General features: G+C 68.7%; 115 protein-coding genes and 1 tRNA gene (1 of these 116 only partly in view). 58 read left to right on the forward strand and 58 right to left on the reverse strand.

Going from position 1 to position 108693, the window contains the following annotated elements; translation table 11 throughout:
* Positions 1–161: 161 nt before the first annotated feature.
* The 3 genes from AC3A3G_RS09350 to hemC all read right to left on the reverse strand — a co-directional run bounded on the left by AC3A3G_RS09350 (position 162) and on the right by hemC (position 1929).
* A tRNA-Thr gene (locus tag AC3A3G_RS09350) sits at positions 162–237 on the reverse strand.
* A gap of 47 nt (positions 238–284) precedes the next feature.
* Positions 285–980, reverse strand: coding sequence for a uroporphyrinogen-III synthase (locus AC3A3G_RS09355; RefSeq protein WP_368923040.1), 696 nt, complete (start codon positions 978–980; stop codon positions 285–287).
* Between the two features lie 4 nt (positions 981–984).
* Positions 985–1929, reverse strand: coding sequence for a hydroxymethylbilane synthase (gene hemC, locus AC3A3G_RS09360; RefSeq protein WP_487488045.1), 945 nt, complete (start codon positions 1927–1929; stop codon positions 985–987).
* 53 nt (positions 1930–1982) lie between these two features.
* On the opposite strand from hemC, the gene tsaD reads away from it, so the two are divergent.
* Genes tsaD through AC3A3G_RS09375 form a run of 3 tightly spaced genes read left to right on the forward strand, consistent with a single transcriptional unit; the run spans position 1983 to position 4543 of the window.
* Positions 1983–3113: a tRNA (adenosine(37)-N6)-threonylcarbamoyltransferase complex transferase subunit TsaD gene (gene tsaD, locus AC3A3G_RS09365; RefSeq protein WP_487488046.1), complete on the forward strand. Its 1131-nt coding sequence runs from the start codon at positions 1983–1985 to the stop codon at positions 3111–3113.
* A 42-nt stretch (positions 3114–3155) separates the two neighbouring features.
* Entirely contained in the window at positions 3156–4154 is a 999-nt protein-coding gene (locus AC3A3G_RS09370) for an NAD(P)H-dependent glycerol-3-phosphate dehydrogenase (RefSeq protein WP_200168676.1), read from the forward strand.
* A complete protein-coding gene (locus AC3A3G_RS09375; RefSeq protein WP_487488047.1) occupies positions 4154–4543 on the forward strand; it encodes a Rieske (2Fe-2S) protein in 390 nt (129 codons plus the stop codon). The genes AC3A3G_RS09370 and AC3A3G_RS09375 overlap by 1 nt, the downstream gene beginning before the upstream one ends.
* A 187-nt stretch (positions 4544–4730) precedes the next feature.
* Here the strand turns inward: AC3A3G_RS09375 and AC3A3G_RS09380 are convergent, their stop codons facing one another.
* The 6 genes from AC3A3G_RS09380 to AC3A3G_RS09405 form a co-directional block, all read right to left on the reverse strand.
* Positions 4731–4889 (reverse strand): hypothetical protein, encoded by a 159-nt coding sequence (locus AC3A3G_RS09380; protein WP_200168678.1) that lies wholly within the window; start codon positions 4887–4889, stop codon positions 4731–4733.
* 72 nt (positions 4890–4961) lie between these two features.
* Positions 4962–5447, reverse strand: a complete 486-nt coding sequence (locus AC3A3G_RS09385; RefSeq protein ID WP_234288043.1) for a phasin family protein — start codon at positions 5445–5447, stop codon at positions 4962–4964.
* A 22-nt stretch (positions 5448–5469) separates the two neighbouring features.
* On the reverse strand, positions 5470–6249 hold the full coding sequence (locus AC3A3G_RS09390) for a creatininase family protein (RefSeq protein WP_368923029.1): 780 nt from the start codon (positions 6247–6249) through the stop codon (positions 5470–5472).
* Positions 6250–6335: 86 nt separating this feature from the next.
* A complete protein-coding gene (locus AC3A3G_RS09395) occupies positions 6336–6935 on the reverse strand; it encodes a TetR/AcrR family transcriptional regulator (protein ID WP_125899600.1) in 600 nt (199 codons plus the stop codon).
* A complete protein-coding gene (locus AC3A3G_RS09400; RefSeq protein WP_487488048.1) occupies positions 6935–8524 on the reverse strand; it encodes a DHA2 family efflux MFS transporter permease subunit in 1590 nt (529 codons plus the stop codon). Before AC3A3G_RS09400 ends, AC3A3G_RS09395 begins: the two co-directional genes overlap by 1 nt.
* On the reverse strand, positions 8521–9642 hold the full coding sequence (locus tag AC3A3G_RS09405; protein WP_487488049.1) for an HlyD family secretion protein: 1122 nt from the start codon (positions 9640–9642) through the stop codon (positions 8521–8523). Before AC3A3G_RS09405 ends, AC3A3G_RS09400 begins: the two co-directional genes overlap by 4 nt.
* A gap of 137 nt (positions 9643–9779) precedes the next feature.
* Between AC3A3G_RS09405 and nth the strand changes: the two genes are divergently transcribed.
* Positions 9780–10544: an endonuclease III gene (gene nth / locus AC3A3G_RS09410; RefSeq protein ID WP_487488050.1), complete on the forward strand. Its 765-nt coding sequence runs from the start codon at positions 9780–9782 to the stop codon at positions 10542–10544.
* 2 nt (positions 10545–10546) lie between these two features.
* On the opposite strand, the gene AC3A3G_RS09415 is transcribed toward nth, so the two are convergent.
* On the reverse strand, positions 10547–11437 hold the full coding sequence (locus AC3A3G_RS09415; RefSeq protein WP_487488051.1) for an ATP-grasp domain-containing protein: 891 nt from the start codon (positions 11435–11437) through the stop codon (positions 10547–10549).
* Between the two features lie 149 nt (positions 11438–11586).
* On the opposite strand from AC3A3G_RS09415, the gene AC3A3G_RS09420 reads away from it, so the two are divergent.
* The 5 genes from AC3A3G_RS09420 (at position 11587) to AC3A3G_RS09440 (ending at position 14603) form a co-directional block, all read left to right on the forward strand.
* On the forward strand, positions 11587–12621 hold the full coding sequence (locus AC3A3G_RS09420) for an adenosine kinase (RefSeq protein ID WP_487488052.1): 1035 nt from the start codon (positions 11587–11589) through the stop codon (positions 12619–12621).
* A 237-nt stretch (positions 12622–12858) separates the two neighbouring features.
* On the forward strand, positions 12859–13578 hold the full coding sequence (gene ccmC, locus AC3A3G_RS09425; protein WP_200216556.1) for a heme ABC transporter permease CcmC: 720 nt from the start codon (positions 12859–12861) through the stop codon (positions 13576–13578).
* A gap of 12 nt (positions 13579–13590) precedes the next feature.
* Positions 13591–13743: a heme exporter protein CcmD gene (ccmD, locus tag AC3A3G_RS09430; RefSeq protein ID WP_003166605.1), complete on the forward strand. Its 153-nt coding sequence runs from the start codon at positions 13591–13593 to the stop codon at positions 13741–13743.
* The gene (locus AC3A3G_RS09435) at positions 13740–14303 is read left to right on the forward strand and encodes a DsbE family thiol:disulfide interchange protein (protein WP_200216551.1); all 564 of its coding nucleotides are present in this window, start codon (positions 13740–13742) and stop codon (positions 14301–14303) included. Before ccmD ends, AC3A3G_RS09435 begins: the two co-directional genes overlap by 4 nt.
* 69 nt (positions 14304–14372) lie before the next feature.
* Positions 14373–14603 carry a hypothetical protein gene (locus AC3A3G_RS09440; protein WP_200216549.1) on the forward strand — a complete coding sequence of 77 codons (231 nt, stop codon included), beginning with the start codon at positions 14373–14375 and terminating at the stop codon, positions 14601–14603.
* Positions 14604–14758: 155 nt separating this feature from the next.
* Here AC3A3G_RS09440 and AC3A3G_RS09445 read toward each other — a convergent pair whose 3' ends face one another.
* The 3 genes from AC3A3G_RS09445 to ftsY form a co-directional block, all read right to left on the reverse strand.
* The gene (locus tag AC3A3G_RS09445) at positions 14759–15421 is read right to left on the reverse strand and encodes a MarR family winged helix-turn-helix transcriptional regulator (RefSeq protein WP_200216547.1); all 663 of its coding nucleotides are present in this window, start codon (positions 15419–15421) and stop codon (positions 14759–14761) included.
* Between the two features lie 237 nt (positions 15422–15658).
* Positions 15659–16303 (reverse strand): inner membrane-spanning protein YciB, encoded by a 645-nt coding sequence (locus tag AC3A3G_RS09450; RefSeq protein WP_200168685.1) that lies wholly within the window; start codon positions 16301–16303, stop codon positions 15659–15661.
* A gap of 5 nt (positions 16304–16308) precedes the next feature.
* Positions 16309–17244, reverse strand: a complete 936-nt coding sequence (gene ftsY / locus AC3A3G_RS09455) for a signal recognition particle-docking protein FtsY (protein WP_200216546.1) — start codon at positions 17242–17244, stop codon at positions 16309–16311.
* Between the two features lie 234 nt (positions 17245–17478).
* Here ftsY and AC3A3G_RS09460 point away from each other — a divergent pair, with 234 nt between their 5' ends.
* The 3 genes from AC3A3G_RS09460 to AC3A3G_RS09470 all read left to right on the forward strand — a co-directional run bounded on the left by AC3A3G_RS09460 (position 17479) and on the right by AC3A3G_RS09470 (position 20583).
* Complete coding sequence (locus AC3A3G_RS09460; RefSeq protein ID WP_487488053.1) at positions 17479–19521, forward strand: NAD(+) synthase; 2043 nt, start codon at positions 17479–17481, stop codon at positions 19519–19521.
* Positions 19522–19692: 171 nt separating this feature from the next.
* A complete protein-coding gene (locus AC3A3G_RS09465) occupies positions 19693–20295 on the forward strand; it encodes a DUF4168 domain-containing protein (protein ID WP_487488054.1) in 603 nt (200 codons plus the stop codon).
* A gap of 63 nt (positions 20296–20358) precedes the next feature.
* A complete protein-coding gene (locus tag AC3A3G_RS09470) occupies positions 20359–20583 on the forward strand; it encodes an alkylphosphonate utilization protein (RefSeq protein ID WP_003166615.1) in 225 nt (74 codons plus the stop codon).
* Between the two features lie 146 nt (positions 20584–20729).
* Here the strand turns inward: AC3A3G_RS09470 and AC3A3G_RS09475 are convergent, their stop codons facing one another.
* The 3 genes from AC3A3G_RS09475 to AC3A3G_RS09485 form a co-directional block, all read right to left on the reverse strand.
* The gene (locus AC3A3G_RS09475; RefSeq protein ID WP_487488055.1) at positions 20730–21623 is read right to left on the reverse strand and encodes an alpha/beta fold hydrolase; all 894 of its coding nucleotides are present in this window, start codon (positions 21621–21623) and stop codon (positions 20730–20732) included.
* A 62-nt stretch (positions 21624–21685) separates the two neighbouring features.
* A complete protein-coding gene (locus AC3A3G_RS09480) occupies positions 21686–22195 on the reverse strand; it encodes a D-glycero-alpha-D-manno-heptose-1,7-bisphosphate 7-phosphatase (protein WP_487488056.1) in 510 nt (169 codons plus the stop codon).
* Positions 22192–23298 carry an AGE family epimerase/isomerase gene (locus AC3A3G_RS09485; protein ID WP_487488057.1) on the reverse strand — a complete coding sequence of 369 codons (1107 nt, stop codon included), beginning with the start codon at positions 23296–23298 and terminating at the stop codon, positions 22192–22194. The genes AC3A3G_RS09480 and AC3A3G_RS09485 overlap by 4 nt, the downstream gene beginning before the upstream one ends.
* A 206-nt stretch (positions 23299–23504) precedes the next feature.
* On the opposite strand from AC3A3G_RS09485, the gene AC3A3G_RS09490 reads away from it, so the two are divergent.
* Positions 23505–24665: a DegT/DnrJ/EryC1/StrS family aminotransferase gene (locus tag AC3A3G_RS09490; RefSeq protein WP_487488058.1), complete on the forward strand. Its 1161-nt coding sequence runs from the start codon at positions 23505–23507 to the stop codon at positions 24663–24665.
* Positions 24666–24670: 5 nt separating this feature from the next.
* Complete coding sequence (locus AC3A3G_RS09495) at positions 24671–25603, forward strand: Gfo/Idh/MocA family oxidoreductase (protein ID WP_487488059.1); 933 nt, start codon at positions 24671–24673, stop codon at positions 25601–25603.
* 112 nt (positions 25604–25715) lie between these two features.
* On the opposite strand, the gene AC3A3G_RS09500 is transcribed toward AC3A3G_RS09495, so the two are convergent.
* Together AC3A3G_RS09500 and AC3A3G_RS09505 are read right to left on the reverse strand one after the other, a co-directional pair.
* Positions 25716–26171 (reverse strand): MaoC family dehydratase, encoded by a 456-nt coding sequence (locus AC3A3G_RS09500; RefSeq protein WP_200168693.1) that lies wholly within the window; start codon positions 26169–26171, stop codon positions 25716–25718.
* Between the two features lie 55 nt (positions 26172–26226).
* On the reverse strand, positions 26227–27201 hold the full coding sequence (locus AC3A3G_RS09505; RefSeq protein ID WP_487488060.1) for a threonine ammonia-lyase: 975 nt from the start codon (positions 27199–27201) through the stop codon (positions 26227–26229).
* A gap of 45 nt (positions 27202–27246) precedes the next feature.
* Between AC3A3G_RS09505 and glpK the strand changes: the two genes are divergently transcribed.
* The 4 genes from glpK (at position 27247) to AC3A3G_RS09525 (ending at position 31225) form a co-directional block, all read left to right on the forward strand.
* Complete coding sequence (gene glpK, locus AC3A3G_RS09510; RefSeq protein WP_487488061.1) at positions 27247–28758, forward strand: glycerol kinase GlpK; 1512 nt, start codon at positions 27247–27249, stop codon at positions 28756–28758.
* Positions 28755–29843, forward strand: a complete 1089-nt coding sequence (locus tag AC3A3G_RS09515) for a phosphotransferase family protein (protein WP_487488062.1) — start codon at positions 28755–28757, stop codon at positions 29841–29843. Before glpK ends, AC3A3G_RS09515 begins: the two co-directional genes overlap by 4 nt.
* An 88-nt stretch (positions 29844–29931) precedes the next feature.
* Positions 29932–30408: an Rrf2 family transcriptional regulator gene (locus AC3A3G_RS09520; RefSeq protein WP_125899581.1), complete on the forward strand. Its 477-nt coding sequence runs from the start codon at positions 29932–29934 to the stop codon at positions 30406–30408.
* A gap of 10 nt (positions 30409–30418) precedes the next feature.
* Complete coding sequence (locus AC3A3G_RS09525; protein ID WP_487488180.1) at positions 30419–31225, forward strand: SDR family NAD(P)-dependent oxidoreductase; 807 nt, start codon at positions 30419–30421, stop codon at positions 31223–31225.
* 5 nt (positions 31226–31230) lie between these two features.
* Here AC3A3G_RS09525 and AC3A3G_RS09530 read toward each other — a convergent pair whose 3' ends face one another.
* Positions 31231–31929: a MarC family protein gene (locus tag AC3A3G_RS09530; RefSeq protein WP_087139683.1), complete on the reverse strand. Its 699-nt coding sequence runs from the start codon at positions 31927–31929 to the stop codon at positions 31231–31233.
* 98 nt (positions 31930–32027) lie between these two features.
* Here AC3A3G_RS09530 and pyrF point away from each other — a divergent pair, with 98 nt between their 5' ends.
* Positions 32028–32750: an orotidine-5'-phosphate decarboxylase gene (gene pyrF / locus AC3A3G_RS09535; protein ID WP_487488063.1), complete on the forward strand. Its 723-nt coding sequence runs from the start codon at positions 32028–32030 to the stop codon at positions 32748–32750.
* An 82-nt stretch (positions 32751–32832) separates the two neighbouring features.
* Here the strand turns inward: pyrF and AC3A3G_RS09540 are convergent, their stop codons facing one another.
* Entirely contained in the window at positions 32833–33666 is an 834-nt protein-coding gene (locus AC3A3G_RS09540; RefSeq protein WP_125899578.1) for a hypothetical protein, read from the reverse strand.
* A gap of 233 nt (positions 33667–33899) precedes the next feature.
* The gene (locus AC3A3G_RS09545; RefSeq protein WP_125899577.1) at positions 33900–34142 is read right to left on the reverse strand and encodes a DUF1674 domain-containing protein; all 243 of its coding nucleotides are present in this window, start codon (positions 34140–34142) and stop codon (positions 33900–33902) included.
* Between the two features lie 99 nt (positions 34143–34241).
* Between AC3A3G_RS09545 and htpX the strand changes: the two genes are divergently transcribed.
* From htpX to pnp, 12 genes are all read left to right on the forward strand, one after another.
* The gene (htpX, locus tag AC3A3G_RS09550; protein ID WP_487488064.1) at positions 34242–35231 is read left to right on the forward strand and encodes a zinc metalloprotease HtpX; all 990 of its coding nucleotides are present in this window, start codon (positions 34242–34244) and stop codon (positions 35229–35231) included.
* Between the two features lie 171 nt (positions 35232–35402).
* Positions 35403–36134, forward strand: a complete 732-nt coding sequence (trmB, locus tag AC3A3G_RS09555; RefSeq protein ID WP_487488065.1) for a tRNA (guanosine(46)-N7)-methyltransferase TrmB — start codon at positions 35403–35405, stop codon at positions 36132–36134.
* A 152-nt stretch (positions 36135–36286) separates the two neighbouring features.
* Positions 36287–36898 carry a ribosome maturation factor RimP gene (rimP, locus tag AC3A3G_RS09560; protein WP_292055923.1) on the forward strand — a complete coding sequence of 204 codons (612 nt, stop codon included), beginning with the start codon at positions 36287–36289 and terminating at the stop codon, positions 36896–36898.
* Entirely contained in the window at positions 36898–38640 is a 1743-nt protein-coding gene (gene nusA, locus AC3A3G_RS09565; protein WP_487488066.1) for a transcription termination factor NusA, read from the forward strand. Before rimP ends, nusA begins: the two co-directional genes overlap by 1 nt.
* A gap of 18 nt (positions 38641–38658) precedes the next feature.
* Positions 38659–39333, forward strand: coding sequence for an RNA-binding protein (locus AC3A3G_RS09570; RefSeq protein ID WP_412876599.1), 675 nt, complete (start codon positions 38659–38661; stop codon positions 39331–39333).
* A 110-nt stretch (positions 39334–39443) separates the two neighbouring features.
* Positions 39444–42440 (forward strand): translation initiation factor IF-2, encoded by a 2997-nt coding sequence (gene infB / locus AC3A3G_RS09575; RefSeq protein ID WP_487488067.1) that lies wholly within the window; start codon positions 39444–39446, stop codon positions 42438–42440.
* A gap of 160 nt (positions 42441–42600) precedes the next feature.
* A complete protein-coding gene (locus tag AC3A3G_RS09580; RefSeq protein ID WP_125899570.1) occupies positions 42601–43131 on the forward strand; it encodes a hypothetical protein in 531 nt (176 codons plus the stop codon).
* Between the two features lie 95 nt (positions 43132–43226).
* Positions 43227–43850 (forward strand): DUF2459 domain-containing protein, encoded by a 624-nt coding sequence (locus AC3A3G_RS09585; RefSeq protein ID WP_487488068.1) that lies wholly within the window; start codon positions 43227–43229, stop codon positions 43848–43850.
* 66 nt (positions 43851–43916) lie between these two features.
* The gene (gene rbfA, locus AC3A3G_RS09590; RefSeq protein WP_368922979.1) at positions 43917–44408 is read left to right on the forward strand and encodes a 30S ribosome-binding factor RbfA; all 492 of its coding nucleotides are present in this window, start codon (positions 43917–43919) and stop codon (positions 44406–44408) included.
* A 3-nt stretch (positions 44409–44411) separates the two neighbouring features.
* A complete protein-coding gene (gene truB / locus AC3A3G_RS09595) occupies positions 44412–45344 on the forward strand; it encodes a tRNA pseudouridine(55) synthase TruB (protein WP_412878668.1) in 933 nt (310 codons plus the stop codon).
* Positions 45345–45434: 90 nt separating this feature from the next.
* A complete protein-coding gene (gene rpsO / locus AC3A3G_RS09600) occupies positions 45435–45704 on the forward strand; it encodes a 30S ribosomal protein S15 (RefSeq protein WP_024354282.1) in 270 nt (89 codons plus the stop codon).
* 257 nt (positions 45705–45961) lie between these two features.
* Positions 45962–48190, forward strand: a complete 2229-nt coding sequence (pnp, locus tag AC3A3G_RS09605) for a polyribonucleotide nucleotidyltransferase (RefSeq protein WP_125899566.1) — start codon at positions 45962–45964, stop codon at positions 48188–48190.
* Positions 48191–48450: 260 nt separating this feature from the next.
* Here the strand turns inward: pnp and AC3A3G_RS09610 are convergent, their stop codons facing one another.
* Positions 48451–48825 carry a hypothetical protein gene (locus AC3A3G_RS09610; protein ID WP_412876605.1) on the reverse strand — a complete coding sequence of 125 codons (375 nt, stop codon included), beginning with the start codon at positions 48823–48825 and terminating at the stop codon, positions 48451–48453.
* A 66-nt stretch (positions 48826–48891) separates the two neighbouring features.
* Positions 48892–49617: a ribonuclease PH gene (rph, locus tag AC3A3G_RS09615; protein ID WP_487488069.1), complete on the reverse strand. Its 726-nt coding sequence runs from the start codon at positions 49615–49617 to the stop codon at positions 48892–48894.
* A gap of 44 nt (positions 49618–49661) precedes the next feature.
* On the opposite strand from rph, the gene AC3A3G_RS09620 reads away from it, so the two are divergent.
* From AC3A3G_RS09620 to grpE, 3 genes are read left to right on the forward strand one after another with little or no spacing between them, the layout of a single operon-like run.
* Entirely contained in the window at positions 49662–50216 is a 555-nt protein-coding gene (locus tag AC3A3G_RS09620) for a GNAT family N-acetyltransferase (protein WP_368922971.1), read from the forward strand.
* Positions 50213–51307, forward strand: a complete 1095-nt coding sequence (gene hrcA, locus AC3A3G_RS09625; protein ID WP_200168196.1) for a heat-inducible transcriptional repressor HrcA — start codon at positions 50213–50215, stop codon at positions 51305–51307. Before AC3A3G_RS09620 ends, hrcA begins: the two co-directional genes overlap by 4 nt.
* A gap of 41 nt (positions 51308–51348) precedes the next feature.
* Positions 51349–51918, forward strand: a complete 570-nt coding sequence (gene grpE / locus AC3A3G_RS09630; protein WP_374759223.1) for a nucleotide exchange factor GrpE — start codon at positions 51349–51351, stop codon at positions 51916–51918.
* 60 nt (positions 51919–51978) lie between these two features.
* Here grpE and AC3A3G_RS09635 read toward each other — a convergent pair whose 3' ends face one another.
* Positions 51979–52956: a dienelactone hydrolase family protein gene (locus tag AC3A3G_RS09635; RefSeq protein WP_487488070.1), complete on the reverse strand. Its 978-nt coding sequence runs from the start codon at positions 52954–52956 to the stop codon at positions 51979–51981.
* A 73-nt stretch (positions 52957–53029) separates the two neighbouring features.
* Positions 53030–53677, reverse strand: a complete 648-nt coding sequence (locus tag AC3A3G_RS09640) for an alpha-ketoglutarate-dependent dioxygenase AlkB (protein ID WP_487488071.1) — start codon at positions 53675–53677, stop codon at positions 53030–53032.
* 282 nt (positions 53678–53959) lie between these two features.
* Between AC3A3G_RS09640 and dnaK the strand changes: the two genes are divergently transcribed.
* From dnaK to dapB, 3 genes are all read left to right on the forward strand, one after another.
* Entirely contained in the window at positions 53960–55867 is a 1908-nt protein-coding gene (gene dnaK / locus AC3A3G_RS09645; RefSeq protein ID WP_200168200.1) for a molecular chaperone DnaK, read from the forward strand.
* 191 nt (positions 55868–56058) lie between these two features.
* Entirely contained in the window at positions 56059–57270 is a 1212-nt protein-coding gene (dnaJ, locus tag AC3A3G_RS09650; RefSeq protein WP_487488072.1) for a molecular chaperone DnaJ, read from the forward strand.
* Entirely contained in the window at positions 57267–58016 is a 750-nt protein-coding gene (dapB, locus tag AC3A3G_RS09655; protein ID WP_368922964.1) for a 4-hydroxy-tetrahydrodipicolinate reductase, read from the forward strand. The genes dnaJ and dapB overlap by 4 nt, the downstream gene beginning before the upstream one ends.
* A 71-nt stretch (positions 58017–58087) precedes the next feature.
* Here the strand turns inward: dapB and AC3A3G_RS09660 are convergent, their stop codons facing one another.
* Genes AC3A3G_RS09660 through coaBC form a run of 3 tightly spaced genes read right to left on the reverse strand, consistent with a single transcriptional unit; the run spans position 58088 to position 60227 of the window.
* The gene (locus AC3A3G_RS09660) at positions 58088–58489 is read right to left on the reverse strand and encodes a BLUF domain-containing protein (protein ID WP_487488181.1); all 402 of its coding nucleotides are present in this window, start codon (positions 58487–58489) and stop codon (positions 58088–58090) included.
* Positions 58490–58537: 48 nt separating this feature from the next.
* Positions 58538–58987: a dUTP diphosphatase gene (dut, locus tag AC3A3G_RS09665; RefSeq protein ID WP_487488073.1), complete on the reverse strand. Its 450-nt coding sequence runs from the start codon at positions 58985–58987 to the stop codon at positions 58538–58540.
* A gap of 16 nt (positions 58988–59003) precedes the next feature.
* Positions 59004–60227, reverse strand: a complete 1224-nt coding sequence (gene coaBC / locus AC3A3G_RS09670; RefSeq protein ID WP_487488074.1) for a bifunctional phosphopantothenoylcysteine decarboxylase/phosphopantothenate--cysteine ligase CoaBC — start codon at positions 60225–60227, stop codon at positions 59004–59006.
* A 133-nt stretch (positions 60228–60360) separates the two neighbouring features.
* Between coaBC and AC3A3G_RS09675 the strand changes: the two genes are divergently transcribed.
* Entirely contained in the window at positions 60361–60873 is a 513-nt protein-coding gene (locus tag AC3A3G_RS09675; RefSeq protein ID WP_487488075.1) for an S-type pyocin family protein, read from the forward strand.
* Positions 60874–60884: 11 nt separating this feature from the next.
* On the opposite strand, the gene AC3A3G_RS09680 is transcribed toward AC3A3G_RS09675, so the two are convergent.
* Complete coding sequence (locus tag AC3A3G_RS09680) at positions 60885–61748, reverse strand: glutamate racemase (protein ID WP_487488076.1); 864 nt, start codon at positions 61746–61748, stop codon at positions 60885–60887.
* 122 nt (positions 61749–61870) lie between these two features.
* Between AC3A3G_RS09680 and AC3A3G_RS09685 the strand changes: the two genes are divergently transcribed.
* Together AC3A3G_RS09685 and AC3A3G_RS09690 are read left to right on the forward strand one after the other, a co-directional pair.
* A complete protein-coding gene (locus AC3A3G_RS09685; protein WP_487488077.1) occupies positions 61871–64054 on the forward strand; it encodes a M3 family metallopeptidase in 2184 nt (727 codons plus the stop codon).
* Between the two features lie 159 nt (positions 64055–64213).
* The gene (locus AC3A3G_RS09690; RefSeq protein ID WP_200168208.1) at positions 64214–65179 is read left to right on the forward strand and encodes a magnesium and cobalt transport protein CorA; all 966 of its coding nucleotides are present in this window, start codon (positions 64214–64216) and stop codon (positions 65177–65179) included.
* Here the strand turns inward: AC3A3G_RS09690 and ppc are convergent, their stop codons facing one another.
* Positions 65180–67885 carry a phosphoenolpyruvate carboxylase gene (gene ppc, locus AC3A3G_RS09695; RefSeq protein WP_487488078.1) on the reverse strand — a complete coding sequence of 902 codons (2706 nt, stop codon included), beginning with the start codon at positions 67883–67885 and terminating at the stop codon, positions 65180–65182.
* 317 nt (positions 67886–68202) lie between these two features.
* Here ppc and ffh point away from each other — a divergent pair, with 317 nt between their 5' ends.
* The 4 genes from ffh to AC3A3G_RS09715 all read left to right on the forward strand — a co-directional run bounded on the left by ffh (position 68203) and on the right by AC3A3G_RS09715 (position 71658).
* Positions 68203–69726, forward strand: a complete 1524-nt coding sequence (gene ffh / locus AC3A3G_RS09700) for a signal recognition particle protein (RefSeq protein WP_003166662.1) — start codon at positions 68203–68205, stop codon at positions 69724–69726.
* A gap of 24 nt (positions 69727–69750) precedes the next feature.
* Positions 69751–70248 (forward strand): 30S ribosomal protein S16, encoded by a 498-nt coding sequence (rpsP, locus tag AC3A3G_RS09705; RefSeq protein WP_125899546.1) that lies wholly within the window; start codon positions 69751–69753, stop codon positions 70246–70248.
* A 110-nt stretch (positions 70249–70358) separates the two neighbouring features.
* Positions 70359–70886 (forward strand): ribosome maturation factor RimM, encoded by a 528-nt coding sequence (rimM, locus tag AC3A3G_RS09710; RefSeq protein WP_487488079.1) that lies wholly within the window; start codon positions 70359–70361, stop codon positions 70884–70886.
* 67 nt (positions 70887–70953) lie between these two features.
* Positions 70954–71658, forward strand: coding sequence for a glutathione S-transferase N-terminal domain-containing protein (locus AC3A3G_RS09715; protein WP_487488080.1), 705 nt, complete (start codon positions 70954–70956; stop codon positions 71656–71658).
* A 45-nt stretch (positions 71659–71703) separates the two neighbouring features.
* Here the strand turns inward: AC3A3G_RS09715 and AC3A3G_RS09720 are convergent, their stop codons facing one another.
* The 3 genes from AC3A3G_RS09720 to AC3A3G_RS09730 all read right to left on the reverse strand — a co-directional run bounded on the left by AC3A3G_RS09720 (position 71704) and on the right by AC3A3G_RS09730 (position 74106).
* Positions 71704–71877, reverse strand: coding sequence for a YegP family protein (locus AC3A3G_RS09720; protein ID WP_076224443.1), 174 nt, complete (start codon positions 71875–71877; stop codon positions 71704–71706).
* A 101-nt stretch (positions 71878–71978) separates the two neighbouring features.
* Positions 71979–73151, reverse strand: a complete 1173-nt coding sequence (locus tag AC3A3G_RS09725) for a benzoate/H(+) symporter BenE family transporter (protein WP_200168213.1) — start codon at positions 73149–73151, stop codon at positions 71979–71981.
* 157 nt (positions 73152–73308) lie between these two features.
* Positions 73309–74106 (reverse strand): enoyl-ACP reductase FabI, encoded by a 798-nt coding sequence (locus tag AC3A3G_RS09730; RefSeq protein ID WP_162200520.1) that lies wholly within the window; start codon positions 74104–74106, stop codon positions 73309–73311.
* Between the two features lie 165 nt (positions 74107–74271).
* Here AC3A3G_RS09730 and AC3A3G_RS09735 point away from each other — a divergent pair, with 165 nt between their 5' ends.
* The gene (locus tag AC3A3G_RS09735; protein WP_200168214.1) at positions 74272–74613 is read left to right on the forward strand and encodes a DUF2794 domain-containing protein; all 342 of its coding nucleotides are present in this window, start codon (positions 74272–74274) and stop codon (positions 74611–74613) included.
* 213 nt (positions 74614–74826) lie between these two features.
* Here AC3A3G_RS09735 and AC3A3G_RS09740 read toward each other — a convergent pair whose 3' ends face one another.
* Positions 74827–75573: a Bax inhibitor-1/YccA family protein gene (locus tag AC3A3G_RS09740; protein WP_200168215.1), complete on the reverse strand. Its 747-nt coding sequence runs from the start codon at positions 75571–75573 to the stop codon at positions 74827–74829.
* Positions 75574–75699: 126 nt separating this feature from the next.
* Here AC3A3G_RS09740 and thpR point away from each other — a divergent pair, with 126 nt between their 5' ends.
* The 3 genes from thpR to mmcB are packed head-to-tail and all read left to right on the forward strand — an operon-like array spanning position 75700 to position 77274.
* Positions 75700–76239 (forward strand): RNA 2',3'-cyclic phosphodiesterase, encoded by a 540-nt coding sequence (thpR, locus tag AC3A3G_RS09745; RefSeq protein WP_125899540.1) that lies wholly within the window; start codon positions 75700–75702, stop codon positions 76237–76239.
* The gene (locus tag AC3A3G_RS09750; RefSeq protein ID WP_487488081.1) at positions 76236–76802 is read left to right on the forward strand and encodes a GNAT family N-acetyltransferase; all 567 of its coding nucleotides are present in this window, start codon (positions 76236–76238) and stop codon (positions 76800–76802) included. Before thpR ends, AC3A3G_RS09750 begins: the two co-directional genes overlap by 4 nt.
* Positions 76803–76827: 25 nt before the next feature.
* Complete coding sequence (gene mmcB, locus AC3A3G_RS09755) at positions 76828–77274, forward strand: DNA repair putative endonuclease MmcB (protein WP_487488082.1); 447 nt, start codon at positions 76828–76830, stop codon at positions 77272–77274.
* A gap of 4 nt (positions 77275–77278) precedes the next feature.
* Here mmcB and AC3A3G_RS09760 read toward each other — a convergent pair whose 3' ends face one another.
* From AC3A3G_RS09760 to AC3A3G_RS09795, 8 genes are all read right to left on the reverse strand, one after another.
* Positions 77279–78070 carry a kinase gene (locus AC3A3G_RS09760; RefSeq protein ID WP_487488083.1) on the reverse strand — a complete coding sequence of 264 codons (792 nt, stop codon included), beginning with the start codon at positions 78068–78070 and terminating at the stop codon, positions 77279–77281.
* Between the two features lies 1 nt (position 78071).
* Positions 78072–78392, reverse strand: a complete 321-nt coding sequence (locus AC3A3G_RS09765; protein ID WP_003166502.1) for a 2Fe-2S iron-sulfur cluster-binding protein — start codon at positions 78390–78392, stop codon at positions 78072–78074.
* A gap of 115 nt (positions 78393–78507) precedes the next feature.
* Entirely contained in the window at positions 78508–79305 is a 798-nt protein-coding gene (locus tag AC3A3G_RS09770; protein WP_125899535.1) for a succinate dehydrogenase iron-sulfur subunit, read from the reverse strand.
* Between the two features lie 12 nt (positions 79306–79317).
* Complete coding sequence (gene sdhA, locus AC3A3G_RS09775) at positions 79318–81102, reverse strand: succinate dehydrogenase flavoprotein subunit (protein ID WP_200168219.1); 1785 nt, start codon at positions 81100–81102, stop codon at positions 79318–79320.
* A gap of 7 nt (positions 81103–81109) precedes the next feature.
* Complete coding sequence (locus AC3A3G_RS09780) at positions 81110–81505, reverse strand: succinate dehydrogenase, hydrophobic membrane anchor protein (protein WP_487488084.1); 396 nt, start codon at positions 81503–81505, stop codon at positions 81110–81112.
* Positions 81502–81963, reverse strand: coding sequence for a succinate dehydrogenase, cytochrome b556 subunit (gene sdhC / locus AC3A3G_RS09785; RefSeq protein WP_487488085.1), 462 nt, complete (start codon positions 81961–81963; stop codon positions 81502–81504). Before sdhC ends, AC3A3G_RS09780 begins: the two co-directional genes overlap by 4 nt.
* A 130-nt stretch (positions 81964–82093) precedes the next feature.
* The gene (locus tag AC3A3G_RS09790) at positions 82094–82507 is read right to left on the reverse strand and encodes an HIT domain-containing protein (protein ID WP_487488086.1); all 414 of its coding nucleotides are present in this window, start codon (positions 82505–82507) and stop codon (positions 82094–82096) included.
* Positions 82504–83265: an EcsC family protein gene (locus tag AC3A3G_RS09795; RefSeq protein WP_487488087.1), complete on the reverse strand. Its 762-nt coding sequence runs from the start codon at positions 83263–83265 to the stop codon at positions 82504–82506. The genes AC3A3G_RS09790 and AC3A3G_RS09795 overlap by 4 nt, the downstream gene beginning before the upstream one ends.
* A 127-nt stretch (positions 83266–83392) precedes the next feature.
* Between AC3A3G_RS09795 and mdh the strand changes: the two genes are divergently transcribed.
* Positions 83393–84355: a malate dehydrogenase gene (gene mdh / locus AC3A3G_RS09800; protein WP_087141327.1), complete on the forward strand. Its 963-nt coding sequence runs from the start codon at positions 83393–83395 to the stop codon at positions 84353–84355.
* A gap of 131 nt (positions 84356–84486) precedes the next feature.
* Here the strand turns inward: mdh and zapE are convergent, their stop codons facing one another.
* Entirely contained in the window at positions 84487–85599 is a 1113-nt protein-coding gene (gene zapE, locus AC3A3G_RS09805) for a cell division protein ZapE (protein ID WP_487488088.1), read from the reverse strand.
* 149 nt (positions 85600–85748) lie between these two features.
* On the opposite strand from zapE, the gene AC3A3G_RS09810 reads away from it, so the two are divergent.
* The 3 genes from AC3A3G_RS09810 to AC3A3G_RS09820 all read left to right on the forward strand — a co-directional run bounded on the left by AC3A3G_RS09810 (position 85749) and on the right by AC3A3G_RS09820 (position 88517).
* Positions 85749–86795 carry an aspartate-semialdehyde dehydrogenase gene (locus AC3A3G_RS09810; protein WP_200168222.1) on the forward strand — a complete coding sequence of 349 codons (1047 nt, stop codon included), beginning with the start codon at positions 85749–85751 and terminating at the stop codon, positions 86793–86795.
* 104 nt (positions 86796–86899) lie between these two features.
* Positions 86900–87904 carry an EamA family transporter RarD gene (gene rarD, locus AC3A3G_RS09815; RefSeq protein ID WP_412876633.1) on the forward strand — a complete coding sequence of 335 codons (1005 nt, stop codon included), beginning with the start codon at positions 86900–86902 and terminating at the stop codon, positions 87902–87904.
* Positions 87905–87938: 34 nt separating this feature from the next.
* A complete protein-coding gene (locus AC3A3G_RS09820; protein WP_487488089.1) occupies positions 87939–88517 on the forward strand; it encodes a Cif family virulence factor in 579 nt (192 codons plus the stop codon).
* Positions 88518–88526: 9 nt separating this feature from the next.
* Here AC3A3G_RS09820 and AC3A3G_RS09825 read toward each other — a convergent pair whose 3' ends face one another.
* The 3 genes from AC3A3G_RS09825 to AC3A3G_RS09835 form a co-directional block, all read right to left on the reverse strand.
* Positions 88527–89672: a serine hydrolase domain-containing protein gene (locus AC3A3G_RS09825; RefSeq protein WP_292059084.1), complete on the reverse strand. Its 1146-nt coding sequence runs from the start codon at positions 89670–89672 to the stop codon at positions 88527–88529.
* A gap of 45 nt (positions 89673–89717) precedes the next feature.
* Entirely contained in the window at positions 89718–91358 is a 1641-nt protein-coding gene (locus AC3A3G_RS09830; protein WP_487488090.1) for a M28 family metallopeptidase, read from the reverse strand.
* Positions 91359–91430: 72 nt separating this feature from the next.
* Complete coding sequence (locus AC3A3G_RS09835; RefSeq protein WP_487488091.1) at positions 91431–92645, reverse strand: BaiN/RdsA family NAD(P)/FAD-dependent oxidoreductase; 1215 nt, start codon at positions 92643–92645, stop codon at positions 91431–91433.
* Between the two features lie 49 nt (positions 92646–92694).
* On the opposite strand from AC3A3G_RS09835, the gene greA reads away from it, so the two are divergent.
* Positions 92695–93171 (forward strand): transcription elongation factor GreA, encoded by a 477-nt coding sequence (gene greA, locus AC3A3G_RS09840; RefSeq protein ID WP_487488092.1) that lies wholly within the window; start codon positions 92695–92697, stop codon positions 93169–93171.
* A gap of 12 nt (positions 93172–93183) precedes the next feature.
* Here greA and AC3A3G_RS09845 read toward each other — a convergent pair whose 3' ends face one another.
* Positions 93184–94824 (reverse strand): leucyl aminopeptidase, encoded by a 1641-nt coding sequence (locus AC3A3G_RS09845; protein WP_200168228.1) that lies wholly within the window; start codon positions 94822–94824, stop codon positions 93184–93186.
* A 389-nt stretch (positions 94825–95213) separates the two neighbouring features.
* Here AC3A3G_RS09845 and AC3A3G_RS09850 point away from each other — a divergent pair, with 389 nt between their 5' ends.
* A complete protein-coding gene (locus AC3A3G_RS09850; protein WP_200168229.1) occupies positions 95214–96158 on the forward strand; it encodes a LysR substrate-binding domain-containing protein in 945 nt (314 codons plus the stop codon).
* Positions 96159–96247: 89 nt separating this feature from the next.
* Here AC3A3G_RS09850 and groL read toward each other — a convergent pair whose 3' ends face one another.
* Positions 96248–97894 carry a chaperonin GroEL gene (gene groL / locus AC3A3G_RS09855; RefSeq protein WP_200216301.1) on the reverse strand — a complete coding sequence of 549 codons (1647 nt, stop codon included), beginning with the start codon at positions 97892–97894 and terminating at the stop codon, positions 96248–96250.
* 56 nt (positions 97895–97950) lie between these two features.
* Positions 97951–98238 (reverse strand): co-chaperone GroES, encoded by a 288-nt coding sequence (gene groES / locus AC3A3G_RS09860; RefSeq protein WP_003166488.1) that lies wholly within the window; start codon positions 98236–98238, stop codon positions 97951–97953.
* 239 nt (positions 98239–98477) lie between these two features.
* Between groES and AC3A3G_RS09865 the strand changes: the two genes are divergently transcribed.
* Positions 98478–98945: a YMGG-like glycine zipper-containing protein gene (locus AC3A3G_RS09865; RefSeq protein WP_200168231.1), complete on the forward strand. Its 468-nt coding sequence runs from the start codon at positions 98478–98480 to the stop codon at positions 98943–98945.
* A gap of 59 nt (positions 98946–99004) precedes the next feature.
* On the opposite strand, the gene AC3A3G_RS09870 is transcribed toward AC3A3G_RS09865, so the two are convergent.
* The 3 genes from AC3A3G_RS09870 to pgi are packed head-to-tail and all read right to left on the reverse strand — an operon-like array spanning position 99005 to position 101483.
* Positions 99005–99499 carry an ion channel gene (locus AC3A3G_RS09870; protein WP_412876641.1) on the reverse strand — a complete coding sequence of 165 codons (495 nt, stop codon included), beginning with the start codon at positions 99497–99499 and terminating at the stop codon, positions 99005–99007.
* Entirely contained in the window at positions 99496–99882 is a 387-nt protein-coding gene (locus tag AC3A3G_RS09875; RefSeq protein ID WP_289647863.1) for a DUF4260 domain-containing protein, read from the reverse strand. Before AC3A3G_RS09875 ends, AC3A3G_RS09870 begins: the two co-directional genes overlap by 4 nt.
* Positions 99879–101483 carry a glucose-6-phosphate isomerase gene (pgi, locus tag AC3A3G_RS09880; protein ID WP_487488093.1) on the reverse strand — a complete coding sequence of 535 codons (1605 nt, stop codon included), beginning with the start codon at positions 101481–101483 and terminating at the stop codon, positions 99879–99881. Before pgi ends, AC3A3G_RS09875 begins: the two co-directional genes overlap by 4 nt.
* Positions 101484–101633: 150 nt before the next feature.
* On the opposite strand from pgi, the gene AC3A3G_RS09885 reads away from it, so the two are divergent.
* Positions 101634–102110 carry a hypothetical protein gene (locus tag AC3A3G_RS09885; protein WP_200168232.1) on the forward strand — a complete coding sequence of 159 codons (477 nt, stop codon included), beginning with the start codon at positions 101634–101636 and terminating at the stop codon, positions 102108–102110.
* Positions 102111–102168: 58 nt separating this feature from the next.
* Here the strand turns inward: AC3A3G_RS09885 and AC3A3G_RS09890 are convergent, their stop codons facing one another.
* The 4 genes from AC3A3G_RS09890 to AC3A3G_RS09905 all read right to left on the reverse strand — a co-directional run bounded on the left by AC3A3G_RS09890 (position 102169) and on the right by AC3A3G_RS09905 (position 106120).
* On the reverse strand, positions 102169–102843 hold the full coding sequence (locus tag AC3A3G_RS09890) for a thioredoxin family protein (protein ID WP_200168233.1): 675 nt from the start codon (positions 102841–102843) through the stop codon (positions 102169–102171).
* Between the two features lie 23 nt (positions 102844–102866).
* Entirely contained in the window at positions 102867–105080 is a 2214-nt protein-coding gene (locus AC3A3G_RS09895) for a protein-disulfide reductase DsbD family protein (RefSeq protein WP_487488094.1), read from the reverse strand.
* Between the two features lie 104 nt (positions 105081–105184).
* A complete protein-coding gene (locus AC3A3G_RS09900) occupies positions 105185–105640 on the reverse strand; it encodes an OmpA family protein (RefSeq protein ID WP_200216298.1) in 456 nt (151 codons plus the stop codon).
* A 126-nt stretch (positions 105641–105766) separates the two neighbouring features.
* A complete protein-coding gene (locus AC3A3G_RS09905; protein ID WP_487488095.1) occupies positions 105767–106120 on the reverse strand; it encodes a YMGG-like glycine zipper-containing protein in 354 nt (117 codons plus the stop codon).
* A gap of 154 nt (positions 106121–106274) precedes the next feature.
* Between AC3A3G_RS09905 and AC3A3G_RS09910 the strand changes: the two genes are divergently transcribed.
* Positions 106275–107240: a diacylglycerol/lipid kinase family protein gene (locus AC3A3G_RS09910; RefSeq protein ID WP_125899514.1), complete on the forward strand. Its 966-nt coding sequence runs from the start codon at positions 106275–106277 to the stop codon at positions 107238–107240.
* Positions 107240–108028: a metallophosphoesterase family protein gene (locus tag AC3A3G_RS09915; protein WP_487488096.1), complete on the forward strand. Its 789-nt coding sequence runs from the start codon at positions 107240–107242 to the stop codon at positions 108026–108028. Before AC3A3G_RS09910 ends, AC3A3G_RS09915 begins: the two co-directional genes overlap by 1 nt.
* Before the next feature lie 76 nt (positions 108029–108104).
* Here AC3A3G_RS09915 and AC3A3G_RS09920 read toward each other — a convergent pair whose 3' ends face one another.
* Together AC3A3G_RS09920 and AC3A3G_RS09925 are read right to left on the reverse strand one after the other, a co-directional pair.
* Positions 108105–108284 carry a DUF1328 domain-containing protein gene (locus AC3A3G_RS09920; protein WP_003166483.1) on the reverse strand — a complete coding sequence of 60 codons (180 nt, stop codon included), beginning with the start codon at positions 108282–108284 and terminating at the stop codon, positions 108105–108107.
* Between the two features lie 102 nt (positions 108285–108386).
* Positions 108387–108693, reverse strand: the 3' portion of a protein-coding gene (locus AC3A3G_RS09925; protein WP_313576905.1) for a hypothetical protein. 92 nt of this gene lie beyond the right edge of the window; 307 of the gene's 399 nt are visible here — the last part of the coding sequence; the start codon falls outside the window, past its right edge; the stop codon is at positions 108387–108389.

Consider the following 108693-nt stretch of genomic DNA (forward strand, 5'->3'; position numbering starts at 1 on the left):
CTCCCGCCGGCGACGCAGATCGGCTATCAACCCCCTGGGCTCTCACAATGATCAAGGGACCAGAGGGGGGCACGTCAACTGGAAACCCACGCAACTCCCACGCGGAAGCGCCTTCCGGCTTATCCCGGCCGGGCGTCAAAGCTAGCGCTGCTCTGGAAAGGTGGTGCCGCTTGCGTGACTCGAACACGCGACCCCCTCATTACGAATGAGGTGCTCTACCAGCTGAGCTAAAGCGGCCCCGGCGTCGTTCGCGCATGGAGGCGCGAGCGAGCGAGGAGGGCTCTTTATACGGGAGCGGCGGGCTTGCCAAGAGCCGATAGCATCCCCGGTTCATCCGGGGTGGAGGCGATGCGGATTTCGGCGAAATCGAACGGATGCAGGGGCGTGGCGGCGGCTTCGGAGATGCAGACGGCGACGCGGCCGGATGAGGCGGCGCGAGGCAGGTCGGAGGCCAGCGCGCGGGCGGCGCGGGGGGAGTGGAGCATGACCGCGTCGAACAGCTCGGGCGCGGGCGCGTGGGTCTCGAAGGCGGCGTAGACGGGCAGGCGCTGGACCGGGCGGTCTGACAGAAGGGCCGGCAGGTCGCCGGCCGGTTCGCGCGCGCCCGGGGCCAGCAGGGGACCGGGCGGGGCTTCGGCGGCGATCAGGCGGGCCAGGGCGTGGATGTCGCCGGAGGCTGAGCGCACGTCGGCGAAGCCTGCCGCGCGGGCGGCTTCGGCCGTGGCGTCGCCGACGGCGAAGACGGGGTGATGGCGAAAGCGCGGGATCAGGGGGGCGAAGGCCTCGACGCCGTTGGGGCTGGTCAGGGCGAGGACGGCGACGGCGTCGGGCGAAGGGGCGGCGTCGAGGGCGCCGGGCAGGGGCGCCAGCGTCAGCAGGGGCGCGACGATGGGGGTGAAGCCCAGCGCCGTCAATCGGTCCGCCGTGCGGGCGGCGCCCGGTTCGGCGCGCGTGACCCAGACGCGGCGGATCGGCGTCATGGCCCTAGAGCGCGATCTTCTGGTCGCCGGCGACGGCCTGAATCTGACCGCCGAGGTCGAGGCCCAGGGCGCGGGCGGCGGCGTGATCGACGTCTGCGGCGATGTCGCCTGAACGGGTCCAGCGGCCCGACCCGTCGGGGCTGAGCATTTCGGTGCTGAGGCGCAGGCGGCCGTCTGCGATGTGGGCGTAGGCGCCGATGGCGGTGCGGCAGGAGCCTTCCAGCGCCGCCATGGCCCCGCGCTCGGCGGCGACGGCCAGGGCGGTGGGGGCGTGGTTCAGGGCGCGGGTCCAGGCGGCGTCGACGTCGCCTTCACGCGTCTGCAGCGCCAGGGCGCCCTGGCCCGGCGCAGGCAGGAAGGCGTCCAGCGGCAGGCGCTGGCGGATGACGTCGCCGAGGCCGAGGCGGTTGAGGCCCGAACAGGCCAGCAGGATGGCGTCGAAATCGCCGTCGCGCAGCCGCTTCAGCCGGGTGTCGACGTTGCCGCGCAGCATCTCGATGTTCAGGTCGGGACGCAGGGCCAGGGCCTGGGCCTGACGACGCAGGGAGGCGGTGCCGAAACGGGCGCCCTGCGGCAGGTCGGCGAAGGTGGCGTAATGGTCGCTGATGAAGGCGTCGCGGGGGTCTTCGCGCTCGGGCACGGCGGCGATGGCGAGGCCCGGCGGCTGTTCGGCGGGGACGTCCTTCATCGAGTGGACGGCGACGTCGACGCGGCTGTCCAGCAGGGCCTCCTCGATCTCCTTGGTGAACAGGGCCTTGCCGCCGATTTCGAGTAGGCGGCGGTCCTGGATGCGGTCGCCGGTGGTGACGATCTCGACCAGAGGAACCAGGGTTTCGATCTCGGCCTCGGGCACGCCGAGGGCGCGGCCGATGGCGCGCTGCATCATGCCGGACTGGGCCAGGGCCAGGCGCGAACGTCGGGTGCCGATGCGCAGGAGAGGTTGAGTCACGTCGAGACGCCGTTGCGAAAGGGGGGGCGGGTCGCTAACTCCGCCGAATGAAGATGGACGCGGACTATAGCAGGGCGACGGACGGGGCAACCGAACGCGGGTCGGACGGTTTGACCGTGCTGGGCCTGGAGACCAGCTGCGACGAGACCGCCGCCTCGGTGGTGCGGCTGTCGGCGTCGGGCGCGCAGGTGCTGTCCAGCGTCATCCACAGCCAGATCGACGACCATGCGGCCTATGGCGGGGTGGTGCCGGAAATCGCCGCCCGCAGCCATGTGGAGATGATCGACGGCGTGACGCGCCGGGCCATGAGCGAGGCCGGGCTGGACTGGAGCGCGCTGGACGGCGTGGCGGCGACGGCGGGGCCGGGGCTGGTCGGCGGGGTCATGGTGGGCCTGAGCTACGGCAAGGCGGCGGCGCTGGCGCGGGGCTTGCCGCTGATCGCGGTCAACCATCTGGAAGGCCATGCGGTGTCGGCGCGGCTGGGGGCGGAGACGACCTATCCCTTCCTGCTGCTGCTGGTGTCGGGCGGGCATTGCCAGCTGCTGGAGGTGCGCGGCATCGGCGACATGAGCCGTCTGGGCACGACGATCGACGACGCGGCGGGCGAGGCCTTCGACAAGATCGCCAAGGCCATGGGGCTGGGCTATCCGGGCGGACCGGCGCTGGAGAGGCTGGCGGCGTCAGGCGACGGGTCTCGGTTCGAGCTGCCGCGCGCCCTGCTGGGGCGCAAGGACTGCGACTTCTCCTTCTCGGGACTGAAGACGGCGGCGTCGCGCCTGGCCCAGACCTGCGAGACGGAGCAGGACCGGGCGGATCTGGCCGATGCGGTGCAGAAGGCGATCGCGCGCCAACTGGCCGAACGCTCCGAGCGGGCGATGAAGGCTTACGCCGAGGCGCATGAACATCGCCTCTTTGTCGTGGCGGGCGGCGTGGCGGCGAACAAGACGATCCGGCGGACGCTGGAGGATCTGGCGACCAAGCACGGCTTCGCCTTCCTGGCGCCGCCGATGGCTTATTGCACCGACAATGCGGCGATGATCGCCCTGGCGGGGGCGGAGCGGCTGGAAAAAGGGCTGACGTCGGACATCGATGTCGCGGCCCGGCCGCGATGGCCTCTGGACGAGACGCGCGCGAGCGTTGATCCTGTGCACAAGAAAACGGGCCGCAAGGGCGCCAAGGCTTAAAGCGGCATGGCTCTCGGCGGGGGTCGGGGGACCGGAGAAGACATGGAATTTCATACGGCAGGCGTAATTGGCGGCGGCGCCTGGGGCACGGCCCTGGCGCAGAGCGCGGCGGCGGCGGGTCTGGCCGTCATCCTGCAGGCGCGCGAGCCCGAGGTGATCGAGAGCATCCGCGCGCGGCGGGTCAACGAAGCCTTCCTGCCGGGGGTCGAGCTGGATTCGGCCATCAACGTGACGTCGGATCTGGCGGATCTGGCGGACTGCGATCTGATTTTGGCCGTGCCGCCCGCCCAGCACATGCGGGCGACGCTGACGGCCTTTGCGCCCTACGCCCGGCCGGGCCTGCCCATCATCCTGTGCTCCAAGGGCATTGAGCGCGGCTCGCTGAAGCTGATGACCGACGTGCTGGCCGAGACGATTCCCTCGGCCACGGCCGCCGTGCTGTCGGGGCCGAGCTTCGCCGCCGAGGTGGCGCGGGGTCTGCCCAGCGCCGTGACCCTGGCCTGCGCCGATGCGGCCATGGCCGAGGCGCTGGCGGGCGCCCTGTCGGGGCCGGTCTTTCGGCCCTATTACGCCGACGACCTGATCGGGGCCGAGACGGGCGGGGCGCTGAAGAACGTGCTGGCCATCGCCTGCGGCATCGTCGAGGGCCGCGAACTGGGCCGCAGCGCCCATGCGGCCGTCATCACCCGCGGCTATGCCGAGATCGTCCGCGTGGCCACGGCCCTGGGCGGCAAGGCCGAGACGGTGGCGGGGTTGTGCGGCGTGGGCGATCTGGTGCTGACCTGTTCCAGCCCGCAGTCGCGCAACATGAGTCTGGGCCTGGCGCTGGGACAGGGCCTCAGCGTCGAACAGGCGCTGGAGGGCAAGCGGTCGGTGGCCGAGGGTTATGAGAGCGCGCCCGCCGTGCGCGAACTGACCCGCAAGCTGGGCGTCGATACGCCGATCTGCGAGGCGACGGCGGCGGTGCTGGCGGGCGAACTGACGGTGGATCAGGCGATCGAGAGCCTGATGAGCCGCCCGCTGAAGCCCGAGCGCGAATAGTGGCGCAAGAGGATCCGGCGGCCGAGACGCAGGAGCGCAAGCGGGTCTGGAAGACGCCGCCGAACGTGGCCCTGTGTCTGGAGGCGGACATCAATGATCCCGGCTCGCGCGGCTTCGTGCTGCAGATCGGCGAGGCCTTCTTCCACGGCTTCGTGGTGAAGAAGGACGGTCAGGTCGCGGGCTGGGTGGATCGCTGCCCGCACGCGGGCTTTCCCATAGCGGTGGAGCTGGACCGCTATCTGACGCCGGACGGGTCGCTGATCCTGTGCGGTTGGCACGGGGCGGCGTTCGAGCCGCTGTCGGGCGCCTGCGTCGCGGGGCCCTGCGCGGGCGGCAAGCTGACCCCGTGGCCGGTCGAGGCGAGCGGTGGAGTCATCCGCACGGCGTGAGGCTTTAATAGCCCCAACTTACCATCATCCTCGGGCGTGACCCGAGGATCCAGCTTTCGGCTCTGCTGTATTTGGAGCGGCGGCGAAGGCGCGTCAAACGGATGCCCGTCGCGCGCTGCCTCTGAATCCTCGGGTCAAGCCCGAGGATGACGGCGGGGGAAAGGGGCGGCCGGAAGCCGCGTCCCGCCTATTCCTTCGGCACCAGCTTGGGATCCTTGGTGAAGGCTTCATCGACCTCTTCCTCGGTGATCCGCTTGGAGGGATCGCCGGGCTGGTTGAGGTTCTGCTCCTCGGTGCCGTCGCCCATCATGCCGGGATAAGGGGTTTTGGGGTCTTTCTCGGCCATCGCCGTCTCCTTCACAGTGATGCAAAGGCAATCCGGAGCGGGCGTCGGGCGTTCCATCACGCCCGCGCGAGGTCAGCGCTTCAGGCGCCGCGCATTGGCCGTGGCCTTGGCGTGGACGGGGGCCATGGTCTTAGCCTGCGCCTTCAGCGCCGCGCCGTAGAAGGACCAGCCGTCGTTCAGCGCCCGGCTCCAGGCGCCCAGGGCCCAGTCGGTCTGGGCGGCGGCGAAAGCCATCGGCGTGTCGGCGCGGGCCAGCTTGGCCAGGCAGTCGGCGGCCTCGGCCCCCTCGCGCGCGGCCAGACGCCCGGCTCGCTCGGCTAGGTCCAGCGCGCCGGTATAGGCGGCCCCGGCCGAGGCCGTCATGGCCTCGACCTTCTCCACGCCCATGCGGCTGAGTTCAGCGTGGTCGGCGCGCAGGGGGTCGGCCAGGGCCTCGCCCATGATCTCGAACCGCCGCGTGATGACGGCGGCCGAGGCCTGGGCCAGTTCCTGACCGGCCTGGGCGTTGCGCAGGGCGTTGCGGGCCGTCTTCTGCATGGGGCTAGCTTTGCCGGTCATGGGCAACGACCCTGGGCTGGTTTCAGGCGACCGGCAAGACTTCTTGCGCGAAGTCGGTCAGGTCGCGGATCAGGGCCGGAACGGCGGCGTCGATGATGCGCTGGCCCTTTTCCGGGGTCGCCTGGGCCGGGTCCGAACCGATGCGGCCGTCGGGGAAGCGGGCGCGATAGTCGTTGGCGTCGCGGATCGGGCCGAAGGGGGCGATCTTCGGCTCATAGTCGGCGCTCTTGATCCGGTCGGGATAGCCGGCCTGGGTCACGGCGATCTCGGACGGGGTGGCGTGGCTGCCGTGGCCGGTCGGGAAGATGTCCTCGCACAGCTTCTGCACGCCGGGCAGATCCCACCAGTTGCGCAGCTTGAGCACGAAGGGCGGGCGCTCGGCCCAGGGCTCGGGCGTGAAGGACCAGTCGGCGTAGATCTCGGCGAAGGCGGCCTCGATGGTGGCGACGTTGCCGCCGTGCCCGTTCAGGAAATAGATGCGCTCGAAGCCGTGGCGCGTCAGCGACGACACCCAGTCGGCGATCGCCGCCATGAAGGTCGACGGGCGCAGGGTGATGGTGCCGGGGAACGCCAGGTGGTGCTGGGCCATGCCGATGTTGAAGGTCGGCGTGATCACCAGGCTGTCGTCGCCCTTTTCGGCGGCGTGGGCGATGATCTCGGGGCACAGCCAGTCGGTGCCCAAAAGACCGGTCGGCCCGTGCTGTTCGTTCGAGCCGATCGGCACGATCACCGTCTTGGACAGAAGGGCGCCGGACTTCAGGCGCTCGTCGATCTCGGGCCAGGACGACAGGTGGATCAGCATGGGAAGGACTCCGACGGGCGGGAGGTGAGGGGACTGAGGGCGGCTTTACGCTGATCCGCCTTCAGGGCCAACTTGGGCGCGAACGCCTATTGCGGCGCGAACGCGCGCACGAAGCGATGGGCGACCTCGCGGGCGCGGGCCGGCAGATCGGCAATGTCCGGGTGCGGCAGGCCCAGCACGGACCGCAAGTGACCGTGCCCCAGGGCCATGCCGGTGAACATTTCCGCCGCGGCGCGGGCGTCTGGAACGGTCAGGCGTCCGGCCTCGTCTTGTGCTTCCAGCCAGGCCGCGATGCGGCGCACGCTTTCGCCGGGCCCTGCGTCGTAGATGGCGCGCGCCAGTTCCGGCGCCTCGGGCGAGACCAGGGCCACGCCGCGTAGGGAGGCGCCCTTGCCGCCCTGGCAGACCTTACCGATCAGGGTCTCGGCGATGGCGGCCAGCACCTCCTCGGGGCCGGCGCCCGAGGTCAGGGGGGCGGTTACGGCGTCCGAACGCTGGGCCGCCAGGGCGCGGCCGATGTCGGTTTTGGTCGGGAAGCGGTTGTAGAGCGTTTGTTTCGAGACGCCGGCGCGACGGGCGATCTCGGTCATCGAGGTCTTTGCGCCTTTTTCGACGAACAAGGCCGAAGCGGCTTCCAGAATGGCGCGGCTTTTGTGTTCGTCGATCTGGCCGAGGGCGCGAGGCATCAGTGGGCGTCCGAAGGAGCGGCGGAGGGATTGGGCTTGGCCGGCTTCGACAGCAGGGTCAGGAAACCGGCGCAGGCGCAGCCGATGGCCAATAGGGCGAAGGCGTCGCCGAAGGCCAGGGTCGTCGCCTGTTTCTGCAACAGGCCGTAGATCGCCTTCATCGCCGAGGCCTGGGGGTCGATGGAGCCGGCGAAGCGCACGGCCATGCCCGCCATCATGTCGCGCACCCCCTGATGGGTCTGGTCGATGGCGCTGGTCAGCTCGGCCATGTGCAGGGCGGTGTTCTGGGTCAGGGAGGTGTTGAGGATGGCCAAGCCGAAGGCCCCGCCGACGTTGCGCGACAGGTTCACCAGGCCCGAGGCGTTCTTGACCATGTGCGGCGGCAGGGTGGCCATCGTCACCTGCTGCGAGGCGATCATGGCGATCATGACCCCGGCGCCGCGCATGGCCTGGACCCCGGCGAACTCCCAGAAGCCCCACTGATCCGTCACGATGCGGGCGTCCCACATGCCCCAGGCGGCCATCATGAAGCCGAGGAACATCAGGATGCGGGCGTCGACCTTGCGCACCAGCCGTCCGGCGATAGGGCCGGTGGCGAACATGGCCAGGCCTGAGACGATCATGGTCGTGCCGACCTCGGCCGCCGAATAGTCGCGCACCCGCCCGAGGAACAGCGGCAGCAGGAAGGTGCCGCCGAACAGGGCCGCGCCCACGATGAAGGTCATCAGCACCCCGACCACGAAGTTGCGGTTGCCGAAGGCGCGCAGCTCGACGATCGGATTGCGGTAGCTGAGCGAGCGCCAGACGAAGGCTGGACCGCAGACGGCGGCGACGACGCTGAGCAGCAGGATCATGTCGTCGGCGAACCAATCCTCCTTGGCGCCTTCCTCCAGCACGAATTGCAGGCTCATCAGGAAGGCGGCCATCAGCATCAGGCCCAGCCAGTCGAAGCCCTTGGACAGGCTGGGATCGCCCTTGTCGAAATGGGCGTAGCGCCCGACCAGAAACAGGACGATCGCGCCGGGAAAGACATTGATGAAGAACAGCCAACGCCAGCTGAGCCATTCCGTCAGATGCCCGCCCAGGGTCGGGCCGACGGTGGGGGCCAGGGTCACGATCAGGCCCATGATGACGCTGGCCGTCACCCGTTTCTCGGGCGGGAAGGCGGTGAAGGCCACGGCGAAGACGGTCGGGATCATGGCCCCGCCGACGAAGCCCTGAAGCGCGCGGAAGACGATCATCATCTCGATTGACGACGACAGGCCCACGGCCACGCTCATCACCAGGAAGCCGAGACAGGAGGCCAGAAACACTTTCTGCGTGCCCCACAGCCGCGACAGGTATCCCGACAGGGGGATCATCACGACCTCGGGGATCAGATAGGCGGTCTGGATCCAGCTGATCTCGTCGGCGGAGGCGCCGACCCCGGCCTGGATCTGCGGCAGGGAGGCGGCGACGATCTGGATGTCCAGAATGGCCATGAACTGGCCGATGACCATGCCGGCGAAGCCGAGCAGCAGGACGGTCCAGTTGATCTCGGGCTGATCGGCGGGGGCCGCCTGAGCCGAAGACGCGGCGGCGTCCGTCACCGGGCGGAGCTCGGGTCGGCGGCCTGGGCCAGCGCCGTCTCGCCCATGTGGGCTTCGGCGAAGGCAGGCCCGCCCTGGCTCTTCAGGTCGACCTTGACCTCGACCGACAGGCCGGGCCGCAGGACGATCGGCTGGCCCGAGGCGTCGCGCTGGACGACGATGCGGACAGGAACGCGCTGGGTGATCTTGGTGAAGTTGCCGGTGGCGTTCTCGACCGGGATCAGGGCGAATTCCGAGCCGGTGGCCGGGGCGAAGCTGTCGATACGGCCCTGCAGCGACCGGCCGGGGAAGGCGTCGGCCTTGATCTCGACCTCTTGGCCCAGACGCATCCGCCCGACCTGGGTCTCCTTGAAGTTGGCGACGACGTAGGTGTCCTGCAGCGGCACCACGGACATCAGCTGGCCGCCCGCCTGCACCACCTGGCCGAGGCGCACGCCGCGCGCGCCGACGACGCCCGCGACCGGGGCGCGGATCACGGTGCGGTCCAGCGTCAGCTGCGCCTGATCGATCAGGGCGCGCGCTTGTTCGACGGCGGCCACGCTCTGCTGGCGGGATGAGCCGAGGACGGCGGCGGTGCGCTGTTCGGCGGTCAGGGCGGCCTGGGCCTGGGCGACCGAGGCGCGGGCGGTCTCGGCGGTGGCGCGCTGGGTCTCGATGCGCTGCTGCGACACCCAGCCCTGATCGGCCAGTTTGCCGTAACGGTCGACCTCGGCGCGGGCCAGGTTCGCCTGGGCCTGGGCCTGGGTCACGGCGGCGGCGCGGGCGGCGATGGTCGCCTGCTCCTGCTCGGTTCGGGCGTCGACGTTGGCGACGGCGGCGGTCAGGGCCGCCAGATTGGCCTGGGCCTGGGCCAGGGCGGCGCGGGCGTCCGCGTCGTCCAGCCGGACCAGCACCTGACCGGCCTCGACGCGCTGGTTGTCCTTGACCAGGACTTCGACCACCTCGCCGCCGATACGGGGGCTGACGGCCACGGTGTCGGCCTGGACGAAGGCGTTGTCGGTGCCTTCCCAGCGCTGCTTGCCCTGCCACCAGACCACGCCGCCGACGACGAGGCCCAGGCCGACGACGCCGGCGACGATCAGGGGCAGGCGCTTGTTGAGCGGGGCGGGGAGGGCCATGGGGGAGACAGCTCGCTTCGATTTCACGCGTAAAATGGACGGTGCAGTCCAGAATACAAGGCGCGACTGCGATTTTTTGTCGCAGCGTCGCGAGCGCGCGACATTGACGCCGGGCGCGGGGGAGGCGAAGCGGGGACATGGCTCCGTTGAAATCCGCCTCCCGCCAGAAGAAGGCCGTTCAGAAGGCCGGGCTGACCCCGCCGCCGGGCAAGCGTTCGCGCCAGCCGAAGAAGGCCCCCGTCGGCGCCATTATCAGCTGGCCGCCGGATGAGGGCCGGGTGGAGGAGATCTTCGTCCGCCTGTCAGGCGTCATGCCCGATCCGAAGACCGAGCTGGATTTCGTCAATCCCTACACCCTGGTGGTGGCCGTCGCCCTGTCGGCTCAGGCGACCGACGTGGGGGTCAACAAGGCGACCAAGGCCCTGTTCGCGGTCGCCGACACGCCGCAGAAGATGCTGGCTCTGGGCGAGGAGGGGCTGATCCCCCTGATCGCCTCCATCGGCCTTTACCGCACCAAGGCGAAGAACGTCATCGCCGCCGCCCGGATGCTGGTCGAGAAGCACGGCGGCGAGGTGCCGCTGAACCGTATCGACCTGCAGGCTCTGCCCGGCGTCGGGCGCAAGACCGCCAGCGTGGTGCTGAACGAACTGGGGATCGAGCCGGCCATCGCGGTGGACACCCACGTCTTCCGCGTCTCGCACCGGCTGGGCCTGGCCAATGGGGCGACGCCCGACAAGGTGGAGGTCCAGCTGCACCAGGTAGTGCCCGAGGCCTGGCTGCCCAAGGCGCACCACTGGCTGATCCTGCACGGCCGCTATACCTGCCTGGCGCAGCGGCCGAAATGTCCGGGGTGCGTGATCTCGGACCTGTGCCCGTCGCGGGCCAGCTTCATGGGGGGGTAGGCCTAACGCTCCAGCCGCGCCCGCACCGCCTGACCGAAGCGGGCGCCGGCTTCAGGCGCGGCGGCCAGGTAGAAGTCCGGCTCGATCAGTTCAGCCTCCATCAGCACCCAGTCGCCGTCGTCGTCCTTCGTCATGTCGATGCGGGCGTAGAGCAGGTCTTCATCGATGGCGGCCAGGGTGCGTTCGGCCAGATCGAGCGCGCCTTGGGGCGCGGCCTTCAGCGCCTGGTATCGGCCGCCGTACTGGGTCTGGATGCGGAACTCGCCCGCCGCGCCGGGGCGCTTGTTCACGACGTGGCTCAGCTCGCCGCCGAAATAGAGCAGGGAGGTCTCGCCCTCGGTCTCGATGGCCTTGAGATAGGGCTGGATCATCGTGCCGCCGACGGGGGCGTCGGCCAGGGCCGCGTCCAGCACGTCGCCCGCCGCCACCCGCAGGGTGCGCCAGGCGCCGCCCGAGACAGTCGGCTTGACGATCAGGGTCTCGGCCCCCGTGGCGGCGAAGGCGGCTTCCAGAACCGCAGCGTCGACGTGGTCGGCGAAGATCGTCTCGGGCACGGCGACGCCCTTTTCCGCCAGGCGGGCCAGATAGCGCTTGTCGGCGTTCCAGCGCAGGGTCGCGGCCGGATTGGCCAGGGGCGCGCCCGCCTCGGCCCAGGTCGCGCAGGCCTGGATCCAGCGGTCGTGGTCCTGATGATAGCCCCAGACCAGCAGCGGCAGGACCAGGGGGAAGTCCATCAGGGCGCGGGCGTTCTCGACGTGATCGGTCCAGGGCGTCGGCCGCGCCGTGATCCCCGCTGTCGCCAGCGCCTTGCCCAGCCGATCCAGCACGCCGGGCCACAGGGTCGAATAGGTGGGATCGGCCGGATCAGGGGTCAGGACGGCGACGTCGGTCATGGGCGCGGCTCCGCAAGGCCCGGCGAGGGCCGTGTGCAACAGGTCCATCGGCTTTAGGCCGGCGTCGCATCGGCGTGAAGGGCCGCTTTTCGCACGAGGGCAGGGCCGGCGCACTGGCGCGCGGCCGTCTCGCCCGCTATGGGGCGGACATGACCCAATCCCTGCCCGCCTTCGCCCAAAACGCCCGTTTCGACGTCTGCGCCCTGGGCAACGCCATCGTCGACGTCCTGGCGCCATGCGATGCGGCCTTCCTGGAGGCCAAGGGCCTGATCCCCGGCTCGATGCAGCTGGTCGACGAGGCGCAGAGCGCGACCCTGTATGACGCCATGGCGGCGGGCGTCGAGGCGTCCGGCGGCTCGGCGGGCAACACCGTGGCGGGCGTCGGCTCGTTCGGCGGACGCGCCGCCTATATCGGCAAGGTGGCCAAGGACACCCTGGGCGAGGTCTTCAGCCACGACATCCGCGCCGTCGGCGTCCACTTCGACACCCCCGTGCTGGAAGACGGCGCGGGCAAGGGCTTCGGCACCGGCCGCTGCCTGATCAACGTCACGCCGGACGGCCAGCGCACCATGTGCACCTTCCTGGGCGCGGCCAACCAGCTGACCACGGCCGACGTCGACGCGGGCGTGATCGGCGACAGCGCCATCGTCTATCTGGAAGGCTATCTGTTCGATCCGGCCCCGGCCCGCGCGGCCTTCGAGGCCGCCGCCGCCGCCGCTCATGCGGCGGGCCGCAAGGTCGCCATCACCCTGTCGGACAGCTTCGTCGTGCATCGCTGGCGCGCCGAGCTGCTGGAGTTCATCGAGACCTCGGCCGACATCGTCCTGGCCAATGAGGCCGAGCTGCACGCCCTGTTCAAGACCGAGGACTTCGACCACGCCGCCGCCCACCTGGGCCGCATCGTCGAGGTGGCGGCCGTGACGCGCGGCGCCGCCGGTTCGGTGCTGTTCCGCGGCGGCGAACGGGTCGAGGTCGCCGCCTATCCGGTCGAGAAGGTCGTCGATACCACGGGCGCCGGCGATCAGTACGCGGCGGGCGTGCTGTTGGGCCTGTCGCGCGGCCTGTCCCTGGCCGAGGCCGGGGCGCTCGGCTCGCTGGCCGCGTCGGAAGCCATCGCCCACTGGGGTCCGCGTCCGATGGTGGGGCTGAAAGACCTGGCGGCGCAGCACGGCCTGAGCCTCTAAGAGCCGCGACGCTCCAACATCGTCACCCTCGGGCTTGTCCCGAGGGCCCATGATCCGGCGAGACGGGACGACAGGCTGGTCCAGCCTAGGCGTGAAAGCGGTTCACCGACAGGGACGCCCCGCGCTGGATCCTCGGGACAAGCCCGAGGATGACGGAAAGAAAGAGAAGAGCCGCGACAAAGGGTCGGAGGCGGCGCCCGCTTGCCGTGGGGCGCTGGGCCGCGTAATCGGCGGCCCATGTTCGGCCTCGCCAATCCCGACCGCTTCATGCGCTTCACCGGCCCCCTGGTTCCGGTGTTGTGGATCTGCGCGCTCGGCCTGCTGCTGCTCGGGACGTGGTTCAGCTTCGCCGCGCCGGGCGACTATCAGCAGGGCGACACCGTCCGCATCATGTTCATCCACGTTCCGGCCGCCAGCCTGGGCCTGATGGCCTATGGCGCGCTGGGCGTGTCCAGCTTCTTCGCCCTGGTGTTCCGCCATCCGCTGGCCGATGCGGCGGCGCGGGCGGCGGCCGTGCCGGGCGCGGCCTTCACGGCCCTGGCGCTCGTCACCGGCTCCCTGTGGGGCCAGCCCATGTGGGGGACGTGGTGGGTGTGGGACGCGCGCCTGACCAGCGTGCTGGTGCTGTTCCTCTTCTACCTCGGCTACATGGCCCTGCGCGCCTCGATCGACGATGAGGCCAAGGCGGCGCGCGCGGCGGCGGTGCTGGGGCTGGTCGGCCTGATCAACCTGCCGATCGTCAAGTTCTCGGTCGACTGGTGGAACACCCTGCACCAGCCCGCGTCGCTGCTGCGGTCGGGGGGGACCAGCGTGGACCCGGTTTTCCTGCCCGCCCTGCTGACGATGATGGCGGCCTACGCCGTGCTGTTCGGTGCGATCTGGTTGACGTCGATCAGGACCGAGATCCGGCGCCGTCGTGTTCTGACCCTTCGCGCCCGCGCGGCGCTGGAAGCCTGATGGAGGCGCTTCGTGCTTGATCTGGACATGAGCCCCTACGGCGCCTTCGTCTGGCCCGCCTGGGGGATCAGCGCCGTGGTGCTGGCCGCCCTGTCGGCGCGCGCCCTGATCGCCGCCCGCCGCTGGAAGCGCGAGCTGGCCCGGCTGGAGGCCGCGCGCAAATGAAACGCTGGCTGGCCCTTTTGCCCATCGCCGTCCTGGCGGCGCTGGGGATCTTCCTGATGACGCAGATGGACCGGATGGCGGGCGATCCCGCCGCGGGTCCGACCTATAGGCCGGACGCCCTGGTCGGCCAGCCGATCCCGGAGACGACGGTCCTGCCCATTCTGGTCGACGGCAAGGCCGGCAGCGACCTGCTGGACCTGAAGACGGCGGGCGTCGGCAAGCCGATGATCGTCAACCTGTTCGCCAGCTGGTGCGCGCCGTGTCGTCTGGAGCATCCGCATCTGATGAAGCTGAAGGAGCAGGGCATCGCCGTGGTCGGCGTGGCCTATAAGGACGACCCCGTCGCCACCGACGCCTTCTTGGAAGAGTTGGGCGATCCCTATCGCCTGGTGCTGGTCGACCGCGAGGGGCGCGCCGGGCTGGACCTGGGCGTGTCGGGCGTGCCCGAGAGCTTCGCCGTCGACGCCTATGGGACCATCGTCGCCAAGTCCTCGGGGCCGATCCTGACCGACGCGGACCTGAAGAAGCTGACCGACGCCCTGAACGCCCCGGCGCGTTGAGGCGATCGCCCAAAACAGGGTGAATCGCGCATTAACCATATCTAGACGAAGCGCGGGCATCCTCAGCCCATGTCCGCGATTTCGTCCGAGCGGCCGGCCTTTCCGCCCCAGGCGGGCGGTGCGGCCCACGCCCTGAGAACGGCCCAGTCGGCCTTCTTCCGCCAGGCCATGGGTCTGGCGGCGCCGGCAGCGGCCGAGGAGACGGCGCGTCCGGTTGCGGTGGTTCCCGCGCCGGTCGAACAGGCGGCGGCGACGTCGCGCCTGCAACGCCCCGGCTCCCTGCTCGACATTCGGGTTTAGGGCGCAGCCCCAATACCCGCTCATCCCGGCGGACGCCGGGATCCAGGGCTTTGGCTGCAAACCTCCGCCTTAGCCGATTAGGCGACTTTCCCTTTTGGAGCGCGCGGCTCTTACTGGATCCCGGCGTCCGCCGGGATGAGCGGGAAGGGAAGGGCTTAGCCTTCAGCCGCGCCCTTGAGCGGGACCACGACGGCGTCGGCGGCGTCGTCGGCCTGCGGCTGCTCCACGACCGGTTCGCCCTTTTTCTTCTTCTTGCCGCGGCCGTCGGTCTTGCCGTCGCCCTTGCGGGCGGCTTTTTCCGCCTTCTTGGCGTCCTTGGCCGCCTTCTTCGCCGCCTTGATGTCGGCGCGGGCCTGTTCAGGGGCGGCGTCTGCGGCGTCGGACAAGCTGCACAGCAGGTCCAGGAAACTGTCGCGCTTGGACTTGGGCAGCAGGCCCATGATGCGTTTGTCGGCGGCCTCGACGCGCGGGCGGGCGGCCAGCAGAGCAGCCTCGCCCTCGGGCGACAGGCGAACGGCCTTGGCGCGGGCGTCCAGCGTCGAGCGTTCACGCTCCAGCAGGCCCTTGGTCGTCATCCGCGCCACCAGGTCGGCCAGGGTCGAGCGGTCGATGCCGGTGGCCTTGACCAGGTCCGTCTGCGTCAGGCCCGAGCGGGCGGCCACGGCCTCCAGCACGGCGAACTGGCGCTGGGTCAGGCCGTCCGGCCCGGCTTCTTCTGCGTAGATGTCCAGCGCCAGCTGCAGCGCCCGGTGCATCAGATGGCTGGGCGATTCCGCCAGCCCGCCCTTGATCTTCGCCTGCTTGCCCGACTTGATCATCGTCTTCGTTCCCGAACAGCCCGATACCGGCCGTGGCCGGATGATGCTGCAACAGCTAACAGCCCGGCTTAACGCTTTGACGACGTTAAGGCTGACGGTTTGAAGACATTTAAGCGGGCCTACCGCGCGTTCGCGCTGCTTGAGGCCTTTGTTTAGCGGGCCTATCGGGCTTCGCCCTACTTGAGGCCCGATTGGTGGGGCGTCGGCAAGGTCGCGCTATGCTGCGCGCTTCTGGCCTTAAAGGCCCGTGTCGGGGGAGACGGGGCCGCGTTCCTCGTCCTTGGTCATGTTCTTCAGGATCAGCGGCACCTGCGACAGGCCGAAGATGGAGGCCGCGATCCACAGCACGCCGCGGAAGGCCGTCCAGACGCCGTTGGGATCGGGCGTTCCCAGGTTCAGCGCCGACCAGATGGCGGTGACGGCGGTCGGGCTGCGGAACACCTCATTGGCGATGGCGACGGCCAGGAAGTAGAGGCCGTAGCGGAAGGTCAGCTTGCGCCAGGCCTCGTCCGTCACCTTGATGGCTGAACCCAGCAGGGCCTTGAACGGGTATTTCTTCAGCGGCAGCGAGCCCAGCAGGACGGCGGCCAGCAGACCGTTCTGCACCGTCAACTTCAGCTTCACGAACAGGTCGTCGTCGGTGACGATGGTCAGGACGCCGAACACCAGGGCGAAGCCGCCGGTGATCAGGGGCATGGGCGCCAGACGCCGCTCCAGGATGAAGCCGACGGCCAGGGCGATCATCGAGGCGATGACCAGCACCCAGGTGGCCTTGATCATGTCGCGGGTGATGAAATAGGCGGCCATGAAGGCGACCAGGGCGCCGAAGTCGACGGCCTGGCGAATCCACTGCGGGCGCTTGGTTTCGGTCGCTTCACTCATACGCTTCAGTCCTCAAGCCCGACTAGGGATCGGGAAAACGCGCGGGCGTCGAAAGGTTGCAGATCCTCGACCCCTTCGCCGACGCCGATCAGCTTGATCGGGGCGTCCGAGGCCTGGGCCACCGGCACCAGGACGCCGCCGCGCGCGGTGCCGTCCAGCTTGGTCATCACCACGCCCGAGACATAGGCCGTGCGGCCGAAGATCTTTTCCTGCTCCAGCGCATTGCGGCCGACGGTGGCGTCCAGCACCAGCAGGGTCTCGTGCGGGGCGTCCGTGTCTACCTTCTTCAGCACGCGCACGATCTTCAGCAGTTCGTCCATCAGGGTCGACTTGTTTTGCAGCCGTCCGGCCGTGTCGATCAGCACGACGTCGAAGCCTTCTTCCCTGGCCTTGGCGAAGGCGTCGAAGGCCAGACCGGCGGCGTCGGCGCCGTCGCGGCGGCTCTCGAAATGGGCGCCCGCGCGGTCGGCCCAGACCTTGAGCTGTTCGCGGGCGGCGGCGCGGAAGGTGTCGCCGGCGACGATCATCACCTTGGCGCCCTTGGCCGTCAGGTCCGAGGCGATCTTGCCCAGCGTCGTCGTCTTGCCCGAGCCGTTCACCCCGACGAACAGGACGACATAGGGCTTGGGCCCCGACAGAGGGTCGAACGTCGCCTGACGCGGCGTTAGTTCGGCGGCCACGGCCTCGGCCAGCGCCTCCTTGACCTCGCGCTCGTCGGAGGTCTTGCCGAAACGTAAGGACCGGAACCGCTCGACGATGCGGGCCGAGGCGGCGGGACCGAGATCGCTCTCGATCAGATGCTCCTCCAGCCGCTCCAGCGCCTCTTCGGACAGAGGCTCCTTCACGAAGGTCGAGACGACCTGATCGGTCATCTGTTTCGAAGACCGGGACAGGCCTTGGCTCAGCCGCTGGAACCAGCCTTTTTTGGGCGTATCGCTCATGACGTGAGCCTTAGCCGAGAGCGGTTCTCAGGTCACGCGCGATCCTTGCTGCGCCTCTTTCTTCCGTCATTCTCGGGCTTGTCCCGAGAATCCATAACCGCCGGGGTTGACGGGGGCGCGCTGTCGGCCGACCTCGAGTCTATGGATCCCCGGCACAAGGCCGGGGATGACGCGGAGAGGGCGGGCGTGGCCGGAAGCCCTTGGACTGAGCGCGTTCGGCAGGAGCGAAATTTGATGGCGAAGACGCATTCCTTCCACGCCCCGCGCAGCCACGGCTTCGTGCGCGTCGCCGCCGCGACGCCGGTGGTCCATGTCGCCGACCCGGCCGCCAACGCTGAAGAGCACGAACGGCTGATCCGTCAGGCGGGCGAACGGGGCGCAGACCTGCTGGTCTTCCCCGAACTGTCGCTGAGCGCCTACGCCATCGACGACCTGCACATGCAGGCGGCCCTGCTGGAAGAGGTCGAGCGCCGGATCGCGCATCTGGCGCAGGTCGCGGACGAAGCGGGCGTTATCGCCGTGATCGGCGCGCCGATCCGCAACGGCGACGCCCTGTTCAACTGCGCCGTGGTGCTGGGCGGAGGCGAGGTGCTGGGCGTGGTCCCGAAGACCTATCTGCCCAACTACCGCGAATATTATGAAAAGCGCTGGTTCGCGCCCGCCGCCAGCCGCAGCGAGGACGCTGTCCTGCTCAATGGCGAGAGCGTCGATTTCGCGCCGGGCCTGATCTTCGAGGCGACGAACCGCCCCGGCTTCGTCTTCGCGGTCGAGATCTGCGAGGACTTCTGGGCGCCGCAGCCGCCCTCGACGCGGGCGGCGTTGGCGGGGGCGCGCATCCTGTGCAACCTGTCGGCCTCCAACATCGTCATCGGCAAGGCGGACGAGCGCGCCCTTTTGTGCGCCAGCCAGTCGGCGCGCACCCTGTCGGCCTATGTCTTCGCCGCTTCGGGCTGGGGCGAAAGCACCACGGACCTGGCCTGGGACGGTCAGGCAACCATCCACGAACTGGGCGCGCGGCTGGCCGAGGGCGAGCGCTTCGCCCTGCACAGCCACCTGACGATCGCCGACGTGGACGTGGACCGCATCGGTCTGGACCGCCTGCGCAACGGCACCTTCGCCGACTGCGCGCGGATTGAAGGCGAGGCCGCCACGGTGGTGCCGTTCGAGGCGGGGCAAGGGCCGAGCGACGCCCTGATCCGTCCGCTGGACCGCTTCCCCTTCGTGCCGGACGACGCCGCGCGCCTGGATCAGGACTGCTTCGAGGCCTTCAACATCCAGGTCCAGGGCCTGATGCGGCGGATGACGGCGACGGGGGCGAAGACGCTGGTGATCGGCGTTTCGGGCGGGCTGGATTCGACCCAGGCCCTGCTGGTCGCCTGCCGCGCCTTTGATCGGCTGGAGCTGCCGCGCACCGGCATCCTGGCCTTCACCATGCCGGGGTTCGCCACATCGGACGGCACCAAGTCGAACGCTTGGGCGCTGATGAAGGCGCTGGGGGTGACCGGGGCCGAGATCGACATTCGCCCCGCCGCCGAACAGATGCTGCGCGACATCGGCCACGCCTTCGCGGACGGCGAGCCGGTGCACGACATTACCTTCGAGAACGTCCAGGCGGGCCTGCGCACCGACTATCTGTTCCGCTTGGCCAACCAGAACCACGGCTTCGTGCTGGGCACCGGCGACCTGTCGGAACTGGCGCTGGGCTGGTGCACCTATGGCGTCGGCGACCACATGAGCCACTACAACGTCAACGGCGGGGTGGCGAAGACCCTGATCCAGCATCTGATCCGCTGGGTGGCCGAGCGCGGTCTGGTGGGGGAGGCGGCGGTTTCGATCCTGCACGCCATTCTGGCCACCGAGATCTCGCCCGAGCTGGTCCCGGCGGGCGCCGACGGGGCGATCCAGTCGACGCAGAGCATCGTCGGCCCCTATGCGCTGAACGACTTCTTCCTGTTCTACATCAGCCGGTTCGGCCTGAAGCCGTCGAAAGTCGCCTATCTGGCGCATCAGGCTTGGGGCGATGCGGCGACGGGCGCCTGGCCGGTCGGCCTGCCGCAGGGCGAGCGCGTCGCCTACGACCTGGCGACCATCAAGGGGTGGCTGCGGAAGTTCCTGATCCGCTTCTTCCAGACCAGCCAGTTCAAGCGCTCGGCCGTGCCGAACGGACCGAAGGTGGTCACGGGCGGGTCGCTGTCGCCGCGCGGCGACTGGCGGGCGCCGTCGGATTCCTCGGCGCGGGTGTGGCTGGACGAGCTGGACGCCAATGCGCCGGACTGATGCGCGCGGGGGTTGAAACGACCCGCCTGGGGTTTACCCGGCCGCGCGGCGCGGGTTAGCGTTTTCTTCTCCCCGCCCTCTGTGAGCCTGACACACCCGGTCGTGCGGGAGAGCCCGGATCTGTCCGGGTCAGCCTTGGGCTGAGCGTTCGGGGCTGAAGAAGGATACGCCATGCGTTTTGCAACGGCCGCCGCCCCGACCGCCATTCTGGCCGCCCTGTTCCTGACCGCCGCGCCCGCCCTGGCGCAGGACGCCGCTCCCGCTCCCGCCGCTGAAGTAGCCGCAGCCGGCGAACCGACCGACGCGGAACTGACCCAGTTCGCCGCCGCCATGAAGACGGTCCAGGGCGTGGCCGCGACCGTCCAGAACGGAACGCCCACCGAGGAGCAGCAGGCCCAGATGGCCGCCGCCGTGCAGAATTCGGGCCTGGCCGTCGAGCGGTTCAACGCCATTTCGGCCGCCGTTTCGGCTGATCCGATGCTGCAGGTCCGCGTGGCGGTGGCGGGCGCGACGCCGTCCGCGCCCGGCTCGGTCGGGGCTGGCGTCACCGACGCCGAAGCCGGTCAGTTCGCCGCCGCCATGGGCGAGATCTCGGGCATCGCCCGCGCTTTGAACGGCGCCCAGCCGAACGCCGAACAGCAGGCCCAGATGGCCGCCGCCATCCAGAACTCGGGCCTTGAGATCGAGCGCTTCAACGCCATTTCCGCCGCCACGGCTCAGGACGAGCACCTTCAGGCGCGCATCGCCCTTGCCCAGGCGCGTCAGGGCGAATAGGCCATCTGAACGAGGGTCGTCGCGGATGCGGCGGCCCTTCTTCCATTTCAGACAGGACTGATCATGAGCGACGACGTCACCAAGGACTCCAACGGCAACCTCCTGTCGGACGGCGACAGCGTGACCCTGATCAAGGATCTGAAGGTCAAGGGCTCGGGCGGGGTGACGCTGAAGCGCGGCACCCTGGTCAAGAACATCCGCCTGACCGGCGACCCCGACGAAATCGAGGCCAACGTCGAGAAGGTGCGCGGCCTGGTCCTGCGGACCGAGTTCGTGAAGAAGGCCTGATCGCCTTCCTGCCTGTGTTGTGCCGTCATCCTCGGGCTTGACCCGAGGATCGGCCTGACTGTCCAGGCGACCGATGATGCGTTGAGCGCGACGCCTCCCTCGATCCTCGGGTCAAGCCCGAGGATGACGGCGGATGAAGGTTCTCTTCAGCCCACTTCCGCCAAGAATTCGAAGATGGCGGCCCGCGCCTCGGGTTCGTCCAGCATGGGGGCGTGGCCGACGCCGGGAACCTCGGCATAGGCCATGGCGGGCGCCGCCTTCTTCATCTTGTCGGCGATGGCGGAACTGAGCAGGTCCGAGGTTCCGCCGCGCACCAGCAGGGTCGGCTTCTTGCGCGCCAGCGCCCGGAACGAGGGCCACAGGTTGGGAACCAGCGCCTTGGACCCCGCGGCCTTGATCGGCGCCGCGATGTCGGGGTCATAGTCCAGCACGGGCGCCCCTTCGGTCCCCTCGCGGAAGACGCGGCGGGCGAAGGCGGCCCAGTCGGCGTCCGTATAGTGAGGGAAGGCCGCCTCATTGATGCGCCGGGCGTAGGCGGTCGCGTCGTCCCATCTCTCGACTGCGACCGGCTGGCCGGTATAGGCGGCGATGCGGGCCAGGCCCTCGGCCGCGACCTCGGGGCCGACGTCGTTGAGGATGGCGGCGGCGATGGCCTTGGGCTTGATGGCTGTCAGCGCCAGGGTGATCAGCCCGCCCATGGAGGTGCCTAGGAAGACCGCCTTCTCGATCCCTGCCTGCTCCATCAGGGCCACGACATCCTTCGCATAGACATCTGGCGTATAGGTCATGGGATCGGGCGCCCGGTCCGACCGGCCGCGCCCGCGCACGTCGATGGCCAGGACGCGGCGGCCGCTATGGGCGATCAGGCCGGCGATGACGCCGAAATCGGCGCTGTTGCGCGTCAGGCCGTGGATGGCGATGACCGGCAGGCGCGCCGGACCCTCGGCCGGGGCGTAGTCGCGGGCGTAGAGGCTGAGGTCGTCCGGCGAGGTCCAGCGCCGCTCGACATGGCGGTCGGCCAGCGGGGTGGTCATCGGCATGGATCGTCTCCGAACAGCAGTTCCGTTCCGGCGACGTTAATTCATCAAATGCAGAATAGCGATCAGCCGGGAAGCAGATTGCGGACGAATTGATCGAGATCGCCGTCGATGAAGCGATGGCCCGCCACGCCTGCGCGCCGCGCCGCTTCCATGTCCGACGGTTGATCACCGATCATCAGCGAGCGGGAGAGGTCGAGGTCGTGCTCGGCGGCGGCCCTCAACAACATGCCGGGATTGGGTTTGCGGTCGGGGTGGTCCGGGTGGCGATAGCGCTCGTCCGCCGCCTCGGCATGGAAGGGGCAGGCGTAGACGGCGTCGATGCGTCCGCCGCCGTCGGCCAGCCGGGCGACCAGCCGGCGGTTGAAGTCGTGCATGGTCTCTTCGCTGAACATGCCGCGCGCCACGCCCGACTGATTGGTGACGATGACGGTCATGTAGCCCGCCTCGTTCAGCCGCTTCACCGCCTCGGCGACGCCGGGGATCAGCACCAGCTGGTCGGGCCGGTGAGGAAAGCCGCTGTCGACGATCAACACGCCGTCGCGGTCGAGAAAAGCGGCCGGGCGCTGGGTCATGCAGTTTCCGTCAGCAAGGCCGAAAAGGCCGTCATCAGGTGATAGAAGGTCGAGGCTGGAACGGCCGCGTCCTGAGAACGTCCGTCAGCGTCGTAGGTGTCGACCCACAGACCGGGCGTGGTCGTGGCCAGATAGGTGGCGAAGATGCCGTCCAGCAGGGCGTCAGCGCGTTCCATCTCGCCGCGCAGCCGCAAGGCGCGCAGGGTCTCGGTCTGGCACCACAGGCGGCGACCGGCGTCCAGAAGACCCTTCTCCCGACCGATCTCGCGCAGGGCGTGCCCCTCGACGTCGAAGCCCCGCTCCAGGGCGACGCGGAACAGGACATCGGCCTTGTCGGAATGTCCGGGCAGGCCCAGGCGACGGGCCTGATCCAGCAGCCAGACCCACTCCATATGGTGGCCCGGTTCGGCCACCTCGCCCAAGGCGCCGGGGACGATGGACCAGTCGGCGGCGAAATACTCGCCGAGGACGCCGAAGCGGGCGTCGAAGAAACGCGTGGCGAACAGGTCCAGGATGCGTCGCGCAGCGCTGTCCCAGGCGGGATGCGGCGCCGCAGCCTGCCAGAACAACAGGGCCTCCAGCAGGTGCATATGCGGATTCTGGCGTCGGGGCAGGCTCGGCGGCAAGGCCTCGTGCCAGCCGCCATGGAGGGCATCGGCCATGCCGGCTTCCATCGCCGCCAGTGTCGCCAGGGCCAAGGGCAGGGCGCGTTCGTCCTTTAGCACCCGGTGGGCGGCCGCTAGTCCGAACAGGACGAAGGCCAGGTCATAGAGGTCCGGCGCCGGGTCCAGAACGGCTCCTGCATCGTTGGTCGTGCGGACCCACAGGCCGTCGTCGCGCTGATTGTCGCGGATCAGAACCTCGAGCCCGCGCCGCGCCAAAGCCTCGCCTTCTATCCAGCCGAGCGAAGCCGCTTCGGCGAAGACATAGACCTGTCGCGCCTGGACGCGTGTGCGCCGCGGCAAGCCGGTGATGGGCCGACCGTCGAAATCCAGTTTCTCATAGAAACCCCCTTCGGAGTCGGCGCCAGCGGTCGCCCACAGCGGCAGGGCTTGGCGAAACAGCCAGTCGCGGACCCGGATTTGTGCGTTTGACAAGATCATGATGGTTCGGGCTTAGGCAGGGTCGCCGATTTTGCCAAGCCATGGTTTTCGTTGCATCCGGCAACGCGAAGTGACTCCGGGGGGTTTGTTCAGCACCCCGCCGCTTTGCTAGGACGCAGGCTGACACAGACGACCCGCCTTCGCGTCCGCGCCCCGGAGCCTTGGACATCCGCCCGCGCCGGCCCCATCGAGAGAGCGACATCGCAATGACCATTCCCTTCATCGACCTTCAGGCCCAGCGCCTGCGCCTCGGCGGCAAGATCGAGGCCGCCGTTCAGGAGGCCGTCGTCGGCGGCGCCTGGGTCATGGGCCCGCAGGTGCGCCAGTTCGAGGCCGACCTGGCCGCCTTCGGCAAGGCCAAGCACGCCTTGGGCTGCGCCAATGGCACCGACGCCCTGGCCCTGCCGCTGATGGCTTGGGGGATCGGGCGCGGCGACGCCGTCTTCGTGCCCAGCTTTACCTTCGCCGCCACCGCCGAGGTCGTGCCCTGGTTCGACGCCGAGCCGGTCTTCGTCGATGTGGACGAGAACACCTACAACATGGACCCGGCCGCGTTGGAGCGCGCCATCGAGGGCGTCAAGGCCGGGGGCCGTCTGACCCCGCGCGTGGTCATCGCCGTCGACCTTTTCGGCCAGCCCGCCGACTATCCGGCGATCAAGACGATCTGCGACAAACACGGGCTGAAGCTGATCTCGGATTCGGCCCAGGGGTTCGGCTGCACCATTGACGGCGAACACCCGCTGAAATGGGCCGACGTGACCACCACCAGCTTCTTTCCGGCCAAGCCGCTGGGCTGCTACGGCGACGGCGGGGCGGTGCTGACCAATGACGACGACCTGGCCCAGCTGATGGATTCCATCCGCGTTCACGGCAAGGCGGTCGCGGTGGACCTGAAGGACCGCACCTTCGACCACGACCCCAAATATCTGAACATGCGCATCGGCCTGAATAGCCGTCTGGACACCATTCAGGCCGCCGTCCTGATCGAGAAGCTGAAGGTCTTCGCTGAAGAGATCGAATGGCGCAATGCCGCCGCCGCCCGCTACAACGAAGGCCTGCGTCCTCACGTCGCCAAGGTTCCGGACGTCCCGGCGGGCAATGTCTCCAACTGGGCGCAGTACACGGTCGAGCATTCGGACCGCGACGCCCTGGCCTTGCACCTGAAGGATCAGGGCGTGCCGACGGCGGTCTATTATCCGATCCCGCTGCACCTTCAGCCCGCCTATGAACATTATCCGCGCGGCGTGGGCGGCCTGCCTGTCACCGAGCGGCTGAAGGATGTGGTGATCAGCCTGCCGATGCACGCTGATCTGGACGCGGACACCCAGGACCGCATCATCGCCGCCGTCGCCAGCTTCAAGGCCTGATCCGCATGACCCTCCATCAGACCCCCCTCAAGATCGGCGTCGCCGGCGCCGGCGTCATGGGTCGCAACCACGCCCGCGTCCTGGCCGAGCTGCGCGATGTCGAGCTGACGACCGTCTTCGATCCTGACGCCGTGACGGCCGAGGGCGTGGCCGCCGCTTATGGCGCGACGGCTGTGACGACGGCCGAGGCCTTCGTCGCCGCCGGGCTGGACGCCGCCGTCATCGCCACGCCGAACCGTTATCACGCCGAACTGGGCGTGGCCCTGCTGAACGCGGGCGTCCATGTGCTGGTTGAGAAGCCGATCGCGGCCACCGTCGCCGACGCCCAGGCGATGATCGACGCGGCCAAGGCCAATGACCGCGTGCTGATGGTCGGCCATGTCGAGCGCTTCAACCCGGCGGTCGAGACGGTCAAGCGCGCCATCGACGGGGACGAGATCATCTCCATCCAGATCACCCGCGTCGGCCCCTTCCCGCCGCGCATGGGCGAGGTCGGGGTGGTCATCGACCTGGCGGTGCACGACATCGACATCATCCGCCACCTGACGGGGTCGGAGATGACCGAGGTCCAGTCCCTGCTGGGCCACACCCATGCGTCGCGCGAGGATTCGGCCCTGCTGCAGTTCCGCATGGACAATGGGGTGATCGCCCACATCACCACCAACTGGGTCACGCCCTACAAGACCCGCGTCCTGCAGGTGGCGACCAAGAACCGCTTCATCGTCGCCGATCTGATCACCCGCCAGGTGACGGAATTCTTCGGCCAGCAGCCGGACGGCTCCTATTCGACGCGGATGCTGAACGCCTGGCCCGCCGAGCCGCTTAAGAAGGAGCACGAAGCCTTCATCCACGCCATCCGCACCGGCGAGACGGCGGCCGTCAGCGGCGAAGACGGCCTGCGCAATCTGGAAGTGGCGCTGAGGTGCCTGGGGGCGTGATCGCCTGATACTCCGCTCACCCCGGCGGACGCCGGGGCCCAGTGAGAGCTGCAAGCATGGCGGCTGAGGCCAAAGGACTGGATCCCGGCGTCCGCCGGGATGAGCGGGAAGGTTAGGCCTTCACCACCTGCATCGTCAGCCATTCGGCGATCAGGGCGGGTTTGTCGCCGCCTTCGATCTCGACGGTCAGTTCGTGCTTCAGCAGCCACCGGCCGCCCCCCTTGTCCTCGGCGGACAGCAGCTTGAAGCGGCCGCGCACGCGCGATCCGGACGGCGCCGGGGCGAGGAAGCGCAGGCGGTCGAAGCCGTAGTTCACCCCCATCACCAGATCATCCAGCGGGGCGATCGCATCCATGCTCATGGCCGAGGCGAGGCTGAGGGTCAGGAAGCCGTGCGCGATGGTCCCGCCGAAGGGCGTCGCCTTGGCGCGCTCGGGGTCGACGTGGATGAACTGCTCGTCCTCGGTCAGTCCGGCGAAGGCGTCGATGCGCGCCTGATCCAGCGCGAACCAGCGGCTGACGCCGACCTCCTGTCCGATCAGGGATTGAAGTTCGCTGGCCTTGGTCATGTGACGCCCCTCCCGTTTGCGCCAGCCTTGCGCGGGGAGGGGGCGGAGGCAAGGCCTACCCCTCGAACCGTCCCTCGATGATTTCGCTGAACAGGCCGGGGTCGACGTTGCCGCCCGACAGGACGATGCCGGTGGTCAGGCCCTTCGCCTCGACCTTGCCTGACAGCAGGGCCGCCAGCGACACGGCGCCGCCCGGCTCGATGACCAGCTTCAGCCAGCGGAAGGCGAAGCGCATGGCCTCGGCCACCTCGGCGTCGGTGACGGTGGCGGCGCCCGCCAGGCGCCGGTTGATCGGCCAGGTCAGTTCGCCCGGAATAGGCGCCATCAGGGCGTCGCAGATGGACGGCGACCCTTGCGGATGGGCGGTGCGCTGGCCCGCCTCCAGCGAGCGGCGGGTGTCGTCGAAGGCGTCCGGCTCGACCACGATGACGCGGGTGTCGGGGCTCTGTTCGGCCATGACCAGATTGATCCCGGCGATCAGCCCACCGCCCGAGGCGCCGCACAGCAGCTGATCCATCGGTACGCTCGCCTGCTCCAGCATCTCCAGCCCGACCGTGCCCTGGCCCTCGATGATGAAGGGGTCGTCGAACGGGGGGACCAGCACCGAGCCGCGCTCGGCCGCGATTTCGGCGCCGATGGCCTCGCGGCTTTCGGTCCAGCGGTCGTAGAAGCGCACCTCGCCGCCAAAGGCGCGCACGCCCTCGACCTTCACCGACGGGCTGTCGGACGGCATGACGATGACGGCGGGCGTGCCGACGCCCTTGGCCGCCGCCGCCACCCCCTGCGCGTGGTTGCCGGATGAATAGGCTACGACGCCGCGCGTCTTCTCTTCCTCGGTCAGGCGGCTGACGCGGTTATAGGCTCCGCGGAATTTGAAGGCGCCCGCCACCTGAAAGGTCTCGGCCTTCATCAGGACGCGACCGCCGACGGCCTCGTTCAGGGCCGGATGCTCGATCAACGGCGTGCGGACGGCGGCGGGGGCGATCTGGCGGGCGGCGTCGACGACGCCTTGGAAACTGGGCGTATGCATGGGTTCCCTCTTACGTCGCGGCGCAGGCTCTGCATAACTCACATCATGCAAGCAAATATGATCCTCGCCATCGACCAGGGCACGACCTCGACGAGGGCGATCGCGTTTGAGGTCTCGCCCGAGGGGGCCTTTCATGCGGTCGCCGTCAGCCAGATCGAGCTGGCGCAGCATTTCCCGCAGTCGGGCTGGGTCGAGCATGACGCGGCCGAGATCTGGCGCGCGACGCTGCAGACCTGTCGCGAGGTGGTCAGGAAGGCGGGCGGCGTCGGCCGCTTCGCCGCCATCGGCATCACCAACCAGCGCGAGACGTCGGTCATCTGGGACGCGGCGACGGGCGAGCCCCTGCACCGCGCTATCGTCTGGCAGGACCGGCGCACGGCCGAGGCGACGGGCAAGCTGGCGGCGGCAGGGCATGAGGCGATGGTGCAGGCGGCGACGGGCCTGATCCTCGATCCCTATTTCTCGGCGTCGAAATACGCCTGGCTGCTGGACGCCGTGCCCGGCGCGCGCGAACGGGCGGCGCGCGGCGAGGTCAAGCTGGGCACCATTGACGCCTGGCTGATCTGGAAGCTGACCGGCGGAAACAGCCACGTCACCGACGCCACCAACGCCAGCCGCACCAGTCTGATGGACCTGACGACGCGCACGTGGCGACAGGATTTGTGTGATCTGTTCGGCGTGTCGATGCAGGCCCTGCCGGAAATCCGCGACTGCGACGCCCTGCTGGGGGAGGCCGATGCGTCCCTTCTGGGCCGCGCCCTGCCCATTCACGGGTCAGCGGGGGATCAGCACGCGGCCCTGGTCGGACATGGGGCGCTGACGGCAGGCGACGCCAAGATCACCTATGGCACCGGCGCCTTTCTGGTCGCCAATGTCGGGGCGGCGCCGGTGGCCTCGACTTCGCGCCTCCTGGGGACGCTCGGCTATGCGGCAGGAGGAGAGGCCGCCTATGCGCTGGAGGGGTCCATCTTTTCGGCCGGGTCGGCGATCCAGTGGCTGCGCGACGGGCTGAAGGTGCTGTCGGACTCGCGTCAGTCCGAGGCGATGGCACAGACGTTGAAAGACAACGGCGGGGTCTATCTGGTCCCCGGCTTCACCGGCCTGGGCGCGCCGTGGTGGGAGCCGGAGGCGCGCGGTACGGTCGTCGGCCTGACCCGCGACAGCGGACCGGCGCACATGGTCCGCGCGGCGCTGGAGAGCCTGGCCTATCAGACCCGCGACCTGCTGGACGCCCTGACGAAGGACGGGGCGCCGCCGCTGAAACGGCTCAAGGTCGACGGCGGCGTCACCGCCAACGCCTTCGCCATGCAGTTCATCGCCGACATCTGCGAGGTCGAGGTCGAACGGCCGGCCTTCCAGGAGATGACGGCCATGGGCGCGGCGCGGCTGGCGGCCTATGGCGTCGGTCTGACCGAGGCCCTGTGGACCGCCCCGGCCGAGGCGCCCGCCGTCTGGACCCCGCGCATGGGAGCCGAGGCGCGGGCGCGGCTGCTCAAGGGCTGGCGCGGCGCGGTCAGGGCGGCCATCATCGCCGCCCAGCCGGAGGAGGGGGAATGACCGAGGCCGCGGATTCACAGACATTGGACGCTCAGGCCGCGTTTTCGGGCACGCGCGAGGTCGACGACCGCCATCGGCTGGACGAGGCGGCGCTGGACGCCTGGCTGGCGGCGAACGTCGAGGGCTACGCCGGGCCGCTAACCATCCGCCAGTTCAAGGGCGGCCAGTCCAACCCGACCTATGAGCTGACCACGCCGGACCGGACCTATGTGCTGCGTCGCAAGTCGCCGGGCGCGCTGCTGGCCAGCGCCCACGCCGTGGACCGGGAGTTCGCCGTCATCTCGGCCCTGCACGCCCAGGGTTTTCCGGTCGCGCGCCCCTATGTTCTGTGTACGGATGATGGCGTCATCGGCTCTATCTTCTACGTCATGGAGAAGGTCGAGGGGCGCATCTTCTGGGACTTGAAGCTGCCGGGTCTGACGCCGCCGGAGCGCCGCGACGTCTATGACGCCCAGGTCGATACGCTGGCGGCGCTGCATCGGCTGGAGCCGGAGGCTGTGGGCCTGGCCGACTACGGCAAGGCGGGGAATTATTTCGCGCGCCAGGTGGGGCGCTGGACCAAACAGTATCGCGCCTCCGAGATCGAGCCGATCGCGGCCATGGATCGGCTGATCGCCTTCCTGCCCGACAGCCTGCCGCCCGAGGGGCCGACGCGGATCGTGCATGGGGACTTCCGCCTCGACAATCTGATCCTCGATCCGGCCGAGGCGAAGGTGCGCGCGGTGTTGGACTGGGAGCTGTCGACCCTGGGCGACCCGATGGCGGACTTCTCCTATCTGCTGATCGCCTGGGTGATCCCGGCGTCCTTGCGCAACGGCCTGGCCGGGGCCGATCTGAAGGCGCTGGGCGTTCCTTCGGTCGAGGAGACGGTCGAGCGCTATGCGCAGAAGACCGGGACGGCGGCGCCGACGAACCTGGATTGGCTGTTCGCCTATAATCTGTTCCGGCTGGCGGCAATCTGCCAGGGCATCGCCGGACGGGTGCGCGACGGCACCGCCGCCAGCGCCCATGCGCGGGCGATGGCGGCCCAGGTCGGCCCGCTTTCGGACGCGGCCTGGGGCTTTGCGCGCAAGGCCGGAGCCTAGCGGAGCTATATGGAAACAGTTTTTGTTACGGGTGGATTTGTGAAACGCTCTCGGAAGGCCTACCTTCCCATCAGGAGCATGAACCCTGATGTCTGACAGCCAACGTTTTCCCGTCGCCGCCCACGCCCTGGCCTATCTGGCCCACAAGGGCGCCTATTCGGCGACCGAGGCCGAGCCGAGCGCCGTTCTGGCCGCGTCGGTGCCGACCAATCCGGTGGTGATCCGTCGGGTCACGGCCCTGCTGGCGAAGGCGGGGCTGATCGCGACGCGCCCCGGCGCGTCTGGCGGATCCTGGCTGCTGCGTCGGCCCGAGACCATTTGCCTGGACGAGGTGCTGAAGGCCGTGAACGGCTGCGCCCATCTGGGCTCGCCGCCCGCTGGGGCCAAGGGCTGTCCGGTCGGCGAACACATCCCGCGTCAGGTGGCCAAGGCCCTGACGGCGGCGGATCAGGCGGCGGGCGCGGCCCTGTCGAAGATCACCATCGCTGACTTGCTGGAAGAAGATCCCGAGGTGTTGCGCGCCTTTGCGCCACACCCGGCCTGTCCTAACGCTGACGCCGCCTGACGTGGCGGTCTTGGGGGACGCGCGGCGCACCATCCTTATCACCGGCGCTTCGGCGGGCATCGGCGCCGCCCTGGCGCGCGTCTGCGCGGCGCGGGGGCATGACCTGATCTTGACCGCCCGGCGCGAAGGGCCGCTTCAGGCACGGGCCGAGGAACTGGCCGCCGCGCACGGCGTCGCCGCGACGGTCATCGTCGCCGACCTGGCCGAGCCCGAGGCGCCTGTGCGTCTGGCCGAGGCGATCGCCGCGCGAGGATTGAGCGTCGACGGCCTGATCAACAATGCGGGCTTCAGTCGCACCACGGGCTTTCTGACGACCGATCCGGCGGACCACGCCGCCATGATCCGCGTCATGCTGAGCGCGCCGGTCGAGCTGTCGCGCCTGGTGCTGCCCGGCATGGTCGCGCGCGGCTGGGGCCGGGTGCTGAACGTGGCCTCCCTGGCCGGACAGATGCCGGCGACGGGCGGCGACACGCTTTACGGTCCGATCAAGAGCTTCCTGATCAAGGCGTCGCAGGGGTTGTGGCTGGAGACGCAGGGGACCGGCGTGCACGTCACCGCCCTGTGCCCCGGCTACACCTACACCGAGTTCCACGACGTCAACGGCTCGCGCGATCAGGTCTCGGCCGCCTATCCGAAGTGGATGTGGATGGACGCCGACCGCGTGGCCCGCATCGGCTGGGACGCGGTCGAGGCCAACCGGCCGCGCGTGACGCCGGGCTTCGCCAATAATGTGCTGGCCGCGCTGGGCGGGCTGCTGCCGGACGCCCTGGCGCTGAAGATGGTCGGCGGCCACGCCAAACGGCTGGACCGCCTCTAGAGCTTTTAGTGCCCGCCCGAGGGGTAGGGGGTGGTGACGCCCGCGCTGAACATGCCCGGCAGGGCTTCGCCCAGACCCATCAGGATGAACTGGATCGCCAGGGCGCACAGGATCAGGCCCAGCACCCGCACCACGATGGCCATGCCCACGTCGCCCAGGATGCGGCTGATCGGGCCGGTGGCGGCGAAGCACATGAAGGTGACGACGCAGGCGGCGACCATGGCGGTCAGCGACGCGGCCGTGCCCGCCGCACCCAGCTTCTGGGCCTCGCCCGCCTGGATGATGATGGCCGAGATGGCGCCCGGCCCGATCATCAGGGGAATGGCGAAGGGCACGATCAGCCGTTTAAACCGGCGCTTGGCGTAGCCGCGCACGTCCTGGGCGTCGGTCGCGGCGTCGGCGTCGGCGAAGATCTTCAGGAAGTCCTCGCGCGCCATGTCCAGGCCCAGCAGCAGCAAGAGGATGCCGCCCGCGATGCGGAAGGCGGCCAGCGAGATGCCGAAGAACTGCAGCAGGCCCAGGCCCGTGAAGAAGAAGAAGCCGAGGAAGACCGCCGCGAAGGCGCAGATCATGGCCGAGACCGTGATGCGCTGACGCAGGGAGGCGCCCGCCGTGGCCGCCGCGAAGATCGGCACATTGCCGATCGGGTCCAGCAGGGCGAACAGCGCCACGAACAGGTTGACCCCCAGATCGACCGCGTTCATTGCTTGCCCTCGCCTTAGAAAACCCGCCGCGCGACCGCGACCCCTTGTCTCACCTATCGGGGCATCCGCGCGCGCCTGCAAGCCGCCGAGAGCCGGAAATGTCAGCAGACCGCCCCAATCGCCCCTTCGACCCGCGCGTCATCTGCGCCCTGGACGTGCCGACGACCGATGAGGCGCGCGCCCTAGTCGAGCGGATCGGCGATGCGGTGGGCTTCTACAAGGTCGGGCTGCAGCTGTTCGCCTCGGACGGCATGGGTCTGGCGCGCGAGCTGAAGGCGTCGGGCGCCCAGGTGTTTCTGGACTGGAAGCTGCACGACATCGGCGCGACGGTGGAGAAGGCGACGGCGGTGCTGGCGAACGCGGGCTGCGACCTGCTGACCGTCCACGCCCGGCCGCAGGTGATGGCGGCGGCGGCGCGCGGGGCGGCGGGATCCGACCTGAAGATCCTGGGCGTCACCGTCCTGACCAGCCTGACCGACGACGATCTGAAGGCGGACGACCACAGTCTGTCGGCGGCCGAACTGGTGGAGCAGCGGGTGCGTCAGGCGCTGGAGGCCGGTATCCACGGCGTCGTCTCCAGCCCGCATGAGGCGGGCCGGGCGCGTGAGATCGCCATGGCGGCGGGGCGCGAGGACTTCCTGATCGTGACGCCGGGCGTGCGGCCTGCGGGCGCGGCCCTGGACGATCAGGCGCGCGCCGCGACCCCGGCCAGCGCCCTGCAATCGGGGGCGACCCATCTGGTCATCGGCCGTCCGATCACCGCCGTCGCCGATCCGCGCGCGGCGGCCCAGGCGATCACCCAGGAGATCGCCCTGGTCTGAGGCCTATGAGCTTGATCCGTAAGGGGTCTGCTTCACGTGAAACAAGAAGGGCGGCGTCTGCGGACGCCGCCCTTTTTTCGTATCAGCCGCGTTCGCCGCGTTCCTGGCGGTAGGGCCGCTCGGTCGGAGACGGCGGCGCCGGCGGGGCGGGCGGCACGGCGTAATAGCCCTGGTCGAAGTTCACGACCGGCGGGGCGGTTTCGATGCGCGGCGGCTCGACGTAGACGTTGGGGCGGGCCACTTCGACCTGGGCCGGGGCGACGCGCACGTCGGCGGCGGCCACATGGACCGGCGGCGGCGCCACGTGGACGCGGGCCGGCTCGACGTAGACCGGGGCCGGCTGCACGAAGACCGGCGGCGATTCCACATAGACGGGCGGCTGCGAGACATAGACCGGCGGCTGGCTGACATAGATCGGCTCGGCGCGGTAATGCACCGGCTGCATAGGCTGGGGCGGCGGGCCGCAGCGGCCGCAGTCGTGACCGTATCCGCCCTGATAATAGCCCTGCTGGTAGCCGCCCTGATATTGGCCCTGATACTGGCCGCCGTAGCCGCCATAGCCGGCGCGCGCCCAGGGATAGCGGCCGTAGCCGTCGACCGGATAGCCGAAGGGCATGGAGCGGGTGACGCCGGAATAGGCGTAGCCGCCATGCTGGATCGGCGGCTGCGACGGGGCGATCACGACCGGCGGACGAACCCCGGCGCCGCCGTAGCCGTAGCCATAGCCATAGCTTTCGATCGGGCCGTAGCCGCCCTGCCAGCCGGTGTCGCTGTACCAGGTCTGGGCGCGGCTCTGGACCACGGGGCCGCGGGCGTAGCCGGCGGCGGCGTTATATCGGGCGCCGGCCTGATGGGCCTCGGCCGCTCCGGCGATGAGGACCGCCGCGCCTGCGGCGGCGTAAAATAGGGCCTTCATGGCTGCGCTCCTTGTTTCAGCCGTAAAGGTTAATGCGGATATCGCCAGAGCGTTCACTATTCTCCCGTCAAGGGAACCGGGGTCTTTTCCCTTCATGTCATGGGGAGCGGGACCGCGAAGCGGCGGCCGAGCGATCGCGCTCAAATCAGCTCAAGTAGTGAGCCGCCGTGCGGCGAGCGGTAGCGTCCTAACCCGCTCAAGCAGCGAGCCGCCGCGCGGCGAGCGTTAGCGCCCTAAAAATCCACCGCCAGGCCCTTCTTCTCCCAGTCGCCGAAACGGGTCGGTTCCGGTCCCTTGCGGCCGCCGACCTCGTTCGGAAGCGCAGCGGCTTCCTCGGCGGCGCGGCGTTCGGCGGCTTCCAGCAGGGCGCGGCGGGCGACCTCGTTCAGGGGGCGCTCGGGCGTGGCGTGGGGCACGTCGGCGTTGAAGGCTTCCTCAGGGGAAGGTTCAGTCGGGGGGGTGGGCTGTTCGGTCACAGGTCGCCTGCCTTGAGAGCGGGGATACTGCGGCTCAAATAGACGTTCCGGCTGAACACGCCACCCCTGTCGCCTGAAACCTTTCGCCTGAAGCCCCGCATGAACCATCTGAAGACATTCGCCCTGCTGGCCGCGATGACCGCCCTGTTCATGGGGATCGGCTATCTGATCGGCAAAGGGCCCGGCATGGCGATCGCCCTGGTCGTGGCGGCGGGCATGAATGTCTTCAGCTATTGGAACGCGGACAAGATCGTCCTGAAGATGTACCGCGCCCAGCCGGTGGACGAGACCCACCCCAACGCCGTGGTGCGCGCCTATGTCGCCGATGTGAAGCAGATGGCGCAGGACGCCGGCATGCCCCTGCCCAACATCACCATCATCCCGAACGATCAGCCGAACGCCTTCGCCACGGGGCGCAACCCCCAGAATGCGGCGGTGGCGGCGACGACGGGCCTGCTGGACATGCTGACGCGCGAAGAGATCCGCGGCGTGATGGCGCATGAACTGGCCCATGTGAAGAACCGCGACACCCTGACCATGACGGTTACGGCGACGGTGGCGGGCGCCATCGCCATGCTGGCCAACTTCGCCCTGTTCTTCGGCGGCGGCGACGACCGCGAGCGTCCGGGCGGCATGATCGGGACCATCGCCCTGATGTTGTTGGCGCCGATGGCGGCGGGCCTGGTGCAGATGGCCATCAGCCGCACTCGCGAATACGAGGCCGATCGCGTCGGCGCCGAGATCGCCAATGACCCCCAGGCCCTGGCCTCGGCCCTGCAGAAGATCGAGGCCTATGCGCGGGGCGCGGTCAACGCCCCGGCCGAGCGCAATCCGGCGACGGCCCATATGTTCATCATCAATCCGTTGAACGGGAAGGGGGCGGACAATCTGTTCTCGACCCACCCAGCCACCGGCAATCGCGTCCGCGCCCTGATGGAGCTGGGCGCGAAGATGGGCATGGGCGGGCGCGTGCGTCCGGCGGCCTTCGTCGCGCCTGCGCCTGTCGCGTCCGCCGCGCCGATCCGGGGAACCAGCGTGCCGACGACCGACGATGCCCCCGCCGCGCCGCCGCGCGGGCCGTGGGGCTGAGGCTTCCGCAAGGATGGGCCTTTGCGTGCGGGCTTAAGCCGCTAGAGCGAAATCGGTTCAGTTGGACGAGTGTCCAACTGAACACAGATATTCGCTCCAAGCATAATTCTGGACCATTGTTCTGGGTTCAGTCGATTTCGACTGAACCGAAAATGGTCTAGAGCGCGCGCCATGACCGACGAGACCGATCCCAAACCGTCCGACGCCGAGCGCCCCGAATGGGCGAAGGCGCATGGCCCGCTGCGCTCCTTCGGACGCATCAAGTCGCGGCCGATCAAGGCGAAGCAGGCGGCCCTGTTCGACACCCTGATGCCGCGTATCGCCGTGCCGGACCCGGCCAGGGGGCCGATTGATCCTCTGGCTCTGATGCCGGGCGCGAAAGCCGCCTGGCTGGAGATCGGCTTCGGCGGCGGCGAGCATCTGGCGGCCCAGGCGGCGCGTCATCCTGAAGCGGTGATGATCGGCTGCGAGCCCTTCCTGAACGGCGTCGCCTCGGCTCTGCGTCACGTCGAGGAGGGCGGGCTTGAGAACGTGCGGCTGCACGCCGACGACGCCCGCGCGGTGATGGCGGCCCTGCCGGACGCCTCGCTGGACCGGGTGATGATCCTGTTCCCCGACCCCTGGCACAAGGCGCGCCACAACAAGCGCCGCTTCCTGCAGGACGAGACGGCGGTGGAGATCGCCCGCCTGCTGAAGCCGGGCGGCAAGGTGCGCTTCGTCACCGACTGGCTGGACTACGCCGACTGGGCGCTGGAGCGGCTGGCGCGCACGTCGGGTCTGACGCGCCGTGAGACCGGCGCCGACTGGTTCGCCCCGCCCAAAGACCATGTCGTCACCCGCTATGAGGAAAAGAAGCTCGGCGACACCGATCCGATCTTCCTGGAATTCGAAAAGCAGGACTGAACGGCGGGGCGCTTGCGGGAATGGGACGGCGGGGGCTGACACGGCCCCCGCTTTCGCCTATATGACCGCTCACATCGTTAGACCGACGTCCAACGGCGTCGTATCAAGCGGCGGCCCGGACGGACCGTCGCTTTTGTTTTTGGAGTAGCCGCTTGCGGGCCAAGACCGCCGAAGACCGTGCTCTGCTGGAGCTGATCGACCCCGTGGCTGAGAGCCTGGGGCTGGCGGTCGTGCGCGTGCGCCTGATGGGCGGCACCCTGCGTCGTCGCCTGCAGATCATGGCCGAGCGCAATCTCGATCACGACATTTCGGTCGAGGAATGCGCCCGCCTGTCGCGCGCCGTGTCCGAGGTGCTGGACGCCGCGGATCCGATCTCGGGCGAATATCTGCTGGAAGTCTCGTCGCCCGGCATCGACCGGCCGCTGACGCGCCTGATCGACTTCGACCTGTTCGAAGGTCTGGAAGCCCGTCTTGAAACCGATCGCATGGTCGAGGGCCGCAAACGCTTCAAGGGCATTGTCGCCGGGGTCGAGGGCGAGAACGTCGCCATCGATCTGGACGGCGAGGACGAGACCGCCCTGATCCCTTTCGCCTGGCTGGCCGACGCCAAGCTGGTGCTGACCGACGAATTGCTGAAACGCGGCGCGGCCCTGCGCGCGGCGCGCGGCGAACCCGAAGACGACGGCCTGCCCGAGGGCGCGCCCGACGCTGAACAATCCTCCGCTGAACAATCCAACTCCGACTCCACTAAGGACGACGCCTGATGGCCGTGACCGGAATCTCCGCCAACCGCCTGGAACTGCTCTCCATCGCTGACGCCGTCGCGCGCGAAAAGAACATCGACCGGGAGATCGTCATCGAGGCGATCGAGGAAGCGATCCAGAAGGGCGCCAAGTCGCGCTATGGCGCGCACCACGACATCCGCGCCAAGATCGACCACAAGACCGGCGAGCTGAGCCTGACCCGTCACGTCACCATCGTCGGCGACGACTGGCAGCCGGAAGACGAGCTGGAAGAGTTCAACGACAGCGCCATGGTGCGCCTGCGCGACGCGCTGAAGCGCGACGCCGAGGCCGAGGTCGGCAAGGAATACGTCGAGATCCTGCCGCCGTTCGAGTTCGGCCGCGTCCAGACGCAGATGGCCCGTCAGGTCGTGACCGGAAAGGTCCGCGAGGCCGAGCGCGCCAACCAGTACGAAGAGTTCAAGGATCGCGTCGGCGAGATCGTCAACGGCACGGTCAAGCGCGTCGAATACGGCAACACCATCGTCGACCTGGGCCGTGGCGAAGGCATCATGCGCCGCGACCAGTCGATCCCGCGCGAGGTGTTCAACGTCGGCGACCGCGTCCGCACCTACATCTACGACGTGCGCCCGGAGGCCAAGGGCCCGCAGGTCATGCTGTCGCGCGCCCACCCGGGCTTTATGGCCAAGCTGTTCGCCCAGGAAGTGCCGGAAGTCTATGACGGCGTGATCGAGATCCGCGCCGCCGCCCGCGACGCCGGTTCGCGCGCCAAGATGGCCGTCCTGTCGAACGACTCTTCGATCGACCCTGTCGGCGCCTGCGTCGGCATGCGCGGCTCGCGCGTTCAGGCGGTCGTCGCCGAACTGCAGGGCGAGAAGATCGACATCATCCAGTGGAACGACGACGAGCCGACCTTCATCGTCAACGCCCTGGCCCCGGCCGAAGTGGCCAAGGTGGTGCTGGACGAAGAAGCCGACCGCGTCGAGGTCGTGGTGCCGGACGAGCAGCTGTCGCTGGCCATCGGCCGTCGCGGCCAGAACGTCCGCCTGGCCTCGCAGCTGACCGGCTGGCAGATCGACATCATCACGGAGTCTCAGGACTCCGAGCGCCGCCAGCGCGAGTTCGCCGAGCGCACCGCCTTGTTCCAGGAAGCCCTGGACGTGGACGAGACGATCGCCCAGCTGCTGGTCACTGAAGGCTTCGCCACGGTCGAGGATCTGGCCTTCGTCGAGGCTTATGAAATCTCCGAGATCGAAGGCTTCGACGAGGACACGGCCGAAGAGCTGCAAACCCGCGCCCGCGAGCATCTGGACCGCCAGGCGGCCGAGCTGGACGCCAAGCGCGTGGCCCTAGGCGTCGAAGACGTCGTGCTGGACGTGCCGGGCGTGACCGCCGCCATCGCCGTCGCCCTGGGCGAAGGCGGGGTGAAGACGGTCGAGGATCTGGCCGATCTGGCCACTGACGAAATCCGTGGCGGCTATGAAGTGCGCGGCGGCGAGCGGGTCAAGGTTCCGGGCGTGCTGGAAACCTTCAACCTGAGCCAGGAAGACGCCGAAATGCTGATCCTGCAGGCGCGCGTGGCCGCCGGCTGGATCGACGCTTCGGAACTGCCTCAGCCGGAATACGTCGAGGAAGAGACGCTGGAAGGCGACGTCGAGTTCGACGGCGAAGGCCAGGAAGACGCCCAGGCTGATGAAGCCGACGCTGACGCTGATGCAGAGGTCGTCGCTGACGACCTCGACGATCAGTCCCGCGACATGTGATGGGAGCCGCAGCTGTCCATGAGGTCGTCCGAGACGTTGATCGATAGGGATCGTCAGGACCTGGCGTCACGCCAGGTTCTCGATGAATCTCGCCTGATCCGTTTTGTCGGCGGCCCGGACGGCGCGGTGGCGCCTGATCTGGGGCGTAAGCTTCCGGGGCGCGGCCTATGGGTCGCGGCCGACCGCGCCTCGCTTGAGGCGGCGATCAAGAAGAACCTGTTCGCGCGGGCGGCCAAGGCGCCGCTGAAGCCCGCCGCGGACCTGCCCGATCTGGTCGAGACCCTGCTGGTTCGGCGTTGTCTGGACCAGCTGGGTCTTGCCCGGCGCGAAGGCGTGCTTATCTCTGGGTTCGAGAAATGCGCTGCGGCGATCCGCAGCGGCCGCGCCGCATGGCTGATCGAAGCCGCCGACGGCTCGGCCGATGGGCGCGGCAAGCTTCTGGCCCTCTCCAGACACGCCTCGCCCGCCCCCGAAATCTGCGGGGCTTTCAGCGCGGACGATTTGAGTTTGGCCCTTGGGCTGGAAAATGCGATACACGCCGTCCTGCTGCGAGGCGGGCGGGCTGATCGTTGGACCCAGGAGGTTCAGCGGTTGGCGGGATTTCGACCTCTCTGTCCCCAGAGCTGGAACCGGGCGGGGCCCGAACACGGCGCAGAGGACGACCGGAGCGCGGCTCCGGAAGGAGAGCCTTAGGGTTTGAGCGGCGGCGGGCCTGTTTCCGAAACAACGGAGGCGGGGCCGCATTCTGCTATGGGTGATTGAGAGACGAAGGCGGAATTCTCCGCCCTGAGTAAAGCGACCGGATGAGCGACGAAAACAACAATTCCAACGACGGCAAGACTCCTGCCAACACGCCTTCGCAAACGGGGCCGCGCGCGCCGTTGAGCCTGAAGCCGCGTGCGGCGGGTTCGGTCTCGACCGGCACGGTGAAACAGAGCTTCAGCCACGGCCGTTCCAAGACTGTCGTCGTCGAGACCAAGCGCCGCGCCGGCCCGCAGGGCGGGCATCAGCGTCCGCAGGGCTTCGACGTCGCGCGTCCGCGCCCCGAAGGCGGCGCGCCGCGTTCGGCCGCGCCGCGTCAACCGGCCGGCGGCGCCCTGTCGCCCGAGGAACAGGAGGCGCGTCGCCGCGCCATCGCCCTGGCCACGCAACAGGCCGCCGAGCGCGAGCGCAACGCGGTCGCCGCCAAGGCCGCCGCTGAGGCCGCCGAGCGCCAACAGGCCGCCGCCGCCGAAGCCGCTGCGACCAAGGCCGCCGCTGAAGCCGCCGCCGCCAAGGCCGCCGCCGAAGCCGCCCGCGTCGAGGCCGCCAAGCTGAGCGTCGCCGCGCCGGCCCCCGCTCCGGCCAAGCCGGTCGCGCCGAAGGGTGAAGCGCCCAAGGTCGAGGCTCCGAAGGTCGAAGCCAAGCCTGAGCCGGTCAAGCCGGCGGCCCCGGCCGCTCCGGCTGCGCCCAAGCGTCCGGCGGTCAACTTCGGCCAGCGCGCACCCAAGATTCCGACAGGCCGTGCGCCGCTGGAACGTCCCGCCTTCGGCGGCCGTTCGGCTCGCGAACAGGCCATGGGCGACGGCGAGCGTCCGCAGGCCCGTGAACAGGCGCCGCGCGAAGGCGGCCGCGAGGGCGCCGAGCGTCCTGCGCGTCCGGCCCAGACCGTCCGCTATTCGGCGCTGAACCCGCGTCCGGCCCCCGGCGCCCGCACCGGCGCGCCCGGCGCCTCGCGTCCCGGCGCCCGTCCGGCTCCGAACCAGCCTCCGGCCCAGCCCGAAGTGGCGCGCCCCAGCCGCGCCGGCGGCGGCTTCGCCCGTCCGGCCACTGGCCGCGAGGACGATCGCGAGAAGCGTTTCGCCGACAACGCGCCCGGTAAGGCGGTCAGCCGCACGCGCGGCGAGCCCAAGCGCCGCGAAGGCCGCCTGACCATCCATTCGGTGGCGGGAGGCGACGAGGACGCCGTCGAGCGCATGCGCTCGCTGGCCTCGGTGCGCCGCGCTCGCGAACGCGAGAAGGAAAAGCGCCGCGGCGGCTCGACCGAAACGCCCAACCGTCCGCGTGAAGTGGTCATTCCCGACACCATCACCGTCGGCGAACTGGCCAACCGCATGGCCGTGCGCGGCGTCGACATCATCAAATTCCTGATGCGTCAGGGCCTGATGATGAAGATCAACGACGTGATCGATTCCGACACCGCCGAACTGGTGGCCGAAGAGTACGGCATGGCCGTCAAGCGCGTGTCCGAATCCGACGTTGAAGAAGGCTTCATCGCCGACGCCGACGACGCCGATGCGGGCGAGATCCGCGCTCCGGTCGTGGCCATCATGGGCCACGTCGACCACGGCAAGACCTCGCTTCTGGACGCGCTGCGCACAACGGACGTGGCGGGCGGCGAAGCGGGCGGCATCACCCAGCACATCGGCGCCTATCAGGTGCGCCTGGCCGACGGTCAGCGCATCACCTTCCTGGACACGCCGGGCCACGCGGCCTTCTCGGCGATGCGGGCGCGCGGCGCCAACGTCACCGACATCGTCGTCCTGGTCGTGGCGGCCGACGACGGCGTCATGCCGCAGACGGTCGAGGCCATCCAGCACGCCAAGGCGGCAGGTTCGCCGATCATCGTGGCGGTCAACAAGATCGACAAGCCGGACGCCAATTCGCAGAAGGTCGTCAACGAGCTGCTTCAGTATGAAGTCATCTCCGAGAGCCTGGGCGGCGACACCCAGATCATCGAGCTGTCGGCCAAGGAAAAGATCAACCTCAACGGTCTGACCGACGCCATCCTGCTGCAGGCCGAAGTCATGGACCTGCGCGCCAACGCCGACCGTTCGGCCGAAGGCGTGGTCATCGAGGCCAAGCTGGACAAGGGCCGCGGCCCGGTCGCGACCGTCCTGGTCAAGCGCGGGACGCTGAAGCGCGGCGACATCGTCGTGGCTGGTTCGGCCTGGGGCAAGGTTCGCGCCCTGCTGAACGAGCGCAACGAGCAACTGCCTGAAGCCGGTCCGTCGGTTCCGGTCGAGATCCTCGGCCTGGACGAGGCGCCGTCGCCGGGCGACGTCTTCGCCGTGGTGGAATCCGAGGCCCGCGCCCGCGAACTGACGGAATACCGTCAGCGCGTGAAGCGCGAGAAGACCCAGGTCTCGGGCGGTTCGCTGTCGCTGGTCGACATGATGTCCAAGCTGCAGTCCAAGAAGGTCAATGAACTGCCGGTCCTCATCAAGGCCGACGTTCAGGGCACGGCGGAAGCGATCGTCGGCTCGCTGGACAAGATGGGCAACGACGAGGTCCGCGCCCGCACCGTCTATTCGGGCGCCGGCGGCATCACCGAGAGCGACGTCAACCTGGCCAAGTCGGCCGGGGCGCCGATCCTGGGCTTCAACGTCCGCGCCTCGAAACAGGCTCGCGACCTGGCTGACCGCGAAGGCGTCGAGATCCGCTACTACTCGATCATCTACGACCTGTTGGACGACATTAAGGGCGTGCTCTCGGGCATGCTGGCGCCGCTCCAGCGCGAAACCTTCCTCGGCAACGCCAAGGTTCTACAGGCCTTCGACATCACCAAGGTCGGCCGGGTCGCAGGCTGCCGCGTCACCGAGGGCGTGGTCCGCAAGGGCGCGCGCGTCCGCATCATCCGCGACGACGTGGTGGTGCTGGAACTGGGCGTGCTCAACACGCTCAAGCGCTTCAAGGACGAGGTCAACGAAGTGCCTTCGGGTCAGGAGTGCGGCATGCAGTTCGCCGGCTTCCAGGACATCAAGGAAGGCGACTACATCGAGTGCTTCACCGTCGAAGAGATCAAGCGCACCCTGGACTAGGGTGTGCCGGATCCGTCAACGGAAGGACATTGAGGGGCGCGGTTTTGCAAGGAGCCGCGCCCTTGGTTCATCTGCAAGACGCCTCTGGGGGTTCACCCGGGCCGTTGAGGACACTAGGGTTCGCAAATCGCCGGGGGGCGTGTTCACAGACGAGGCCGTCATGCGTCGCTCCATCCTGACTCTGGGACTCCTGGCCGCTGTGGCGACGAGCGTCGCCTCGCCCGCGCTAGCCGACACCCGTTTCCTGTCCTTTGACGCCCGCGACCGCACGACGCAGGCGCTGACGCGCGGCGTGACGCTGGAGGTTGAGCGCGGCTGGTTCGGCGCGACTTCATTGAAGAACCTCTTCTCCTCGACTTCACGCGGTTCGGCGCGCTTCGAGCGGGGCGGGCCGAACCAGGCGTTGCAGGTGTTGCCGGAAGGCTCTGGCGGCGGAAGCGTTTACGCCATCTCGGCCGAAGGCGACGGCCGCGCCCTGGCTCGGGCCTTGTGTCCCGGTGCGGACGAGACCTGGATCGTGGTCGGCCGTGTGCGCGCCGGTCATCCCTTGAGCATTGAGACGGTCGGTCGCTGGGCTGGCGGCGAGTTCCGTCACTGCGTCACGCTGAACTACGACTATCGCGGCGAGTGGTCGCGCCTGCAGGGCGCATCGCCCGCTCGCGACGCTCCCGCCGCCTACGGCTCCAACTAAGTCGGACGACGGACATGCTGGTTCGGTGGAGCCTTGCAGTTCTGATCGGTGCGTCAGCGGCTGTCTGGACCGCCGAACGGCCAGGCGATCCCGGGTTGTTCCCACCTGTGCGATCCGAGACGACGGTCGTCGTCCATCTGCTCGACAACGGCTTTCACACCGACCTGGCCGTGCCGCGCGCGGCGCTGGCGACGGGCGACGACGCTCTGGCGCGGGCGGTGCGCGCCTTGCCGCCGGGCGACTGGGTGCGGATCGGCTGGGGCGACTCTGTCTTCTATGTCGAGCAGGGAGCGATCAGCGGCCGCCTGCCCGACGGGGCGCGGGCCTTCTTCAAGCCCGGCGGCAATCCGTCCGTGGTCATGCTGGACCCCGATCCGACCGATCCTGCGCTGTTTTCCGAAACGGAGAGGGCGACGCTGCGCCTGTCGCCGGAAGGCTTCGCCGCCCTGCGGGCGCGGGTGGCGGCGTCGCTGCGGCTGGATGAGGGCGGGCAGGCCGTGGTTTCGGCGCAGAGGGATGGCGACGACGCCGTCTTCTACGCCAGCGGCGAGACTTTCTGGGTCGGGCATCTGTGCAATCACTGGACGGCCGAGGTGCTGAACGCGGGCGGCCTGTCCATGCCGATGGCGCGCAGCCTGACCTCGGGCGCGGTGATGCGGGCGGCCCGGCAGGCGGAACAAAGTGCGGCGGAACTGGACTTGAACGACGCAGGCGACTAGACCCCGCCCCTTCGCGTTTCAGAGCCGGCGTCCGATCCCCGGCGGCGCGAGCAGGAGGAGCCCACGATGGCCCGCAAGCAACACACCCGCAACGCCAGCGGCTCGATGGGCCCGTCGCAGCGCCAGCTGCGCGCCGGCGAACTGATCCGCCACGCCCTGGTCGACGTGATGCGCGAGCATGAGATCCACGACGAGGCCCTGGTCGGCGTCTCCGTCACCGTGACCGAGGTGCGGATGAGCCCGGACCTGCGCCATGCGACCTGTTTCGTCGAGCCTCTGGGCGCCGGCGTCGAGGCGGCCGAGACGGCCGGGCACGAGAGCGCCATCATCAAGGCGCTGAACGAACACGCCAAATTCCTGCGCGGTCAGCTGGGCCGCCGCATCGACATGAAGTTCACGCCCGACCTGAAGTTCCGCCACGACGAGAGCTTCGACACGGCCAGCCATATGGACCGTCTGTTCAACGATCCGCGCGTGCGCGCCGACATCGAACACGCTGACGATGAGGATGACGGGCCTCAAGCAGCGCAAGGCGCGGTAGGCCCAGAGAAAGACTGAGTTATGGCGCGACGCAAGAAGGGCGATCTCGTCAACGGCTGGGTGTGCCTCGACAAGCCCTATGAGATGGGCTCGACCGAGGCGGTGACGAAGATCCGCCGCCTGTTCAACGCCCAGAAGGCGGGGCATGCGGGCACGCTGGACCCGCTGGCTTCGGGCATACTGCCCATCGCGCTCGGTGAGGCGACCAAGACGGTGCCCTTCATGATGGAGGCGCAGAAGGTCTATCGCTTCACTATCCACTGGGGCATTTCGACCGACAGCATCGACCGCGAGGGCGAGATTATCGCCCGTTCCGACGTGCGGCCTTCGGTCGAGGCGGTGGCGGCGGCCCTGCCGTCCTTCGTCGGCGAGATCGACCAGACGCCGCCCGCCTTTTCGGCCATACGGGTCAATGGCGAGCGCGCCTATGATCTGGCGCGGGCGGGGGTCGAGGTCGAGCTTCAGTCGCGCCGCGTGACCATTCATGAGGCGACGGTGACGGCCGCGCCCGACGCCGATCACGTCGAGATCACGATGCGGACGGGCAAGGGCGTCTATGTCCGATCCCTGGCGCGCGACCTGGCGATCATGCTGGGCGCCGAGGGCCATGTCTCGGACCTGCGGCGCGAGCGCGTGGGGCCGTTCTCGGTCGACAACGCCGTAACGCTGGATTTTCTGGAAGAGTTGGCGCATAAGGGCGCCGCCTTTGAGGGCTTGCTGCCCGTTTCGACCGCTCTGGACGACATCCCGGAGTTGGCCGTGACGGATCAGGACGCCCTCTCTCTGAGGCAGGGACGGCCGATCGTTCTGCTCCCCCGACAGATTGAAACGCTCAAGGCCCGGCTCACCGCCGGTTCGCGGCTGGTTTCGGTCTTCGAGGGCGGAACCCTGGTCGCGCTCGGCAATCTCAGGGCCGGTCGGCTTGAACCTGATCGTGTTTTCAACCTCCCCTGAAGCAAGCTCACACGCTTGCCGATAGGACACCCAACGCCCTCAAACAGCGAGCCTCCGCGAGGCGAGCGATAGGGCAAGAAAGGACTCTCGATGTCGATTACGGCTGAACGTAAAGCTGAAGTCATCGCCGACAACGCTCGCTCGACGGGCGACACCGGTTCGGCTGAAGTGCAGGTCGCGATCCTGACGGAACGCATCGCCAACCTGACCGAGCACTTCAAGACCCACAAGAAGGACAACCACTCGCGTCGTGGCCTGCTGAAGCAGGTTTCGCAGCGTCGTCGCCTTCTGGACCACCTGAACAAGACCGACAGCGCCCGCTATCAGGCGCTGATCGCCAAGCTGGGCCTGCGTCGCTAAGGCGCCCCCGGTTGCGGATCGGATAATTCCACGAGGCGCGGGCGGACACGTCCGCGCCTCGTTCCGCTCCTAGACTACGCTTTCCCGTGCGCCGCGGGTCTTACCGGCGCAACCGACGCGAGGGCCTGAAATCCGGTCCTCAATCACCCGTCCGGCCGCGATGACGCGGCCTGGCTAATGGGGACCGCAGGACTGAACGGCCTGCCGCTCCGCACACCCCCGACGGGAATACGCCCGCGGGAGACGAAAGAAGAATAATGTTCGACATCAAACGCAAGACGATCGAGTGGGCCGGACGCCCGCTGACGCTGGAAACCGGCCGCATCGCCCGTCAGGCTGACGGCGCCGTGCTGGCGACCTACGGCGAGACCGTGGTTCTGGCCACCGTCGTCTATGGCCGCCAGCCCAAGCCGGGCCTGGATTTCTTCCCGCTGACCGTCAACTACCAAGAGAAGACGTTCGCCGCCGGCAAGATCCCGGGCGGCTACTTCAAGCGTGAAGGCCGTCCGACCGAGAAGGAGACCCTGGTCTCTCGCCTGATCGACCGCCCGATCCGCCCCCTGTTCGTCAAGGGCTTCAAGAACGAGACCCAGGTCATCGTCACCGTGCTGCAGCACGACCTTGAGAACGATCCCGACATCCTGGGCATGGTCGCCGCCTCGGCCGCCCTGACCCTGTCGGGCGTGCCCTTCATGGGCCCGATCGGCGCCGCGCGCGTCGGCATGATCGACGGCGAGCTGGTGCTGAACCCCGCCATCGACCAGATGGGCGAAAGCGCCCTGGACCTGGTCGTCGCCGGTACGCAAGACGCCATCATGATGGTCGAATCCGAAGCCAAGGAGCTTTCGGAAGACACCATGCTGAAGGCCCTGATGTTCGCGCACGCGGGCATGCAGCCGGTGATCGACGCCATCATCGAACTGGCCGAGCACGCCGCCAAGGAGCCGTTCGACTTCCAGGCCGAAGACCACTCGGACGTCGTCGCCTCGATCAAGAAGCTGGTCGGCGAGGACATCAAGGCCGCCTACGCCCATCCGGGCAAGTATGAGCGCCGCTCGGGCGTCGACGCCGCGAAGAAGACCGCCGCCGCCGCCCTGGTCAAGACCGACGAGAACCCCGAGGGCGTCGACTCGTCCAAGTTCTCGGCCGCCTTCAAGGAATGCGAAGCCGATGTCCTGCGTCGCGACATCATCGAGAACAGCCACCGCGTCGACGGCCGCGCCCTGGACAAGGTCCGCGCCATCGTCTCGGAAGTCGGCGTCCTGCCGCGCACCCACGGTTCGTCGCTGTTCACGCGCGGCGAAACCCAGGCCCTGGTCGTCGCCACGCTCGGCACCGGCGAGGACGAGCAGTACATCGACAGCCTGACGGGCACCTACAAGGAGTCCTTCCTGCTGCACTACAACTTCCCGCCCTATTCGGTCGGTGAAGCGGGCCGCATGGGCTCGCCGGGCCGTCGCGAAATCGGTCACGGCAAGCTGGCCTGGCGCGCCATCCGTCCGATGCTGCCGTCGAAGGAAGACTTCCCCTACACCATCCGTCTGGTGTCGGAGATCACCGAGTCCAACGGCTCGTCCTCGATGGCCACGGTCTGCGGTTCGTCCTTGGCCCTGATGGACGCGGGCGTGCCGCTGGTCCGTCCGGTCTCGGGCATCGCCATGGGCCTGATCCTGGAGCCGTCGGGCGAGTTCGCCATCCTGTCGGACATCCTGGGTGACGAAGATCACCTGGGCGACATGGACTTCAAGGTCGCAGGCACCTCGGAAGGCATCACCAGCCTTCAGATGGACATCAAGGTCGCCGGCATCACCAAGGAGATCATGCAGCAGGCCCTGACGCAGGCTTCGGCCGGTCGTCTGCACATCCTCGACGAAATGTCGAAGGCGATGGAGGCCCCGCGCGCCGAGCTGGGCGAGTTCGCTCCGAAGATCGAATCCATCAAGATCGCGGTCGACAAGATCCGTGAAGTGATCGGTTCGGGCGGCAAGGTCATCCGCGAGATCGTGGAAAAGACCGGCGCCAAGATCGACATCGGCGACGACGGCACCATCAAGATCGCCGCCAACGAGCAAGAGAAGATCGAAGCCGCCAAGGCCTGGATCCAATCGATCGCCTCGGAGCCGGAAGTCGGCACCATCTACACCGGCAAGGTCGTGAAGGTCGTCGACTTCGGCGCCTTCGTGAACTTCTTCGGCGCCAAGGACGGCCTAGTCCACGTGTCCCAGATCGCTCTGGAGCGCGTCGCCAACCCGGCCGACGTCCTGTCGGAAGGCCAAGAGGTCAAGGTCAAGTTCCTGGGCTTCGACGATCGCGGCAAGACCAAGCTGTCGATGAAGGTCGTCGATCAGGAAACCGGCGAGGACATCACCGACAAGATCAACGCCGAGCGCGCTGAACGCGGTGAAGCCCCGCTGTCGGAAGACACTGGCGGCCGTCCCAAGGGCGACCGCAACGGCGGCGACCGCGGCCGTCGCCGTCGCGACTAAGCCTCGGCGTCATCGCTGAACTGAAGAAGGCCCCGGCGGAGCGATCCGCCGGGGTCTTTTTTGTGCGCTATCGCTCGCGACGCGGTCGCGCGCTGCTTGAGCGCGCTTTCTCCCTCCCCTTCATGGGGAGGGTGGCCGAGCCCGTCAGGGCGAGGTCGGGTGGGGGCGGCAGGAGAAATCAGGCGCAACGCTCGTAATCGCTGGCCCTCCCCACCCGGTCTTCGCTTCGACCACCCTCCCCATGAAGGGAAGGGAGAAGATCAGCCCTTGCATTCTTTCGGAGGGGTTTCGCCGTCGCGGGTCCACATCGCGCAGGAACGGTCGATCTCGCCCTGGATCAGGTCGCAAGGGTTGGAGGCGTGGCAGGGCGGGCGGGTCGCTGGGCTGACGGCGATGCAGCGCTGGACCAAGCGGGCGGAAGCCGCTTCGCCCAGGGTCTCAAGGCAGGGGCGTGCGTCGATCGGAACTCGTTGTGGCGCCATGTCCGGGCCTTCGGGCAGGCGGGCCTCGGGCTCGCGGGCGTGGGAAGGCGCAGGCGCCGGGACCGGCGCGGAGGCCGCCGGCTCCGGGCGCGGCTGGCAGGCGGCGAGCAGGCCGCTGAGGATCAGGCAGGCCAGAAGGGACGGTCGGGTCATGCGGGGGCTCCGGATCGGGGTTCGCCTGTCAATGACGATGACCCCGATCCGGCTCCGCGAAAAGCCTTATCGGCGGGCGGCTTCGACGGCGGCGCGCTGCAGGGCGAACAGTTCGGTGCAGCCGATTTCCGCCAGTTCGAACAGACGGTCGAACTCGGCCCGGCTGAAGCCGCGCTTCTCGCCGGTGGCCTGGATTTCGACGATCTGGCCCGCGCCGGTCAGCACGAAGTTGCTGTCGGCCTCGGCGGTGGAGTCTTCCTCATAATCGAGGTCCAGCACCGGCAGATCCTTGAACACGCCGCACGACACGGCCGCCACCTGATCCAGGATGGGGTCGGTCGTCAGCACGCCCTCGTCCTTGAGGTAGTTGAGGGCCGAGGCCATCGCCACCCAGGCGCCGGTGATGGAGGCGGTGCGGGTGCCGCCGTCGGCCTGGATGACGTCGCAGTCGATCAGCACCTGACGCTCGCTCAGCGCCTTCAGGTCGACCACGGCGCGCAAGGAACGACCGATCAGGCGCTGGATTTCCTGAGTGCGGCCCGACTGCTTGCCGGCGGCGGCTTCGCGGCGGCCGCGCGTGTGGGTGGCGCGGGGCAACATGCCGTATTCGGCCGTGACCCAGCCCTGGCCGGTGTTGCGCATCCAGCCCGGCACCTTCTCCTCGATCGAGGCCGTCACCAGCACCTTGGTGTGGCCGAAGGACACCAGGCACGAGCCCTCGGCGTAGCGGTTGACGCCGGTTTCCAGCGTGACGGTGCGGAGTTGTTCGGGGGTGCGTTCGGACGGGCGCATGGGAATTCCTTGGAAGCGGGATGGCGCGTGCTTATCCTGAAACCATGAGCCTGTCCCGCCCTGACCTGTCTGTCGTGCGCCTTCGCCCGGCCGTGGCCGCCGACGCTGAGATCCTGGCGCGCTGGGATGAAGCGCCGCACGTCGTCGCCTGCCTGACCGACGACCCCGACCATCATGAGGCGGCCGACTGGGCCGAGGAGCTGGCTGCGCAGTCCGACGTCTTCCGCTACTTCATCGCCGAGGTCGACGGCTGTCCGATCGGGGCCATGCTGGACATCGACCCTGCGGGCGAACCCAACGGCTACTGGGGCGAGATCGAGCCGAACCTGCGCGCCCTCGATATATGGATCGGCGAGGCCCACGCCCTGAACCGGGGCCATGGGACGCAGATGATGGCCCAGGCGTTGGACGCCTGTTTCGCCCGCCCGCAGATCGAGGCGGTGGTGATCGATCCGCTCAACTCCAATACCGAGGCGCATCGCTTCTATCAGCGGTTGGGCTTCCGGCCGGAGGGGCGGCGCGTCTTCAACGGGGCGGACGACTGCCTGGTCCATCGCCTGACCCGCGCGGACTGGGCGGCGCGGAGGATGGCGGCATGAGTCTGCTGCATCCTTCGCCCGGCCTGGCGACGCTGGATGCGCGGGCGCGCGACATCTTCCGCCGGGTGGTCGAAAGCTATCTGGAGACGGGCGAGCCGGTGGGGTCGCACACCCTGTCGCGCGCGGGGCTGGACCTGTCGCCCGCCTCGATCCGCAACACCATGCAGGCGTTGACGCAGGCCGGGCTGCTGGCCTCGCCGCACGCCTCGGCCGGGCGGGCGCCGACCCATGCGGGGCTGCGGCTGTTCGTGGACGGCCTCTTGGAGGTCGGCGACATCGGTCAGGAGGAGCGGCGCGAGATCGACGCCCGGCTGGCCGTGCTGGGCGCCAAGGGCGGCGGACGCAATGTCGAGGAGGCGCTGGATGCGGCCTCGTCCTTGCTGTCGGGTCTGGCGGGCGGGGCGGGCATCGTCGCCAGCCCGGTGCGCGAGGCCGGGGTGCGTCATGTCGAGTTCGTGGCCCTGGGCGGGGGGCAGGCGTTGGCGGTGCTGGTCGCCGACGACGGGGTGGTCGAGAACCGGCTGATGAGCCTCCAGCCCGGCGTCACCCCCTCGACCCTGCAGGAGGCGTCGAACTTCCTTAGCGCGCGGCTGAAGGGGCGCCCGCTGGCCGAGGCCCGGCATGAGATGAAGGCCGAGATGGAGGCCGCGCGGCGTGATCTGGACGCCGCCGCCGCCCGCCTGGTCGAAGACGGGCTGGCGGCCTGGAGCGGCGGCGCAGGCGGCGGGGGGCATGACCGCAACCTGATCGTGCGGGGGCGCGGCAATCTGTTGCAGGACGCCCGCGCGGCCGAGGATCTGGAGCGGGTGCGCGTCCTGTTCGACGACCTGGAGCAGAAGGAACAGCTGATCGGTCTGCTGGACGACGTCGGCGCGGCCCAGGGCGTGCGCATCTATATCGGCGCGGAAACGCGACTCTTTTCGCTTTCGGGTTCCGCCGTGATCGCGGCGCCCTATATGTCGGGCCGGCAGCGGGTGCTGGGCGCCATCGGCGTCATCGGGCCCGCGCGGTTGAACTACGCCCGTGTCATACCGTTGGTGGACTATACCGCCCGGGTGCTGGGCCGGATTCTGGACGGACAAGAGACGTGAACGACATCAACGACGAGACGCGGGACCAACTCGAGCAGGACATCCACGAGGCGGACCTCGCGCCCGAGGGCGACGATACCGCCGTGGTCGACGCCCTGATCGCCGAGCGCGACCAGTGGAAGGATCGCGCCCTGCGCGCCGTGGCCGAGGCCGAGAACGTCAAGCGCCGCGCCGAGACGCAGCAGAACGACGCCCGCGCCTACGCCATCCAGCGCTTCGCCAAGGATCTGCTGGGCGTGGCCGACACGCTGGAGCGCGGTCTGGCGACAGCGCCCAAGGACGCCGACGGCCCGGCGGCCGCCATGCTCACGGGGCTGGAGCTGACGCAGAAGTCCCTGCTGTCGGCCTTCGAGGCCAACGGCCTGACCCGCGTCGATCCGGCGCCGGGCGACGCCTTCGATCCGCACCTGCACCAGGCGATGATGGAGCAGCCTTCGGACACCGTGCCGGGCGGCGCCGTCATCCAGACGCTGCAGCCGGGCTACGCCCTGTTCGGCCGCACCGTGCGCGCGGCCATGGTGGTGGTCGCGGCCAAGGGCTCGGGCGCGGCGGCGGGCGGCGCCTATGCCGATCCCAACACGACCGGCGGGAATTTCGACGCCAAGGCCTGAGGCTTTCGCGCGCTGAAACGACGACGGCCCGGTGCAGATGCGTCGGGCCGTTTTCTTTGCTCAGCTTCCCGCGCCGCGCTTGCGGCCAAAGCACTGGGCCCCGGCGTCCGCCGGGGTGAGCGGAAGGAAGGGCCAGTTTTTCAATCTCGTATCGAACAGTTCGAGCAGCCGCCGCCAGCCGTCCTTGGCGTCCGCCTCGCGGTAGGAGGCGCGGTAGTCGGCGTGGAAACCGTGCGGGGCGTCGTCGTAGAGGATGATCTGGCTGTCGCTCCGGCCGGCGGCAGCCAGGGCGTCGTTCATCGCCTTGACCGTGTCGTTGGGAATGCCGCTGTCTGCACCGCCGTAGAGGCCCAGCACGGGGGCTTTCAACTTGCCCGCCAGGTCGATGGGCCAGGGGCGGCCCGCCGTCTTCTGTTCGTCGGTGGCCGTGTCGGCGGGGGACAGGCGGCCGTACCAGGCGACCCCGGCGTCCAGCGTCGGGAAGCGGGCCATGGCCTGCCACACCACCTTGCCGCCCCAGCAGAAGCCGGTGATCCCGACCTTGTCGGCCTTGGCCCAGGACTGGGCGCCGATCCAGTCCAGCGTGGCGCCGATATCGCCCATCACCTGGTCGTAGCCGGCGGCGGCGACGATGCGCATGATGGCCTGCATGTCGCTGAGCGGAGCCGGGTCTTGCACGCGGACGAAGAAGGCGGGGGCCACGGCGGCATAGCCCGCCTTGGCCAGGCGGCGGCAGACGTCGCGGATGTATTCATGCACGCCGAAGATTTCGGACACGACGATCACGACGGGGAAGGGGCCGGGGCCGTCGGGTCGGGCGACATAGGCGGGCAGGGCGAAGCCGTCGGGCGCCGGATAGGTCGCGTCGGCCGTGACCAGGCCCGCCGTGTCGGTGGCGATCGGCCGGGCCGACTGGCTGAGGGCGGCGGGGGCGTAGGCGGCGAAGAACAGCCCGCCCGCCGTCGCCACGCCCAGGCTGCGGCGGCTGGGGGCGATCTGGTCGGGGCTCAGGCCCTCGGGCCGGGTGATCAGGGTCATCTCGGGTCTCCGGTCGGCGCTGTGGAAGTCGCGACAGTGCCCCGGCTTTCGCCGCCGCGTCGAGTCCTTCGGTCTAGCCCGCGACCCGCAGGGTCAGGTTAACCCGCCCGCCGCCCGGCAGAAGCCGCGACGACCCCGCCAACAGCCGATCGATCCCGTGACGCGCCAGCCGCGCCGGTCCGGTCAGGGCGCAGACGTCGCCCGAGGCCAGGCGCACGCTGGCCGTCCTGCCGCCTTCGGCCGGGCCGATGCGGAACACCGCCGTGTCGCCCAGGGAGATCGACAGCACGGGCGCCGTCAGATCGCGCTCGTCCCGGTCCTGATGCAGCCCCATCTTCGCCTCGCCCTGATAGAGGTTGACCAGGCAGGCGTCGGGCGGGCTCGGCCAGCCGGTCAGGGCGTCCCACAGGCTCAGAAGCCGGGGCGGAATGGCGGGCCAGGGCGCGCCGGTCGCCGGATGGGTCGGCTGATAGCGATAGCCTTGGCGGTCCGACACCCAGCCCAGGGCGCCGAAATTGCTCATCCGCACTGAAAACGGCCGCCCGCCGGGCGTCACCGGCCGATAGAGGGGCGCCGCCTCCAGCCCTCGCCGCACCTCGGCCAGCAGTTCGGCCTGTTCCGCAGCGTCCAGCAGGCCGGGCCACAGACGAAAGCCGGGCAGGGCGGTCGGCGCTTCCCTCAGCTCTTTTCTGGACGGTTGCGGGCTGTTTTGCGGGATCATCGGCCGAATTTAGCGGCGTCGCGCCGCCTTGTCCGCCATAAGGCGCGGAATCGGCCCGGAACCGGTCGGAAGGCCTTGCAGCCCCTGCGGTCTTTCCCATATCCGAGCCAATCCGGCGATAACCCCCTATTCGTTAGGGGCTTGCTCGCCGATCCCATCCACCGCCGAACCGGGCCTCGTCCGGCGCGGCATGATTTCAAAAGCCCATCTGGGGGCGGTCACGCGCGGCGCTTGATCCAAGGCCGCCGCATCGCCCGCCGCAAGGAGTGAAAAGACAAGCCCATGGCCAAGATCATCGGCATCGACCTCGGCACGACCAACTCGTGCGTCGCCGTCATGGACGGCAAGAACCCCAAGGTCATCGAGAACGCCGAAGGCGCCCGCACCACCCCGTCGGTGGTCGCCATTCAGGACGGCGGCGAAATCCTCGTCGGCCAGCCCGCGCGCCGTCAGGCGGTGACCAACCCCGCCAACACCTTCTTCGCCATCAAGCGCCTGATCGGCCGCAATTTCGATGACCCGGTGGTGGCCAAGGACAAGGGCATGGTGCCCTTCGAGATCGTCAAGGGCCCGACCGGCGACGCCTGGGTCCAGGCCCACGGCAAGGACTATTCGCCCCAGCAGGTTTCGGCCTTCACCCTGGGCAAGATGAAGGAGGCCGCCGAGGCCTATCTGGGCGAGAAGGTCACCCAGGCCGTCATCACCGTTCCGGCCTATTTCAACGACGCCCAGCGTCAGGCCACCAAGGACGCCGGCAAGATCGCCGGTCTGGAAGTCCTGCGCATCATCAACGAGCCGACTGCGGCGGCCCTGGCTTATGGCCTTGAGAAGAACGACGGTCAGAAGATCGCCGTCTACGACCTGGGCGGCGGCACCTTCGACGTCTCGATCCTGGAAATCGGCGACGGCGTGTTCGAGGTGAAGTCGACTAACGGCGACACCTTCCTGGGCGGTGAAGACTTCGACATGCGTCTGGTCGACTACCTGGCCGACGAGTTCAAGAAGGAGCAGGGCGTCGACCTGCGCCAGGACAAGCTGGCCCTGCAGCGCCTGAAGGAAGAGGCCGAAAAGGCCAAGAAGGAGCTGTCCTCGACGACCCAGTACGAGGTCAACCTGCCGTTCATCACCATGAACGCCTCGGGCCCGCTGCACCTGAACATCAAGCTGTCGCGCGCCAAGCTGGAAGCTCTGGTGGACGACCTGATCCAGCGGACGATCGAGCCCTGCGCCAAGGCGCTGAAGGACGCGGGCCTCAAGGCCTCGGACATCGATGAAGTCGTTCTGGTCGGCGGCATGACCCGCATGCCCGCCGTGCAGGAAGCCGTGAAGAAGTTCTTCGGCAAGGAGCCGCACAAGGGCGTGAACCCGGACGAGGTCGTGGCCCTGGGCGCCGCCGTTCAGGCCGGCGTTCTGCAAGGCGACGTCAAGGACGTGCTGCTGCTGGACGTGACGCCTCTGACTCTGGGCATCGAGACCCTGGGCGGCGTGTTCACGCCGCTGATCGAACGCAACACGACGATCCCGACCAAGAAGGCCCAGGTCTTCTCGACCGCTGACGACAATCAGTCGGCCGTGACGATCCGCGTCTTCCAGGGCGAGCGCCCGATGGCCGCCGACAACAAGGTGCTGGGTCAGTTCGACCTGATGGGCATCCCGCCCGCACCGCGCGGCATGCCGCAGATCGAGGTCGCTTTCGACATCGACGCCAACGGCATCGTCCACGTCACGGCCAAGGACAAGGCGACGAACAAGGAACAGTCGATCCGCATCCAGGCCAACGGCGGCCTGTCGGACGCCGACATCGAGAACATGGTCAAGGAAGCCGAGGCCAACGCCGCGGCCGACAAGGCCCGCAAGGAACTGGTCGAGGCCCAGAACGGCGCCGACAGCCTGGTCCACTCGACCGAGAAGGCTCTGGCCGAGCACGGCGACAAGATCGACGACGCGACCAAGGCGACCATCCAGTCGGCCCTGGACGATCTGAAGTCGGCCAAGGACGGCACGGACCCCGAGGCCATCCGCGAGAAGACCAACACCCTGGCGCAGGCTTCGATGAAGCTGGGCGAGGCCATGTACGCCGCCCAGCAGGGCGGGGCTGAAGGCGACGCCGAGGGCCAACCGGCCGACGACGGCGTGGTCGACGCCGAGTTCGAGGAAGTCTCGGACACGGACGAGAAGAAGGACGCCTAACCCGGCGCCTCGCTAATGTTCGGCCCCGCTTGCCAGACGGCAGGCGGGGCCGTTTCATGAAACTTGCATCATTCGACCGGGCGCCCATGTCATCAGGCAGGCCGTCGGTCATCCGCGAACGGAACGCCTCCAGATCAAGAGAGGCCGAACAGCACCCTGGCGCGGCGGGAAAGTAAGAGGACGAACGCCTGATGGCGCAACGTGACTATTACGAGATTCTGGGGGTCGAGCGGACGGTGGACGCCGTCGTGCTCAAGAGCGCCTATCGCAAGCTGGCGATGGAGCACCACCCCGACCGCAACGGCGGCTCCGAAGAGTCCGTGGCCCGCTTCAAGGAAATCTCCGAGGCCTACACCGTCCTGTCGGACGAGCAGAAGCGCGCGGCCTATGACCGTTTCGGCCATGCGGGCGTGAACGGCGGCGGCGCGGGCGGCGGCAACCCCTTCGGCCAGGGCGGCGGCCAGGGCTTCCACGACATCAACGACATCTTCTCCCAGGTCTTCGGCGACGCCTTTGGAGACGCCTTCGGCGGCCGGGGCGGCGGGCGCCAGCAACAGAGCGGCCCGCGTCGCGGCTCGGACCTGCGCTACGACCTCGAGATCACGCTGGAGCAGGCCTACAAGGGCGCCGAGGTTGAGATCGCCATCCCGACCCTGATGACCTGCGAGGTCTGCGACGGCTCGGGCGCCAAGGCGGGCACCAAGCCGAGCATCTGCTCCACCTGCGGCGGCGCCGGTCGCGTGCGCCAGGCCAACGGCTTCTTCCAGGTCGAGCGCACCTGCCCCCGCTGCGGCGGTTCGGGCGAGATGATCGCCGATCCCTGCACCAACTGCCGGGGCCACGGCCAGGTCCGCAAGACCCGCAAGCTCAGCCTCAAGGTGCCGGCGGGCGTCGACGACGGCTCGCGCATCCGCCTGTCGGGCGAGGGCGAGGCGGGCCAGCGCGGCGGACCGCGGGGCGACCTCTATGTCTTCCTGTCGGTGCTGCCGCACGAGCTGTTCGAGCGCGACAACCTGGACCTGCTGGTCACGGTGCCGGTGCCGATGACGGTGGCGGCGCTGGGCGGCATCGTCGACGCCCCCTGCCTGGTCTCCGACGCCTGCGACGGCAAGTGCAGGGCGGCGGTCGATGTGCCCGCGGGCGCCCAGACGGGCAAGACCGTCCGCATCAAGGGCAAGGGCATGCCGCACCTGAACGGGCGCGGTCGCGGCGACCTGGTGGTCGAACTGTTCGTCGAGACGCCGACCGAACTGACCGCGCGTCAGAAGGAGCTGCTGACCGAACTGGCGGACTCCCTGGGCGAGACCCAGACGCCGCGCAACACCAGCTTCGCCGGCAAGGCCAAGCGCTTCTGGGCCGACATCCTGGGCGGCGACGCCGATAATCCGAAAGAGACCGCGTGAGCGACATCTTCCACGCCGGCATTTCCGGCGCCCGGGGCCGCATGGGCCGCGCCGTTTCTCAGGTTCTGGACGCCCGCGAGGACGTGGTGGTCGCCGCTCGTTTCGATCGTGGCGAGACGGTCGATCTGAAGCTGTGCGACGTCATCATCGACTTCTCGACGCCCGAGGCGTCGGTCGCCCTGGCCAAGGCTTGCGCCGAGGCGGGCGGACCGGCGCTGGTCGTCGGCTCCACCGGCCTGACGCCGGAACAGGAGGCCGAGATCGAGGCCGCCGCCGAGAAGATCGCCATTGTCATGAGCGGCAATTTCTCGCTGGGCGTGAACATCCTGATCGGCCTGGTCGAGCACGCGGCCTTGCGGCTGGACGCGCGCGATTGGGACATCGAGGTGTTGGAGACCCATCACCGGCGCAAGGTCGACGCGCCCTCGGGCACGGCCCTGATGCTGGGCGAGGCCGCCGCCAACGGCCGGGGCCGCGATCTGAAAGAGCTGCGCAGCGCCCCTTACGACGGCATCACCGGCCCGCGCGAAACGGGCAAGATCGGCTTCGCCAGCCTGCGGGCGGGCGGGGTGATCGGCGACCACACCGTCATGTTCGCCTCGGAGGACGAGATGCTGACCCTGTCGCACTCGGCCATGGACCGCAGCCTGTTCGCCAAGGGCGCGGTGGCCGCCGCCGCCTGGGTGCGCAACCGCCGCCCCGGCCTCTACGACATGCAGGACGTGCTGGGCTTCCGTCAGGCGTGATGCTGGGTGGGGCGCTGGCGCGCCCCTGCGCTATCGTGCGCCGCGCGGCGGCTCGCTGCCTGAGCGCGGTGTCAGGCCGGTTCGGTCAGGAGGGCGCCCATGGCCTCGCGCCAGGCGATCAGGTCGTCGGAGCGCCGAGCGATCAGGCGGCTGAGCGCATCGCACCGACCGAGCGTCGGGGCGGTCATGCCCCAGGCGGGGAAGGCGCGCCGCTCGATCCGGCCGCGCGCCACGATCTCGATCTCCTCGTGCCGCTCGTCGAAATGCAGATGCAGCATCAGGATGTCTAGGGCGGTGGGGGAGCCCTCCAGACATTGAACGAACACGCCGTCCTGCAGGGTCAGCGCTCCCGTGATGCCGTTGCGGGCGTTCAGGAAGGCGGCGACGTGAACGATGTCGGCCATCGCCGCCGCCTCCTCGTCCGGCGCCAGTTGCGAGCGGCTGCAATAGACGAGCTGGTCCAGCGTGTTCATGACGGCCACGCTAGAGCCATATTTGCAAGGATGAAAGTGACGCTTTCGTCAACGTCCGGTTGAGCCGAAGCCGCCGCCGCCGCGCGCGGTCTCGTCCACCGCCTCGACCTCGACCATCCGGGCCTGCTCGTAGCGGGCGATGACCATCTGGGCGATGCGGTCGCCGCGCTCGATCTCGAACGGCAGCTCGCCGTGGTTGATCAGGATGACCCCGATCTCGCCGCGATAGTCGCTGTCGATGGTGCCCGGCGAATTGGGCGCCGAGATGCCGTGCTTCAGCGCCAGGCCCGAACGCGGGCGCACCTGGGCCTCATAGCCGGGTTCCAGGGCGATCTTCAGGCCGGTGGGGATCAGCTTGCGCTGACCGGGCTCCAGCACCAGCGTTTCGCCCTCGCTGATGGCGGCGCGCAGGTCCATGCCCGCCGAACCGGCGGTCTCATAGGCGGGCAGGGCCAGACCCTCGGCGTGGGGCAGGCGTTCGACGCGGATGGTGGTCATGACGGGGAGGTCTCTTCTAGGCCTTGAAGTGATCGGCGATGCGTTGGGCGAGCTTCCTCGCCACTTCGGTCTTGGACTGGCGCGGCCACGGCTCGTCGCCGTTTTGCGTGAACAGGGTCACGGCGTTGCCGTCCGAACCGAAGACCTCGTCCGAGACGTCGTTGCCGACGATCCAGTCGCAACCCTTGCGCGACAGCTTGGCGCGGGCGTTGGCCTCCAGGTCGCTGGTCTCGGCGGCGAAGCCGACCACCAGTTTCGGGCGGCGCGGGCCGGGGGCGGAGACGCCCGCCAGGATGTCGGGGTTCTCGATCAGGGCCAGCGACGGCGGACCGCCGGGCTTCTTCTTGATCTTGCCTGAAGCGACGCCGTCCACGCGCCAGTCGGCGACGGCGGCGCTCATCACGGCGATGTCGGCGGGAAGAGCCGCCTCAACGGCGGCTTTCATCTCAGTGGCGGCCTCGACCCAGACGCGGGTCACGCCGACAGGGGCGTCCAGCGCCACCGGGCCGGAGATCAGCGTCACCTGCGCGCCCAGTTCGGCCAGGGCGCTGGCGACGGCGTAGCCCTGCTTGCCGCTGGAACGGTTGGTCAGGCCGCGCACCGGGTCGATCGGCTCGAAGGTCGGCCCCGCCGTGACCACGGCGGTCCGACCCGTCAGCGGGCGGCCGTCCGGTCCCGCCAGCAGGCGGGCGGCGGCGTCGAAGATGACCGGCGGTTCGGCCATGCGGCCCGGCCCGAACTCGCCGCAGGCCATGATCCCGTCGTCCGGCCCGACCACGGCCATGCCGTGAAAGCCGTCGAAGCCCTTCAGCCGCTCGACATTGGCCCGCACCGCCGGGTGCAGCCACATGCGCACGTTCATGGCCGGGGCCAGCAGCACCTTCTTGTCGGTGGCCAGAAGCGTGGTCGAGGCCAGGTCGTCGGCCATGCCGTTGGCGGCCTTGGCGATCAGTCCGGCCGTGGCGGGCGCCACCACCACCAGATCGGCCCAGCGCGACAGCTCGATATGGCCCATGGCCGTCTCGTCTTCCGGCATGAACAGATCCTGCCGCACCGGATGGCCGGTCAGGGCCGCCAGCGACATGGGGGTGACGAACTCGGCGCCGGCCTTGGTCAGCACGGCCATCACCTCGGCGTCCGCCTTCTTGAACAGGCGGATCAGCTCCAGCGCCTTATAGGCGGCGATGCCGCCGCCGACGATCAGCAGGATTTTGCGGCCGGAAAGCGAGGGTGCGGTCATGACGAAATCTGTAGCCGGGCGGGGTGACGGCGTCGAGACAAAGCGACGTCGCTGACGTTTCCATCAATGGAACATTGCCGGAACAAAAATTGTATGCCTAACTGCGTTCGGCGGGTTTTCAGGAGGGGATGCCATGCATATGCGGATGTCTGCGGCCCTGGCTGCGGCGGTTCTGGTTCTGGCGGGATGCGACAGCGGCGGCTCGGCGGTCGAGACGCGGGAGCGCAGCACGGCCGAACCGGTCGGCCTGGTTTCAGAGGGGGCGCGAGACGGCGTGGCGGATGCCGCGCCGCTGGAAGCGGCCAAGCCGCCGGTCACGGCCAATCGGCGGGAAACCGCCGACGCCAAGGTGCAGCGGCTGTATGAGCGCAACGGCGCGGACTTCGGCGCCAGGTCGGCCGAGGATTATCTGCAGAAGGTTCAGGCCTTCACCGAGAGCACGCCGTCCGGCACCGAGACGGTGAAGCGGCCGAACGGCGACACCCTGTTCTATCAGGCGTCGACCAACACCTTCGCCGTGGTGGACCGCAACGGCGTGCCGCGCACCATGTTCAAGCCGGACGACGGCCCGGCCTATTGGGCGCAGCAGAAGGAGCGGGCCCCGACCTTCGGCCAGCGACGCAACGGGGCGCGTTCCGCTGAATAGCGGGCCTTGTCTCAGGCCGGATCGAACGTCAGGGGCGCGCCCCAGAACTGGGCGACCAGGTCCGACTGCGGGCCGGGCGTGCCCGTGGTCAGGAAGTCGCGGCGCGCGGACGAGCCCAGGTCGTATTCCGGATGGCGGTCGAAATAGCGTTCCAGAGAGTCGGCCACGGCGGCGGGCTGGCTGATGACCTGGACGCCGGGCGGCAGGGCCTGGGCGAACAGATCGGCGACGATCTCATAGTGGGTGCAGCCCAGGATGGCCTTGTCCGGGTGGCGGCCGATGCGGCGGCGCAGGGCGTCGACGTGGTCGTCGACCACCACCTTCAGCTCCTCGGGCGGGGCGCCCAGCTCGATCAGACCGGCCAGACCGGGGCAGGCCTCGGTGAAGACGGCCAGGTCGTCGCGGCGCTTGTCGATCTCGATCTCATAGACCCGGCTCATGGCCGTGGCGGCGGTGCAGAAGACGCCGGTGATGTCGATCGCCTGCTTCTTCTCGCCTTCCAGCCGTCCGTTGCGCTCGGCCTCGAACGACCAGGGCAGGCCGGTGGCCGCCTCGATGGTCGGGACGATGATGCCCAGGACGTTGACCGGGCGGCCCAGCTTTTCGCGCATCCCCGGAATCCAGGTCTGCTGCAGGCGACGCAGGGCGATGGCCGAGGCCGTGTTGCAGGCCAGCACGACCACGGAGGCGCCCGCCTCGAACAGGCGCTCGCACCCGGCGCGCGTCAGTTCGACGATATCCTCGCCGTTGCGCCCGCCATAGGGTGCGTGGGCCTGATCGCCCAGATAGATGAAGTCCCGCGTCGGAAAGCGGGTCGTGAGTTCGCGGTGGACCGTCAGGCCCCCCACGCCGGAGTCGAAAACGCCTATCGCCATGAGCGGCCTTTAGACCCACGGGGTTTCGCCGTCCAATGGTTAGGATTACATCGACTGCATGCGACGGCTCCGTCATCCGGACAGGCGGCCGCGTCAGAACAACAAACGGTTGGGAGAACCGGATGCACAGACGTCATCTTCTCATCGGGGGCGCGAGCCTCTTCGCCCTGTCGGGCTGCGCCTCGGCCGGGGCCGTGGAGAACGCCGTGAGCGGCGCCGTCGCCGCCCTGACGACCGCCGATGAGGCCCGCATCGCCCGCGCCGTCCTGCCGGCCGCCGCGCCGCGCGCCGAGCTGTTGCAGCCGTGGACAGGCCCCTATGAGGGCGTGCCGCCGTGGGACAAGGTGACGGCGCCCAAGATGCGCGAAGCCATCCTGGAAGGCATCGAACTGCAACGCGCCGACATCGCCGCGATCGCGAACAACGCCGAAGCCCCGACCTTCGCCAACACCATGGCGGCGATGGAGATGGCGGGCGAGCCGCTGGACCGCGCCATGAACGTGTTCAGCGTCATGACCTCGAACATCGGCGGCGAGCAGTGGGACGTGCTGGAGACCGAGCTGTCGCCGATCCTGTCGGCCGCCTCGGACGAGATCACCTTCAACGAGAAGCTGTTCGCCCGCATCAAGGCCGTGGCGGACGGCGCCGACGCGGCGGGCCTGAACGCCCAGCAGAAGCGTCTGGCCGAACGCAGCCGCGACGCCTTCGTGCGCAACGGCGCCGCCCTGAACGCCGCCGGCAAGGCCGAGCTGGGCCGCATCAACACCGACCTGTCGAACGCCTTCACCGGCTTCGGCCAGAAGGTGGTCGCCGACGAGAACACCTGGACCGTCATCGCCAATGAGGCCGGTCTGAAGGGCCTGCCGGACTCGAACAAGGCCGCCGCCGCCGCGGCTGCGCGCACGCGCAACGTCCAGGGCTGGGTCATCGTCAACACCCGCTCCAGCGTCGATCCCTTCCTGACCTTCGCCGACGATCGCGCCCTGCGTCAGCAGGTCTGGACCAAGTTCGCCAAGCGCGGCGACAACGGCGACGCCAACGACACCAAGTCGACCATCGCCCGCATCGTCGCCCTGCGTCAGCAGCGCGCCCGCCTGCTGGGCTTCGGCAACCACGCCGAATGGCGCATGCAGGACACCATGGCCAAGACCCCGGCCGCGGCGATGGACCTGATGCAGCGCGTCTGGGCCCCGGCCAAGGCCCGCGTCGTCGAGGAAGTCGCCGACATGAAGGCGATCGCCGGTCACGACATCGAGCCGTGGGACTACCTCTACTACGCCGAGAAGGTGCGTAAGGCGAAGTACGACCTCGATCAGAACGAGCTGAAGCCCTACTTCGAACTGCACGCCGTGCGCGCGGCCTCCTTCTACATGGCCGAGCGCCTGTACGGCTTCGTCTTCAAGCCACTGCCCAAGGGCGCCGTCTCGACCTTCGAGCCGGACGTGACCACCTATGAGGTCACCGACAAGGCCACCGGCAAGCTGATCGGCCTCTACTACGCCGACGACTTCGCCCGTCCGGGCAAGCGTTCGGGCGCCTGGATGACCACCTATCGCTCGTTCTCGAAGCTGACGGGTTCGAAGCCGATCCTGGCCTCGAACAACAACAACTTCGTCAAGGCGCCGGACGGTCAGCCGCTGCTGATCTCGCTGGACGACGCCGAGACCCTGTTCCACGAGTTCGGCCACGCCCTGCACTACTTCTCGTCGGTGGTGACCTATCCGTCGTTCGGCAACACGCCGCGCGACTTCGTGGAATATCCGTCGCAGGTGCACGAGCACTGGGTGCTGAGCCGCCCGATCCTCGACGGCTACATGAAGCACGTCGAGACCAAGCAGCCGATGCCGCAGGCGCTGGTGGACAAGATCGAGGCCTCCTCGACCTTCAACCAGGGTTACGCCACGGTCAGCTACCTGTCCTCGGCCCTGGTCGACATGGACCTGCACACCCAGGCGACGCCGCCGACCGACATTGACGCCTTCGAAAAGGCCTCGCTGGGCCGTCTGGGCATGCCCAAGGAGATCGTGATGCGGCACCGCCTGCCGCAGTTCAATCACCTGTTCACCTCGGATGCCTATTCGGCCGGCTACTACTCCTACCTGTGGTCGGAAGTGATGGACGCCGACACCTGGGCCTACTTCGAGGAGTCGGGCGACGTCTTCAACCCGGACATCGGCGGCCGCTTCAAGTCGATCATCCTGGCGCCGGGCAACACCACGGACCGCGGCGACGCCTATCGCCAGTTCCGCGGCCGCAACCCGGACGTGGCGGCCCTGCTGAAGGTGCGCGGCTTCCCGACTTCTTAAGAGGGGGCCTACCGCTCATTTTGAGTGGCCTATCGGCCTTCGGCCTACTTGAGGCCGTTGGCTAACAAAGTTGAAGGGGCCTGGCGGAGAAATCCGCCGGGCCTTTTCTATTTCGGCCGGGGTGGCGTAAGCCTTGGCCATTCAGTTGAAGGAGCGCCCATGAGCGTCGTCGCTTCCTACGTCTACAAGGACGGCAAGCGGGTGCGCGAGGCGCCGCTGACGGATCAGGGCCTGGCCCTGGCCAAGGGCGAATACCTGTGGATCGGTCTGCATGAGCCGACGGACGATGAGTTCGACGTCCTGGTCCGCCGTTTCCACCTGCACCCCCTGGCGGTCGAGGACGCCCTGACGGCGCACCAGATCCCCAAGCTTGAGGTCTATGGCTCCGAGCTCTTCATCGTCGCCCGCACGGCCCAGGCCAAGGGCGATCGCATCTTGTACGGTGAAACCCACGTCTTCGTTGGCCCCAACTACGTCATCACCATCCGTCACGGCTCGGCGCGCGCCCACACCCAGCTGCGCGCCCAGCTGGAGGCCTCGCCGCACCAGTTGAAGCACGGCCCGGACTTCATCCTGCACGGAGTGCTGGACTTCATCGTCGACGGCTACATCCCCATCATCGACGCCATCGAGGACAAGGTGCTGGAGATGGAGCAGGTCGCCCTCGACAGCTTCCTGTCGCGCGCCGACATCACCCGCCTGTTCCAGCTGCGCCGCGAACTGCTCAAGTTCAGCCGAGTGCTGGGGCCGATGGAGGAGGTCTGCGTCAAGCTGCAGTCGCTGGACCTGCCCTGCATCGACCGCGAGGTCCGCCCTTACTTCCGCGACGTGGCCGACCATGTGCGTCGCGTCGCCAGCCGGGCGGCGGGTCTGCGCGACATCCTGGCCTCGGTGTTCGAGGTGTCTAACCTGCTGGAGCAGCAGCGCCAGGGCGTCATCACCCGCAAGCTGGCCGCCTGGGCCGCCATCCTGGCGACGCCGACGGCTGTGGCGGGCATCTACGGCATGAATTTCGACTACATGCCCGAGCTGCGCTGGACCTATGGCTATCCGGCGGTGCTGGCCTTGATCGTCGCCATCTGCATCGGCCTGTACGTCACCTTCAAGCGGACCCGGTGGCTGTGATCAGCCGCTGTTCCTGAGACCCGCCGCCACGCCGTTGATGGCGAGCAGGATGCCGTTGCTGACGCGTGGGTCGTCGTCGCCTGCGCGACGTCGGCGGATCAGCTCGATCTGCACATGGTTCAGCGGCTCGACATAGGGCATGCGTTGGCGGATCAGCCGATCCAGTTCGGGCTGGCCGCCCAATAGAGTCTGTTGGCCGGTGATCGACAGGACGGCCGCGACGGTGCGGTCCCACTCGGCGCGGATGGCGTCATAGATCCGTTCGGCCAGGGCGGCGTCGGGGACCAGTCCGGCGTAGCGGCGCGCGATGGCCATGTCGGCCTTGGCCATCACCATCTCCATGTTCTGGACCACGGTGCGGAAGAAGGGCCAGGCCTCGGCCATGGCGCGCAGTTCGGCCGGGTCTTCGCCCTGAACCGCCGAGCCGAAGCCGAACCAGCCGGGCAGCATGACCCGCGACTGCGACCAGCTGAACACCCAGGGAATGGCGCGCAGATCTTCGATGGTGGGGGAGGCGGTGCGGCTGGCCGGGCGCGAACCGATCTTCAGGTCGGCGATCTCGGCGATGGGGGTGGCGGCGCGGAAATAGTCGACGAAGCCCGGCGTCTCATAGACGAGGGCGCGATAGGCCTTCATCGAGGCGGCGGACAGGCGCGCGGCCGTGGCCCCGTGCTCGGCGCTGTAGTCCGCGTCGGACTGCGGCCCCAACGAGGCCAGCAGGGTTCCGCAGGTCAGGGCGTCGAGGTTGCGCTGGGCGACTTCCGGTTCGCCGTATTTGTTGGCGATGACCTCGCCCTGTTCGGTGACGCGGATGCGGCCCGCGACGGTGCCGGCGGGCTGGCCCAGCACGGCCGAGAAGGCGGAACCGCCGCCGCGCCCGACGGCGCCGCCTCGGCCGTGGAAGAGTTGCAGCCGGACCCCCGCCGCGCGGGTGACGTCCAGCAGGGCGCGCGAGGCCTCGTGCAGCTCCCACCCCGAGGTCAGGTAGGAGCCGTCCTTGTTGGAGTCCGAATAGCCGATCATCACCTCCTGCACCCCGCGCGCCTCGGCCACGGCGCGAGCCGAGGGTTCGGCCAGGACGCGCTCCAGCGTGGCGCGGGCGGCGCGCAGATCGTCGATGGTCTCGAACAGGGGGGCGGCCTGAATGGGGCAGGCGCCCGGGTCGGCCGGGTCGTAGAGGCCGACCTCCTTGAGCAGCAGATAGACCTCCAGCATGTCCGAGGCGGCGTCGGTCTTGGACACGATGTGGGTGCGGATCGCTTGGGGACCGAAGGTTGAAAGGGCCTCGGCGGCGGCCTGAAGGATGGCGCGCTCCTTCAGCGTCTCGGGCGCATAGTCGGCATAGGGCGAGAAGAGGGGCCTGGGGCTGGCCAGTTCGTGCGCCAGCACGGACAGGCGTTCGGCTTCGTCCAGGGCGGCGTAGTCGGGGCAGACGCCCGCGACCTTCAGCAGGTCGGCGACCACGCGCTGATGCACGTCGGAGTTCTGGCGCAGGTCCAGCGTCGCCATGTGGAAGCCGAACACGTCCGCCGCCGTGATCAGCCGCGCCAGCCTGTCGTCGGCGAAGACGGCGCCGTGGGTCAGCACCAGACTGTCGTGCAGCACGTTCAGGTCGGCGCGGAAGGCGTCGGGTGCGTCGTAGGGCGGAGCCTTAAACCGGGCCGGACGGGGCGTCGGCTCGCCGGTCAGGACGGGGTAGGCGGCCGACAGGCGGGCGTAGATCTGGCTGAGCCCCCGGCGATAGGGCTCGTCCGCGCGCTGGATGGAGGCGTCGCCCGACCCTTGCGCCAGGGCGGCCAGTTCGGGCGTGACGCGGGTCAGGTCGATGGACAGGCTGAGTTCGGCGCCCAAGGCGTGCACCTCGTCCAGATAGAAGCCCAGCGCCGCGCGGGCCTGGCTGCGGACGGCGGCGCGCAGGGTGTCGGCATCGACATTGGGGTTGCCGTCGCGGTCGCCGCCGACCCAGGAGCCGATGCGCACGAAGGGCGTCAGGTCCGGCGCGTCCAGCAGGCGACGCCACTCGGCCAGCTGGGCCGGGGCGACGTGCAGGAAGATGCGTTGCAGCCAGTCGACCACGGTGTCGATCTCGTCCTGCACCACCAGGGCCGAGGCGCGGGTCAGCCGCGTGGCCCACAGGATGACGATCTGACGGCGCAGGGCCGCCTTCAGGGTTTCGGCGTCGCAGGCGATCCCGTCGCGGTCGCAGCCGTCCAGCAGCTCGCCGACCGCCGTGGTGCGGTCGATGACGCTCTTGCGCCGCACCTCGGACGGGTGGGCGGTCAGCACCGGCGAGATCAGGGCCTGCGCCAGCAGGTCGCGCACGGCGTCCTGGTCGACGCCCGCTCCGGCCAGACGCTTGAGCACGCCCTCGGGGGTGTCGGCTCGTTCGCCAGCCTCGGCCTGGGCCTGGGCGCGGCGCTTGCCCGCCCGGTCCTCGGCGACATTGGCCAATAGGGAGAAGGCGGCGAAGCCGTGCGTCAGGCCGATCGCCTGATCCAGCGAGAGCTCGCCCAGCAGACGCTCCAGCTCCGAAGCGCCGTCCGATCCCGGATCGCGATGATAGGCCACCGAGGCCTGACGCACCGCCTCGATCCGGTCGTAGAGATCCTGGCCGCCCTCATCGCGGATCACCTCGCCCAGCAGGGCGCCCAGCAGCCGGACCTCGTCGCGGAGGCGATCATGGGGAAACTCGGGGGTCTGGGTCATGTGGATCGTCTCTCAGCGGGGAGGCCGGACAGGAACCGTATCAGCGGGATCCGAGCGCGCCAGCCCATGCTGCAACGCAGAAACCCTTTGTGTGGTCGCCTTTCGTCGCGAGAAACGGAGTCGACATCGCCTTGCTTTTCCGCCATAAGCCGCGACTTCCGGCGCAATTGAACCTGCGCCTCCACCGGGACGACCCCATCCTTTCATGGATGGATGAGCCCGGAGAGGGCCTCTGTCGACGTGATCGTTCGCAGAGGTCGCCCGCCTATGGGCGTTTCTCACGGAGGCTTAAGGCCCAGGCGCATGAAAGGGTTTGAATGTTCGAGGCTCTGAACGAGCGGCTGACAGGCGTCTTCGACCGGATCACCGGTCGCGGCGCCCTGTCCGAAAAGGATGTCGAGGAGGCCCTGCGTGAGGTCCGCGTCGCCCTGCTCGAGGCCGACGTCGCCCTGCCGGTGGTCAAGGACTTCATCGCCCGCGCCAAGACGGCCGCGACCGGCGAGGAGGTCATCCGCGCGGTCAAGCCCGCCGATCAGGTGGTCAAGATCGTCTATGACGGCCTGGTCGAGATGCTGGGCGGCGAAGAGCCGGTTCCGCTGAACACCAATGCGACCCCGCCCGCCGTCGTGCTGATGGCCGGTCTGCAGGGCTCGGGCAAGACGACGACCTCGGCCAAGCTGGCCCTGCGTCTGTCGAAGTTCGACAAGAAGAAGGTCATGATGGCCTCGCTGGACACGCGGCGTCCGGCGGCCATGGAACAGCTGGCCACCCTGGGCCAGCAGATCGAGGTCGCGACCCTGCCGATCGTGGCGGGCGAGAGCGCGGTCCAGATCACCCGCCGCGCGCTGCAGTCGGCCAAGCTGCAGGGCTTTGACGTCCTGATCCTCGACACCGCCGGCCGCATCACCCTGGACGAAGGGCTGATGAATGAGGTGGCCGAGGTCGCCGAGATCGCCAAGCCGGTCGAGACCCTGCTGGTCGCCGACAGCCTGACGGGTCAAGACGCGGTGCGCACGGCCGCCGCCTTCCACGAGCGTCTGCCGCTGACTGGTTTGGTGCTGACCCGCGCCGACGGCGACGGGCGCGGCGGCGCCATGCTGTCGATGCGCGCCGTCACCGGCCTGCCGATCAAATATCTGGGCGCGGGCGAAAAGGTCGATGCGCTGGACGTCTTCGACGCCCGCCGCGTCGCCGGCCGCATCCTGGGTCAGGGCGACATCGTCGCCCTGGTCGAGAAGGCCGCGGGCGAGCTGGATCAGGCCAAGGCCGAGAAGATGGCCCGCAAGCTGGCCAAGGGCCAGTTCGATCTGGACGATCTGGCGGGCCAGCTGAACCAGATGAAGAAGATGGGCGGTCTTCAGGGCATCATGGGCCTGCTGCCCGGCGTGGCCAAGCTGAAGAACCAGATGGCCGAGAACAACGTCTCGGACAAGATGATCGACCGCCAGCTGGCCGTCATCAGCTCCATGACCAAGGCCGAGCGCAAGAAGCCGGACCTGCTGAACGCCAGCCGCAAGAAACGTGTCGCCAAGGGCGCCGGGGTCGAGGTTCAGGACATCAATCGCCTGCTGAAGCAGCACCGACAGATGGCCGACATGGTCAAGTCGTTGTCCAAGGGCGGCGGCAAGAACCTGCAGAAGATGGCCTCCATGATGGGCGGCCTGCCCGGCATGGGCGGCGGCGGTCCGGACATGAACCGCCTGAAGGCCCTGGGCGGCGGCAAGATGCCGGAACCCTCGGCCGATGAAATGAAAGCCATTCAGGACCGCCTGGCGGGTCTGGGCGGCGGACAACTTCCGGGGGGCCTTCCGGGTCTGCCGGGCTTCCCCAAAAAGAACTAACGCCTTTCTAGAAAGAGACTGAAAATGCTGAAGATTCGTCTGGCCCGCGGCGGCGCCAAGAAGCGCCCCTACTACCACATCGTCATCGCCGACTCGCACAGCCCGCGCGACGGCAAGTTCATCGAGCGCGTCGGCAGCTACAACCCGATGCTGCCGAAGGACAGCGCCACCCCGCGCATCGTCCTGAAGGCTGACCGCATCTCGGAATGGCTGGCCAAGGGCGCTCAGCCGACCGACCGCGTCGCCCGCTTCATCAGCCAGAGCCAGGACGAAGTTCTGGTCGGCAAGGTCAAGTGGACCCAGAGCAACAACCCGAAGAAGGGCGAGCCGGGCAAGAAGGCCCAGGAACGCGCCGCTGAGCGCGCCCAGCGCGAAGCCGACCGCCTGGAAGCCGAAGCCGCCGCCAAGGCCGAGGCCGCTGAAGCCGCCGCCGCCGCCGCCGCTCCGGCCGTGGAAGAAGCGCCGGCTGAAGAAGCCCCTGCGGCTGAAGTCGCCGCTGAGGCGACCGAAGAGCAGGCCTGAGCCTTATCTCTTCATCCGGCCCCGGCCGGTTGAAACGGGAAAGCAGCGTCCTTCCGGGGCGCTGCTTTTCTGCTATCTGGACCCATCGCATCGGCAAACGGAGCTCGGCCATGAGCAGCGAAGACAGACTGATCCTGGTCGGCCAGATCGGCGGCGCCTTTGGGGTGAAGGGCGAGGTGCGGATCAGCGCCTATACCGCCGACGCCATGGCCCTGGTCGGCTATTCGCCGCTGCTGGGCGCCGACGGCAAGCCGGTGCTGACCCTGCTCTCGGCGCGGCCGGACAAGGCGGGCGTGGTGGCCAAGGTCAAGGAGATCGCGACGAAGGAAGAGGCCGACGTCCGGCGCGGCCAGAAGCTGTTCGTCACCCGCGACGCCCTGCCAGAGCCTGATGAAGACGAGTTCTACCTGACCGACCTGGTCGGGCTGGAGGGCCGCGATCCGGCCGATGTGGTGCTGGGCAAGGTGAAGTCGGTCCAGAACTTCGGCGCCGACGACATGCTGGAGATCACCCCGGCCGAGGGCGGCCCGACCTGGTATCTGCCCTTCACCCGCGAGGCGGCGCCGGAACTGCACATCAATGAGGGCTGGCTGCGCATCGTCCGTCCGACCGAAGTCAGCGATCGCGACGAAGACTGACGCCGAAGCGGTTGCGGTTTGGCTGGGGCTCCCGACATTAGGGGCTCAACCCGACCTGGAGCGCCCCATGGCCGATCTGTCCGCCTTTCCCGTCACCCGTCCGTTTCCGCCGCAACATCCCGACCGGCTGCAGCTCTATTCGCTGGCGACGCCCAATGGGGTGAAGGTCTCCATCCTGCTGGAGGAGCTGGGCCTGCCCTATGAGGCGCACCTGGTCGATATCCTCAACAATGAGACCTGGACGCCGGAATTCCTGTCGCTGAACCCCAACGGCAAGATCCCCGCCATCATCGATCCCGACGGGCCGGGTGGGAAGCCGCTGGCCCTGTTCGAGTCCGGCGCCATCCTGGTCTATCTGGCGGAGAAGACAGGGCGTTTCCTGCCGACCGATCCGGCGGCGCGCTATGAGACCCTGCAGTGGGTCTTCTTCCAGATGGCGGCCATCGGTCCGATGTTCGGCCAGGTTGGCTTCTTCCACAAATACGCGGGTCGAGAATTCGAGGACAAGCGGCCGCGCGATCGCTACGTCGCGGAATCGCGGCGTCTGCTGGGCGTGCTGGAGGGGCGTCTGGAGGGCCGAACCTGGATCATGGGCGACGACTACACCATCGCCGACATCGCCATCCTGGGCTGGGTGCGCAACCTGGTCGAACACTATGGGGCGGGCGAACTGGTCGGCTATGCGGATTTTCCGCGCGTGGCCGCCTGGCTGGGGCGCGGGCTGGCCCGTCCGGCCGTGCAGCGGGGCTTGAACGTCCCGGCGCAGCCGTAAGGCGAGGTTGCGGGGGCGGGCGGTGCGCCGCGCCCCCGCGCAGTCTCAGACTTCTTCGGTCGGGGCGTCGCCGACGTATTTCTTGATCGACTCGATGGCGCGCTTGGCGCCCGACTTGTCGGAATAGCCTTCGGTCGAGAAGATGATTTCCGAGTTGTATTTGAACCGGACGCGGAACTCGCCGGCCTTGTCCTGATAGACTTCGAACTTGTGCGCCATGATCGCCTCGCTCTGACGGCCGCCAGTCGGCCGAGGCGAGGAAGCTGCCACGGCCCCGCTCAAGGCGTAAAGGGCGTGAAATGTAAAAGGCCGTGAGACGCTCAGCCGCGCGCGGGAATCCAGCGCCGCGCCGCCAGAGCCAGGAAGCCGACCGCCAGGCCCCAGAAGGCCGAGCCGACCCCGAACAGGGCCACGCCCGACGCCGTGGCGGCGAAGGTCAGGACGGCCGCCTCGCGATCCTTGGCCTCGCCCATCATGGCCCCCAGCGATCCGGTCAGGGGCGCGATCAGGGCCAGGCCGGTGATGGCGGCCAGCGCCCCCGTCGGCATGGCGATGAACAGGCCCGCCAGCGGCGCGGCGAACAGGGCGACGACCAGGTAGAACAGGCCGTAGATCACTCCCACGGTCCAGCGTTTGGCGGCGTCCGGGTGGGCGTCGGGTTCGGTGCAGATGGCGGCGGTGATGGCGGCCAGATTGACCCCGTGCGCCCCGAACGGCGCCAGAAGCGTGCTGGTCAGCCCGCCCCAGAAGATCAGCTTTCCCGCGGGCGGGGCGTAGCCGGCGGCCCGCAGCACCACCAGACCGGGCAGGTTCTGCGACGCCAGCGTCACCAGATAGAGCGGCAGGGCCAGACTGACCGCCGCCTTCCAGTCGAAGGCGGGCATGACCGGCGACAGGGCGCCGAACAGGCCTGTCCCCTCGGGCAGGGCGACCTGACCGCGTAGCGTCAGCACGGCGAAGGCGGCGACCAGAACGGCGGGCAGGGACCAGGCGGGCGCCAGTTGACGCATGACCAGAAAGACCAGCAGCAGGCCTGCCGCCAGCATCAGATCGGTCGGGAAGACCAGGAACAGCCTGAGGCAGAAGGGCAGCAGCACCCCCGCCAGCATGGCTGAGGCCACGGCGGCCGGAATACGCTCGGCCAGCCGCCCCAGCGTCGGAACCAGTCCGGTCAGCACCATCATCAGCCCGGCGATGACGAAGGCGCCCACGGCCGTCGACCAGCCGAGGCCGAGCGTCGAGGCGGCCAGCAGGGCCGCGCCCGGCGTCGACCAGGCCAGGACGACCGGCATCTTCAACCGCCAGCTCAGCACCGCGCCGGGCAGGCCGATGCCCAGACACAGGGCGGTGACCATGGAGATGATCTGGGCCGGCGCCGCGCCCATGGCCTGTCCGGCCTGCACCACCAGGGCGACCGTGCCGCCGAAACCGACGACGGTCGCCACGGCGGCGGCCGAGAAACTGGCGGGCGGGGGCAGGCGTATGGAACTCATGCGCTCAAGCTAGGCCGGGCGGCGGTGCGTCGGAAGAGGAAACCTGTCCCTACCCGCTCATCCCGGCGGACGCCGGGATGAGCGGGTAGTGGGGGAGATGCAAAAAGGGCCGCCGGTTCGCCCGGCGGCCCTCTGTCTGTCCCAAACCCGGTCGGGTTCAGCCTTCCATGTCGTCCGGCAGGCCGACGGCGTGGAAGCCGGCGTCGACGTGGACGACCTCGCCCGTGGTCGAGCGGCCCAGGTCCGAGCACAGCCACAGGGCGGCGCCGGCGACGCCTTCCATCGAGGTCTCTTCCTTGATCAGCGAGAACTGGGCCGATTTGGAGTGCAGGCCGCGCCCGCCCGAAATGCCCGCCAGCGACAGGGTGCGCATGGCGCCCGCCGAAATGGCGTTGACGCGGATGTTCTTCGGACCCAGGTCGCGCGCGATGTAGCGGGTCGCGGCTTCCAGCGCGGCCTTGGCCACGCCCATGGTGTTGTAGTTCGGAATGACCCGTTCGGACCCCAGATAGGTCAGGGTGATCATCGAGCCGCCGTTCGGCATCAGCCTGGCCGAACGCTTGGCCACGTCGACGAAGCTGAAGGCCGAGATGTTCATGGCCAGCAGGAAGCTGTCGCGGGTGGTGTTGTCGACGAAGGAGCCCTTCAGCTCGTCCTTGTTGGCGAAGGCCACCGAGTGGACGACGAAGTCGATCGTGCCGAATTCCTTCTCCAGCTCGGCGAAGGCGGCGTCCATGGAGGCGTCGTCGGTGACGTCGGCCTGGATCAGCAGCTTGGCGCCGACGCTTTCGGCCAGCGGGCGCACGCGGCGCTCAAGACCTTCGCCCAGGTAGGTGAAGGCCAACTCGGCGCCCTGGGCGGCCAGCTGCGAGGCGATGCCCCAGGCGATGGAGCTGGAGTTCGCGACCCCCATGATCAGGCCCTTCTTGCCCTTCATGAGGTCTCCGGTGGGCATGTCCCAGCCTTCGCTCGTCGCCATGGGTTCGTCTCCGTATCTAGAACTTGTTCCGCCTTTTGGACGGGCGCGCGGCGGGTGACAAGCGTTCAGGCCCTGATCCGGCCCTGATCCGACCCGTGATCCGCCGCTGGCGTTTCGCGGCGAGCGGCCTAAGTTGAAGCCATGAGCTTCGACGTCGACAGTCCGAATGCGCAACCGGAGGCGGGGCCGGTCTTCTTCGACCGCCGCGAACTGGACCAGATGCTGCGGGTCTATGGGCGGATGGTGGCGGCGGGCGAATGGCGCGACTACGCCCTGGCCGGCCAGAAGGACCATGCCGAGTTCGCCGTCTTCCGCCGCCACGGCGACGCGCCGCTCTATCGCATCGAGAAGCGTCCGGCCCTGCGCCTGAAGCAGGGCCAGTGGGCCGTGATCGGCGAGGGCGGCCATGTGCTGAAGCGCGGCCGCGACCTGGCCCAGGTGCTGCGCGTCTTCGACAGTCGCAAGTTCACGGTGGTGGAGTAGAGAGCGCCCTTTCATTCCCGCTCATCCCGGCGTCCGCCGGGATGAGCGGAGCTAGGCAGTCGCCAACCCTCAACGTGAACGCAGCTAAGAAAAAGGCCCCGGCGTTGCTGCCGGGGCCTCATTCTTTTTTGGCCTATCGCCCTTCGGGCTGCTTGAGGCCTGCGCTCAAGTCGGCCGTGACCGCGTCACGGCCATAGCGCACTTGGAAAGCCCCTATTCGCGGCTGCCCATGAAGGCCAGCAGGAACTGGAACAGGTTGATGAAGTTGATGAACAGGCTCAGCGCGCCGAAGCCCGTCGCCACGCCCATCGCGTTCTTGTCGCCGCCCAGGGCGTAGTAGGTCATCTTCAGGCGCTGGGTGTCATAGGCGATCAGGCCCGAGAAGATCAGCACGCCGGCGCCCGAGATGATCAGGTACATCACGCCCGACTGCATGAAGATGTTCACGATCGAGGCGATGACCAGACCGATCACGCCCATGATCAGGAAGGTGCCCATGCCGGTCAGATCCTTCTTGGTCGTGTAGCCGACCAGGCTCAGACCCGCGAAGGCCGCGGCGGTGACGAAGAAGGTCGAGGCCAGCGAGCCGTTGGTGTAGCGCAGGAACAGCACGCCCAGGCCCGCGCCGATGGTGGCGACCACGGCCCAGTAGAGCATGTTCACGCCCTTGGCGGTCGGGTTCTTCATGAAGAACATCGAGCCGAACAACATGACCAGCGGCGAGAACTGGACGATCATGCCCAGCATCGTCAGGCCGATGCGGCCGTCCGGCATGCGTGCGAACAGCAGCTGCTGCACCGCCGGAACGTTGCCGGTGACGTAGGCCAGGGCGCCCGCGACGACCAGACCGATCGCCAGCTTGTTGTAAACGCCCAGCATGAAGGTGCGCAGACCGGCGTCGACGGACATGTCCGCCGACTGCGGAAGCGGGCGCGCATAGCCGTTGTTGAAATCGCTCATCGCGAAAGAAGTCTCCCATTCGGCCGGGAATGTCCCGACCTTTGGCTGAAATATCGGGATGCAGACGCATCCTTGCAAGAAAAACCGGACTTCCGGCCGCCGGTTCCGCCCGCTACCAAGGGTCGCATGTTGCGCCTGTTCACCGCCATCGCCATTCCCGAGGACGTCGCCGAGACCCTGGCGCGGCGTCAATCCGGCCTGCCCGGCGCGCGCTGGCGGCCGCTGGACGCCCTGCATGTCACCCTGGCCTTCTATGGCGAGGCGTCCGAGCGCACGGCCGACGATCTGGCCTCGGAGCTGACCCGCGCCGAGGGCGGCGGGGCGTTCGAGATCACCCTGAACGGCGTCGGCGCCTTCGGCGACGCCCATCGCAGCCATACCCTGTGGGCCGGGCTGGAGCGGTCCGAGCGGCTGAACGTCCTGGCCGGGCGCTGCCGGTCGGCGGGCGAGCGGGCAGGCGTTCCGCCGGAAAAACGTGAATACCGGCCGCACGTCACCCTGGCCTATCTAAAGCCCCAGGCGAATCCCGATCGCATCGGCGCCTGGATCACCGGGCACAATCTGCTGAAGTCGCCGCCGATCCGGGTGGATCGCTTCGGGCTTTACTCCAGCGTCCTGACCGGGGACGGCAGCGTCTACACCCTGGAACGCGAGTATCTGTTGTGATCGACCGCCCGACATCGCCCCTCGGTCCCACGCTGGAGACCGAACGCCTGTTTCTGCGCCCGCCGACGCTGGAGGATTTTCCGCGCTGGGCCGACTTCATGAGCGACCCCGAGACGACGCGCTTCATCGGCGGGGTGCAGTCCCGGCATGAGGTGTGGCGCGGCATCGCCTCGGTCGCGGGCATGTGGGCGCTGCACGGCGAGGGCATGTTCTCGCTGATCGAGAAGACGACCGGCCTGTGGATGGGGCGCATCGGGCCGCTGCATCCCTATGGCTGGCCGGGCCGCGAGGTGGGCTGGAGTCTGCACCGCGACGCCACGGGCAAGGGCTATGCGATGGAGGCCGCTGCGGCGACGATGGACTACGCCTGCGACGTGCTGGACTGGCCGGACGTCATCCACTGCATCGACCCCGACAACCGGGCGTCGGAGAAGGTGGCCGAACGGCTCGGCTCGACCAATCGCGGGCCGGGCGTCATGCCGCCGCCCTTCCATGAGCACGCGGTCAATCTGTGGGGCCAGACGCGCGAGCAGTGGCGCGTGAACCGGCAGCGCTTGCGGTAGGAACATAGGCGGAACATAAAGGCGCATGGCCGCCGCCGCGCTTCACCTCGAACTGGTCTTCAGCCGCCCGGAGACGACCCTGTCCGTCACGCGGGGCGCGGCGCGGCTGATGCTGGACATGGGCTATGCGCCCCTGCTGGAGGTCTGCCTGCCCAATGGACGGCGCGCCGATGTCATGGCCCTGGGGCCCAAGGGCGACATCGTCATCTGCGAGGTGAAGTCGGGCGTCGACGACTATCGCGTCGACCGCAAATGGCAGGAGTACGGTCCCTTCTGCGACGCCTTCTACTTCGCTGTCGCGCCGGAGTTTCCGCAGGGCGTATTGCCGGACGAGCCGGGCCTGATCGTGGCCGATGGCTTCGGCGGGGCGGTGGTGCGCGACGCGCCCGTCACCCCCCTGGCGCCCGCGCGCCGCAAGGCCCTGACCCTGGCCTTCGCTCGCCTGGGCGCGCTCCGGACGATGCGGGACTGAGCCTTCAGGTTGCGAGGAGGCGTCGGCTGCGGTTCAGAGCAAAAGTCATGTCGGCTTGTATCCCCCCGGCCAGCATATGGCGGGTGATCCGCTCGAAATGCTGGATGAAGACGGCCAGTTCGGCGCGCCGGGCGGGCGGAAGATCGGCGGGCGGCAGATCCATCAGCCTCGCCTCCTGCTCGCAGCGCCAGTCCAGCACGGCGTCGAAGGACGGCGCCTTGAGGAACAGCACCGCGTCGAAGCGGGCGAAGACTTCGGCGTAGGGACCGGTCAGGGCGGCGTTGGAGGCGCGTCGCCAGATCCCCTGCCTGTCCCGTTCGGCCTCCAGGGCGTTGACCGGCGCGGCGAGGTCAGCCTCGGCCTGCGGCGTCGCGCCCAGGCACCAGCCGTCGACCAACACCGCCGACGGGCGGCCCGCAAACACAGGCCAGTCCGTTCTGGGCGCGCGATCATCGGCCAGCTTGTCGAAGGCGGGAAGCGGCGTGCGGCTGTCGGCGCCGGCGGCGCGCAGGGCGGCCAGGGTTCGCTCCAGCAGCGCCAGATCATGCGTCCCCGGCGGGCCGCGCACGGCGAACAGGGGATGGACCTCGCGGGCCAGGGCCTGGCGCTCGGCCCTGGTCAGATAGACGTCGTCCAGCGACAGGTGCGCGGCCCCCGAGCGTTGGGCCGCCGCGCGGGCCAGGGTGGTCTTGCCGGAGCCTTGCGCTCCGGCGATCCCGATCAGAGGAATGTGGTCCGGCCGGGCATGGAGGGCGGCCAGAGACCCGACCGCGTCCAGCAGCCGGGCGTCGATCATCTCAGTGCTGGCTTTCCGGCAGGCGCACGATCAGGCCGTCCAGGTCGTCGGTGACGCGGATCTGGCAGGACAGGCGGCTGTTCGGCTCGACGTTCTCGGCGAAGTCCAGCATGGACTCTTCCATGGCCGAGGGGCGGCCCGTCTCGGCGGCGAAATTCTCGTCGACATAGACATGGCAGGTGGCGCAGGCGCAGGCCCCGCCGCAGTCGGCGTCGATACCCGGCACATTGTTGCGGATCGCGCCCTCCATCACGGACAGGCCTTTCTTGACCTCGACCGTGTGCTCGGTTCCGTCGTGCTCGATGTAGGTGATCTTGGGCATGGAAGCGGTCTTAACTCTGGATGCGGGGTTGGCAAGCCTTGCTACGCGCCGGCCAAGGAAAACCCCCGGAACCAGGCGGCGCCGGGGGCTTTTCTTTTCGTTCGGACCGGCTGGATCAGGCGGCCGTCTTCTTGCGGGACGGCGAAACCATCAGCTTCTTGGTCTCGGCGATCGCCTTGGCCGGGTTCAGCCCCTTGGGGCAGACCTGGGCGCAGTTCATGATCGTGTGGCAGCGATACAGCTTGAACGGGTCTTCCAGGTCGTCGAGACGCTTCTGGGTGGCGTCGTCGCGGCTGTCCGAGATCCAGCGGTAGGACTGCAGCAGGGCCGCCGGGCCGAGGTATTCCTCCTGGTTCCACCAGTAGCTCGGGCACGAGGTCGAGCAGCAGGCGCACAGGATGCACTCGTACAGGCCGTCCAGCTTTTCACGGTCTTCCGGCGACTGCAGACGCTCCTTCTCCGGGTCGGGCGTGTCCGACTGGAGGTAGGGCTGGATCGAGTCGTACTGGGCGTAGAACAGCGACAGGTCCGTCACCAGATCCTTGACCACCGGCTGGTGGGGCAGGGGGGCGATGGTGATGTTGTGCGACGAGCACTCGTCCCAGCCCTTGGTGCAGGCCAGGGTGTTGCGGCCGTCGATGTTCATCGAGCACGAGCCGCAGATGCCTTCACGGCACGAGCGACGGAACGACAGGGTCGGGTCGATCTCGTTCTTGATGTGGATCAGGGCGTCCAGCAGCATGGGGCCGTGATCGTCGGTCGAGACCTCGTAGGAGTCCCAGCGCGGATCGGCGTCCGTCTCCGGGTCGTAGCGATAGACCTTGTAGGTCTTGACGTTCTTGGCGCCGGCCGGAGCCTTGTGGACCTTGCCGGTCGTGGGCTTGGAGCCGCGCGGGAGGTTGAGCTGAACCATCTGCGATCCCCCTTAGTAAACCCGAGCCTTGGGCTCGATGTACGAGACCTCGTCGGTCATCGTGTATTTGTGCACAGGACGGTAGTCGATCTGGACGCCTTCGCCCGGACGCTTCCACGCCAGGGTGTGCTTCATCCAGTTGACGTCGTCGCGGTCCGGATAGTCCTCGCGGGCGTGGGCGCCGCGCGATTCCGTGCGGTTGGCCGCGCCTTCGATGGTGACGACGGCCTGGGCGATCAGGTTGTCGTACTCCAGCGTCTCCACCAGGTCCGTGTTCCAGATCAGGCCGCGGTCCGTGGTCTTGATGTCCGAGCCGGCGGCGTCGATCGAGCGCAGCTTCTGGACGCCTTCGTCCAGGGTCTTGCCGGTGCGGAAGACGGCGGCGTCGGCCTGCATGGCGCGCTGCATCTCCAGACGCAGGTGCGCCGTGGGGGTCGAGCCCGAGGCGTTGCGGAAGCGATCCAGGCGCGCCAGGTGCGCGTCGGTCTGGGCCTTGGAGGCCGACGGCACGGCCGAGGCCTTGTCCACGACCTCGCCGCAGCGCAGGCCGACGGCGCGGCCGAACACCACCAGGTCGGTCAGGGAGTTTGAGCCCAGACGGTTGGCGCCGTGCACCGAGACGCAGGCGGCCTCGCCCACGGCCATCAGGCCCGGAACCACGCTGTCGGGGTTGCCGTCGCGCAGCGTCAGCACCTCGCCGTGATAGTTCGTCGGGATGCCGCCCATGTTGTAGTGGACGGTCGGCAGGACCGGGATCGGCTCCTTGGTCACATCGACGCCGGCGAAGATCTTGGCCGATTCCGAGATGCCCGGCAGGCGCGCGTGCAGGATCTTGGGATCCAGGTGATCCAGGTGCAGGAAGATGTGGTCCTTGTTCGGACCCACGCCGCGGCCTTCGCGAATCTCGATGGTCATGGAGCGCGAAACCATGTCGCGCGGGGCCAGATCCTTCACGGTCGGCGCATAGCGCTCCATGAAGCGCTCGCCTTCGGAGTTGGTCAGATAGCCGCCTTCACCGCGGGCGCCCTCGGTGATCAGACAGCCTGCGCCGTAGATGCCGGTCGGGTGGAACTGCACGAACTCCATGTCCTGCAGCGGCAGGCCGGCGCGCAGCACCATGGCGTTGCCGTCGCCGGTGCAGGTGTGGGCCGAGGTGGCCGAGAAATAGGCGCGGCCGTAGCCGCCGGTCGCCAGCACCACCATCTTGGCGCGGAACTGGTGCAACTGGCCGGTGTCGAGCTGCAGCGCGGTGACGCCGGTGCAGGCGCCGTCCTGCATGATCAGGTCCAGCGCGAAATACTCGATGAAGAACTTCACCTCGCGACGGACCGACTGGCCGTACAGGGTGTGCAGGATGGCATGGCCGGTGCGGTCGGCGGCGGCGCAGGTGCGCTGCACCGGGCCTTCGCCGAAGTTGCGGGTCATGCCGCCGAAGGCGCGCTGATAGATCTTGCCTTCATCGGTGCGGCTGAAGGGCACGCCCCAGTGTTCCAGCTCGTAAACGGCCTGCGGCGCGTTGCGGACCAGATATTCGATGGCGTCCTGGTCGCCCAGCCAGTCCGACCCCTTGACGGTGTCGTACATGTGCCACTGCCAGGAGTCCTCGCCCATGTTGCCGAGCGAGGCGGAGATGCCGCCCTGGGCCGCCACGGTGTGCGAGCGGGTCGGGAAGACCTTGGTGACGCAGGCGACCTTCAGGCCCTGCTGGGCGGCGCCGAGGGCGGCGCGCAGGCCGGAGCCCCCGGCGCCGACTACGACGACGTCGTATTCGTGATCGATAAGCTCGTATGCAGCCATGGCGGGATCAGACTCCGGCCGGCAGCGGGGCCGAGCCCAGCGCCAGACGCACGATGAAGAAGACGCTGGCGGCCGCCAGCACGAGGAAGACCAGGTTCGACACCAGGATCAGGGCCGAGCGGGAGGAAGCGGGGACGTAGTCCTCGAGGATCACCTTCCAGGCCAGGCTGGCGAACAGGCAGAAGACCACCGCCGTCACGGCCAGCAGCCCGGCGTTCAGGGGGCTGCCGAACCAGGCGATGACCGCGCCGTAGTCGGCGCCGGCCAGGGTGAAGCCGGTCGACAGAGCCCACAGGCCCAGCGGCATCAGGGCCAGCAGAGCCAGCTTTTCGAGCTTCCATTCCCCGGCGCCGTGGCGCTCGGAGATTTTCACATTGTTCTTGAACTTGGGCGCGGCGCTCACAGCGAAACCTTTCCGGTAGCGAACAGCACGACCCAGAACAGGACGGCCAGGACGATCGGACCCCAGACGGCGATCTGGGCCATCAGGTTGGCGGACGTGAGGTCCAGCCCCTTGCCGGCGTCGTTGATCAGGTGGCGCGCACCGTTCAGCAGGAAGGAGAACAGCACCCACGTCAGGCCGAACCAGATGAACAGACCGAACGGCGAGCCCGAGAAGGCGGCGAGCGAGGCGAAGGCGTCCGGGCCGCAGGCGACGATCGCGACCCAGCCCAGCAGCAGGACGACGCCCACGCTGGCCGTGCCGATGGTGACGCGGAACAGGATCGACGCGACCATGGTCATGTGCCAGCGCCAGATATCGGTGAAGGGCGACATCGGTGCGACGTGCCCGTTGGGGTGACGGACGTAGCGGCCCGTCCGGTCGCCAGTTTCGCCCGCAGCCGGGGGAGTGTTCGACATGCGAATGATTCTCAAAAAACCCGTGGAAATTCAGGGCCGGATTGCAGTGCAACAGGCTTTAGTGACGCAGACGGGGGGGTGTCAACGAAGGGGGGCGATTCCGAACGAAAGTCGGTCCCCAAGCCTCGGATCAGAAGGAAGCGACGTGCGCCAGGGCCGCATCGCGCGTTTCGGTTGTGCAAGGAACCGCCCCCGGACGCCCCCAGACCGGATCGGGCCACAGGGGGTCGTCGCGGCGGCGGCCGACCACATGGACGTGAAGCTGGGCCGTGACATTGCCCAGGGCGGCGACGTTCAGCTTGTCGACAGCGACGCCGCGCAGGGCGCCCAGTTCACGCACCAGGGCGCCGGCGCGGACGATCTCCTCGCTCAGAAGGGCGCGCTGCTCGGGCGTCAGGTCTTCCAGCTCGACCGCGCCGGGGACGCGCGGCAGGAGGATCAGCCAGGGAAAGCGGCCGTCGTCCTGAAGCCGCACCTGGCACAGGGGCCAGTCGGCGGCGAAGACGGAGGCGGCCTCGAAGGCGGGGTCGGCGGCGAAGCTCATGCGGCGTCCTGATCGGCGAGAAGACGCAGGCGATAGGCGTTCATCGCCGTCTCGGCCAGACGCTGGGTCATGCGCCAGTTGACCACGGCCCCGATCGGCGCGCCGACCAGGGGCAGCAGCTGGGCCAGCTTGGCCACGTCGATGTAGTCGCGATACTCCAGCTGGAACTTGCGCCAGTCGAAGGTCTTCAGGGCGTCGGGATCATGCGGGGCGCGCATGGCGGCCTCCAGCGCGGCCAGGGCCTCGGGGCGATGCCGGGCGCTGGAGAAGGCCAGCTGGAAGATGCGCAGGACGATCACCCGCTCCTTCAAGTCGCGCCCGGAATAGCCGTAGAGGGCGGCGATCTCGAACAGCATCTTGACCTTGATCGCCATCAGGGCGGGAAAGTCCGCCGCCGCCATCAGGAAGCCCCCGGCGCCCGCCACCCCGCCCTCGACGCTGGCGGTGGTGCGATACAGCTCGACGCGGGCGCGGACCCTGGCTTCGCGCTCCTGCAGGGCGCCTTCGGTCAAGGGGCGGGCGGTGGTCCACTCCGACCCGGCCAGCAGTCCCCGCGTCATCTGCTGGACGGCGCCGGTCACGATCTCGTGCACGCGCTCGGGAATGACGCGGTTGATGCGGTCCTGGGTCGCGCGGGTGGTCTTGTCCCACAGGCCGGGCCGTTTCAGCTGGCGGTCGCGCCAGGCTAGGGCGTCGGCCAGGGCGCGCGCCTCATAGGCGGCGTCCGTCATCAGGGGAGCGTCCGTGGGTTTGGCCATGGCCGCAGCCTCGCAGGCCCCGACGAAAGGCGCAACGCGGAACGCTTGCCGCGACCCGCCGACAGGTCTAGACCGCCGTTCCAGCGACTACCGTTTCGCACACGCAATATCGACTGGAGAGACCTGAATGGCTCGCGCGAAGATCGCCCTTATCGGCGCCGGAATGATCGGCGGAACCCTGGCCCACGTGGCCGCGCGCGAAGCGCTGGGCGACGTCATCCTGTTCGACATCGCCGAAGGCACCCCCCAGGGCAAGGCTCTGGACATCGCCGAAGCCTCGGCCGTCTTCGGTCAGGACGTGGCCCTGAAGGGCGCCAACGACTACGCCGACATCGCGGGCGCCGATGTCTGCATCGTCACCGCCGGCGTGCCGCGCAAGCCGGGCATGAGCCGCGACGACCTGATCGGCATCAATCTGAAAGTGATGAAGGCCGTCGGCGAGGGCATCAAGCAGCACGCCCCCAACGCCTTCGTCATCTGCATCACCAACCCGCTCGACGCCATGGTCTGGGCCCTGCAGAAGTTCTCTGGTCTGCCCAAGGAGAAGGTCATCGGCATGGCCGGCGTGCTGGACTCGGCCCGCTTCGCCTACTTCCTGGCTGAAAAGACGGGCGTTTCGGTGCAGGACATCCACGCCTGGACCCTGGGCGGTCACGGCGACGACATGGTGCCGATGGTGCGCCACTCGACGGTCGGCGGCCTGCCGTTGCCGGACGCCGTCGCCGCTGGCTTCCTGAGCCAAGCCGACCTGGACGCCATCGTCGAGCGCACCCGCAAGGGCGGCGGCGAGATCGTGGCCCTGCTGAAGACCGGCTCGGCCTTCTACGCCCCGGCTGAATCCGCCATCGCCATGGCCAAGTCCTACCTGCTGGATCAGAAGCGCGTCCTGCCGTGCGCCGTGTGGCTGTCGGGCGAATACGGCCTGTCGGACCTCTACGTCGGCGTCCCGGCCCTGATCGGCGCCGCGGGCGTCGAAAAGGTCATCGAGTTCACCACCAACGACGACGAAAAGGCGATGTTCGCCAAGTCGGTCGCCTCGGTCCAGGGCCTGATCCAGGCCTGTAAGGACATTGAGCCTTCCTTGGCTTAAGGGCGCTATCGCGCGGCTCGCTGCTTGAGCGCTTAGACGTTTGATATGGAAGGGGGCCGCGTCTTCGGATGCGGCCCTTTTTAGTGCGCCATCCCTGAAAACCGCTCATCCCGGCGGACAGGAGGGGAGGCTCAGGCCGCCTCGGCTTCCTGGCGCTGCTCCAGCCAGGTCTCGCTCTGCATCTCGTTGAAGCGCGACACCGTCCGTTCGAACTCGAAGGCGCCGACGCCTTCGGTGTAGAGGGCCTCGGGCGCGGCCTGCGCCAGGACGACCAGGCGGGTCTTGGCCTCATAGAGCGCATCCACCAGCGTCACCAGGCGGCGCGCCTCATGATGGTTGGCCGGGCTGAGCAGGGGCACGTCGGCCAGGAACAGGGTGTGGAAGCGCCGGGCGACGGCCAGATAGTCCTGCGGCCCCAAGGGGCGGCCGCACAACTCGTTGAAGGTCGCGCGCGCCATGCCGCCGACCGTGCGCTCCAGCTTCACCTCGCGGCCCAGCACCGGCAGGGCGATGGGTTCTTCCGGCTCGCCGCCCTTGAGGTCGGACCACAGGGTCTCGAAGCCTTGCCGCGCCTCGGCGTCCAACGGCGAGAACCAGACCTTGGCCCCGGCCATGCGGTCCAGGCGGAAGTCGCGGGCGCCCGCCGTCTCGACCACGTCGCAGCGCTGGCGGATGATGTCGATGAAGGGCAGGAAGAGCTGGCGGTTGATGCCGTTCTTGTAGAGGTCTTCGGGCGCGCGGTTCGAGGTGACGGCCAGCACCACCTTCTTCTCGAACAGGGCCTCGAACAGCCGGCCCAGGATCATGGCGTCGGCGATGTCCGTCACCTGCAGTTCGTCGAAGCACAGCAGGCGCGCCTCGGAGGCGATCAGGGCCGCGATCGGCGGAATGGGGTCGTCGCCCTTGCTGGTTCCGAACACGTCCTTGCGGCTGCGCGGCGTGCCGTCGCGCCACTGTTTCACCAGGTCATGGATGCGCGCCATGAAGGCGTGGAAGTGAGCGCGGACCTTCTTCTGCTCAGGCGTCGAGGAATAGAAGAGGTCCATCAGCATGGACTTGCCGCGTCCCGGCGGGCCCCAGATGTAGATGCCCCTGACCTCGGGCAGGGCGCCGAACAGCCCCTTCTTCGACAGGTCGGTCTCCAGCCGCTCCAGCGCGCCGATCAGGGCGGCCTGGGCCGGTTCGGGCGTGATCACGCCCTCTTCCACGCGGATGTCGTAAGCGTTGCGGATACGGGAGGTCATGGCCAGCAGATAGCCATCGGATGGGGCCGGGGGAAGGCGCTCGCGGATTCGGGCGACGAATTGGAGGATTCTGGTTGCTTCGCGACTGCGAAAGACCCAAATGCAGAAGCGTTTCTCCCAAACGCCCCCGAACAAAGGATGATTTCATCATGGGCTATCGCGTCGCCGTCGTAGGCGCCACCGGCAATGTCGGTCGGGAAATCCTGACCATTCTCGAGGAAGAGAACTTCCCCGTTGAACAGATGCACGCGATCGCCTCCCGAAAATCCAAAGGCGTCGAGGTCTCCTTCGGCGACAAGACCATCAAATGCCAGGACATCGAGCAGTTCGACTTCTCGAGCGTCGACCTGGTGCTGATGAGCGCCGGCGGCGACGTCTCGCGCGCCTGGTCCGAGAAGATCGGCAAGGCCGGTCCCATCGTCATCGACAACTCCTCGGCCTTCCGTCAAGATCCGGACGTGCCGCTGATCGTGCCGGAGGTGAACCCGGACGACGCCAAGCTGGCGACCAAGAAGAACATCGTCGCCAATCCCAACTGCTCGACCGCTCAGCTGGTGGTGGCGCTGAAGCCGCTGCATGACGCGGCCAAGATCAAGCGCGTCGTCGTCTCGACCTATCAGTCCGTCTCGGGCGCCGGGAAGGAAGGCATGGACGAGCTGTGGAACCAGACCAAGGCCATCTACGGCCTGGGCGACGCCACGCCGAAGAAGTTCCCCAAGCAGATCGCCTTCAACGTCATTCCCTACATCGGTTCGTTCCGCGACGACGGCTACACCGACGAGGAAGCCAAGATGTGGGACGAGACGCACAAGATGCTCGACCCGTCGATCAAGCTGACCGTCACCTGCGTGCGCGTGCCGGTCTTCGTCGGCCACTCCGAAGCCGTGACGGTCGAGTTCGACCGCTCGATCGAACCGGACGAGGCGCGCGAAATCCTGCGCGAGGCGCCCGGGATCCTGGTCGTCGATAAGCAGGAGCATGACGGCTACATCACCCCGGTCGACGCCGCGGGCGAGCACGCCGTCTATGTGTCGCGTATCCGCAAGGATCCGACGGTCGAGAACGGCCTGTCGTTCTGGGTGGTGTCGGATAACCTGCGCAAGGGCGCGGCCCTGAACGCCGTGCAGATCGCCCAGTTGCTGGACGAGACCGGCGTCATCTCGCCCAAGAGCGGCTACCGCACTTTGACTGTCTAAGAAGAGGCCCCTAGCCTCGCACGCGGTGCGAGGCTGGTTGAGGGGCGTCAGTCGTGTTGTCCCCCGCCGCGTCGGCGATGCGGCGGGGATCGAAAGGTTCCAGTGTGAGCGCCTCCCCTGCTCCTGCCGCGTCCGAAGCCCGCGCCGCCCTGGCGGCGGGGGTGCTCTGCTACCTGCTGTGGGGCTTCATTCCCCTGGTGTTCCAGCAGATGGCGCATCAGGGCGCCGACGCCTGGGAGATCATGGGCCACCGCGCCCTCTGGGGCCTGGTCTGGGCCCTGATCCTGGTCATGCTGTCGCGCCAGTGGACGCAGGTCGTCGCCGTCTTCCGCCAGCCCAAGGTGCTGGGCTGGCTGGCCCTGTCGGCGGTGCTGATCGCCGCCAACTGGACCACATACGTCATGGCGGTGAACAACGGCCGGACGTTGGACGCCTCACTGGGCTATTATCTCAATCCGCTGCTGAACATGGCCGCCGGGGCCTGGTTGTTCCGTGAGCGGATCGATCGTTTCGGCGTCATCGCCATCGTCCTGGCGGCGATCGGCGTGGTGCTTCAGGCGGTCGCCTTGGGCCATGCGCCTTGGGTGTCGTTGCTGCTGGCCTTCAGCTTCGCCGGCTACGGCATCATCCGCAAACGGGTCTCGGTCGACGCCCAGACCGGCCTGTTCATGGAATGCCTGCTGCTGGCCCTGCCCGGCCTGGCCTGGGTCGTCTTTATCGAGGCGACGGGTCAGGGCCATTTCACCGCCTCCCCCGCCGCCACCGCCTGGCTGCTGTTCGCCGGACCGGCGACGGTCATCCCGCTGGCCCTCTTCGCCTGGGCGGCGCGGCGGATGCCCTTGTCCAGCATGGGCTTTCTGCAGTTCCTGGCGCCGACCATCGTCTTCGTCATCGGTGCCTTGCAGGGCGAGGCCCTCGGAAGTCTGCGCATCGCCTCCTTCGCCTTCATCTGGGTCGGGGCCGCCGTCTTCGCTTTGGGCGCGGTGCTCAAGGTGCGTCGAGCGTCGGACACCGCCGAGACCATAGTGGCGCCCGAACCGGGCCTGCTGGACGACCCGGCCGAGGACCGCATGGACGCCCTCGGCGAGAATCCTCCGCCTGTGCGTTGAGGTCGGGCGCCGTCCCGTCCTAAAGAAGAAGGCGATGATGATCTGTTCCCGCTTCCTCGCCGCCGCCGCCGCAACCGTTCTGCTCGCCGGGGGGACCACGGCCTGCGCCCATGGCGCGCCTCAGACCGGCGGCGATGAAGTGATCCGCACTGCGCGCGTCGGGGTCAGCCGCGAGGCCGCGCCGACCGCCGCGCCGGGCGCGCCCGTCGCCGTCGCCGCCCCGCCGACCACGGCCGAGACCTTCGACGCGGTCAGCGACGCCCTGGACGCCGCCGCCGCCGCCTGGACCTCGGGTCAGGTGGATGCGGTCATGGCCACCTATGTCCACGACGAGCCCTTGCTGGTCTTCCTGGGCGACACCCCGCTGAAGGGGCCCGACAGCGTGCGCGCCGCCCTGGACGCCCGCGCGGCGGCGCCCGGCGGTCTGGGGACGCTGTCCTATGAGTGGTTCGAGACCATGCAGTTCGACGTCAATACGGCGGTGGTCTCTGGCCGGGCGGTGATGACGCGCGACGGCAAGACCCATCGCGGCCTGTTCACCCGCATCCTGCGTCGCACGGTCGACGGCTGGCTGATCGTCCACGACCAGCTGGCTTGGGGGCCGGAAGCCTAAGGCGCCGTCTTACAAGGCTGTATAGAGCGCTTCGACCAACCGAAGGGCGCGCGGGTCGCCGAGCAGGTGGGGCGACTGGCGCGTCATGACATAGGCGGCCGAGACGCCCGCCGCCTGATCCGCAAACGCCATCGATCCGCCCCAGCCGCAGTGGCCGACCGCCTCGGGGTTGGGGCCGAAGATGTTCAGGCCCTGATTGCGGGTGAAGCCCGCCGCCCAGCTTATGTCGAAGGGCAGCACCTTGTCGGGCCCGTGGATGCGCTCGCGCGTCGTCTGAGCCAGAGTTTCCTCCGACAGCACGGTCAAGTGATCCAGCGCGCCGCCGGTGGCGATGATGGACATCATCCGGGCCAGATCCTTGGCCGTGCCATGCAGGTTGGCGGACGGAATCTCCGCCATGCGCCACTCGGTCGAGCCGCGTCCCCCGGGGGCCGAGCCGCGATCCAGGAAGGCGGCCTTCTTGATGGCGTCGATGGGGCCGAGGTCCGGCGCGGCGGCGGGCTTGCGCAGTTGGGCCACGCGGCCGTGTTCGCTTTCCGGCAGGCCGATCCACAGGTCCAGATCGAACGGCTGGGCGAAGTCTTCGCGCAGGGCCGCTCCCATGGTCTGCCCGTCGACGATGCGGAACAGCTCGCCCGCCAGATAGCCGATGGTGATGGGGTGATAGCCGGACGCTGTCCCCGGCGCCCACAGCGGCGTCTGGGCCGCCAGCTTGTCCAGCACCGCCTGACGGTCGAACCAGATCTCGGGCTCGGCCCCGCCATCGAAGCCCGGCAGGCCGGACTGGTGGCTCATCAACTGGCCGACGGTCAGCTGGTCCTTGCCTGCCGCGCCGAAGGCGGGCCAGTGGTCGGCGACCCGGTCCTCATAGGACAACAGTCCCTTGTCCACGCAGCGCGCGATCATCAGGGCCATCACCGCCTTGCCGGTCGAGAAGACCGGGACCAGCGTGTCCTCGGCGAACGGCCTGGTCCCCGCCAGATCGGCCGACCCGGCCCACAGGTCGACCGCCACCTCGCCGTCGATGGTCACGCTGAAGCGCGCGGCCAGTTCGTTCAGCCTCTCGGGCGCGTCGGTGAAGTTGGCGGCGAAGGCGTCCTTCACCGCATTGAAACGCGGCGGGCAGACGCCATGGAGGTCGGGGAGGCTGGTCATGGGACGGCTCTAGCGCCTTGGCGGCTTCACGTCACTTGCGGCCGATTACTGGCGCGCCGACGCCGAGGCGTTGCGGGCGCCCTCGAACTCGTCGCCCGGCTTCCACGCGGGCCAGTCGCGCGAATTGGCCAGATCGCGGCCGACTTCATACAGCAGCTGCACATCGGCGGCGGCGGCGTCCATCGTCCACTGTGGCGTCCATTCGTCCGAAGGCTGATGATAGCGGTTGGCGACATAGTCGCGGCTGGCGTCGTTGTGGCCGGTGAAGCCTGCGGCGGCGAACAGGGCGGGCACGCCCTTCCTCGCCAGCGGGAAGTGGTCCGAGCGATAGAAGGCCCCCGCATGCGGCGCGGGATCGGGGATCAGGCGACGCCCCTCGCGCGCGGCCAGCACCGCCAGCCGGTCGTCCAAATCGTTCTTGCCCGCGCCGATGACGACGATGTTCGGGTCGATCTCGGTTCCCGGCAGCAGGCTGTCCATGTTGATGTTGGCGACCGTCGTCTCCAGCGGCCAGACCGGATTGGCGGCATAGTATTCAGCGCCCAGCAGGCCCGTCTCTTCTGCCGCCCAGCTGATGAAGACGGTCGAGCGTTCGGGGCGCGGCCCCTCGGCGAACAGACGGGCGATCTCCATGACGCCCGCTACGCCCGTCGCATTGTCGACGGCGCCGTTATAGATGTCGTCGCCGTTCTTGGGCGTGGCGCGGCCATAGGCGTCCCAGTGGGCGCCGAACATCACCGTCTCGTCCGGGTATTTGGTTCCGGGCAGGCGGCCGATGACGTTGCGCGTCTCGACCCGGTCGGCCTTCTGGCCGAAGTCGATGGACAGGGTCACGCCGTCCAGCGCCACGGGCTGGAAGTCGGGCGTGCGCGCCTGATCCTTCAGGGCGGCGAAGTCGAGGCCTGCGTCCCTGAACAGCTGTTCGGCCACGGCGCCCTGGATCCACCCTTGAGCCGCCACGCGCTCTTTGTTCGGGTCAGCGCGGACGATGTCGAACTTGGGCGCGGTCGAGGAATTCTCCAACGTCGACCACGGATAGCCCGCGCCCGGCGTGTCGTGGATGACCAGAACGCCCGCCGCGCCATGCGCCGCCGCCACCTGGAACTTATAGGTCCAACGGCCGTAGAAGGTCATGGCCTGACCGTCGAACTTGCCCGCGACGGGGTGGCCTTCAGGCGCGCCGAAGTCGGGGTCGTTGACCAGCACCAGCATGATCTTGCCGGTCAGATCGACGCCCTTGTAGTCGTCCCAACCGCGCTCGGGCGCATCGACGCCATAGCCGACGAAGACCAGAGGCGCATCGGTCAGGTTGATGCGCTCCACCGGCCGGTCGGACGAGACGATGACGTCCTTGGCCCGCTGCAGTTCGGTCGTGCGGCCGTTGGCGGTGATGCTGATGGCGGCGGGGCCGTCCTGACTGGTGCGGCTGACCTGGGCCACCTGCACCCACGACCCGTTCGGACCTCCGGGTTCGAGACCCAGCGTCTGGAACTGCTGCGACAACCATTCGATGGTGCGGTCTTCGCCGGGCGTGACCGGGGCGCGGCCTTCGAACTCGTCGGACGCCAGGACGCGCGTCGCCTCGTTTAGCCGAGCCGGGTCGACGCGGCCGGTTTGGGCGAGCGCGGAGGTCGAACACATCAGGACGGCGATCAGGCCGACGGCGGCGGAACGGGCGAGGGTCATGGGCAGGCTCGGCTCTTGAACGATTTGCGCCACGCTGCCCCCTGAGGGCGCCGCTGTCGACCCCGAAAGGCCTCAGCGCCCGTCCAGCCAGGCGCGCACGCCGTCCGCCGCGACGACGCCTGAGGCGAAGGAGGCCTGGAGCAGATAGCCGCCGGTCGGCGCCTCCCAGTCCAGCATTTCGCCCGCCGCAAAGACGCCGGGCCGCGCCTTCAGCATCAGCCGCTCGTCCACGGCGTCCAGCGCCACGCCACCGGCCGAGGAGATGGCGCGGCTCAGGCCCTGCACCCCGGTCAGGGTCAGGGCGACGCCCTTGATCCGGGCCGCCAGTTCGGCCGGGTCTGCAGGCAGCGGACCGCCTTCACGCAACAGGGCGACAGCGGCGGCGTCCAGCCGCGCGGCCTTGCGCAGCCAGTTCGACAGGCTGTCCTTGCCGCGCGGTTTCGACAGGCGCTGAGCGAGGGCTTCGATGCTCAGATCGGGCCGCAGGTCGAGCATCAGCGAGGTCGTTCCATCGCGCTCGATCGCCGCGCGTAGCCCGGCGGACAGGGCATAGACGCCGCCGCCTTCGATCCCATAGGCGGCGATCATGGCCTCGCCGCGCACCGTGCGGCCCTCATGCGTCAGGGCGATCCCCTTCAGCGGCGTTCCGGCGAAACGCTCGCGGAACATGGACGACCAGGCGACGTCGAAGCCGACATTGGCGGGGCGGAAGGGGACGACGGCGGCGCCCGCTTCTTCCAGCGCGGGAACCCAGGCGGCGTCGGAGCCGAGCTTGGCCCAGCTGGCGCCGCCCAGAGCCAGGATCACGGCGTCGGGGCGTTCTGTTCGCTCGCCGTCGGGCGTGTCGAAGGTCAGGGCTTCGTCTTGCCAGCCGATCCAGCACGAGCGGGTGCGGATCTCCACGCCCAACGCCTCCAGCCGCGCCAGCCAGGCGCGCAGCAGGGGCGAGGCCTTCATCGCTTTCGGGAACACTCGGCCGGATGAACCAATGAAGGTCGATTGGCCCACCCCCTCGACCCAGTCGATCAGATCGGCGGGCGAAAAGGCGTCCAGCCAGCCCTTGATGCGCGCCTGCGCGGCGGCGTCATAGCGGTTCAGGAACGGCTCGGGCGGCTCCGAATGGGTCAGGTTCAGCCCGCCGCGCCCGGCCATCAGCAGCTTGCGCGCGACCGAGGGCATCCGCTCATGCACGACGACGCGCAGGCCCGCCTGAGCCAGACGTTCAGCGGCCATCAGTCCGGCGGGACCGGCGCCGATCACGGCGATTGTGTGCGGGGAGCGCGTCATTCGACCTTCCTAGACCGGAACGATTGCGCGGGGCATAGGCTCTATCATCATGAGCGTCGCCTTCACCCGAGAAGAAGATCTGGAAGCCACGGCCGCCGACCTGGTGGACCGCCCGATCTCGCCCCATCCCAACCATGTCACGGCCGAGGGGCTGGCCCTGATTGAGGCCGAGCTGGCGGCGGCGCGGGCGGCCTATACCCGCGCTCAGACTCAGGGGGCGATCGAGGCGGACCGCACCGCCATGGCCCGCGCCACGCGCGACCTGCGCTACTGGTCGGCGCGCCGAGCCTCGGCCCAGTTGTTGGAGACGGCGTCGGACGGGCGGGTGCGCTTCGGCGGATCGGTCGCCATCGAGCGCGAGGACGGCCGCAGCCAGACCTGGCGCATCGTCGGCGAGGACGAGGCCGACCCGGCCAAGGGCAGCGTCAGCCATGTCTCGCCCCTGGCCCGCGCCCTGATGGGCAAGCGGGTCGGCGACGATGCGACCGTGGCGGGCCAGTCGGTCGAGATCGTCGCCGTCGATTGAGGATGCGGCGGTTCAGTAGCCGCCCGTTCCCTTCTCTCTGGCCACCGGCTGGAAGTCGCGCACGAAACGCTCCAGCAGGCGCACGCTGTAGCCCGCAGAACCGGCCGGCTTGACGTCGCTAGCGCCGCCGAAGGCCATGTTGGCGATGTCCAGATGCGCCCAGGGCGTCTCGGGCCGGGCGAAATAGCCGATGAAGTGGGCGCCGGTGCCCGCGCCCGCCCCGCCGTCGCCCGAGTTCTTGATGTCGGCGATGGTCGAGGAGGTGGCCCGCACATAGGAGGGGTGCAGCGGCAGGCGCCATAGCGTCTCGCCCGTGGCGTCGCCCGCCGTCTTCAACTGGTCGGCCAGGGCGTCGTGACGGCTGAACAGGCCGGCATAGTCATTGCCCAGGGCGCCGCCGACCGAGCCGGTCAGGGTGGCGACATCGACTATGGCGGCGGGGTTCAGCGTGGTGTCGGCCCAGACCACGGCGTCGGCCAATACAAGGCGTCCCTCGGCGTCGGTCGAGATGATCTCGATGGTCTTGCCGTTCATGGCGGTCAGCACGTCGGCCGGGCGGATGGCGTTCCCGTCGGGCATGTTTTCGGCCAGGGCGGCGACGGCGACCACGTCCACCGGCGCCCCGCCCTTGGCCAGGGCCAGGACCGCGCCGACAACGCTGGCGGCGCCGGACATGTCCATCTTCATATTGCCCATATTGGCGCCCGGCTTGATGGAGATGCCGCCGGAATCGAAGGTGATGCCCTTGCCCAGCAGGGCGATCGGGCCGTCATTGGACGCGCCCTGGCCGCGATAGCGCACGGCCAGAAGGCGCGGCGGGCGGCTGGAGCCCTGGCCGACGCCCAGCAGGGCGCCCATGCCCAGGCGCTGCATGGCGGGCACGTCCAGTTCGGTGATCTCGACCCCCGGCACGCCGGCGAAGGCGGCGCGGGCGCGCTCGACAAAGCTTTCCGGATAGATGACGTTGGCCGGTTCGTTGGACACGTCGCGGGTCCAAGCCATGGCCTCGATCAGGGCGGCGCCGCGACGGTGATGCGCCTGGGCGCCCGATGCGTCATCGGCGATGACGGTCAGGGCGCCGGGCGTCGGGCGGTCGCGGCCGGTGGTGACATAGATATCCGAGCGATAGTGGCCGATGCCCAGGCCGGTCGCCAGTTCCGAGGCCAGATCAGCCGACAGGCCCGAGGTCAGGGCGGTCAGGGCGCCGGGCTGGCTGTTCAGGGCGCGGCCGGCGACGATCCCGGCGGTCTGAATGTCTGCGGCCTTGGGCGCTGCGCCCAGACCGACGACCAGGATGCGGTCCCAGCCGCCAACGCCGTGCAGATTCAACGTCTGGCGCGCCTTGTAGTCGAAGCGCGCGGCGGTCAGGGCCGAGGCGATCGCCTGGCGCGTCCCGGCGTCCAGGGCGGCGCCGCGCGCGGCCAGCTCGGCCTCCGACGACAGCGGCAGAACCAGGGCGCCCGACGGGGCCGCCGATGCGGCGAAGGTCACGGCGCGCGTCTGGGCCGGGGCGGCGCGCGCGGGCCAGTCCGAACGCTCGATGGCGGGCGCGGCGCGGCGCGATTGAGCTTCGGCCGGAACGGCGACGGTCAGGCCGGCGGCGGCGATCAGCGCGGCTGCGGCGAAGGACGAAATACGGGTGGTGCGGCGCATCGATCAGGGCCCCCTCTGTGACGATGAAGGCGCCTTTATGGGCGGGGGCGCCGCGCGGGGGCAACCGCTCCGCTGGCGGAAGGACGCCGGGCGCGACGCCTTGTCGCGCTTGTCGCGCGCTAGAGGCCGCGCCCGGCGCAGCGGCGGCCGTCAGCAGGCCGCCGGACGCGGGGGCGTCGGGCAGGGTCGGGCCCTGAGACGGACATCGCCGGTTTCGCGGCGTGAAAGGCGGTGGGCGTCAAGCAAGGCGCCGATCCAGCCCCACGCGGGTTCCTTATGAGTGCGGTGAATGTCTTCCATTGTTCGTCCTCCTTTCTGAGATCATCAGAATGGCGCATGGTGGCGACTATCACAAACGAGACGACGGCGTTCATCCATAAGGTTGACTTATGTCTGATCCTCTTTCCCGCATCCCGGTCGACGCGCTTCGCGTGTTCGAGGCGGCGGCGCGTCTGCTCAGCTTCACCCGCGCGGCCGAGGTTCTGGGCATGAGCCAGGCGGCGGTCAGCTGGCGCATCCGCGACCTGGAGCAGCGGCTGGAGCGGCCCCTGTTCACGCGCGGCACGCGGCAGGTGGCCCTGACGCCCGAAGGCGAGCGGCTGGCCACGGCGGCGACCGAGGCGATGACCCTGCTGCGCCGCGCCGTGGCCGAGGTGATCGAGACCGATCAAGGGGTGCTGGCCGTCACCACGCTCCAGACCCTGGCGACCCAGTGGCTGGCGACGCGGCTGGGGTCTTTCCAGCTGGCCAACCCGGATCTGGCGGTGCGGGTGGACACCAGTCCGGTCCTGTCCGGCCTGGGGGCGGATGGGCTGGACGTGGCGCTGCGGTTCGGTTCGGGCCGCTGGCCGGGACTGGAGAGCCGTTTCCTGATGCCCGCCGTCTTCACGCCCGTCTGCACGCCCGCGATGCGCGACCGGCTGGATCTGAAGACGCCTGCGGACTTGAAGCGCGCCCATCTGGTCGGAGAGCCGCAGGAATGGGCGGCCTGGTTCGCCGCCGCCGGGGTGGCCCCCGCCGACGCCGCCCCGCCGCCGCGCCTGACCGCCGACAATCAGGCGATGGAGGTGGCGGCGGCGCTGGGCGATCAGGGCGTGGCCCTGGGGTCGCCCATCCTCTACGGCCGCGAGATCGAACGGGGACTTCTGGTCCGGCCGTTCGAGGAGACCGTCGCCCTGGCCGAGGGCTATTGGCTCTGCTACCCGCCGGGCCGCCGCCTGACCCCCAAGATCGCCCGGTTTCGCGACTGGGTGCTGGACACGGCGCGGACCGACCCGGCGGTGGTCGAGGGGGCGCGGCTGGCGGGACGTGAGGTGGGGGAGGCGGGCCGTTAATCCTTCTCCCGCAAGGGGAGAAGAAAAAGAAAAGGGCGGGATCTTTCGATCCCGCCCCTTCCGTAGTCTCAGCGTGAGGTGACTTGGACTTAGAAGTCCATGCCGCCCATACCGCCCATGCCGCCCATGTCGGGGGCGCCGCCGGCCGAGGCCTTCTTCGGCGCGTCAGCGATGGCGGCTTCCGTGGTGATCATGATGCCGGCGACCGAGGCGGCCGACTTCAGAGCCGAACGGACGACCTTGGCCGGATCGATCACGCCCATTTGGACGAGGTCGCCGTACTCTTCGGTCTGGGCGTTGAAGCCGAACGAGGCGTCGGTCGAGTCCATGACCTTGCCGACCACGATCGAACCTTCGACGCCCGAGTTCTCGGAGATCTGACGGATCGGAGCCTGCAGGGCGCGGCGCACGATGTTGATGCCGGCGTTCTGATCGGCGTTGACGCCCTTCAGATCGATCAGCTTCTTGGAGGCTTGCAGCAGGGCCACGCCGCCGCCCGGGACGATGCCTTCATCGGCAGCGGCGCGGGTCGCGTTCAGGGCGTCGTCGACGCGGTCCTTCTTTTCCTTCACTTCGACTTCGGTCGAGCCGCCGACGCGCAGGACGGCCACGCCGCCGGCCAGCTTGGCCAGACGCTCTTGCAGCTTTTCCTTGTCGTAGTCCGAGGTGGTGTCCTCGATCTGACGCTTGATCTGGCCGACGCGGGCCTCGATGCCGTCCTTCTCGCCCGAACCTTCGACGATGGTGGTGTCGTCCTTGGTGATGGAGACCTTCTTGGCCTTACCCAGCATGTCCAGGGTGACGGTTTCCAGCTTGATGCCGAGGTCTTCAGAGATGACCTGGCCGCCCGTCAGGATGGCAATGTCTTCCAGCATGGCCTTGCGGCGATCGCCGAAGCCCGGAGCCTTGACGGCGGCGACGCGCAGGCCGCCGCGCAGCTTGTTGACGACCAGGGTGGCCAGGGCTTCGCCTTCGATGTCCTCGGCGATGATCAGCAGGGGACGGCCCGACTGAACCACGGCTTCCAGCACCGGCAGCATGGGCTGCAGCGAGGTCAGCTTCTTCTCGTGGAGCAGGATGAGGGGCTCTTCGAGGGCGACCTCCATCTTGTCCGGGTTGGTGATGAAGTAGGGCGACAGGTAGCCGCGGTCGAACTGCATGCCTTCGACGATGTCGACGGTGGTTTCGGCCGTCTTGGCTTCTTCGACGGTGATGACGCCTTCGTTGCCGACCTTGGCCATGGCCAGGGCGATCAGCTCGCCGATTTCAGCGTCGCCGTTGGCCGAGATGGTGCCGACCTGGGCGATTTCCGAGTTGTTGGAGACCGGCTTGGAGATGGTCTTCACTTCGTCCAGGGCCACGGCGACGGCCTGGTCGATGCCGCGTTTCAGGTCCATCGGGTTCATGCCGGCGGCGACGGCCTTCAGGCCTTCTTGCACGATGGCCTGAGCCAGGACGGTGGCGGTGGTGGTGCCGTCGCCCGCGTTGTCGTTCGCCTTGGAGGCGACTTCGCGGATCATCTGGGCGCCCATGTTCTCGAAGGCGTCTTCCAGCTCGATCTCTTTGGCGACCGAAACGCCGTCCTTGGTCGAGCGCGGGGCGCCGAACGACTTCTGGATCACGACGTTGCGGCCCTTCGGACCCAGGGTGACCTTGACGGCGTCAGCCAGGACGTTGACGCCCTTCAGCATCTTGTCGCGGGCGTCGGTGTTGAACTTTACGATTTTAGCGGCCATGCGGGCTGCTCCTATCTATAAGATTTTAAATCAGAAACCGGAAACCGAGGCGCGTCTTACGACAGCACGCCCAGGACGTCGGATTCCTTCATGATGATCAGGTCTTCGCCGTCGATCTTCACTTCGCTGCCCGACCACTTGCCGAACAGGACGCGGTCGCCTGCCTTCAGCTCCAGGGCGACGAACTTGCCGTCTTCGTCACGGACGCCGGGGCCCACGGCGACGACTTCGCCTTCCTGGGGCTTTTCCTTGGCCGTGTCGGGGATGATGATCCCGCCCTTGGTCTTGGATTCTTCTTCAACGCGCTTGACCAGCACGCGGTCGCCGAGCGGACGAAACGCCATCTGAGTAACTCCCGTTAGGATGTTGGTTCCAGCCCTCGGAGCCCGCGACTTTGGCAGTCGCCCTCCCCGAGTGCTAACGACCGGGGAGTTAGGCAGGGGGGCGGGAGGCGTCAAGGGCGACGGCGCCCGAAATCCGGTCTCAAGATGAAGCGAAAATGAACGCACGCCGCCGGGGTCGTTCAGACAGGCGGCGCTAAAAGGGGGACAACGGATCAACCGGCTTTCGAAAGGAGCCCGCCATGAAGACCCTGTCCAAGATCGGCGTCGGCGCTATCGCCCTGACGATGCTGGCTTCGACCCCGGCTGCGGCCCAGCATTATCGCGACCGCGATCGCGACAACACCGGCCGTGACGCCGTCCTGGGAGCCGTGGTCGGCGGCGTCGCCGGCGCCCTGATCGGTCAAGGCGACGGACGCTATGTCGCGGGCGGCGCCCTGGCGGGCGCGGCCCTGGGCGCGGCCTCGTCCTCGAACAACGACGACTGCGGCTATTACCGCGGCGGCCGCTGCTATCGAAACCAGGGCCACTGGGAGCGCGAGCACGGCATCAACAGCCGCGACGGCTATTACAACGGCCGCTATGAGCGGAACGACGGTCGCTACTATCGCGACGGCCGCTATTGGCGGAACCACGGTGAATGGCGCAGCTATCAGAACCGCCGCGACCGCGATCGGGATCGCGACTATCGCTACGACCGTCGCTGGTAGGCGGCGCGTGAGATGAGGAAGGGCTCGGCCGCACGGCCGGGCCTTTTTCATGGGCGGCCTTATTCGAAGCCGCTGCCTCGCTCGCCGGTCGGCAGCAGCCGCCCCATGACGGCGACGAAGAAGGCCACGGTCCAGCCCAGCAGGATGGCGCCGTTGATGCCCTCGATCGCGCCCAGCAGCTTCCAGTCCGGATCGATGGAGGCGTCGCCGTAGCCGATGGAACTGTAGCTGATCGACGAGAAATAGACCGCTTCGCGCAGGTCGGGCACGGCGCCCAGCAGATAGAAGAGCGCGGCGTAGAGCCAGATCTCGACCCCGTGCAGGATGAACAGTCCCAAAACCACGGTGACGGTATAGGCGGCGCCGCGCGGCGACAAAGGGTTGAGACGCACAGCCTGGCCGCGCCCCGCCCTGGCGTCTCCGGCGGCCAGCACCCGGCCCAGGGTCAACAGGCCGACGGCGTGCAGACCCACGGTCGTCAGCACCATGACGGTCGCGGTCAGCAGTTCGACGGTCATGTCCATGGCGCCGCTGTTTTCGATTCCGCCGATCATGACGGGCGAGCGGCGCGCTTGGCCGGGCCGATCAGGCCCAGGTGGGTGAGGCCGAAGGCCTCCGGCGACTTCAGGCCGTAGCCGAGGGCGCGGTCGAAGCCGATGTGCGCCAGCCAGATCAGGCTGAGCGCGGTCGCCCAGGGCGCGGCGGTCAGCAGGCCCGCGCCCGCCAGCAGCAGCGGCCCGATCAGGCTGTGCGCCAGGTTATAGGCCCAGGCTCCCACGCGCGGACCCGCCAGGTAGCCGGCGAAGGACAGGTCGGGGGCCAGGAAGAGAACGGCGAACAGCGCCCAGCCCTGGCCGAAGCGGCCATAGGCCAAGGCGGCGAGGACGAGCAGGGCCAGCCCCTCCAACCGCTGCCAGGCCGGGGCGACGACGGTCACGCCGTCAGCCGCCGCAGCAGGTCCGCCGTGGAGGGGTCGAGATCCGCCGAAGGCGTGCCCGTGGCGGCGTCCTTCAGCAGGGCCTTGGCCAGAACCTTGCCCAGTTCGACGCCCCATTGGTCAAAGCTGTTGATGTCCCATAGCACGCCTTCAACGAAGGTCTTGTGTTCATAGAGGGCGATCAGGGCGCCGAGGGTCTGGGGCGTCAGCCGTTCCATCAGGATGGCGGTCGATGGCCGGTTGCCGGGGAAGGCCTTGTGAGGGGTCAGGCGGTCGGCCTCGTCTTCTGATGCGCCGGAAGCGATCAGTTCGGCGCGGGCCTGAACCTCGCTCTTGCCCTGCATCAGGGCCTGGGCCTGGGCCAGGGCGTTGGCCCACAGATAGGTCGAAGGCGTCTCCTCGCAGGTGCGGCCCACGATGATGAACTCGACCGGCACGACCTGCGGCCCTTGATGCAATTGCTGGAAGAAGGCGTGCTGGCCGTTGGCGCCCGGCTCGCCGAAGATGACGGGGCAGGTCTGGCGGCCGACGGGGGATCCGTCGCGGCGCACCTGCTTGCCGTTCGATTCCATCTCGAGCTGTTGCAGGAAGGCCGGCAGGCGACGCAGGTCGTGGGCGTAGGGGGCGACCGTCCGCGCCGGGCGGTGCAGGCCGTCGACGTTGTAGATCTCGGCCAGGGCCAGCATCACCGGCGCATTCCTCTCCAGCGGGGCCTCAAGGAAGTGACGGTCCAGGTCGGCGGCGCCGTCAAGGAAGCCCTGGAACGCGTCCCAGCCTAGGCCGATGACGCAGGACAGGCTGACCGCCGACCACAGGGAATAGCGCCCGCCGACCCAGTCCCGGAACGCAAAGGTGCGGCCGCAGCCGAACGCCGCCGCCTTGTCCGGCGCGGCGGTGACGCCGATGAAGTGTTTCGCCATTCCCTCGGCGGGCAGGGCGGCGGCCAGCCAGGCCTTGGCGGCCTGGGCGTTCAGCAGGGTTTCCTGGGTGGTGAAGCTCTTGGAGACGACGATCACCAGGGTGGTTTCAGGATCCAGCCCGATCAGGGCCTCGGCCGTGTCGCGCGGGTCGATGTTGGCGACGAAGCGCAGGTCGATGGCGGGGTCCAGGGGGCGCAGGGCGTCCCAGATCAGGCGCGGTCCCAGATCGGAACCGCCGATGCCGATATGGAGCACCGTCTTGAAGGGACGCCCGCTCGCGCCTGTTTCATTCCCGGACCGCAACGCTTCGGCATAGGCTTTCATTTCGGCGCGCACGGCCTCGACCTCGGCCGAGACCGGCTCGCCCAGGGCGTGGAAGGCGGCGCCGTTCGGCGCGCGCAGAGCCGGGTGCAGCACGGCGCGGCCTTCGGTCAGATTGACCGCCTCGCCATTGAACAGGCCCGCGCGACGCCCCTCGACGTCGCAGGCGCGGGCCAGCGCCAGCGCCGCTTTCAGGCCCGCCTGGGTCCAGCTCTGCTTGGACAGGTCGATGTGCAGGCCGGCCACGTCCAGCGTCAGCCGCGTCAGTCGGTCGGGGTCGGCGGTGAATTGATCCTGGATTCGCGCATCCGCGTCCCGTCGGGCGGCGGCCTCGAGTTCGGCCCAGGCGGCGTGCGGCATCGTCGTCTCCTATGGCGGTCCCGGCTTTTTGGCCCGGCGCTTGCAAGCTCTGGTTTACGGCCCAGGCCGTGAAGAGTTCAATCCAAGACTGGGTCAACAAGGATTTCCTGGTGGAAGTCCGTCGTTCCGGTCCCTTGTGAAAGGCACGCCATGTCCTGCGGAATAGCTCTCGCCGTCGCCCTGATGCTGGCCGACCCCGCGGTCGCCGAAGCCGCCGCCCTGCCGCCGGTGGCGCCCGCCGCTCCGGTCTCGGTGGCCCAGGAGCCTCTGTTCGCTGACCTGGTGGCCCGTTCGGGCGCTCTGAAGACGATCGTCGATGCCTGGGCGGCCTCGGGCGAGGCGGACAAGGCCGGCTTCTTCACCGGCGCGGCCTATGGAGCGTTCAAGACCCAGGCGGCGGACCTGGCCCAGCGCGACATGCAGGGTCATCTGATCCTCAAGGAGCGCGGCACCGACAACGACCTGAAATGCATCCTGCGCGGCATCTCGGAAGACATTCCGGTCAAGGTCGCGGCGCTGGAAGGCGCGCCCGATGCAGCCGCGCGCAAGCTGGCCCTCGACGAGCTGTCCTATCTGCTGAACGACAACGTCGAGGTCATCATTTCGCCGCCTCAACCCGAGGCCTAACCTCGGCTTAGGGTTGGATTGCTGGGGCTCGCGCGCTTCGCGCTAATTGAGGCCGTCCTCAGCCCTCGACGGTCTCGGGGTATTTGATGGCGCAGCCGTAGGGCGCGGCATAGGCGGTTTGCACCGCGCGCCCGGCCTTGGCGTCGGCCAGGGCGGCGCGGACGAAGTTGTTGGCTCCATCCAGGTCTTCCACCTTGTTGGTCGGCCGGTCGTCGATGCCGCCGACGAAGATCAGCCGCCCCTCGGGATCGATGATGCGCATGTCCGGCGTGGTCTTGGCGTCATAGCGTTTGCCGACCTCGCCGGTCGGGTCGAGCAGCAGGTGGGTGAAGGCGGCCTGGTGCTTGGCCTTCCAAGCTTGCGCCTCCTCTCCCTCGACGAAGCCCTGGGTTCCCGGCGCCGAGGAGATGATGGTCAGCCATACCACGCCGTCGGCGACCGCCTCGCGCTGCAGGGCCTGCATGGCGCCGGTGTAGTGCTTCTTCACGAAGGGACAGCCTTCGTTGGTCCACTCCAGCACCACCGTCTTGCCGCGGAAATCGGCCAGGGAGCGCTGCTGTCCCTCGGCGTCGACCAGGGTGAAGGCCGGGGCCGTTTCGCCAGGGGCGGGCGCCTCGGTCGCTTCGGGCGCGACGGCGGCGGTTTCGGACCGTTCAGGCGATGCGGCGGGCTGCTGCTGGCAGGCGGCGAGCAGCAGCAGAGAGGCGGAGGCGGCGGTCAGCAGGCGGAACATGGCGGTCTCCTCGGGGTGCTAGGTCAGCGGGCGGCGGCGTCTTTCAGGGCGTCGATGACGACGCCTTCGGTCAAGAGTTGAGGCAGGATACGCGGCTCAGGCCGGCCCGGCGCATAGACGAGATAGAGGGGTACGCCTGAGTGGCCGTGCCGTTGCAGCTCGGCGGTGATGGCGTCGTCGCGCCGCGTCCAGTCGCCGACCAGATAGACGGCGTTCGCCTGTTCCAGCGCCTCAGCCGTACGGGCCGAGGACAGGGCCGTGCTTTCGTTCACCTTGCACGTCACGCACCAGTCGGCGGTGAAGTTGACCAGGACCGGGCGCCCCTCGGCCAGGGCGGCCTTCACCGCCTGTTCGGACCAGGGCTGGGACGGCAGATGCGTCGAAGCGCCTGCGCTGCCCGGGGCGGCGGGCGAGGCGCGCCCCGCCAGGACGCCGAAGCCCAGCGCCGCTATCAGGGCCAGCAGGGCGGCGATCCCCGCGACCCGACTCTTGCCGGGTGCGGCGACCTGCGCTCGGCCGTAGAGCCATAGCGCCAGGGCCAGCATCAGCCCGGCTCCGAACAGCAGGGCCAGGGCGTCGGCGGTCTGGCGGCCATAGACCCAGGCCAGCCACAGGGCGGCGCCGTACATGGGGAAGGCCAGCAGATTGCGCAGCGTCTCCATCCACGGGCCGGGTTTCGGCAGGCGGGCCAGCAGACGCGGATTGAGGCTGATCAGCACATAGGGCAGGGCCAGGCCCAGCCCCAGCATCAGGAAGACCGCCAGGGCCATCGGCCAGGGCATGAACAGGGCGGCGCCGAGCGCAAAGGCCATGAAGGGGGCGGTGCAGGGCGCTGCGACGATCACCGCCAGCACCCCGGTGAAGAAGGCGCCCGCCGCGCCGGGCAGGCGCGACAGGGGACCGTGTCCGGCGCCCTGTAGTCCGGCGCCGACGTGGAAGACGCCCGACAGGTTCAGCGCCACCGCCAGCATCAGCAGGGCCAGGGCCGCCACCACGCCCGGCGACTGCAGCTGGAAGCCCCAGCCCAGCACCTGACCGCCCGCGCGAAGGGCCAGCAGCGCCCCCGCCAGCAGCAGGAAGGTCGCCAGCACCCCGGCCAGGAAGGCCAGGCCGTCGCGGCGCGCCTCGGCCGGTTCATGGGCGGCGCGGCTGAGCGAAGCGGCCTTCATCGCCAGGATGGGGAAGACGCAGGGCATCAGATTCAGGATCAGACCGCCCAGCAGGGCGAACAGCGCCGCCTTGGCGAAGTCGGACAGGCCGGTGGTCGAAGCGCCTGCCTGTGCGCCCTCGCCGTCGCCGATCGCGCCGTCGCCTATGACGCCGGTCAGGGCCGCACCCGGCTCGGCGGTGATCTCCCAGGCGCCCAGATCGGTGGACAGGACGCCGTCGATCGGCCCTTTCAGTCCATTGGTCGTCAGGCCGCGTCCGGCGGTGATCGTTACCGTCAGCCCTTGCGGGCCGCGCTCGCCCGACTGGGCGGCGGCGTGGTCGATCACCCCGCCCTCGAACGGATAGAAATAGGCCCATTTCGGCGCGGCTCCGGTCAGCGGGCCGCCGATCGCCGTCAGGGTCAGCTTGCCGTCGACAAGGGCGGCGCGGGCGTCGATCCCGGCGGGACGGGGAGCGCCGGCGACCACGTCCTGGACCGCCTGGCCGAAGCGCGTGTCCAGCGGCGCGGCGCCCTCGCGTACGGGCAGGTCCAGCGCCAGATCGAGGTCTTCCGGCACGCACATCTCGTCGCTGCAGACGTAGAAATGGGCGGTGACGCGCAGGGGCAGGCTGCGACCCGGCGGGGTGTCAGCCGGAATCTCGATCGGCACGGGCAGGAAGACCGTATCCGAATAGCCGTAGTTCATCAGGCTCTGCAGCCGCTGCCGCTCGGGCAGGGGCCACAGGATGTCACCGGGCGTCAGGCCGCTGGGCAAGGCCCAGGTCAGGGTCGTCGGGCCGCCGGAGTCGCCCTGATTGCGCCAATAGGTGTGCCAGCCGGGCTTGATCTTCTGACGGATGGCGACGACGGCGGTCGAGCCGGGCGTGGCCCAGGCGCCCATGGCGACCAGTTCAGCCTCGATCCGCTCGGTGCGTTGGGGCCCCGGCGCGACGACGGTCTTGGCGGCGGGCGCGGCCCCGGCGGCCAGGGCGTCGCGCAAGGCGGCCTCGGATGCAGGCGCAGATGGGGACGCCGCCGCCGGAAGGGCGAGGGCGAGCCAGGTCAGCAGAAGAAGCAGGATGCGCAAGGGCGACGCCAGGAACAGGATCAGGGAAAGGCGCGACCTTAGACCCTCAAGCCGCGCCTATCCACGGCCCGCGACGGTGGGCCGCAGTTCAGCCGCCTGGGGCGTCAGCGCGGGGCGACGACCTCGATCAGCACCTCGGTGCGGCGCCGCAGGGGATCGTTGACGCCGCCGACCACGGCGCCCTGGGCGCCGGCGGCCTCGATGTCGAAGGCCGGGGCGGGCAGGCCGGCGCCGGCCAGGGCCTCGGCCACGGCGCGGGCGCGTTGCTCGGAAATGGTCTGATTGGCGGCGGCGCTGCCGCTGCGGGCGTCGGCCAGGCCCGTCACCTTGACGTGCTTGATCTGGCAGCCCTGAAGCTGGGTCGCGGTCATGCCGATGGCCTGGCGGGCGGCGTCGGTCAGGGTGGCGCGGTCGGGCACGAAATAGACCTCGAACCGCTTGTCGGCGCAGGCCGACGGGTCGCTGACCAGATCGCTGCGCTCCTTATAGCCGCTCGTGGCGGCGCACCCGGCTACGGCCAGACCGGCGGTCAGCAGAACGACGACGGAAACAAGCTTCATGTCAGGCCCCTCGCGCGCGCCGTGCGGCGTGCGCGCCCTCCAGCAAAAAGGGCGACCCGCGCCATGCGGATCGCCCTTTCAGAGTGTCCCGAAAACGCTTCGGGCGCCAGAGGCTAGAAGCCTGGATCAATAACGGCGTTGGCCGTTCTCCCAGTAGCACTCGGTCTGGCGGTTATCGTAGCAGTAGTAGTACCGGCCCTGGTTGTCGCGGTAACGCTGCTGGTTGTTGCGGTCCTGGTTCGAGCCGCGGATGGCCCCGGCCGCGCCGCCGGCCAGCGCGCCGATGGCGGCGCCCGTGGCTGCGTTGCCGCCGCCGACGTTGTTGCCGATGATGGCGCCGGCCACGGCGCCCAGGCCCGCGCCGACGGCGCCTTGACTGACGGCCTGGCTCGAGCCGGCGCCGCCGCCGTAATACGGGTCGCTGGCGCAGGCGGTCACCAGAAGACCGGCGCCGGCAATGGCGAGAATCGCCTTGTTCATGGTTCTGTCCTTCATCCCTTAGGGGGCACCCCTGAAGCTTCGATAACGCAGTCCGAAGAGGGCGGTTCCGAGGCAAAACGCCACAAGCTTCACTTTATTTTTCCCTCACTGTCGCAGGTGCGGAACTGGCCGCCCGCGCAGGCGTTCGCCGCCCATGATCGACGCCCCGAATTTCCTGAGCGCCCTGGCCGCCGCCCCTTCGTCGCACGATACGGTCGAGGAGCCTCGCCCTCTGACCGGGGAGGTCCGGCTGGAGCGGGTCATCATCCTGGTCAATCCCTTGTCGGGCGGCGTCGGGCCGCAGGCGGCCGACGAAGCCGCCGCCCTGCTGGCCGTCTATCCGCTGCAGGCCGAGGTGGTGGTGCTGGAGGGCGCGCGCATTCCGGATCAGATCGGCGAGGCCCTGGCGGCGCGGCCGGACGCCCTGTTCATCCTGGCGGGCGACGGGACGGCGCGCTCGGTCGCCGCCCGCGCCGGACCGGACGGGCCGCTGATCGCCCCCTTGCCCGGCGGCACCATGAACATGTTGCCCAAGGCCCTGTACGGCACGGCGGACTGGAAGGCGGCGCTTCGGCTGGCGCTGGAAGAAGGCGCGCCCCAGTGCGTGTCCGGCGGCGAGGTCGAGGGCGAGGCCTTCTATTGCGCCGCCATCCTGGGCTCGCCCGCCCTGTGGGCCCCGGCGCGCGAGGCCATCCGCGAGGGCAAGCTGAAGATGGCCTGGACCTATGGCCGCCGGGCGCTGAAGAAGGCCTTCTCGGGTCGGGTGCGCTATGCGCTGGACGGCGGCGCGCGGGAAAAGGCCGAAGCGCTGGTGCTGATCAGCCCGCTGATCTCCAAGGCCATGGTCAAGTGCGACGGGCTGGAGGCGGCGGCCATGAACACCGCCGACGCGGCCCAGGCCTTCCGTCTGGCCGCCCACGCCCTGTTCGACGACTGGCGCCAGGATCCGACCGTCACCACCCGCGGCGCGCGCAAGATCGAGGTGGAGGCCCGTTCGCGCATTCCCGCCGTGATCGACGGCGAGCCGATGCTGCTGGGCCGCGAGACGGCGGTGAAATTCGTACCACGCGCCTTCATGGCTCTGGCGCCCAAGCCTCCGGCGGGCAGGGACAGCGTCTAGTGGGTCTGGTCCTTCAGTTCTCGGACGTTCATTTCGGATGCGAGCATGAACACGCGGTGGCCGCCGCAGCTGACTACGCTCACGGTGCCGGGGCCGATCTGATCCTGATCACCGGCGACATCACCCAGAGGGGCTATCCGCGCGAATTCGCGGCGGCGGGCGAGTGGATTCGCGCCCTGCCCGAGCCGGTCTTCGTCACCGTCGGCAACCATGACGTGCCCTATTGGGATGTGCTGGCCCGGCTGTTCTGGCCCTGGCGGGCGTTCGAGCGGGCGACCGGCCATCCGGCGCATGACCATCAGTTCCGTCGCGAGGATCTGATGGTGCGCGGCGTGACGACGGCGCGCGGCTGGCAGGCGCGGCCCAACTGGTCCAAGGGCGTCATCGATCTGGATCAGACGCGCCGCGCGGCCGAGGCCCTGCGTCAGGCGCCGGCCGGGGCCTTGCGCGTCCTGGCCTGCCATCATCCCCTGGTCGAGATGATCGGCGCGCCGATGACCGGCGAGGTCAAGCGCGGCGAGCGGGCCGCCCGCATCTTCGCAGAGGCGGGTGTCGACCTGATCGTCACCGGCCACGTTCATGTGCCCTTCGCCCTGCCGATCGGGGTGGGGGACCACTGCTCCTACGCGGTCGGTTGCGGGACGCTGTCGCATCGCGAGCGCGGATCGCCGCCCAGCTTCAACCGCATCGAATGGGACGCCGAGACGGTGACGGTTTCGGCCGTGGCCTGGGATGGTCGGGCTTTCGCCGATCACCAGACCTGGCGTCTGCCGCGTCGCCGCGCCTGACGGCTCCTGGTTTCAGTCATGAAAAAGGGCCGCGACGGCATGGTCGCGGCCCTGATTTCGATGTCTGGCCGTTCGGCTAGATGCGCGGCCCGCCGCGGCCCCTCAGCCCGCCCACCAGCAGGGAGACGACGAACAGGATGACGGCGATGATGGCGATGAATTTGGCGATCTCGAACGACATGCCCGAGATGCCGCCAAAGCCGAGCACAGCTGCGACCAAGGCGATGATGAAGAAAATAATAGCCCAACGAAGCATAGGCGGAACCCTCCGAGAAATGTTGACGGGAGCGAGCTTTCGACCTCTCCCGTCGACAGCGCCGCTTGCCTGAAACAACGCCCCGGAGACTTGGCTGTTCCTTTAGCGTCGGTTTCGGACTCTGCTTTTCTCGGTGAAGGCGGCCGCCACCATGGTGGCCAGCGCCGGGTTGCGCAAGAAGATGAAGCCACCGGCCAGAGCCGCAGCAGCGCCCAGGATCGGACGCTGTTGGAACAGCCGGAAGGCCCGCACGCCGAGGCCCTCGGGCTCGTCGTATTCCTCGTCCTCGTCATCGCCATGCGCTCGTCGCACGAAGACCAGGGCGACGATGGCCGCGATCAGGGCGAACAGCAGAGCGGTCAGGGCAGCGCCGATCAGCGGCGGCACGACCAGCAGCAGCAGGTAATAG

Source organism: Brevundimonas sp. Soil_N_31 (assembly GCF_057655995.1).

Bases quoted from the DNA above. Each gene is read 5' to 3' on its own strand.
- AC3A3G_RS09355 (WP_368923040.1), bottom strand. From the start codon at position 980: ATGACGCCGATCCGCCGCGTCTGGGTCACGCGCGCCGAACCGGGCGCC.
- tsaD (WP_487488046.1), top strand. From the start codon at position 1,983: ATGGACGCGGACTATAGCAGGGCGACGGACGGGGCAACCGAACGCGGG.
- AC3A3G_RS09370 (WP_200168676.1), top strand. From the start codon at position 3,156: ATGGAATTTCATACGGCAGGCGTAATTGGCGGCGGCGCCTGGGGCACG.
- AC3A3G_RS09380 (WP_200168678.1), bottom strand. From the start codon at position 4,889: ATGGCCGAGAAAGACCCCAAAACCCCTTATCCCGGCATGATGGGCGAC.
- AC3A3G_RS09385 (WP_234288043.1), bottom strand. From the start codon at position 5,447: ATGACCGGCAAAGCTAGCCCCATGCAGAAGACGGCCCGCAACGCCCTG.
- AC3A3G_RS09390 (WP_368923029.1), bottom strand. From the start codon at position 6,249: ATGCTGATCCACCTGTCGTCCTGGCCCGAGATCGACGAGCGCCTGAAG.
- AC3A3G_RS09395 (WP_125899600.1), bottom strand. From the start codon at position 6,935: ATGCCTCGCGCCCTCGGCCAGATCGACGAACACAAAAGCCGCGCCATT.
- AC3A3G_RS09405 (WP_487488049.1), bottom strand. From the start codon at position 9,642: ATGGCCCTCCCCGCCCCGCTCAACAAGCGCCTGCCCCTGATCGTCGCC.
- nth (WP_487488050.1), top strand. From the start codon at position 9,780: ATGGCTCCGTTGAAATCCGCCTCCCGCCAGAAGAAGGCCGTTCAGAAG.
- AC3A3G_RS09415 (WP_487488051.1), bottom strand. From the start codon at position 11,437: ATGACCGACGTCGCCGTCCTGACCCCTGATCCGGCCGATCCCACCTAT.
- AC3A3G_RS09420 (WP_487488052.1), top strand. From the start codon at position 11,587: ATGACCCAATCCCTGCCCGCCTTCGCCCAAAACGCCCGTTTCGACGTC.
- ccmC (WP_200216556.1), top strand. From the start codon at position 12,859: ATGTTCGGCCTCGCCAATCCCGACCGCTTCATGCGCTTCACCGGCCCC.
- AC3A3G_RS09435 (WP_200216551.1), top strand. From the start codon at position 13,740: ATGAAACGCTGGCTGGCCCTTTTGCCCATCGCCGTCCTGGCGGCGCTG.
- AC3A3G_RS09440 (WP_200216549.1), top strand. From the start codon at position 14,373: ATGTCCGCGATTTCGTCCGAGCGGCCGGCCTTTCCGCCCCAGGCGGGC.
- AC3A3G_RS09445 (WP_200216547.1), bottom strand. From the start codon at position 15,421: ATGATCAAGTCGGGCAAGCAGGCGAAGATCAAGGGCGGGCTGGCGGAA.
- AC3A3G_RS09450 (WP_200168685.1), bottom strand. From the start codon at position 16,303: ATGAGTGAAGCGACCGAAACCAAGCGCCCGCAGTGGATTCGCCAGGCC.
- ftsY (WP_200216546.1), bottom strand. From the start codon at position 17,244: ATGAGCGATACGCCCAAAAAAGGCTGGTTCCAGCGGCTGAGCCAAGGC.
- AC3A3G_RS09460 (WP_487488053.1), top strand. From the start codon at position 17,479: ATGGCGAAGACGCATTCCTTCCACGCCCCGCGCAGCCACGGCTTCGTG.
- AC3A3G_RS09465 (WP_487488054.1), top strand. From the start codon at position 19,693: ATGCGTTTTGCAACGGCCGCCGCCCCGACCGCCATTCTGGCCGCCCTG.
- AC3A3G_RS09470 (WP_003166615.1), top strand. From the start codon at position 20,359: ATGAGCGACGACGTCACCAAGGACTCCAACGGCAACCTCCTGTCGGAC.
- AC3A3G_RS09475 (WP_487488055.1), bottom strand. From the start codon at position 21,623: ATGCCGATGACCACCCCGCTGGCCGACCGCCATGTCGAGCGGCGCTGG.
- AC3A3G_RS09480 (WP_487488056.1), bottom strand. From the start codon at position 22,195: ATGACCCAGCGCCCGGCCGCTTTTCTCGACCGCGACGGCGTGTTGATC.
- AC3A3G_RS09485 (WP_487488057.1), bottom strand. From the start codon at position 23,298: ATGATCTTGTCAAACGCACAAATCCGGGTCCGCGACTGGCTGTTTCGC.
- AC3A3G_RS09490 (WP_487488058.1), top strand. From the start codon at position 23,505: ATGACCATTCCCTTCATCGACCTTCAGGCCCAGCGCCTGCGCCTCGGC.
- AC3A3G_RS09495 (WP_487488059.1), top strand. From the start codon at position 24,671: ATGACCCTCCATCAGACCCCCCTCAAGATCGGCGTCGCCGGCGCCGGC.
- AC3A3G_RS09500 (WP_200168693.1), bottom strand. From the start codon at position 26,171: ATGACCAAGGCCAGCGAACTTCAATCCCTGATCGGACAGGAGGTCGGC.
- AC3A3G_RS09505 (WP_487488060.1), bottom strand. From the start codon at position 27,201: ATGCATACGCCCAGTTTCCAAGGCGTCGTCGACGCCGCCCGCCAGATC.
- glpK (WP_487488061.1), top strand. From the start codon at position 27,247: ATGCAAGCAAATATGATCCTCGCCATCGACCAGGGCACGACCTCGACG.
- AC3A3G_RS09515 (WP_487488062.1), top strand. From the start codon at position 28,755: ATGACCGAGGCCGCGGATTCACAGACATTGGACGCTCAGGCCGCGTTT.
- AC3A3G_RS09520 (WP_125899581.1), top strand. From the start codon at position 29,932: ATGTCTGACAGCCAACGTTTTCCCGTCGCCGCCCACGCCCTGGCCTAT.
- AC3A3G_RS09530 (WP_087139683.1), bottom strand. From the start codon at position 31,929: ATGAACGCGGTCGATCTGGGGGTCAACCTGTTCGTGGCGCTGTTCGCC.
- pyrF (WP_487488063.1), top strand. From the start codon at position 32,028: ATGTCAGCAGACCGCCCCAATCGCCCCTTCGACCCGCGCGTCATCTGC.
- AC3A3G_RS09540 (WP_125899578.1), bottom strand. From the start codon at position 33,666: ATGAAGGCCCTATTTTACGCCGCCGCAGGCGCGGCGGTCCTCATCGCC.
- htpX (WP_487488064.1), top strand. From the start codon at position 34,242: ATGAACCATCTGAAGACATTCGCCCTGCTGGCCGCGATGACCGCCCTG.
- trmB (WP_487488065.1), top strand. From the start codon at position 35,403: ATGACCGACGAGACCGATCCCAAACCGTCCGACGCCGAGCGCCCCGAA.
- nusA (WP_487488066.1), top strand. From the start codon at position 36,898: ATGGCCGTGACCGGAATCTCCGCCAACCGCCTGGAACTGCTCTCCATC.
- AC3A3G_RS09570 (WP_412876599.1), top strand. From the start codon at position 38,659: ATGAGGTCGTCCGAGACGTTGATCGATAGGGATCGTCAGGACCTGGCG.
- infB (WP_487488067.1), top strand. From the start codon at position 39,444: ATGAGCGACGAAAACAACAATTCCAACGACGGCAAGACTCCTGCCAAC.
- AC3A3G_RS09580 (WP_125899570.1), top strand. From the start codon at position 42,601: ATGCGTCGCTCCATCCTGACTCTGGGACTCCTGGCCGCTGTGGCGACG.
- rbfA (WP_368922979.1), top strand. From the start codon at position 43,917: ATGGCCCGCAAGCAACACACCCGCAACGCCAGCGGCTCGATGGGCCCG.
- truB (WP_412878668.1), top strand. From the start codon at position 44,412: ATGGCGCGACGCAAGAAGGGCGATCTCGTCAACGGCTGGGTGTGCCTC.
- rpsO (WP_024354282.1), top strand. From the start codon at position 45,435: ATGTCGATTACGGCTGAACGTAAAGCTGAAGTCATCGCCGACAACGCT.
- pnp (WP_125899566.1), top strand. From the start codon at position 45,962: ATGTTCGACATCAAACGCAAGACGATCGAGTGGGCCGGACGCCCGCTG.
- AC3A3G_RS09610 (WP_412876605.1), bottom strand. From the start codon at position 48,825: ATGACCCGACCGTCCCTTCTGGCCTGCCTGATCCTCAGCGGCCTGCTC.
- rph (WP_487488069.1), bottom strand. From the start codon at position 49,617: ATGCGCCCGTCCGAACGCACCCCCGAACAACTCCGCACCGTCACGCTG.
- AC3A3G_RS09620 (WP_368922971.1), top strand. From the start codon at position 49,662: ATGAGCCTGTCCCGCCCTGACCTGTCTGTCGTGCGCCTTCGCCCGGCC.
- hrcA (WP_200168196.1), top strand. From the start codon at position 50,213: ATGAGTCTGCTGCATCCTTCGCCCGGCCTGGCGACGCTGGATGCGCGG.
- AC3A3G_RS09635 (WP_487488070.1), bottom strand. From the start codon at position 52,956: ATGACCCTGATCACCCGGCCCGAGGGCCTGAGCCCCGACCAGATCGCC.
- AC3A3G_RS09640 (WP_487488071.1), bottom strand. From the start codon at position 53,677: ATGATCCCGCAAAACAGCCCGCAACCGTCCAGAAAAGAGCTGAGGGAA.
- dnaK (WP_200168200.1), top strand. From the start codon at position 53,960: ATGGCCAAGATCATCGGCATCGACCTCGGCACGACCAACTCGTGCGTC.
- dnaJ (WP_487488072.1), top strand. From the start codon at position 56,059: ATGGCGCAACGTGACTATTACGAGATTCTGGGGGTCGAGCGGACGGTG.
- AC3A3G_RS09660 (WP_487488181.1), bottom strand. From the start codon at position 58,489: ATGAACACGCTGGACCAGCTCGTCTATTGCAGCCGCTCGCAACTGGCG.
- dut (WP_487488073.1), bottom strand. From the start codon at position 58,987: ATGACCACCATCCGCGTCGAACGCCTGCCCCACGCCGAGGGTCTGGCC.
- coaBC (WP_487488074.1), bottom strand. From the start codon at position 60,227: ATGACCGCACCCTCGCTTTCCGGCCGCAAAATCCTGCTGATCGTCGGC.
- AC3A3G_RS09675 (WP_487488075.1), top strand. From the start codon at position 60,361: ATGCATATGCGGATGTCTGCGGCCCTGGCTGCGGCGGTTCTGGTTCTG.
- AC3A3G_RS09680 (WP_487488076.1), bottom strand. From the start codon at position 61,748: ATGGCGATAGGCGTTTTCGACTCCGGCGTGGGGGGCCTGACGGTCCAC.
- AC3A3G_RS09685 (WP_487488077.1), top strand. From the start codon at position 61,871: ATGCACAGACGTCATCTTCTCATCGGGGGCGCGAGCCTCTTCGCCCTG.
- AC3A3G_RS09690 (WP_200168208.1), top strand. From the start codon at position 64,214: ATGAGCGTCGTCGCTTCCTACGTCTACAAGGACGGCAAGCGGGTGCGC.
- ppc (WP_487488078.1), bottom strand. From the start codon at position 67,885: ATGACCCAGACCCCCGAGTTTCCCCATGATCGCCTCCGCGACGAGGTC.
- ffh (WP_003166662.1), top strand. From the start codon at position 68,203: ATGTTCGAGGCTCTGAACGAGCGGCTGACAGGCGTCTTCGACCGGATC.
- rpsP (WP_125899546.1), top strand. From the start codon at position 69,751: ATGCTGAAGATTCGTCTGGCCCGCGGCGGCGCCAAGAAGCGCCCCTAC.
- rimM (WP_487488079.1), top strand. From the start codon at position 70,359: ATGAGCAGCGAAGACAGACTGATCCTGGTCGGCCAGATCGGCGGCGCC.
- AC3A3G_RS09715 (WP_487488080.1), top strand. From the start codon at position 70,954: ATGGCCGATCTGTCCGCCTTTCCCGTCACCCGTCCGTTTCCGCCGCAA.
- AC3A3G_RS09720 (WP_076224443.1), bottom strand. From the start codon at position 71,877: ATGGCGCACAAGTTCGAAGTCTATCAGGACAAGGCCGGCGAGTTCCGC.
- AC3A3G_RS09725 (WP_200168213.1), bottom strand. From the start codon at position 73,151: ATGAGTTCCATACGCCTGCCCCCGCCCGCCAGTTTCTCGGCCGCCGCC.
- AC3A3G_RS09730 (WP_162200520.1), bottom strand. From the start codon at position 74,106: ATGCCCACCGGAGACCTCATGAAGGGCAAGAAGGGCCTGATCATGGGG.
- AC3A3G_RS09735 (WP_200168214.1), top strand. From the start codon at position 74,272: ATGAGCTTCGACGTCGACAGTCCGAATGCGCAACCGGAGGCGGGGCCG.
- AC3A3G_RS09740 (WP_200168215.1), bottom strand. From the start codon at position 75,573: ATGAGCGATTTCAACAACGGCTATGCGCGCCCGCTTCCGCAGTCGGCG.
- thpR (WP_125899540.1), top strand. From the start codon at position 75,700: ATGTTGCGCCTGTTCACCGCCATCGCCATTCCCGAGGACGTCGCCGAG.
- mmcB (WP_487488082.1), top strand. From the start codon at position 76,828: ATGGCCGCCGCCGCGCTTCACCTCGAACTGGTCTTCAGCCGCCCGGAG.
- AC3A3G_RS09760 (WP_487488083.1), bottom strand. From the start codon at position 78,070: ATGATCGACGCCCGGCTGCTGGACGCGGTCGGGTCTCTGGCCGCCCTC.
- AC3A3G_RS09765 (WP_003166502.1), bottom strand. From the start codon at position 78,392: ATGCCCAAGATCACCTACATCGAGCACGACGGAACCGAGCACACGGTC.
- AC3A3G_RS09770 (WP_125899535.1), bottom strand. From the start codon at position 79,305: ATGGTTCAGCTCAACCTCCCGCGCGGCTCCAAGCCCACGACCGGCAAG.
- sdhA (WP_200168219.1), bottom strand. From the start codon at position 81,102: ATGGCTGCATACGAGCTTATCGATCACGAATACGACGTCGTCGTAGTC.
- sdhC (WP_487488085.1), bottom strand. From the start codon at position 81,963: ATGTCGAACACTCCCCCGGCTGCGGGCGAAACTGGCGACCGGACGGGC.
- AC3A3G_RS09790 (WP_487488086.1), bottom strand. From the start codon at position 82,507: ATGAGCTTCGCCGCCGACCCCGCCTTCGAGGCCGCCTCCGTCTTCGCC.
- AC3A3G_RS09795 (WP_487488087.1), bottom strand. From the start codon at position 83,265: ATGGCCAAACCCACGGACGCTCCCCTGATGACGGACGCCGCCTATGAG.
- mdh (WP_087141327.1), top strand. From the start codon at position 83,393: ATGGCTCGCGCGAAGATCGCCCTTATCGGCGCCGGAATGATCGGCGGA.
- zapE (WP_487488088.1), bottom strand. From the start codon at position 85,599: ATGACCTCCCGTATCCGCAACGCTTACGACATCCGCGTGGAAGAGGGC.
- AC3A3G_RS09810 (WP_200168222.1), top strand. From the start codon at position 85,749: ATGGGCTATCGCGTCGCCGTCGTAGGCGCCACCGGCAATGTCGGTCGG.
- AC3A3G_RS09820 (WP_487488089.1), top strand. From the start codon at position 87,939: ATGATGATCTGTTCCCGCTTCCTCGCCGCCGCCGCCGCAACCGTTCTG.
- AC3A3G_RS09825 (WP_292059084.1), bottom strand. From the start codon at position 89,672: ATGACCAGCCTCCCCGACCTCCATGGCGTCTGCCCGCCGCGTTTCAAT.
- AC3A3G_RS09830 (WP_487488090.1), bottom strand. From the start codon at position 91,358: ATGACCCTCGCCCGTTCCGCCGCCGTCGGCCTGATCGCCGTCCTGATG.
- AC3A3G_RS09835 (WP_487488091.1), bottom strand. From the start codon at position 92,645: ATGACGCGCTCCCCGCACACAATCGCCGTGATCGGCGCCGGTCCCGCC.
- greA (WP_487488092.1), top strand. From the start codon at position 92,695: ATGAGCGTCGCCTTCACCCGAGAAGAAGATCTGGAAGCCACGGCCGCC.
- AC3A3G_RS09845 (WP_200168228.1), bottom strand. From the start codon at position 94,824: ATGCGCCGCACCACCCGTATTTCGTCCTTCGCCGCAGCCGCGCTGATC.
- AC3A3G_RS09850 (WP_200168229.1), top strand. From the start codon at position 95,214: ATGTCTGATCCTCTTTCCCGCATCCCGGTCGACGCGCTTCGCGTGTTC.
- groL (WP_200216301.1), bottom strand. From the start codon at position 97,894: ATGGCCGCTAAAATCGTAAAGTTCAACACCGACGCCCGCGACAAGATG.
- groES (WP_003166488.1), bottom strand. From the start codon at position 98,238: ATGGCGTTTCGTCCGCTCGGCGACCGCGTGCTGGTCAAGCGCGTTGAA.
- AC3A3G_RS09865 (WP_200168231.1), top strand. From the start codon at position 98,478: ATGAAGACCCTGTCCAAGATCGGCGTCGGCGCTATCGCCCTGACGATG.
- AC3A3G_RS09870 (WP_412876641.1), bottom strand. From the start codon at position 99,499: ATGATCGGCGGAATCGAAAACAGCGGCGCCATGGACATGACCGTCGAA.
- pgi (WP_487488093.1), bottom strand. From the start codon at position 101,483: ATGCCGCACGCCGCCTGGGCCGAACTCGAGGCCGCCGCCCGACGGGAC.
- AC3A3G_RS09885 (WP_200168232.1), top strand. From the start codon at position 101,634: ATGTCCTGCGGAATAGCTCTCGCCGTCGCCCTGATGCTGGCCGACCCC.
- AC3A3G_RS09890 (WP_200168233.1), bottom strand. From the start codon at position 102,843: ATGTTCCGCCTGCTGACCGCCGCCTCCGCCTCTCTGCTGCTGCTCGCC.
- AC3A3G_RS09900 (WP_200216298.1), bottom strand. From the start codon at position 105,640: ATGAAGCTTGTTTCCGTCGTCGTTCTGCTGACCGCCGGTCTGGCCGTA.
- AC3A3G_RS09905 (WP_487488095.1), bottom strand. From the start codon at position 106,120: ATGAACAAGGCGATTCTCGCCATTGCCGGCGCCGGTCTTCTGGTGACC.
- AC3A3G_RS09910 (WP_125899514.1), top strand. From the start codon at position 106,275: ATGATCGACGCCCCGAATTTCCTGAGCGCCCTGGCCGCCGCCCCTTCG.
- AC3A3G_RS09920 (WP_003166483.1), bottom strand. From the start codon at position 108,284: ATGCTTCGTTGGGCTATTATTTTCTTCATCATCGCCTTGGTCGCAGCT.